Raw genomic sequence first — 115,343 nt, 5'->3', positions numbered from 1 at the left:
TTGGTAATCCATTGCACCGGGTCCTCCTTGACCCTATTTTCCATAAATTCGAGTCCTAAATGGGGTAATATGAAGGTGACTATAACTGCCAGACAGGCCGCAACCAAAACCCATATTGTCCGGTCCTTAACCTTAATATATGCCTTGGGTTTTTCGGGCCGGAAAGGCTTCCCTTTCTGATTTTGGTGATGGATAAGGATCCTGTCCAATAGGATTTCGGAAATGGTATTATCCATGCTGGTGTCCACTTTCAGTCTAAAAGATTTAAGGGTTTCCACCGCCCTGTCCATCAATGCCCGCTTCTCAGGGTGCATGCTTCGCCAATTTTTCCAATAGCGGGAAGATTCCTTATCAGGGAAAATTACCCAATGGATAAAATATTCGTTCTCGAAAAAATCCGCCTCGGATTTTGGATCAAATTTCATGTTTGCGGAATAAGGTCTATCGTCACTACAACTAAAGTGACTATCAAAAGGCAAACAACCACTAAAAAAATAATTTTTTTTCAAATTAATTATTGCTGCTCATCACTATAAGCCAAATTACCAAAAGGTAAATTGCTCGAGGGCAAACAATTTAAATTTGCCAAAAAACCCAAAAAATAAAGCCACTGCATAAAATTATGCGCGGCTTATTTAGGAATAGAACTTATGGAATCTTTTAACCAGACTACTAAAAAATAAGTGTGGGCAAAACCAATTGAAAAAAACTCACTGTTAGTATTGGAAGGTGTTAAAAACAGCTGCCAAAGCACTCAATTCATGCTTATGGGGAGCTAAAATCTCTGACAATTTATGATAAGAGCGGTATAACATGGTTCTTACCGTTTTTGAATTGGCAAGCCCCATGATATCCGCAATTTCCTCGTAACTCATCCCTTCAAAAAACCGCAATATCAACATCTCCCTCTGCCTTGCAGGTAATTGGTTACAGGCGACTTCAATCCTTTTTCTTTGCCTGTTGTCCAATTGCGCATGCACGGGGAAAAATGCCTCATCTACAATAATTTGAAATCCTTCTATTTCCGAGGCATTTCCCGAAACCAGCAGTCGTTCTTTTTCAATGGATTTTAATAACATCCTCCTAAAGACAGAGAACAAATAAAGTTTGACGGATCTTGCCATTGACAGCTTTTCACGGGATTCTGTCAGGTAAAAGAAAACGTCTTGAATCGTATCATAAATTTGTTCATTACAATGAGTAAACTGTCTGCCATAAACAAAAAGTTTATTGCTGTACAATTTATACAGATCAGCAAGGGCCTTATTGCTACCACTTAAAAAAGCCACCCAAATATTTTCATGGCTTAAATCAGGTTCCTGCTTATTAAAATCTACTTCCGATCTGGATTTTTGATGATACGAAAAATTATTCCCCATAAATCGATTTATCAATAATGATTAAACCCGCTCCAACTTCACCGGATAGGTTTTTTGAGAAGCCCACTGAGGCACGTAAATGTTTTCGTCACGGTCCACACAAACGTCATGTGGATGCATAAAGCCCTGGAAACTCAGATCTTTTCGCTGCTCCTGTAGTTTTCCGTTCACATATTCAGGAGCCGTTCCTCCGGGTGTCGACACTACCTGGTCATTGGTATCCAATACGGTGATGTAACCGGAGTTGGGGTAGGATTGGGATGTGCTGCGGTATACAGCGGCATAGACATTTTGCCCTCTCAAAACAGGCCTGCAGACAAATGAGCCTGGCATGGGTATGGTTTTGATGTATTTGCCGTCAAGGGTAAACCTTTTGTACTGCATATGACCCCGGTCTGTAATCAGCAAGGTGGGATTGGCTTTGTCTCGGGTATCCACCAGAATACCATGACAGCAGTTGAATGTTTCGTCTGTTTCCCCGGAACCACCAAATTGCCGGATCAGTTTCCCTTTGGCATCATACTGCGTGACGTAATTCCTTCCATAACCGTCGACGATGTAAATGTCTCCATTGGCCGGGTTGATGGCCGTTTCGGTAGGCACAAACTGCCGGGGATAGTCGTAATTCCCGGTTTCCTTGGGATAATCCAGCACCATGATTTCATTCCCTTTCAGATCGGTTTTGATAACCTGACTACGGGTATTGTCGGCAATGTACAAAAACTCCTCCCCTCCCTCATCACTGATGGTCAGGCCATGGGCACCGGGGTAACTGGTCCCCCAGGTTTCAAGTAATTTACCGGACTTGTCATAAATGATGACATTGTTTTTGGTTTCGTTGGTCAGCAAAATCAATCGGCCCTTTGCGTCTTCAACCATTTCGTGGCAATCATTAACGGGGTTTTTGGAAGGGTCCAGGTTTCCCCAACCTTCAATGACCCGGTACCGGTGAGATCCGTGTCCCAATATAGTTTCTTTCTTCATGGCGTAGGATTTGTTGATGATGATATTGGGAACCACCGCACCTGCCAATACAGTAAGTCCGGTTTTCCTGATAAATTCCCTTCTTGGGTTTAAGTTGTTTTTCATTTTTTTAAATTAAGCCAGTAAATCCATTTCTGCCTCTCCCTCTCCATCCGGAGTGGTATAGAAAGGTCTCTTTTCAATCTCGTAATTGGTTTCAGGGTCTATGCCCAGTGCATGATAAATGGTCTGGTGCAAAGCAGCAATTTTTATGGGTTTCTCAATGCTCTTACATGGCCGCTCATCTGCTGTCTTTCCATACACATGTCCCCTTTTGACGCCTCCACCAAACATCAATACAGAACAACCGTCCGTAAAATGCCTGTGCATGCCATAATTTTTCATGTCATCGATAATATCGGGTACCACCACCTGGTCCTTTACCTTTGCTCCGGGTCTGCCCTCTGTAAGCATGTCCCGGCTAAATTCACTGGCCACAATGACCATGGTACGGTCCAGACGGCCACTTTCATCCAGGTCCTTGATCAGCTGGGCTATGGGGGCATCAATCAATTTTTTCATGTCCACCAGGCGGGTATGTCCATTCTCATGGGTATCCCAGCCTACAAAGGGTTCATATTCTGAAGTTACACTAATAAAACGTGCTCCCTGATCCACCAGCCTTTTGGCCATCAGACAACCTAGTCCAAACTTACCTGTATTGTAGATATCGTATTTCTCTTTGGGCTCCTGGCTGAGGTCAAAGGCTTTTGCCTCAGGGGAGTTCAATAGTCTGTAGGCTTGCTCCATGGATCTCTTCAGCGATTCCTTTTGGTAATCAGAGCCAAACTCACCCATGGCACTTTCCTGAACCAGGCGCTCATACAATTGGTTTCTGGCTTCAAACCGTTTATTGGACATGCCCACAGGCGGCCTCACACTATCCAGCCCGGAAGTGGGGTCGGGTATCAGAAAAGGGCCATATTCACTGCCTAAAAATCCCGCACTGTGGAAAGCCTTTAACTCTTCTCCTTCACCCACAGTAAACCTTTGTCCGATATTGATAAAGGGGGGAATAACGGGATTAACAGGGCCAAGTTCCTTGGCCATCCAGGATCCCATATGCGGAACGGCCACTGATTGGGGCGGTTCATAACAAGTGTGCCAATGATATTGGTGACGGGTATGCAGGATATGCCCCAAATCTGCAGCCACATAGGATCGGATAAGTGTACCCCGATCCATTATCTGCCCGATATTTTCCAAACCTTCTGAAAATTCAATACCATCTAGGGCTGTAGGAAAGGATGGAAAGGTACTCAATACCTCCTTCGATTCCATTCCTTTACGGAATGGCGTATATTTCTTTGGGTCGAAAGTCTCTGTATGGGCCATGCCCCCCGCCATGTAAAGCAGGATTACCGTATCAGCGGAACTTTCTATTTTCTCCTTTGTGGAACATGAAGAAAGCAAGCCCGACATGGGCATGCCTGCCGCCATGGCTGCTATGCTCGCTGCACTTGTTTTTTTTAGAAAATCCCTTCTTTTCCAGTTATAATTCATCGCTAATTGCTTTTGATCAGTAAATTAATTGAAATTCAGGCAACAACAAAACTGCCCAAAATAAATCCTGAATGGCTGCGGGCTCGGGATCTTCTCCCAAAACCTCCATGGCCACATTGAATTCATTTTGATGGGGGTCTCTTCCCAGAAGTTGGCGATAGGTTTCATGCACAATAATGTCACCATCATTGTATTTCTCTTTCCACTTCATGGCACCATCTTTTAAGGCCTCATTCAGGGTTTCTCCGTTGGTAAGCTCCAGGGCTTGTAGCAAGCTGGCCTGGCTGTCCCTGCTGGTCGATACTACCTCACGGTTTGGTCGGCCCAGTGCTTTCAGGAAGTCATTATTGGCTACCAGTGATGCCCTGGCAAAAGGCATAGATGACTCTTCCGATACTGCCAACTCATTGGGATTGTATTTCAATGCCTCCATCTCAAAAAGCGGATGGATATTTTGACTCACACCATCGGCAAATTGCTCAGCCGTCAATCTCCTTCTCACCACTCCTTCGAATACAAAATCATCATCTGTCAGGTACTGTGGATCTTCCACACCTATCGAAGGTTGCTGGTAAGCCTTTGATATGGCAATTTTGTATATCAGGTTTTTCAAATCATAACCATTGTCTTCAAAATCAGTAGCCATCCAATCCAGTAAATCCTGGCTCCAGGGTAAATTGTCCATCTCATCAGCAGGTTCCACCAAACCTCTGCCCATCATTTGCTTCCATATCCGGTTTACAATAGTCCTGTACATCCTGCCATTGGCAGGTTGGACGAGGTATTCTGCCAGTTGCTCCAGTTTTTTGTCCCTGCTTGCTGTGCTGTCAATTTCTCCCAATTCTTCCCATAAAATCTTTGTGCTGGCCTTTTTTCCTATCGGGGTTTCGCAGCGGCTTACTTCAAGGGTGGTATCAGCAAATATATTGGCAAAGGCATAGGCCTCTTCCAATTTCCAATCACTGATAAAACTGTCATGGCAAGATGCACATTTTAGGTTCAGGCCAAGGATCACCTGCCCCACATTTTGCGCTGCCTGCATTTCCGTAACCTGGCTGGCATTCACATCTCCCCGCCAGCGAATACCTTCAATAAATCCTTTGGACTTTTCATCAGGATCAAGCAGTTGTTTGACAAACTGGTCATAAGGCTTGTTTTCTCTCAAAGAGGTATATAGCCAATCGGTAATAGCGTACCTGCCCTTGGTAATGTATCCCGTACCGGTTTAATCGTTTCTTAAAGCATCATTCCAGAAGGTCATCCAATGGGTGGCGTAATCGTCATTTCGGTTGAGCAATTCTTCTACCCAGGCAGCCCTTTTATTTGGTCGGGAATCTTCCAGAAAAGCCTTGTAGGTCTCCGGGTCTGGTAGCAACCCGATGATATCCAGATATATTCTTCTCAGATAAGTCTTATCATCTACCGGATCTTTCCATGTAATGTCCTGTTCCTGAAAATATTCATCCACCCAAATATCTATGGGCTGGTTCATACCTTTTCTTGGAGCGGGTACATTGGGTCTTCTTGGTTCCAGTGCTGCTACCCTGTATTCACTTACCTCACTGGCCGCATCTGGCCATGGTGCACCTCTTTCGACCCAAAAAGAAATCAAGGCAATTTCATCGGTTGAAAGCACCTTACCTTTGGAAGGCATGGCGTCTTCATGGTCCTTTGGCAGCTTGATCCTTCTTACCAGGTCGCTTTTAGCAGGATTTCCGGGAACGATCACAGGACCGGATTCCCCTCCTTCAAAAACATATTCCCGCTCATCCAGCCTTAATTCTCCCTTGATCTTGGCATCACTGTGGCATTTGTAACAATTATGGGCAAAAACAGCCCTTACTTTTCCCACCAGCTCCACCTGCTTCTGTTCACTGAGCTCACCTTCTTCTCCAAAAGCTACCAAATCAATATTAAGATCTTCGGGGGAATAGTCATCCTCATTCCAGGGAAATGTACTGGTAAGGTAGTCTTCCCCATGGGTAAGAGAAGCACCGAAGTGACCGGCCACGGATACCCCAATGGCTGAGATAAATAACAGAGAACGAAATGCCTTAACTGCCTGCAGATTATTCCCGTTTTCGGATTTTCTCAAAAAATAAATGAGCAACAAACCAAAGAATGCAGTTGTAATACCTGTCCACTGATGTACATCCAGGGTATTGCCCCCATAATCCTCCACTGTAGCCAGGACCCAGCCAAGTACAGCGGCAAGCACCGCTCCGGCTACCCCTGCCCATACCAGCAAATCAATACCCGGCCTCAGCTTGTGGTTGAAATCTTTCAGCGTAAATAGTTCCAGAACAGCCGCAAACAACAATAAACTCACCGGAAAGTGAACTGCCAGCGGATGCAATCGACCCAAAAATTTCCATAACCAGAAAGGTTCGCTTTCTGCAGCCTGTTCCTGAAGTGCTGCAGCCAGCAATCCATCTCCCGGAATTGTAATTAGCAAAACAGCTGCTATCAGCCATATAATGGCCATTATTCTATGTTTCATGTGTCAATAATTTGTTCTTTAATGGTCACATGGAATCTCGCATATTCGGTACTCAACCCTCTGTTTGTCGCCTCCATTGTGCTCGATTTCATGAAATTCATTTCTTTCTTACAAGACTTTTTATTTTCGCTTCAAATCAACTTTTCAGATCAGGATAAGCGTAAAATGATGTTCTGCCCTCACCGACTGGAAATAAAGCATTACAATTATAATTAAATTGGTGGACAATACTAGCCTGTACTATCCTGTCTATAACTCAAAATATAAATAAAACAACATTAAATAGCAAACTGTTTTATACCTGCTCTACAGCACAGTACAGGATTGGGTTTTGACAATGATGGCATAATTTGCTACTTTGTGAATCTAAGGAAAGCCCGATTAAATGAAGAACCGGAACCTGATATTTGTATTACCCCTTTTTGCCTTGGCCATTTATTGGGCATGGCCAAAGGACGACAAGATAAGTTACAACCGGGACATACGTCCTATTGTCAATAATAAGTGCATCTCCTGTCACGGTGGAGTCAAGCAATCCGGAGGGTTTTCATTGCTATTTGAATCTGAGGCAAAAATGCCCACAGAATCCGGTAAACCGGCCATTGTACCGGGAGACGCCTCCGCATCCGAGATGGTAAAACGCTTGAGTCATCATGATCCGGAAATGCGCATGCCACTGGGTAAAGCACCTTTGTCCGATCAGGAAATAGAGCTGATTAAAAAATGGATCAACCAGGGTGCGGTCTGGGAAAAACACTGGGCCTACATCCCTCCTGATGATGATATTACCCCTCCCTCCATTCCAAAGGGTATGGAAGCAAAGAATGGAATCGATCATTTTATATTCGGCAAGCTGGAAGAAATGGAACTTGCGCCCAATCCGGAAGCCTCCAAAGAAATCCTCCTGAGAAGACTCGCCCTGGATGTTACCGGCATTCCTCCCAGTCTAGAAGACTATGAGGCTTTTAAAAATGACAGCTCTCCCGAGGCCTATGAAACTGCGGTGGACCGTTTGCTCGATTCGCCCCACTTCGGTGAAAAATGGGCTTCCTTTTGGATGGACCTGGCCAGGTATGCGGACTCCAAAGGATATGAAAAAGACCTCCACAGGGAAATTTGGAAATACAGGGACTGGTTGATTGAGGCTTTTAACAAGGACATGCCCTACGATACTTTTACCATTGCTCAGATCGCCGGGGACCTATTGCCCCAAGCCAGGGAAAAGGACCTGCTTGCCACTGCTTTTCACAGAAATACCATGGCCAATGATGAAGGGGGCACCAATGATGAGGAATTCAGGGTTGCTGCCACTATGGAAAGAGTGGGCACTACTTTTGAAGTCTGGCAGGGCACCACCATGGCCTGTGTGCAATGCCACAGCCACCCTTATGATCCCATCCGGCATGAGGATTTTTATAAATCCATGGCCTTTTTTAATAATACGCAGGACAAGGACCTCTATAATGAACAACCCAAGGTTTTTACCTATGAACCTGCCGAAAAGGAAAAGGTCAAAAAGCTGCTTACCTGGGTAAATGAACAGCTGGAACCAGCAGATAAATTAGCCCAGGTCTCTGATGAATTCCTGCATCAGCAAAAGCAGGAATTGCTTTATACCCTGGGGCACCGCAGGGTGGAAGCAGAGGAGTTTCAGGACAAAAGCCGCTTCATCGAATTGGTTGCCCACGATCAGGCTTCGATATGGCAGGTACAGGACAGTTCCTGGATCAAGTTTGAGCAGGTAGACCTGACGGAGGTGGAAGCCATTTCCCTGGGCTATGCCTCTCTTACAGGTGCCAGGGTAGAAATAAGGCTGGATTCCATACTGGGCAGCAAAATTGGAGAAGGAACTTTTCAGGTAACTGGTCAGGGCTTCCCCGGTAACCGTCCCGCAAAATGGAATACGTTAAAAATACCCATTACCCCTGTAAAGGGTAAAAGAGATGTTTATTACTATTTTAAAAAAGACCGGATTTTTGCCCAGGATCTGGTAAGGGTGGATTGGCTGTATTACCATGAAAAGGCTCCCGCAAAAGACCAGTATCCTCAAGCCTTGCAACAAAAATTGGATGAGCTATTGGCTGTAAAAGCAGTTCAAACGCCAATCTTACGTGATTTGCCAGCAAATAAATCCAGGAAGACCCATGTCTTTGAGCGCGGAGATTGGAGGTCCGAAGGTAAGGAAGTTCGGGCTGGTATTCCCGAAATCATGGGCAGCATTAACGAGTCAAACCCGGACAGGATGGATTTTGCCGCCTGGCTGGTGAGTGAAGAAAACCCATTAACGGCAAGGGTAATGGTAAACCGCATCTGGGAACAGCTATTTGGATTCGGCATTGTGGAAAGTATGGAAGATTTTGGCAGCCAGGGCATAGCTCCTACCCATCCCGAGCTACTGGACTGGTTGGCGGTGACCTTCAGAGAGGACCACAACTGGTCCATGAAATCCCTTATCAAAATGATCGTGATGTCGGCAAGTTACCGTCAGAGTTCGGTCAGCAGCGATGAAAAATTAGCCAAGGACCCTTACAACAAATACCTTTCCAGGGGATCCCGGACCCGGCTCCCGGCGGAAACCATTCGGGATCAGGCACTGGCTATCAGCGGTTTGCTGAACAGGGAACTTTACGGCCCTAGCGTAATGCCTTACCAACCGGAAAATATCATCGGTTTCGGTGGAAGGTTCTGGTTTGAAAGCGAGGGCCAGGACAAATACCGGAGAGCAGTTTACACCTATTGGAAAAGAACACATCCCTACCCCTCCATGGTGACTTTCGACAGTCCATCCAGGGAAGTATGTACCTCCAGAAGAGTAAGGACAAACACGCCGCTGCAATCCCTCGTTTTATTGAATGACCCTGTATATGTAGAGGCTGCCAGTGCCTGGGCAAAGAGAATTTTGGAAGAAAGCGGGGAAGATATCAAAGCAGGTATTGAAAAAAACCTTCAGCTGGTTACAGCAAAACCTCCTGAGCAGGAAAAGGTGGAAGTCTTACACCAGCTTTATCAGGAGTCTTTGGCGTATTACGAGCAGGAAGGCAAAGACCTGGACGCAAACCCAAAATTGGCCGCCATGCGTTTGGTGAGCAATGCCATGCTGAATTTAGATGAATTTATAACCAGAAGATAACATGAACATTTGGGAAGAAGCTTTTATCCGCAAGGCACAATACAACAGCAGGAGACATTTCTTAAAAAAATGTACATCTGGACTGGGTGCATTGGCCCTCGGATCCATAATGGGATGCGGGGAACAGCATCCCGGAGCTAAATCCGGAGCAGGCCTGGCAGGAAAAGGCCCCCATTTTGCCCCAAAAGCAAAAAGTGTCATCTTCCTGCACATGGCGGGAGGGCCATCTCATCTGGAGCTTTTTGACTTTAAACCGACCCTTCAGCAGCTGAATGGCAAAGATACCCCCAAATCCCTCATGGAAGGGAAGGAATTTGCCTTCCTGAAAGGAACTCCTAAACTACTTGGCCCTCAGGCTAACTTTGACAGACACGGACAGTCTGGAACTTATGTATCAGATTACATGCCCGAATTTGCCCAAATGGTGGATGAGGTAAGTTTGCTGAAGGCCATGCATACCAATGAATTTAATCATGCCCCTGCACAGCTTTTCATGCATACCGGTAGCCCAAGACTTGGCAAACCAAGCATCGGCGCCTGGTCTGTTTATGGTTTGGGATCTGAAAATAAAGATTTGCCAGGCTATGTGGTATTGACTTCCGGTGGTGGTGCCATCAGTGCCGGAAAAAGTGCCTGGGGATCTGGCTTTTTACCTACCGTTTATCAGGGTGTACAGTGTCGCTCGGAGGGCGATCCGGTACTTTTTTTATCCAATCCAAACTCCATAGATGCCCCTTTGCGGAAAAAATCCATAGCGGCCATCAACAAGATCAATGAAATGGAGTATCAACAATCAGGGGATCCCGAAATACTCACCCGGATTTCCCAATATGAACTGGCATTCCGCATGCAGACTTCTGTACCGGAAACCATGAATATCAATGATGAGCCGGACTACATCCATCAGATGTATGGAACTTCTCCGGGAAAAGCCTCCTTTGCCAACAATTGCCTGCTGGCCAGAAGGTTGGTAGAAAAAGGCGTGCGGTTCATTCAATTGTTTGATAACCGTTGGGACACCCATGGCGTGGGTGCCGGAAATGGTGTAGGAGATGGGATGCGCCGGTCCTGCAAAGCCATTGATCAACCCATTGCAGCCCTACTAAAGGATCTGAAACAAAGAGGTCTTTTGGAAGAAACCCTGGTGGTCTGGGGAGGAGAGTTTGGGCGTACCCCTATGATGGAAGCGCGAACAGGAGTAGGTTTTGACGGTAGAGACCACCACCTGGAAGCCTTTACCATGTGGATGGCAGGAGCAGGTATCAAAAAGGGAAAAGTGCATGGAGAGACTGATGAAATAGGTTATTACGGTATTGAAGGGAGAACCCACGTGCATGACTTGCAAGCCACCATTCTGGAAAGGCTGGGATTCGACCATGAGCAATTGACCTATGAATTCCAGGGCAGGAACTTCAGGCTGACCGATGTGCACGGAAATGTGATCAAAGAAATCCTCTCCTGATAAGTCCTTTGGATTGAGGAAAAAGCCGGTTGAGCAAAATTAACCTAAAAGGCGAGAACAGGTTTGCTGCCCGCCTGAGCTTGTTCCTTCCCCTGCTTTGCAGGATTTGTTACCATCCGGAAAAGACCCTCCTCTTCTGCAACTGGAAGTGATTTGCCTGCCTCAGTCAATGCTTTTCCCTGACCGGAAATCAGCATGCCGTTGATCGCCATCAGCTCCCCTTCCTTGTCATCCATCAAAAAACTGAAATCGTTGCCCCCTACCCGTATGGAATAATTGACTTCGCGGGTAGCTGCAATCAGTTCAATAGCGGAATATTTTTGAACCGGCCGTTGGCGCTTCCTGAAATCAGTCTCCGAGAGGTGTTTTCCGTCTGCCACATGACCAGCTTCCCAGAGCAAGTCTCCGTTTGCATTGAATTTGCTCAGGTAAAACCCGTTGTAATTCTGAGCTTTAAAGTGAAATGGATTTTTTCCAAAAGATTCTTCCCCCGAAAGCCCGCTTATATAAAAAGCCCCTGTTTGTTCATCAAGTGTAAAGCCAAAAAATGCACCTATCCTGTATGCCTTTACGGAGGGAGCAGGACCGAAGGAAGCATAGCCCAGGTAATTGTAGTCCGTTGCCAGGACAAAATTGCGGTCATTGTCATCCACATGGAAAGAAGGGCGTATGGATTGTTTTTCCGGAGTATAATTCAACTCAAAATTCCTCATTAAATGCCCATCAGGGTCAAAACTGATTACCTCGCAATGGAGTGTATTTGAAGCCAAATCTGCATCTTTCAGAACCATGTACTTTTCCTGACCCAGCTGCCCGGCAAAAGTCCATTGCGGATTCCACCTGCTGTCCGGAATTTGGGGAAGTTCAACCCTGACCTGATCAAAGAAAAGATCCTTGGTACTGAAACGGTTGAGCAAAAAGCTCATTTTCGGGGCCTTACCCATCCTGAATTTGTCCGGATCCTGATCCGCGGTCAAAAAATACAGATACGCTTTATCCGCAAATACGGCATGCAGTGATTCGCCCATCAGTATTTGCTGGTCTTCAAAAGCCAGGGTCCGGATCAACTTACCTTTACGGATCTGGTGAATGAGCGCTGTTCCCGGTCCTTTTAAAGACGGGCTTATGGCAAGCACAAAAATCTCCCCGCCATCCGCGGAAGCAATCAGATCAAATTTGGAATTCGCCGATGTTTTAGGAAGTTGAAGCTCCCAAAGTTTTTGCCCATTGCTGTGGTATTGCATCAGGGTAAACTGTCCCCTATCACCCGCAAAACCTTCCAGGCTGCCATTTTGATCAAGGTCCACTATTTGCCGTTGCACAGCCATTTGGTTGACACTGCAAGCATTTTGTCTGGCATCCAACCAGGTACTGCTGATCAAAAGAAAAATCAAAGTAAAAATCACCACCGCCCTCATATGCTGTCTGTTGAAATAATAATATTTCAAATTACATAATAATTTATTTGAAATACAAATTTATAGACATAAAAATGAGTTACAAAATAAAGTGCTTTCTTCCTGCTTGGGTAGTAGACTTTGTATTTGATGGAGAAAATAAAAACCAATCAGGTCTTACCTTGGTTTTTATAGGAGAAGTAAATAAAAATATGAATTTTTTAATCAGTTTTAAGAAACATTCCGGCCAATATCTGAGAATGCTGGCCCATCTGGCAGAAATCCTGGACAATGAAAACTTTCCCAAAAGATGAATTGTCAATCATAGGAGAAAAGCAGGAAATTGTTGAAATTCGCAGCCAATACCAGGATGCTTCTTTTTTAACGGAAGAGAAAGCACCTGGATAAGCCTCTTTTTTCGACCTGCAGCTCAGCTTTAATGATTCATGTGAAAGACAAATCCAGCAATAACTGGCTGATTTTAGGCATTTTGTTGGTGTCTTTTAATCTCCGCCCCTCCATTACCGCCGTAGGTCCCCTGATACCATTTATCAGGGAGGACATGAATCTGTCCAACGGACTGGCCGGCTTCCTTACTACTTTGCCCCTATTGACTTTCGCCACTTTTTCTCTTTTTTCAGCGGCTATAGGCAATCGTTTGGGAAAGGCAAAAGCCATTTTTGTAGGTTTGCTGGTTTTAGGAGCGGGTTCGGTACTTCGTGTATCTGCCGGGCCGTTTGCACTTTACCTGGGCACTGCCCTTACCGGCATTGGAATTGTTATTTGCAATGTACTGCTGATTCCGTTGCTGAAATCCAGGATGCCGTCCAAAACCGGGAAAGTAATGGGCATGTTCAGTACAGGTATGTCTTTAATGGCAGCCATAGCTACGGCCCTCAGCGTGCCCCTTGCCGAAAATCTAGGTTGGAGAGGCTCCCTATTGTTTTGGACCGTTTTTCTTTTTTTGGCCCTGCTAGTCTGGTGGCCACAATTAAAATTAAGCCCCAAACCCTCAGGTCAAAAACAGGAATCAGGAACATCTGTATGGCGCTCCATTTTGGCCTGGCAGGTAAGTTTGTTCATGGGGGTGCAGTCGCTGCTTTTCTTTACCCTCATCACCTGGCTTCCCGACATGATGATCGATAGAGGGCTAAGTGCTGCACAGGCAGGCCTGATAGCTTCCATGATGCAGGTGGTTGGGCTGATAGGTACCTTCCTTTCTCCGGTCATTGCCATCAAGTTCAGCCAGCAATCCGGAATGGCAGTAGCGATTGGTGTCATTTATATTTTAGGTTTCAGCAGTCTCTTCTCTTATGAGATATGGTTGAATGTAATGGGAATAGGCCTGGTTGGATTGGGCATGGGAGCCAGCCTCAGCCTGGCCTATACCCTTATTGCCTTGCGGACCAGGAATGACCTTTACACTTCGGGTCTTTCAGGAATGGCACAATCTGCTGGATATTTTTTGGCAGCCTTTGGTCCCATGCTGTTTGGCATTGCCTTTGATCTATGGCAAGATTGGAACCTATTGATTTACCTGATGCTGGGTGCTTCTTTCTTTTTTATGTTCTTTGGGTACTTTGCGGGTAAAAACCGAACCATCTGATCTTCTTCAAGTATTTTCAGATTATGACCATAAATCTCAAGGATTAATTAATTTTGTGAAGTCTAACAGATCCTAAGATACATGCAGGAATTCTTTGCGTCCTTTGGCATTTCGCAGCCTATTTTCGATTATCTGCTCATGCCTTTATTTATATTTTTAGCCAGGGTAGTAGATGTGTCCATCAATACCCTGAGAATCATGTTCGTCCTGAACGGCAAAAAGACGGTGGCTCCCGTTCTGGGTTTCTTTGAAGCCCTTATCTGGCTGCTCGCCATTGGGCAGATTTTTCAAAACATCAACAACCCCATGTCTTATGTTGCCTATGCGGGAGGGTATGCCATGGGAACCTATGTGGGCATGGTGATAGAGGAGAGGCTCGCCTTAGGGAGGGTACTTGTCAGGATAATTACTCCCGAACCTTTGCCCGAGTTGGTAGAATACATGAAAGATAAAGAATACCGTTTTACCTCTGTCGGTGCTGAGGGCAGATATGGAAAGGTGATTTTGATGTTTACTGTTATTAAAAGAGAGTTTTTGCCTGGTTTCATTGGTAAACTAAAAGAGAGCAATGAAAAGGCCTTTTACACCATTGAGAGTGTGAAAAGAATTTCTGAAGATGATTTGAATGTCATGGAAGATCGTCCCAGATTCACCAGCCGGCTCCGTAATCTTATTAGAAAATAAGGCTTAATTTTTCTCGCTGATTTCCAATTCTCCCAGGTTATTCATGTTTCTGAGGATCCATTTCTGCCTTTCCCTGATATAGATGGTAGGTTGATCCGGGCGCCACCGCAGCGGATTGGGCAAAACGGCTGCTATCAAAGCTGCTTCCTGCCTGCTAAGATCGGCTGCTGCCTTACCAAAATAAAATTGAGCTGCTGCTTCAGCCCCATAAATGCCATCGCCCATTTCAATGACATTAAGGTAAACCTCCATAATCCTTTCCTTAGACCAGAAAAATTCTATCAGAAAAGTAAAATAGGCCTCCAGGCCTTTCCTTAGCCAATTCCGCTGAGGCCATAAAAAAACATTTTTTGCCGTTTGATTGCTAATGGTACTTCCCCCCTTAATCCTTTTACCAGCACGGTTTCCCTCAAAAGCCTTTTCTATGGCCTCCCAGTCAAATCCCTGATGTTCCAAAAATTTTTGGTCTTCGGCTGCAATTACCGCCCGATACAAATGAGGTGAGACCTCATCAAGGTTGACCCAGTCCTTTTTTAACCGGAAATCCCTATTTTCATCAAAACCCTGCTCTATTGCCCGCAAGCCCATTAAAGGGGTGAATAAAACAGGAATACTGGCATAGAAAATTACAGTAAGGATAGAGAAAAGACAAAGTCCAAACAGAAAATAAAAGACCCAATGAAATATTTTTTTTACCTGTTTTTTCACAAAGACGACAGAATTAGTTATTTTATTCTTCCATGTACTGTTTGCAAAGTTACGGATATGGCTGATCCAAAATTTCAATCCGCACCAATAAATTTCATCGAATAGGTATTGGAAAGTATATATAAAAGCTATATCCTGTAAAGCCCATGGCATGCAGATACCAAAGTGAATGCCAGAACTTTTTCACTTTAACCTTACCGAAATTGATCCTCAGGGACAATTCAAGCGGTTAGTGATTAATAGTAGCCAAAATCCGGTCCTATGGCAAGTTTCTGACTCATCTCAATCCTATTCTTCCCAGAACTATCCCGGAAGGTGATATTTTCATTCTTAAAAAAACCCATCACCCTGTCGGTAAAAGACAGGGGATGGGTGTTGGTCAAACATAGGGGTTTGAATACCATTTGGATCAAGCACCAGGTTCACCGATCAATCAATTATCAGAAAGATTGGCCAACCGGGGCAACTGATCATTCTTCCATCCCAAAACTGCTTAAATCAAAAACTTCGTCTTCCAGATAATGGGGATAGATCTTCTGATGAATTTTTTTCACCTCTGCCGTGATCACCTTCCTGAATTCGTCAATATTGGTACCATTGCCTGCAGACATAAAAACAGGTTTTATAGCAGATTTCCTGGTATAGCTTTCCTCAAGTTTTCCAAAATCAATAAAGTTTGCACTTTCTACTTCAAGTTCAGACATCAGCATCAATTCAGCCTCTGAAGGCATTTTAGGTGCGATATCTATTTTATTAAAGACCATAATCACAGGTTTATCTCCGGCTCCCATTTCATTCAAAGTCTGGTTTACTACCGAAATCTGATCCTGATACCCGGGATGGGATAGGTCTACTACATGAACCAAAAGATCTGCCTCCTTGATTTCTGCGAGGGTTGATTTAAAAGATTCAATGAGATGGGTAGGAAGTTTGCGAATAAATCCTACCGTATCGGAAATCAGAAAGGGGATATTTTCCAATACAACCTTCCTTACGGTAGCATCTACGGTGGCAAATAATTTATTTTCTGCCAGGATATCTGCTTTGGTCAACAGGTTCATGAGCGTACTTTTTCCGACATTGGTATATCCCACCAGTGCTACCCTAACGATACCTTTTCTACCTTTTCTTTGGGTATTTCCCTGTTTTTCAATTTTCTTGAGTTTCCCTTTGAGCAGGTCTATTTTTTGCCGTATATCCCTTTTATCGGTTTCGATCTCCTTTTCACCGGCTCCACCCCGGGTTGCCGTTCCACCTCTTTGCCTTTCCAGGTGCGTCCACATACGGGTCAGCCTTGGCAGCAGGTATTGGTACCGTGCCAGTTCTACCTGAGTCTTTGCCTGGGCGGTTTGAGCCCTGCTCAGAAAGATATCCAGGATAAGCATGGACCTGTCATATACTTTTATTTTGAGCTCATTTTCCAGAATTTTAACCTGAGACGGGCTTAAATCTTTATCAAAAATAGCCATGTCCACGGCAAAATATTCAATATAGGATTTGATCTCTTCCAGTTTTCCGGAACCAACAAAAGTCCTTGCATCCGGTTTTTCCATTTTCTGGGTAAAACGATGTATGGCTTTCGCCCCCAGGGTTTCTGTCAGGAAGGCCAGCTCATCCAGATGTTCCTGCACCAATACATCTGACTCATGCTGGTGAATCAGCGCTACCAAAACTGCCGTTTCCTGTTTGGGCGCCGTATCTGTTAATTTTGCAAGTTTTCTACTGTATTTACTCATTCAATGTGATTCATCTAACTTTTAATCCATTACCAGAAGGATAATAACGTAAAAGCCCAAAAATAGATTCAATTTCAAAATCATTGGTAAAGTCAATGATGCCATTTGTTTTCCTTCGCTAAGGGATCCATAACTTCAAGGCGATACATCTTGTTAAAATTCGTTTATAATTGATATATTTTCACTACTTATTTGCCAAATTGCAATGTTTTTAGACATAATAATCAGTAAACATGGAAATCAGGGAAACGCCAATCAGCGATGTATATGAAATCTATCCAAAAATTTTTAAAGATCCAAGGGGGTATTTTTTGGAAAGCTACAGGGAGGACCTGTTTGAAGCGCATGGCATGAACACCAAATGGGTTCAGGATAACCAATCTTATTCCACGGCAGGGATCGTCAGGGGATTGCACTTCCAAACCGGCCACCATGCCCAGGCCAAGTTGGTGCGTGTGATTTCCGGAAAAGTACTGGATGTGTGTGTAGATTTACGCAAAAATTCCCCTACTTTCGGCAAGGCCCATACCGTGATTTTGGATGAATCGTTACAAAACATGCTCTATGTGCCCACTGGTTTTGCCCATGGTTTTGCGGTTTGGGAAGATGCCGTCTTTACCTACAAATGCTCCAACCTCTACCATAAAGAGAGCGAAGGTGGAATCATTTGGAATGATAAACAGTTAAACATAGATTGGGGAGTGGATGATCCGCTCCTGTCAGAAAAGGATCAGAACTGGCCCGATCTGAAAAAATTTCATGAAATAAGCAGAGGAGGACTTTAATGTCTATATTCGATATATTCAACAAATTTCAAAAATCTGCCGATGGCCAAAAGCTGGATCTTGCCTGGATGCAGGCTGACATGCACAGCCACCTGATACCAGGAATTGATGACGGGGCTCAAACCATGGATGAATCGCTGGTTTTGATCGGGAGGCTGGCCTCTTTTGGATTAAAAAAGCTTATCATTACTCCTCATATCATGAGCGAGTTTTTCAGAAACACCCCTGAAATCATCACAGATGGGCTGAATGATCTAAAAAAAGCTACTGCGTCTGCCGGAATCAACATTGAACTGGAAGCAGCAGCAGAATATTACCTGGATGAAATTTTTTTTGAGAAGGTAGAAAAAAACGAGCAACTTCTTTTCTTCGGGGAAAATAAAATGTTGCTCCTCGAAACAGGATTTATGAGTAAGCCCCACATACTACTGGAGACATTTTTCCGGCTCGAAATGGCAGGGTACCAACCGGTATTTGCCCATCCCGAGAGGTATATCTATTTACATCAGGAAAGCGACACGCTAGAGGCTTTGGCAGATCGGAACATCCCTTTTCAATTAAATTTGCTTTCCCTGACCGGTTATTATTCCAAAGGTGTAAAGAAATTTGCTGAAAAGATCATCGATATGGGCCTGGTCAAATTGGTGGGCACAGATTGCCACAATGAAAAGTACCTGGATGCGTTGGAAAGATTACCCGGTGAAAAATATTTCGAAAAATTAAAGGACATGGACCTTTGGAACAAAAACCTGTAAACCCAAGCCCGGAACCTGATGAACCAGTGAAAAAAATATTAATCACCGGCATTACGGGGCTTTTGGGAAGTTATCTGGCCAAAAAATTAGCCGGAGAAGCACAGTTATCGGGGATAAAAAGACCTGGTAGCTCTACCCATTTATTGGGTGGGCTTGCGGAAAACATTAATTGGTACGAAGGTGAAATCACAGACGTGGAAATGCTGGCAGAGGCCTGTAGCGAACAGGATCTGGTAATCCATTCTGCCGGATTGGTATCCTTTGACGATTCAAAAAAAGAGGCTTTGCTCAAAACCAACACCTATGCTACGGCCTGTCTGGTGAATGCATTGTTAACGCTGAAAAAACCAAAATTGGTATTTATCAGTTCGGTCGCAGCATTGGGTAGGGAGGGTAATGACTCGCCTATAAACGAAGAAAAAAAATGGGTCAATTCTAAAATGAATACACCCTATGGCATATCCAAGCACCTTGCTGAGCTTGAGGTATGGAGAGGCGCTCAGGAAGGATTGCAGGTTATGGTGTTTAACCCATCAGTTTTGTTGGGGAAGGTTGAAGATGAAAGAAGTAGCAGTCAGATTTACCGTTATGTGTTGGATGAAAACAGGTATTTCCCCCTTGGAAATGTAAACTATATTGACATCAGAGACGCAGTAAATATCATGGTTCAGCTGATAGATAGGGGAGAATGGAATGAACGCTATATCATCAGCAAAGAGAGTCTTTCTTATGAGACCTTTTTCAGGGAGATGGCCGCTGTATTCGGAAAAAAAGCGCCCCAAAAGCCTCTCAGCAATTGGCTTTCCAGTTTGGTGGTCAGCTGGGCCAGCTTTCAGAACAGATTTAGCAATAACAAAATCCCCATCAGCCGTCAAACCATACGGGCAGCTCAATCCAGAATAGTCTATGACAATGGTAAAATAAAAAACATTACTGGTTTTTCCTTTACCCCGTTAAGGGACACCTTACAATGGGCAATGGATAAAACCTGAATTAAAATTTCTATTAATGGATAATAAATTAAAGCGGGGAATATTACCGGCATTGAAAATATTTGGTATCTTAAGCAATAAATTTATATCAAACCTATGACAGGAGATTTTGACAATCATTCGGATCAGGAAAAAGAATTGGTACAAAGGTTTGAAAATTCGCTTAAATCAAACCTGGAAATATTTTTTGGGGAGGAGGAATTGGAGGACATAGTCAGGTATTACCATGACCATTTACAGTACAAAAAGGCTTTCAAAACCTGTGAATTGGCACTCCAAAAATTTCCTTTTTCCATGGAAATCAAACTATTGATGGCCCAATCGCTTTTGTTCATGGATGAAGTGGAAGAAAGCCTGGACATGCTTGAAAACCTTAACAACCTCTCTCCAAACAATGAAGAGATCGTTTTGACCATGGCCAATGCGCTCTCACTTCTGGACCAAAGTGCAGAAGCAATTATATTGCTCAATGGTTTTTTACCCCTGGCAGAGGACAAGGCGGAGGTGTATTACTTATTGGGCAACTTTTATCGCATAGAGAAAAAAGACAGCGAGGCAATTTCCTGTTTTAAAGAAGCGGTTAAATTAAAAATCAATCATGAAGATGCCTTGTTTCAGCTGGCCATGATGACCGAGGAGGAAGGCTCTTTTGATGAAATTTTAAAATTTTACCAGGAGTTTATAGATCAGGATCCTTATAATGCCAATGCCTGGTATAATTTGGGAGTGGTATATAACAGACTGGGCAAATTCGAAGCAGCCATTGAAGCTTACGATTATGCCCTTTTGATAGATGATGCTTTTGCTTCGGCTTATTTCAATTTGGGAAATGCCCTGATGAATACCAACCAGTATGAAAAAGCATTGGAGGCCTATCAGAATACCATCAATTGTGAAGGGAGCAATGCAGAGAATTGCTGTTACCTGGCTGCATCCTATGAAAAACTTGACCAAATTGATATGGCTTTCAAGTATTTCAAAAAATCCGCCAAACTGGATCCCGAGTATGATGATGCCTGGTTTGGCCTGGGAATGTGCATGATCAAAAAGAAAAAGTATTTCGAAGCGATCCATTATTTTAAAAAAGCCCTGAAACTGACTTCCGAAAACGCCAACTATTGGGTCGGGCTTGCAGGCGCTGAGTACCAACTGGGCAATCTTCAGGCCAGTTCGGAAGCTTATGAAGAGGCCATCAACCTGGAACCAGGGATAATCGAAACCTATATCAATCTCTCCCTGATCTATTTTGACCAAAACCGGTTTGAAGAAGCGGAAGACGTGATAAAAGAAGGTATGGAGGAGTTACCAGAAGAAGCAGAACTGTATTACCGCCTGGTGGTTTACCTGATTAAGACCGGTAAATACAAAGAAGCCTTTTCAATTTTGGAAAATGCATTAACTTTGGACTTTGAAAAACACATTTTGCTTTTCGATCTGATGCCTGAACTGGAACAACAGAAAGCAATTTACAAAATTATCAATCAGTATAGAGAAGATTTTAAAGGATAAGATTCCTATTAATCTATTTTACCAAAATTTTATTGAATGAATTACATGCTTAATAGCATCCCTTCGAGGACAGCCAAGCCCAGAAATTCCGGATTTACAATGGCCATGGATAAAGGATTGAGTCTGCGGGAAGTGGAGGATTTTATTGAAACCAGCGGAGATTTTATAGATATTGTGAAATTAGGATGGGCAACCTCATTTGTCACCAAGAAACTCAAAGAAAAAATTGAAATCTACCGGGCAGCAGGTATTCCTGTTTATTTTGGGGGCACTCTTTTTGAAGCTTTTGTCATTCGCGATCAATTTGAAGATTATATTAACTTGCTGAACGAGTACCAACTTACTTTTGCAGAAGTATCCGATGGATCGATTACTTTGGATCACGATATTAAATGCAAATATATAGAGACTTTAGCCAAGGAGGTTACAGTCCTCTCCGAAGTAGGATCAAAAGATGCCGCTAAAATTATTCCTCCTTATAAATGGATCGATCAAATGCAAAAGGAACTTAATGCAGGTGCCTGGAAAGTGATCGGTGAGTCCAGGGAAGGGGGGACAGTAGGTCTATTCAGGGATTCCGGAGAAGTAAGGCAAGGTTTAGTAGAAGAAATTCTTACCCAGGTGCCAGAAGAAAAGATCATTTGGGAGGCCCCTCAAAAAGAACAGCAAGTTTGGTTTATCAAATTATTGGGCTCAAATGTCAATTTGGGAAACATTGCACCAAATGAAATCATACCCCTTGAAACCCTGAGACTGGGACTCCGGGGAGATACTTTTGATTTCTTCCTGAACAAATAAATTAAACTGATTTTATCCTGTAAATAATAGGCCAGGTAATGAATAGGATAGGTGAGAGGATTATTTTATTCCTTAAGGGAATGGGCATGGGAAGTGCGGATATCGTGCCGGGGGTTTCCGGTGGTTCTATTGCTTTGGTTACCAAAATTTATGAAGAGTTACTGGAAAGCATTAATTCTTTCGACCTGGCAGCACTAAAGTTGTTAATTCAGTTTAATATTCTAGGATTCTGGAAAAAAATCAACGGCAGCTTCTTATTTCCCCTGGTTCTGGGAATATTTACCAGCATTTTCGCTTTTTCAAAAGCCATAACTTTTCTAATAGAACATTTCCCTATTCCTCTTTGGTCCTTTTTCTGTGGACTGATTCTGATCAGTGCCATCATCATACTCAGAGATATCAAGCGCTGGAGCCTCATGGCGATATTCATGTTTCCTGTTGGGATAGTCCTTGCGTATTTCATTACAGAACTACCAATGATCTCTCTGCCTAATAATATTTGGCTGACATTCATATCGGGTGCCATTGCAATTTGCGCCATGATCTTGCCGGGTATTTCGGGAAGTTTTTTACTGTTAATTTTAGGCAAGTACGAATATATCCTAATGGCGGTCAATGACCGTAATTTTCTGGTTTTGGGCATCTTCGCCCTGGGATGTGTCACCGGCCTTTTGCTTTTCAGCAGGGTCATTTCCTGGTTTTTAAAAAACTTTCATGGGCTGACCCTTTCTTTTTTGTCCGGCTTTATGATTGGCTCCATCAATAAAATCTGGCCTTGGAAGAAAGTACTTACTTACCGAATTTCGAGTATGGGTATTCAAAAGCCGCTATTGACTGAAAACATTCTTCCCCATATTTACCTTGCTGAAACCGGGGAAGAACCAGCCTTTTTAGTTGCCATACTCGCTTTTCTGATCGGGGTCGTATTGGTAGTGGGAATAGAAAGACTGGCTCAAAGCATAAGTAAAGAATGAAAAAATTTGGTTTGATTGGATTTCCCCTGACACATTCGTTTTCCAAAAAATACTTTACAGATAAATTTGAACGGGAAGGCAAATCTGAATGTCAATATGAACTGTATGAAATCCCCAACATTCAGGCATTCCCTGCTGTATTGGTGAAGGAACCAACCCTCATTGGCCTGAATGTAACCATCCCATACAAGGAACAGGTGATTCCTTTCCTCGACAGATTGAGTCCCGCATGCAAAGCCATTGGGGCGGTTAATTGTATCAAAATTTCAGCTGAAGAGCTGGTAGGATTCAATACCGATTATTTTGGTTTTAAAACCTCACTGGTAAACTGGTTGGGACCTAATAGGCCTGCAGCCTTGATACTTGGGACGGGCGGTGCATCAAAAGCCGTAGCCCAGGCTTTAAAAGACCTGAACATCCCTTTCATGAAAGTATCCAGGGATACCCAACAGGGTTCAAATAATATGCTTTCCTATAAAAAGCTACGGGAAAGCCCAGAACTGATGAAAGAATTTCCTTTGCTTATCAATACTACGCCTCTGGGTACTTTTCCTAAAACAGAGGAAATGGCCGATATACCTCTTGCATCCATCAACCAGAACCATTGGGTATATGACCTGGTATATAACCCAACAACAACAGTCTTCATGCGGGAAGCTGAGAAGAGAGGGGCAAAAACCAAAAACGGATTAGAGATGCTTCACCTACAGGCTGAGGCTGCCTGGGAAATATGGAATGAATAGCATATCACCTTTTTTGAGATTTGGTTTCCTTCAAAAATATACCTGTTTGAGGCTAAAGGTAAAATACAGGGATTAAACAAGTTAGCTTTTAAAAAAAAAACTTCATTGTTCACCACTTTTATTTAGGGGATTTCATTAAGCAATATGGATTAAAATAATTATTATTAAGCCTCATTCAACTTCAATCAGATTTTATGGTGAAGAAAGCAGCTACTCCTTCCAGAAAAATTTTTGTTCTTGACACCTCTGTCATCCTGTACGATCACCAGTCCATCATGAACTTTGCAGAGCATGATGTGGTCATTCCAATTACCGTGCTTGAGGAATTGGATCAGTTTAAGAAAGGGAACGACACCAAAAATTTTGAAGCCAGGGGCTTTATCCGACTTTTGGACAAACTGTCAAAAGACCAAATGATCCAGCACTGGACAGCCCTCAACGGGAAAAACAAAGGGTCCTTTAAAGTGATGATGAACCCTGAGAATGCCTTGAATGCCAACGAGATTTTTGGAGAGGAAAAGAATGACCACAAAATATTGAATGCTGCTTTAAGCCTGAAACAAACAGAAATAAACAGAAAAGTGATTTTGGTCAGTAAGGATATCAATCTCAGGCTAAAAGCGAAATCACTTGACATTCTGGCGGAGGATTACGAAACCGGAAAAATCAAAAACATTTCAGAAATAGAAAACACAGGCAAGGAGACCTTGGAAAACATCAATCCGGAAACGATCAATGACCTGTACGAACACAGTACCCTGGAGGCAAAAGCTATCTTTGGACGAAGCAAAAAAAATATTCCCCAAAACAATACTTATTTCATTTTGAAAGGTGTTTCAAATAGTGCCTCCATTTTGGCTTTCTTCCAGGCATCAGACAACAGTTTCCACAAGATTTCCAAAACCAAAGCCTACAATATCAATCCAAAAAATGCCGAGCAGGCTTTTGCTCTGCATGCCATTTTGGATCCGAATATCAAGCTGGTAAGCATTCAGGGGGTAGCGGGAACAGGCAAAACGCTTTTGGCTCTGGCCGGTGCATTGGAGCAACGCAGTAATTTTAAACAAATATTTCTTGCCCGGCCCATTGTTCCGCTCAGCAACAAAGATATAGGGTATTTGCCAGGGGACATCAAGTCCAAGCTTAATCCTTATATGGAGCCACTATGGGATAACCTGAAGTTCATTCAAAATCAATATAAAGAAAGTGACAAGGAATATCAGCGAATAACGGAAATGGTCAACCAGGAAAAATTGGTCATACAACCCCTGGCCTATATTCGTGGCCGGTCGCTATCCAATATTTTCTTCATTGTAGACGAGGCCCAAAACCTTACCCCCCATGAGGTAAAAACCATCATCAGCCGGGCTGGTGAAAACACTAAAATTATTTTTACAGGAGATGTCTTTCAAATAGACACCCCTTATCTGGACAGCCAGAGCAACGGGCTTTCTTACCTCATTGACAGGGTCAGAAAGCATCCCCTTTATGCACATATCAAATTGGAAAAAGGGGAACGTTCCGAACTGGCAAATCTGGCAAACGACTTATTGTAAAACAGTGTGGTATTAACTCTCCGTAATGGTATTGAGTTTTGCCAAAAAGCTATTGTAGTATTGCCTTCCAACCTGCACCACATCACCTGTTTTGAGATTGATTTCTTTGGTATTGAAACTTTCTATCTGGCCCAGCTGCACAATATAGGATTTTTGTACCCTAAGGAACAGGTTAGCAGGTAATTTTTCTTCCATATCCTTCATGGATTTGCGGATGGTAAAATTCCTGTTTTTGGTAAATATGGTTACCATGTTGCCATTGGCCTCAACATAATAAATATCTCCGTAATCCACTCGCTCAAAGCTATTGTCCGCTTTGATATAAACCGCATCCACTACCAGGTAGGGGCTTTCTACAAGCTTGGTGCTCACCCCCTCCGACAAAGCCGGTCTGGTTCTTTGGTTGTAAAGTACGATCTCCACCATGGCATGGATATCGTTGCTGTTAAAGGGTTTTACAATAAAACCGGCCGGGTGGGTTCGTTTTGCCCTTTCTATAATGGCAGGGTCGCTGTAGGAAGTAACATAAACAATTGGCGCATCCACCATCTGTTGAATGATCTCCCCTAGTTCAATACCGTCTTTATCGCCTTTCAGTTTGATATCCATAAATACCATGTCTGGCCGGTATTTCTTGACCACTTTGATAGCCTGGTTAGCAGAATTGGCAATATCGATGTTTACATAACCTAAAAGTTGTAAAATTTCCTCAATGTTTTCGGAAATATTAATGTCATCTTCTACTATCAGTATCCTTTCTTCTTTCATGGTTTAATTATTTAAGGGAAAAATTTAAATAAAAGCTGTTTCGACTAATTTACAAATTAAAATACAAACTAAAGCAAAGAACTACCAGTAAACTGCATTAATATTGGTTGATTTCTAAAACTTTTGCTATAAACTCATCAAATCTTTAAACCGGGCTGCCTGTCTTCTGCTCACTTCAATTCGTTCACCACCTTTCAAAGTAACGACCAGGCCTCCATTAAACCAGGGTTCTATGGTCTCTACCCAACTCAGGTTGATGATGTGTTTCCTGCTGGCCCTGAAAAAAGATTTTTCATCCAATCGCTCATCCAGTGCATTAAGGGATTTATGAATCATCGGCTTGTTGTTTTCGAAGTATACTTTGATATAATTACCGTCTGATTCAAAAAGCCTCACATTGGAAAGCTTCACAAACCAACACTTGTCACCATCTTTGACAAACACCTGATCATTCAGTGAAAGTTTGGATTTGGGGGTATCTTCGGAAGTCTCTTCCTCCTTCTTGAGTTCTTCCAGCTTTTTTTCCAGCTTTTTAAGCGTCTCGGTTAATCTTTCAGGTTCAATGGGCTTCAGCAGGTAATCAAGCGCATTGACTTGAAAAGCCTGTAGTGCAAACTCGTCATAGGCAGTGATAAAAACGACAAGAGGCACATGATCCAACTCCTCAAGCAGGTCAAAACCTGTTTTTTCAGGCATTTGAATATCCAGAAAAAGTACATCCGGCTGCAATGACTCAATCTTTTCCTTTGCATCATCCACATTGGCAGCCTCTCCTAAAACCTCAATATTCTGATTTTGATTCAAGAGGTTAATGAGTTCCTTCCTGGCCAATCGTTCATCATCTACTACTAATACACGCATATTTCTTTTAATTTTAGTCTAAATTAAGGCTTTGTTTTGGAATTTTTAATTCTGTCACCACAAATTCGTCTCCATAGTTGAAAATTTTAAAGCTGGCCCGGTTTCCATATATCAATTTTAATCGCTGTATGGTGTTGGAAATCCCATGACCTTCTCCCTTTTTTTTTGTGTTGCCGTCCTGCTTGAGGTGCCCACTATTCCGAACCCAAATATACAAATCGTCCAGTAAGCCAATCGTACATTTGATTTCAATCAAGCCCCCCCTGATCAAATTAGAAATACCATGTTTGATTCCATTTTCTACAATTGTCTGCAACATCATGGGGGGTATCCTGTATTGCTGAGCTTCTTTCTCGATATCATAGATCACCTTCAGCCGCTCCTCAAACCTTATAGATTCCAAATTCAGGTAATCCTTAACGGTATTCATTTCCTCAGAAAGCGGAATGGTTTTGTGTTTATCCATGATAAGCGAATACCTAAGGATATTGGATAATTGGGTAATCGCAGATTTTGCCTTGGCGGGATTTTCATCCACCAGGGCCCTGACACTATTTAATGCATTAAATATAAAATGAGGATTCAGTTGATTTCTTAGATGAATCAATTTGATTTCATTGATTCTTGCCTGATATTTCAAGCTGGCGTTATAGTTATCCAAAAAATAAAACAAAAAATACATCAGGGACCAGAGCGAATAATAAAGAAAACTGGTAAACAGATTGGCAAGCAATACCAGAGGCCTGAAATCCTCCAACATGTGTAAGGTGCCAAATATCCAGTTAATAATGATCTGGGCAAATGTGTTTAATATGCTCAACACCAAAACCGCAATCAATACATGACTGATCAATTTGGTCAACGGGTATTCCAGCCAATTCTTGTTTTTGATCAAAAACCTGAAAAAATGGGTAGAAAGGAAATAGAATATGGCCAGCGAAAAATACGCACCAATTTGTATGGGAGTTATTCCCCTTGCCAGGGATACAAAGAACAGGTTGACCAAGGCAAAACTCAGCCAGCCGAAAATTTGTAACAACCAATATAGCTTATACTTTTCCATTCAAATCCCCACAGGTCCAGACCCTATCAGCTATCGGGCGCCAATGGTCTTATTCAAGGGTATTTTTTCGAGGATTTTGTGGATCAAATCCCTGGTACTTACATTATCTGCTTCTGCCTCATAGTTCAGGATAATCCGGTGATTCAGAACATCCTCCGCTATAGACTTGATATCTTCGGGGAGCACGTAATCCCTGCCATCCAGGAAAGCGATCGCCTTTGCTCCAAGATTCAGGTTGATTGAAGCCCTTGGCGAGGCTCCAAACTGAATGTATTTTGCCTCTTCCTGCATGCCATACTTTTCTGGAAATCTGGTCGAAAAAACCAACTCGATTATGTAGTTTTCCAAAGCTTCGGCAATCTGAACATCGTTGATGGCATTCCGAATAGAAAAAATATCCTCCTTATCCAGAATAGGATTAACTTCAGAGGCAAAATGAGCATTTGTCATTCGCCGCATAACCTCCAATTCATCTATTTTTGAGGGGTAATCGATATTCACCTTCATCATAAACCGGTCTACCTGGGCTTCAGGGAGTGGATAGGTTCCTTCCTGATCTACTGGGTTCTGAGTGGCAAGGACCAGAAATGGCTTGTCCAGGGTATAAGTGGTTTCGCCTATGGTAACCTGCTTTTCCTGCATGGCCTCCAGCAATGCAGACTGCACTTTGGCTGGTGATCGGTTTACCTCATCTGCAAGGATTATATTGGAAAAAATCGGCCCTTTCTTTACTTCAAAATTGGCATTTTGCTGGTTATAGATCATGGTGCCCACCAAATCGGAAGGCAATAAATCAGGAGTGAACTGTATCCTCTTGAAATCTAAATGAAGCACCTTTGATAAGGTATTAACAGTCAATGTCTTGGCAAGGCCCGGTACACCTTCCAATAAAATATGCCCATTGGTAAATAAGCCTATCAGTAACCTGTTCACCATCTTGTCCTGACCGACAACGACTTTTTTAACTTCATTGATAACTTCTTGTATCTTCTCCTGATGCATAGTGGAATCTAATTATTTCAATAGTGTTTTTTCTATCTAAAATTAAGAACTCTGTTCAAAATAGAAGCCTAAATTAGAATAATTCGCGGTCTATAACAATTCAGAACCTTTTCTTCTTTTTTGTTTTATGAAATTTGGGCCTGTGCCCGGTCAATATCCTGCCCTCCGGTACAGGAATGCCCAAAGATCCATATATAATCTCTTGCTCAACTTTCTGAACTTCCCCTACCTGAAAACCTTCCAGGGTCAATCCCTCAATCGCCCATCGCACAAGCCGGAGTGTCGGAAAGCCCACAGCTGCTGTCATCTTTCGGACTTGTCGGTTTTTCCCCTCATTTAAAGTCAGCGCAATCCACGTTTCAGGAATATTCTTTCTATACCGAATGGGAGGATCCCTATCCGGCAAAACCGATCCAGCCCTGTCCAAAACCCCAACTTTTGCTTTAGCCGTTTGATGGTCTTTTCCATTGATGTTAATCCTGAGCCCATCTTCCAGTTCCTTGACCGCCTCAGGCGTTATTTCACCTTCCACCTGAACCCAATAGGTTCGTTTATGGCCATAAATCGGATCCAGTAAACGGTGATTAAGGTATTTATCATTTGTAAGCAATAGCAGTCCCTCACTGTCCTTATCCAAACGCCCTACAGGATATACATCATCAGGAAAATCCGCAAGTTCACCCAATGTGTGGTCTTCTCCACTGAATTGGCTTAGCGTGCCGTATGGCTTGTATACCAAATAATACCTGTAATCCATCCGTTTCTATTATTGCAACAACTCAAACAATTCATTCAATCGTGGGGTAAGGATGATTTCTGTCCTCCTGTTCATGGACCTTCCCTCTTCCGTATCATTGGAAGCCTTGGGATAATAATAACTCCTGCCTGCAGCAATTACCCTCTCCGGGATTACATCATACGTATCTGTCAGAATCCGCACAATCGCTGATGCCCTTGCCGTACTCAGGGCCCAGTTATCTTCAAATCTCCCCTTTATCGGTACATTGTCTGTATGTCCTTCTACCATGACCTGAATATCAGGACTATTGTTCAACACTTCCGCCAATTTACCCAATGCCTCTCTTCCATCTTTGTTTACAGTGGCGCTTCCTGAAGGAAAGAGCAATTTGTCCTGCATGGAAACGTACAATTTACCATCTTGCTCGTAAACCTGTAGTTCATCAGATTGATATTGCACCAGGGCTTTGTCCATGGTTGTTTTTAAATTTTCCATTATGGCCCTTTGCTCATCCAATAGCTGTTGGAGCATATCCAGTCTCTCCTGCTGTTCCATCAGCCTTTGCTCTTTATCTGATAGTTCCTGGCGAACTGAAGAAGAGGCTGACATGGCCGATTCCAGCCTGGAGGCCAATTCTGCCTTTTCCTGCTGTTCCCTAGCCAGGGAATCTTTCAGGTTGGCAATGGATTTTTGAAGCATTTCTACGCTTTGTCGGGTGCTATCCAAATCGCTTTCCGTGTCTCTTAAAGAACGCATCATTTCCGCATTCCTTACATTCACTGCATGGTATTTCTTTTGGGGTACACAAGAACTGATCAGACATATCCCAAGAAAACAACCACCTATTATCAAACTTTTCTTCATCATCTATCCGTACTTTATCCATTTACCACTATAAACATACCAATTTAAATCCTTCCCCTAAAATTTTACTACTTTTGCAATAATAAGTTCAGGAAATCCTGCTCCAGTTGAGTTCATTTTTCCTGAGCCGGGATACCTGATCCGCTATTGGCCGGTTTTCAGGCTGGATAAGACCGGGATCCGCTTCCAATATTGCCTTGGCTGCTGCCCTAGCCTGAACCAATATTCCGCCATCCCTTCCCAAATCCGCCAATTTTAGATCCATTATTCCAGATTGCTGGGTTCCGGAAAGGTCTCCAGGCCCTCGTAAACGCAGATCAACATCGGCAATTTCGAAACCATTATTGGTTCTGACCATGGTCTCCAACCTGGTCCTGCTGTCCTTGCCCAACTCGTATTTGCTCATAAGGATACAATAGGATTGGTCAGATCCCCGACCTACTCTACCCCTCAACTGGTGCAACTGGGAAAGCCCGAAGCGTTCCGCATTTTCAATCACCATCACCGAGGCATTGGGTACATTTACACCTACCTCAATCACGGTGGTAGCAACCATAATTTTGGTCTCCCCCTTTACAAACCGCGCCATCTCAAAGTCCTTGTCGGCAGCTTTCATATTCCCATGCAATATGCCGATGGGAAGTCCATTGAAAGCCCTGCAAATGCTCTCATACCCATCCATCAGGCTTTTCAAATCGCTTTTCAGAGATTCCTCAATCAAAGGATAAACAATATACACCTGCCTGCCTTTGGCTATTTCCTTCTTAAGAAACCCAAAAACTTTTAGCCGGTCTTTGTCATACCGGTGCACGGTTTGAATGGCTTTCCTTCCTGCAGGCAATTCATCAATTACTGAAATATCCAGGTCTCCATACAAGGTCATGGCCAGCGTCCTGGGAATAGGTGTGGCTGTCATTACCAGTACATGGGGATAAAAATCCTTGTTTTTAGCCCATAATTTTGCCCGCTGGGCCACTCCAAAACGGTGTTGTTCATCTATTATGGCAAGGCCCAATTGTTGAAAAACCACCACATCTTCCAAGAGAGCATGTGTCCCGATCAATAAGTGAAGCGTTCCTGATGCCAGCTCCTTGTGAATGGCCTCTCGTTGCTTTTTGGTACTTGAGCCAGTCAGTAAGGCAATTTTAAGTCCCATCTGTTCGGTAAATGGCTTCAAACCTTCGTAATGCTGGTTGGCTAAAATCTCAGTAGGAGCCATAAGGCAGGTCTGGTAACCTGAGTCTACGGCAACCAACAGGCAAATAAAGGCTACGATGGTTTTACCGGAACCTACATCCCCCTGGATGAGGCGGTTCATCTGCAATCCGGACTTGAGGTCGGCGTAAATCTCTTTGATGACCCTTTTTTGTGCCCCTGTAAGCTCAAAAGGCAGGTGTTCTTTGTAAAATTGCGTTAATAATTGGGTCTGACCCAGAACCTTGCCCCTGAATTTCTCCGTCCTTGCCAACTTCAATTTCAATAAGCGTAGCTGCAAAAAGAAAAACTCTTCAAATTTCAACCGATAACTGGCCTTCCTGAGGTTCCCGGGGCTGGAAGGAAAGTGGATTTCCTGTATGGCTACTTGCTTTGAAACCAGTTGCATGGACTCACAAAGCCTTGAAGGTAGCGTTTCGGGTATCTTAGAAAAAGCCAGGGGCAACAAGCCGGCCAGAATCCGGGAAATTCCCCTACTGTCAAGAAATTTGGCTCTCAACTTTTCCGTTGTGTGATAAACGGGTTGAAAATATGGCCCTTTGTCCTGCTTTCCTGTCAGGGGTTCAAGCTCGGGATGTGCCATACTGAATCGACTGCCAAAAAGCTGGGGCTTGCCAAAAGCCACCAGGGCCACTCCTTTTACCAGCTTCTTATTCACCCACTGTATGCCCTTAAACCAGGTGAGCTCCATGATTCCTGTTTCATCGGCAAATTGCGCCACCAGTCTTTTCTTCCTGCCCTCACCTATAACCTGCACGGAGATTATCCTTCCGATAACCTGCACCTGCTGCAGTTCCGGTTTGATTTCCCTTATTTTATAAAACTTTGTCCTGTCCTCATACCTGAAAGGATAGTGCTGCAACATCTCACCAAAAGTGAAAATATCCAGCTCCTTATTCAGTAAGGCTCCCTTTTGGGGGCCCACTCCTTTCAGGTATTCGATTTTGGTTTCAAAAAATCCGGTCAAGATTTACAGCTTTTGTCCCATTTTTACAAAGATAATCTATGTTTTAGTTTACCCTCCAGAGCCTCAATCTCCCCCCTTTTACCTATCAATGCCCTGAGCAAGGCAGCCTGGTTTTGGGCCCGGTGAAGGTTTTGCTCCGGATAATCCACTTGATAATACACATTCCCATTGAGGTGGTCCGTTAAAAACCGAAGCCCCATGATCAATGTCATCATTTCTCCTCCATATGGCAGGGATTCCAATTCCTCTGGCAACAACTTTCCTCCCAATACTCCATAAAACCCCTTTAACAGCCCTTCATACTTATTCATATCCACCTGAATGCTATCCCATTCCAGAGAAGATTCATCCTGCGTACAAGCCACCGTCCGTACCAAATCCCCAAAGTCATAAAAAACGTAACCCGCCATGATGGTGTCCAGGTCAATCAATGCATTTACTTTTTGCATATCTTCACCAAAAATCAGGTTATTGATCTTCGTATCATTATGGGTCACCCTCAGGGGAAGCTCCCGGCGGTAAGCCTGGTATTTTTCCTGCAAGGCTCTCATTTCATCGTAAAAAGCAATCATTTTCAGGGTAATGCCATCGGGCTGAATCTTTGGAGACTTCAGCGCGGCATCAAACTGCTCAAAACGTTTATTCAAGTCATGAAAATGAACAATGGTGTCGGCTAATTTTTTCGCATCCGCCTGCAAAAACACCAGAATAAAATAAGCGAAAGCCTCTGCGGCTCTTTCTGCCTGATCGGCCTGCTCTATGGCATCTTTTGTAATACCATTGACAAAAGGAAATAGGCGGTATAATTCCCCTCCCAGATCGGTAAAAAAATGCCCTTTATCATTGACTATGGGCAAAGGAAGGGAAAAGGGCAAATCCTTTGGATCAAAGTAATCCATTAAATACTGCTGGTTACCGGAAATCCGCTCGGGATACTTAAATACCAGATCATTAAACGCCTGTAATATATAGGATTCCGAGCCCGCAAAAACACGGTAGGTCTTGTGGATATGCCCGGAACCAAACCTCTCTACGTTAATCGTTTGCGAGGCCAGACCATATGTCCCTTTCAATGCATTCAAAATACCTTCCTTCATATCATGTAAATGGTTGGTTAATCTTTATATTCAAATTTAATAAGGGATGAGAATGGTAAAATTACAATACTTTTAAATATATATAATTGAAAGGCTTTATATTTACCAACAGGGAACAAAAGCATCTCCGGAAATGGACCTGGAAATATTGCAGGTCAAATTTTATCTGAATTATTTAAAATAATTAAAAATGTTTTATTTATTTGGGAAAATTTTCCTAAAACTTAAAAGGAATATTTTCAAGAAAACACCCGGCAACATATAAATTACATATTAACCTAGTTTAACCATGCATATTTCGATTATCGATTGGGTCATCATCGTTCTATTTTTTGTCGTTTCCTTGTTGATTGGTGTCATTGCCTCCAGAACTGCGGGAAAAAACGCAAAAGAATTTTTCCTTTCGGGTAGAAACATGCCCTGGTGGCTTTTGGGTGTCAGCATGGTAGCGACCACATTTTCCGCAGATACGCCAAATTTAGTCACCGATATTGTCCGAAAGAACGGTGTTTCCGGAAACTGGGTATGGTGGGCCTTTTTGTTAACGGGAATGTTAACGGTGTTTGTTTATGCCAAATTATGGAGACGCTCCGAAGTTACCACCGATTTGGAATTTTATGAACTGAGGTATGGAGGAAAGGGAGCCGCCTTTCTCAGGGCATTCAGGGCAGTCTACCTGGGCGTATTTTTCAATGTAGTAATCATGGCTACTGTTTCACTTGCGGCCATAAAAATTTTCGGGGTGATGTTGGGATTAAGCTCCTGGGAAACCCTGCTGATCGTTTCGGTAGTTACGGTTTTTTACAGTTCTTTGGGAGGATTAAAAGGTGTACTATTAACTGATTTTTTTCAATTTTTCTTTGCCATGGCAGGTGCTTTTGGTGCCGCCATATATGTGGTAGGCCTACCTGAAATCGGTGGTCTGAACAATCTACTTACCCATCCCAATGTGGTTGGAAAATTAAATATTATTCCGGATTTCAGTGACTGGAATTTATTGATTCCCCTGTTTATCATGCCGCTGGCTGTACAGTGGTGGGCCACCTGGTACCCCGGCGCAGAGCCTGGGGGAGGGGGATACATTGCCCAAAGAATGTTATCTGCAAAAAATGAAAAGAATGCTATTGGTGCAACCCTTTTGTTTAACATCACCCATTATGCCATAAGACCCTGGCCCTGGATTATCATTGCCTTATCATCCCTGGTTTTATTCCCGCAGTTGAGTGACATGCAGGAAGCTTTTCCAAACATTGAAGAAGGAAAATTAGGAGATGACCTTGCCTATTCAGCCATGCTGACCTTTTTGCCTTCTGGCCTGGCAGGCGTTGTACTCGCTTCTTTGATTGCCGCAGTGATGTCTACCCTTTCTACTCACCTTAACTGGGGCTCTTCTTATGTTGTAAATGATTTTTACTCCCGATTTATCAAGCCTCAGGCTTCCGATAAAGAATTGGTAGCGGTAGGAAGGATCTCCACTGTTGGTTTAATGGTATTGGCCGCATTATTGGCTACTGTACTTTCCAATGCGTTGGAAGCATTTAATATATTACTACAGATCGGAGCAGGAACAGGACTTATATTTATTCTTCGGTGGTTTTGGTGGAGAATCAATGCTTACACGGAAATTTCGGCAATGATTGTTTCCTTTATTGTCGCCATTTATTTTGAATCCATTCACAATAAACTCGGCTTTTGGCCCATTCCTGATGAAATGGCTTACCTTAAACTGGTATTTGGGGTATCATTGACCACCCTTACCTGGGTAGCTGTCACCCTGTTGACAAAACCAGAAGACGATAAGGTCCTCCTCAGTTTCTACCGTAAAGTTAGACCTGCCTCCTGGGGTTGGAAAAAACTATTGGCCAAATACCCGGATGAGAAAGAAGAAGTAGGTCAGCTGCCTATGGAAATCGGACTTATGTTGATTGCTTCGATCATGGTATATGCTGCCCTATTTGCCGCAGGATTCTGGATTTATGGTCAGGTAATCGCAGCATCCACAGCCACGTTAATAGCCATTATTGGCGGTTTCCTTGTATTTAGAGGATGGAAAAAAATGAGATAAAGGTCCAAGCAGGGCTGTTGATCAAAAGAAACGGGAATTATTCTTTGAAAAAAAGAGTTAAACAAAGAAATTGGCCCGCAAATGGACCTGATTTAATCGCAATAAACCTGATGTGATGGCAGTTAATACAGCTGATATTTTAAAGGAAAGTAATTTAAGGGTTACCAGTTGTAGAAGAGACGTCTTAAAAACATTTTTGGGAAGACAGGTGGCCTTATCCCATTCCGATCTGGAAGATGCCCTGAAAGAAAACTTTGACAGGGTCACCATATACAGAACCTTGAAGACTTTTTTAGAGAACGACCTGATTCACAAAGTGCTCGATGACACTGGTGCTGCAAAATATGCCCTATGCCATCATAGTGCCGAAGAACCGCACCATGATCATGAGCATGTTCACTTTAAGTGTGAGATATGTGGAAACACCAATTGCCTGGAAGAAATATCCTTACCTAAAATTGAACTTCCAAAAGGGTATTTACCCAAGGAAATGAGCTTATTGATACAGGGGACGTGTAAAAATTGCAGTTAAAATATCAAAGGGTTACCGGTTTTTTAGATTTGTCCTGATCTTCCCCGGGCCAGACGATACCCGGTGGCAAATCTATTTTAGGAGGTGTGAGGTCTTCTACTCCTCCATCACCGTCATCATCGTTGTTGTTCCTATTTCTTTTAATTTTAGCTTTTGTCAGGGTAGCCACAAAGTAAATCAAGACCACGTAGGCTACTCCACACAATATTAAATCGATTACCAGGCTACTCATCATTCCGAAAGATTTGAATCAAATTACAATATAATTTTTAATAAATCAACAAGTTAACCTTAAGATTGGGAGCTTTGTTAGAAAAAAATAAAATTCCCAAGGGAAACAAAATAAACTTGCTATCTAAAGGATTAGATAAGATATTTGCCCATCAAAATGAAAACTGAATAATGATTGTCAAAACAAAAAAATATAAGCTCGAAACCGGAACCTATATCAAACAGGGATTAAAAAATATTTTAAAAGAACAATGGTGGGTAGCCCTTATTGCCGTTGCAATTGCGTGCGGTTATTTTTGGATTGCCTCCTGGTGGTGGATCAGCATGGCATTGCTGGCATATGCCCTTTATTGGCTTTTCTGGGTAATACAGTTTGCAGGAGTGACCCAGATGGAGCAAAATAAGGTCATGTTTGAAAAGCTTTCCTACGAAATTGACAGCCGGCAGGTAATGATGAAAATCAATTCAAAACAAGGAATGCCCATAAAATGGGAAATGGTCAAGGATGCTCAGGTAAAAAAAGATGCGTATATTCTAGTATTATCCAAGGCCCAGTTTATTCACTTGCCTTTTAAAATCTTCAACAGCCCGAACGAAATAAAATTTGTGGAAACCATCTTAAAAAGAAAAGGCTTTTTAGATTAAAGCTTCCCCTGCACTAATAATAAAAGAGGGAAAGGCTATCGGTGCCTTTCCCTTTTTGTATTTTAAAAATTGAACCTATCAAAGAAAACTATCTGCTTTTCTATAGGCTTCAATCACGGCCATTTCTCCTTCAATACCAGGGTTGGCATTTCCGTGCTCCATACCACAAACACCTTTGAACCCCTTCTCATAAATGTATTTGAATACATTCTGGTAATTGATTTCTCCAGTACCCGGCTCCTTTCTTCCCGGGTTATCGCCAATCTGTATGTAGGCGATTTCCTCCCAGCACATGTCCATTAAGGTAATCAAATGCCCTTCATTTTTTTGCTGGTGGTATATGTCATAAAGGATTTTGCAGCTCGGGCTATTGACCCCTTTACAGATCATGTAAGTTTGGGGAGAATACCTCAAAAACAGGTTTGGGGTATCACTCAGGGGCTCCAATACCATGGTCAGTCCATGTGGTTCAAGAATTTCAGCCCCTTTTCTCAGTGCCTCTATGACATTGGCAGTCTGTATGTCCAATGGTAAGTCTCTCTGGTAATCTCCCGGAACGACAGTGGTCCATTTGGCATTCACCCTTTTGGCTACCTCTACGGCCCTTCTGCAGCCATCCAGGAAAATGTCCACATGCTCTTGATTGCCGGCTGCCAGGGTGTTGGCCCCGTTTCCACCTTTGTCCAATACAAAAACACCCATGGTCATGCCCAGCCTGGACATGTGGTTGGCAATTTTTTCCTGCATTTCCGGCGTCCTTCTCATCATGCCATTGTCTTCCAGGCTACGGAAGCCCCTTTCATGCATGAAAGTAATCTGATCCAAAAGATCCTCACCAGCATGATGTTTGAACATCCCAAAGTGAGGGGCATAGTCGAGATTAAAGGTTTCATCTGCCTTTACCTGTAAAGGCTGTCCGGCCTGAATACCACTTACTCCTGCAAAACCAGCTGCTGCTGTACCCAGGGAAACATTCCTGATAAATTTTCTTCTTTCCATAAAACTTATACTACTTTGGTTTTTCCTGGTACGGCAAAAGCATAATATCCTTCTTCATTGGGCACCACCTTTGGCATGGCATCCCAGGCAAGGCGTTCCGGCATCAGGCTGATATCTGAATTGATGGCTTCATCCCAGGTGATCACCTTACCGGAGTAGGTCGCATTTCTACCCAGCAGGGAGGTCATGGTACTTTTAGCCGCATTTTCGGCATCTGCAAATTTGTATTCTCCTTTTACAATGGCCGCAAATAATTTATCATGCTCTACCTGATAGGGATTGGCGTTGTTTTCACCATCATGCTCGTACAAGCTATTTCCTTTGTAATCGCTCAATCTTCCGGTATGTCCGGCATTCATGTAAGCTCTTCCCTTTGTACCCTGGAACCCTTCGTCGACCCTGTTGGTGGCGCCGGGAAAATGACGGCATTCGCTATGGATGACGGTGCCGTCTTCGTAGGTAAATAGCACCACATGGTGGTCAAATATCTCTCCGTGGTCTTTGCCTCTGCGCACCGTTCTTCCGCCAGTTCCTTCCGCTTTGACAGGGTAACCATTCTTCACCCAGTTGGCCACATCAATGTTATGCACATGCTGTTCGGTAATGTGGTCACCACAAAGCCAGTTGAAATAATACCAGTTTCTCATCTGATACTCCATCTCGGTTTGTCCGGGTTGCCGCTCTCTTACCCAGACCCCGCCATCATTCCAGAAAACCTGGCCTCCAATGATATCGCCTATAGCCCCATCATGGATACGGTCAATGGTCTGTATGTAATTGTCCTGGTAATGCCTTTGCAAACCGACCACCACATTCAATTTCTTTTCCCTGGCTATTTCCGCAGCTGCCAATACCCTGCGTATGCCCACTGCATCTGTGGCAACCGGCTTTTCCATGAATATTTGCTTTTCCTGTCTTACCGCCTCTTCAAAATGATCCGGGCGGAATCCGGGAGGAGTGGCAATAAGGACCACATCTGCCGCCTCGATGGCTTTCTTGTATCCATCAAAACCAACCAGTTTCATCTCCTCGGGCACGACCACCTTGTCCTTGCCATACTTTTTAAAGATGCGCTCGTAACTTTGGTCCAGTCGGTCCTTAAAAGCATCTGCCATGGCCACCAGTTTGATATTGTGTCCCGTTTCAAAGGCTTGAAAAACAGCGCCTGTTCCTCTGCCGCCACATCCAATGACGGCAATTTTAATGGCATCCTCACCGGCAGCATAAGCTCCCGGAAGGGAAAAAGGACTAAGCATTGCTCCACCTGTAATGAGGGCAGAAGTTTTAAGGAAATCCCTTCTCTGGTTATTCTTGATAATTTTCATATTATTTTGAGTTAGGTAATTAATAATCTTCCATCGGCGTAGTGCCGTAATATTTTTCTATCTCTTCGGGGCTGGGAGGGTTGAGCGGCCGTACCACCCGCATTCCCAAAAACGGTGCTTCCGGAAACCACCACTGGCTTTTGGGGATTTGTGGATCAATCCGCTTCCATTCAGGCGTGCTGGCAAAACGCTTGCTGCTACGCAACATGTCCGCCTCACTTTTGTAACTGCCCCCACGTATAACTTTGGGGTATAGCTCCTCTGATTCAAAGGAGGGATTCACTGATTTGTTTCCCCTTTTTTGGTAAGCATCTGCATGATAATGATCCTGTGTCCACTCATTCACATTTCCCAGAATATCATACAAGCCCCAGGGGTTCGGTTCTTTCTGACCTACTTTATGCGTGGTGCCATCGCTATTGGCCGCATACCAGGCATACTTTTCAAGTTCTCCAGGATCATCTCCGAAAAAATACTTCGTTTCTGATCCCGCCTTTGCAGCATACTCCCATTCGGCCTCAGTTGGTAACCGGTAAAATTCACCCGTTTTGAGGTAAAGCCACCTGCAAAATTGAATTGCGCCATATTGGGTCATGGCTATGGCTGGTTTGTTCTCCTTACCCATCCCAAAAGTCATGTCCAGATAGGGTATGGAAGGTCTGCTCAACCCATCCACTTCCGGATTTAAGGGCCCTTCACTGATCGATGCTTCAAATCCCTTATCCAAAAACAATTCGAATAAATCCCAGGTAACTTCATGTGAAGCCATCCAAAAAGGGGCTATCTCAACTTCATATACAGGTTGCTCATCCGATTCTCCGCCATTACTCCCCATTTTAAAAGTACCCTCAGGTATTGGGACCATATCAAATGACAATCCAGTGCCAGGAATTTTTTGTTGATAAGGGTCAAAAGTTCGCTCTGACTGATAAGCACTGAATAATAGCAATGCCAAACATGATGCCCCTAAGACACCCGTTGCTTTTAAGGTTTTAAACATGAACTAAATTAAAGAATTGCTTGTATTGATTATTATAAACTTTTCCCTGACTTTACATCAGGTTGGGAATTTACTGTTAATTTTTAATAATTGAAAGCACAATCATAAAGATGGCGATAACCCAATATTTACGGTTCAGTTCCAGTAAGTGATTTTCTATCAGTTATATATTAATAAACGCAAAGCAATATCTTTATAAAGCACAGTTTTTTGGGGACCAGGACCTGATCCATTTGTGAGTTTTACCGGCAACCTTATGTGTAAAGTGCTCGGAATCTTTAAAATTATAGCTTATTCTTGAAGCCATTTCACCGATAAAAATCCAATAATAAGAAAAGAACTTTAGATCAGGTGCCCAGCCCTATTTCAGGGTCTATATAATCCCTAAGCAGAGCCGTTTTTCTTCAACTCCCTGAGGAATTCCCCTGTAAAATTTCCTTTTTGGTGAATTAATTCTTCAGGGATGCCCTCAAAGGTTACCTTTCCTCCTTTTTCTCCTCCTTCGGGTCCAAGATCAATGACCCAATCGGCTGCACTGATCACCTCCGTGTTGTGTTCGATTATAAGTACGGTATGCCCCTGATCGATCAAGGCATTGATGGAATGCAAAAGTTTTCTAATATCGTGAAAATGAAGTCCTGTAGTCGGCTCATCGAAAATAAACAAAATATTATCCTTCGCCCGGGTATCATTTTTACCTAAAAATGAGGCTAATTTTACACGTTGCGCTTCGCCTCCACTGAGGGTATTGGAGGATTGTCCAAGGCCTATATATCCAAGACCGACCTCCTGAAGGGGCTTGAGCTTTTGGATAACTCCATTGATGCCCACAAAAAACTCCATCGCTTCATCAATGGTCATGGCCAACACATCAGCAATATTTTTTTCATTGTACCTGACATCGAGGATTTCATTCTTAAATCTTTTCCCTTTACACGATTCACAGGTAAGGTAAATATCGGCCATAAATTGCATTTCAATTTTTTGGGTGCCTTCTCCCTGGCAGGCTTCACACCTGCCACCATCTACATTAAAGCTGAAAAAAGCTGGCTTATAAGCCCTTTGCCGCGAAAGGGGTAGGTCAGCAAATAAGGCCCGAATGCCATCATAGGCCTTTACATAGGTCACCGGATTGGATCGTGATGATTTGCCAATTGGGTTTTGATCCACAAACTCCACACGATTTATCAGCCGGTAATCTCCGTCCAGCTTTTCCAGTTTTCCTGACTCATCCGATACGCTCCCCAATATTTTACCTAAGGCCGGGTAGAGCACTTTCTTGACCAGGGTGGATTTTCCCGAGCCACTGACACCGGTGACAACTGTTAGCACACCGAGAGGAATTTTCACGGTAATGTTTTTCAGATTATTTTCTTTTGCCCCTTTGACCAAAATATATTTGTCCCATTTCCGGTTTTCCTTTTTCAGGCTTATAGACTCCTGACCATTAATATATTTGGCCGTATAGGTTTTGCCATCGCGTAACAATTCCTCAAGGCTACCCTGAAAAACAAGCTCCCCACCATGAATGCCTGCATCCGGACCTATATCAATCACCTGATCGGCCGATCTGATTATTTTTTCCTCATGTTCTACTACGATGACCGTATTTCCCAGATCCCGAAGGGTTTTCAGCACTTCTATCAGGCGCATGGTATCTCTGGGGTGGAGACCTATGCTTGGCTCATCCAAAATATACATGGAACCCACCAAAGCACTTCCCAATGAGGTGGCCAACTTGATCCGTTGAAACTCTCCCCCGGACAGGGAGGCTGTAAGTCTGTTTAAGGTAAGATATCCCAAACCTACCTGATCAAGGTATTCCAGCCTGTTAATGATTTCTTTTAATAACCTTTGTGCTACTTTCTCCTCAGCGGGAGTAAGGTTGATGTTTTGGAAAAAGGTTAAAGCTTTTTCCAAAGGAAGCAAGACCATGTCGGTAATGGACTTGCCATCAATCTTTACATAGGAAGCATCTCTCCTGATCCTAGTTCCCTTGCAATCCGGACAGGTAGTTCTGCCCCTGAACCTGGACAGCATTACCCGGTATTGAATTTTGTGAAGTTTGCTTTCTATAAAAGCAAAAAAGTCATCGATACCTTTAAAATAAGAATTACCCGTCCATAATACCTCTTTTTCCTCCTCATTCAAATCTTCAAATGGTCTGTGAATGGGAAAATCAAACCGAATGCCGTTCTTCAACAATGGTTCCAGCCACTTTTTGGTAGTTTCCCCTCTCCAGGGTGCAATGGCACCTTCAAAAACAGAAAGGGTTTTATCAGGAATTACCAGATCGGGATCAATGCCCAAAACAGAACCAAACCCTTCACATGTCCTGCAGGCACCATATGGATTATTAAAGCTAAAAAAATTAACAGACGGCAATTCAAACCTGATTCCATCCAATTCAAACTTATCACTAAAGGTTCTTTTTGCTTTTTCGGGAACCACGATGGTACAGGCCCCGTGTCCCTCAAAGAATGCGGTCTGAACACTATCTGCAATCCTGAATTGATTGTCTTCGTCTTCAATTATAACTGAAACCCTGTCTATCAGGATCTCATAACTTCCCTGGGGAAAATCCTTTCTTTCCAGAATATCTTCTACAAAATAAGCTTGTCCATCTATCAATATTCTGGTATAGCCCTTTTGAAGTAGTATTTCCAATTCCTTCTCCTTATCTCTTCCTTCATTAAAATGCAGGGGACAACTGATCATGACTTTTTCGCCCTCCCCAAAACTGTGGATAAAATCGACCACATCTGTAACAGTATGGTGTTTAACCTCCTCTCCGCTAACAGGCGAATAGGTTCTGCCAATCCTGCTGAACAGGAGTTTCAGGTAATCATACACTTCGGTAGTAGTGCCTACAGTGGATCTCGGATTTTTGGTGTTTACACTTTGTTGAATGGCTATGGCTGGGGAAACCCCTTTGATGTATTCCACCTCTGGCTTTTCCATGCGCCCTAAAAATTGTCTGGCGTAAGAACTCAGGCTTTCTACGTACATCCGCTGCCCTTCGGCAAATAAGGTATCAAAGGCCAGGGAAGATTTTCCCGATCCAGATAAACCGGTAACCACCACGAGCTTATTTCTGGGAATGGCAATGCTCAGGTTTTTAAGATTGTTTACCCGGGCATTCTTAATGATAATAAAGGATTTTGGATCCAGTTTTTCCAGTTCGGTTGTATTCTCGGTATGCTTTGTCCCCATAACTTGCAAAGATACCAACCCAACCCTAGAAATGATAAATTGTTATTGAAAAATAAGGCCCCGATTACGCCTCCATGATTCTGCCGGTCAGCGCTTCATTATTTTATGGGCTATTCTTTCTTTATCCGTTTCAAGAATTAGCAAATAGTGGGCACTTGGATAATCTCTCATATCAATCCGGTACCTGCCTTCGCCAATTTGCTCTATTTTTGCTATTGTATTGATCCGCTGATCCTGACTGCTGAGCCTCACTCTGAGAATTTTTGCCTCAGAATCAAAATGTATGAAATCCATGGTGGGATTTGGAAAAGGTAGCGGCTTCTTTTTCAGAAAATGATTTTCTATTCTGATCACATCAGAATAAACAAATGTTCCATCCAAATCCACCTGTCTGAGTCTGTAAAATACTTGTTTGTCTGCCACGGAACCGTCCTCGGCCTGATAGGCCAGTAATGAATTGCTTTGACCAGCAGCAGGAACGGTAGTTGGCAAGGCTTCCCATTCGTGCCCATTCAAGGATTTTTCTATCACAAAATGACTGGTGTTTTTCTCCTGAACCGTGGTCCAATTCAGGCAATTCCTTTCCCCACATGCTTGTCCTGAAAAATCTCCCCACTGTAATGGCAGGACCAAACTTTCCAGGTCATAATTAAAATTTATGGCATTACCGCCTGTCGCTTCATAATACTCCATTACTATATCCAAGGTCTCAACACCTGCCGGAACGTCGTACTGTGCTGTATAGGTTTTGGCAGTACTGCCACCTGATTCCCATTGTCCGGAAACCAGCCAGGTAACTCCCCCATCTACACTTAAGCGAAATCCATCATCGACTTTTACACTAAAACTCAATGTCCCTGGCTCCACGCCCAACCGCATTTTATACCTGATCGAAAACCTGTCTGAAAGAAAAGGACAACCGTAATCGGGACTAAAGGTTACCGGGGACAAACCATTGTAGTCAAAATTCTGATTGAAGATTTCCTCTTCAACCATTCTTCCTAGGTAATCCTGCGGATCGAAATTTTTCTTTCCGGAATAAATGTGGCCAATCCATTCGTCGATGCCATATTCATTTTGGTCCAAATCATCTATCACACTTATGTTAACTTCCAGAATATTTGAGGCAAAGGAATTGACCAGTGTATTTCCTTCTATGTCTACTGCGGTATTCTGCGCTTTTCTTCTATAGTACCGCGTTCCTGTCCAATTATTGTCCGGGTCATTTTCATCATACCGAGGTACGTCATAGGTCAGGCCGGTAGCACCTGAAATATCGTTCCAATCTCCTTCATCAGGATTGGGAAGTGAGGTAAACTGCCATTGGTATTCTGGATCTGTGCCTTCAGCAAAAACCGCGGGTCCCAGTGATTCGAATGGTTCCGGATCGGGAGCAATGCCACAATAAGAGCGTATACCTTCGGAATTTCCAGGATTGGCAACCTCACCCGGACCAAAATACAATTCAAAACTAAAACTCAACCGGTTATTTCCTGCCTTCTCATAATAGTGTAAATCCATCCAAATTGATTCTCCACCTTCAAAGGGAACGTAATAATTTCTGATATTTTGGTTGTATACGTAGTTATAAAGGCCATCACTTCCATTTTTGAACCAATTGTTATGCTCGACAGGGTCTCCGTTAACGTCCTCAGTTAAATCAGAAGCTTTTCCATTTTCAAACATTCTGAAAAAAGATCCGTCATCACTTCCTATCTGTACCTTATATATACCAGGCTCATCAATCGTCTTTTTACTCCTTAAAATCACTCCAAAATTGGATAGTTGGGTATCGCAGCCTCCGGCCACTGTCTGACTAGTTCCCGTAGGAAAAAAATCGCTATCCCTGCTGAACCCGTCTACACTATAATCCGAAAACCTGGTATCAAAATTAAGCCCGGAAGTGGAAAGAAAATGATTATTATCTCTGAGTAAATATCCTTTGAAAGTAGGATCAGCACCAGAATTACCCGTAAAATTCTTATTCCAATCCCAATTTTCATGAGGATTGAAATCCGGAGATATTTGAAAAACATAGCCATCCCAGTTATCTGCAGGCCTAACCCAGTATTTCATGAAATTATCAGGTACAGAATCCTCACAGGCCAATTGGGCAAAACCCGTTCCTATGGCACTAAACCAAATGCCCAAAGTGATAAGAATCCCGCATATTGGAAATTCCTTTTGCTGTTTAATTACTCTCAAAGCCCCTCCTGTTTTAAAAATAAAAATAATTGAAAAGCGTTTTTGATGCTGTTAAATACAAATTTATATATTTAAAAATTGTATTCCAAATAGAAATGAAAAAAATTATAAGCCAATCAACTGAAAATCAATGTGCATTCACCTACAATCATGCCAGGGCTTGAACAGGGAGTACCGGATTTTGAGCCAGGTATTGAGGTAGCTTAGTTAAGGCAAGCTTGATCGATAAAGACAGTAAAAAATCGCTCGGGATTGGCCGTTGGTTCAGGCTTGAATGGATACTAGCGTCTTTTCTGTCTTTCCTCCAGCCAGGGCTTTACCACTAGAAACTGTTTCCATTTGGCATAAGCGGTGATGTCATGAATTTTTTGTACGGCTTCAAAAATGGCTTTTGCCTTTTCAAAATCTCCCTTAATATACGCATCCATGGCATAAGGAAGGGATGCCAAAGCCCTTTGCAATTTTAACTCCTCCTCAATCTCTGCTTCTTCATGCCGCTGCAGGCTGAAATTCACACTATCCTGGCTCACCTTTACACTTTGCATCCCTATTGGAGATTTCAAAACCAAGCCCTCCAAATCGGTACAACGGCTGAGTGCGACATATACCTGCCCTGCTTCAAAAGACCTTCCTATGTCTACAATACATTTGTCAAATGTCAGGCCCTGGCTCTTGTGTACCGTAATGGCCCAGGCTAGTTTTAAGGGAAATTGAGTGAACTTTCCGATTACCTCGGAGTCCACTTTCTCTTCCTTTTCATTATAGCGGAAATCAACATTCTCCCAAACCTCTCTCTCTACCTCATAAAAAGCGCCATTGTTTGCTTCAACCGTGATTTTGTTGGTTTCCAACTCCACTACTTTTCCTATCATGCCATTGTAATAATTCTTTTCGGTATTGTTGCGCATAAAAATCACCTGAGCACCCACCTTCAAGGTAAGGTCAATGGGATCAAAAGGGGCCATAGCGGGAGGGAAATCATCTTCAATGCTGGCCTTATAATCTTTGGAAGGAGTCTGTAATAATTGCAGTTTCTGTTGGTTGATTTGTAATATGGAATTATTGTGGGTTCCCAACAAAATATAACCGCGGTCTAAAAGGTCAAAATGATAGTCTTTTGCCCTATCATTTAGAAAACGAATGTCCTCATAGGTATGGCGACTTTCCCTGATCCTGTTCAAAAGATCTTTGAAGGTTCCATCTTTTTGCCTGTAAATTTTTTGGAGGGCAATATGGTAAGGACTGAGTTGTCTGAAAGCATAAGAACTAAAGAAAAACCGGGTTTCATAGTGATTGGAAAGGATGGACCAGTCCCCATCCCGCACCACCGGTGGTAACTGAAAAGGGTCACCAATCAATATTAGCTGAACCCCTCCAAAAGGCAGGTGCATTTTTTTACGAAATACCCGAAGAATCTGATCAAGGATATCCAATATTTCTACCCTAACCATGGAAATTTCATCAATCACCAAAATATCCAGGCTTCTGATCACTCTCCTTCTGCTGGCAGAATACTTGAAGGTATCAAAAATAGATTCCCTGGTTCCTTTAGCTTTGGGTTGCAACCTTGGATCACCTGGCAAAAATAACTGTCGGGGATTAATTTGGAAAAAACTATGGATGGTCTTCCCCCTCGCATTTATCGCCGCCACTCCTGTTGGAGCGACAACGGCCATATTTTTTGTGGCATTTAATTTCCTTAAAGTATGCAAAAAGGTGGTTTTCCCTGTTCCTGCCCTGCCGGTAAGAAATAGCGATTTTTGGGTGTACAAGGCAATTTCCAAAGCCTGAATGAATGGCTCATTGGCCATGTCCAAACCTTTGGATTCAAACTCTTGCCTGAAAAATGACTTTAAAAAATTCATGATTACCTTAATTTTATTGATTTCCCGGATAAAATTATAAATTAATCTGCTGCTTTCGCATATATTGTAGATTATTACAAAATTAAGTGCCTTCACAACCGATTAAATCATTTATCTCAATGGAAACGGCCCTTAACATTGCCCGAATTACCCTAAGCATTATTTGTATTTTGGCTGTAATCGCCTCCAAAATTAAATTGGGAAACTGGTGGATAAGGGTATTTGATTTTCCCAGAATTCAACTTTTAAGTTTGGCTTTTATCGCCATGGTCCTGTTTTTTATTCCTCCATTAAAATTTCATGCCTGGAATCTGGCACTTTTAGCCTTGGTCATTATTAGCTTTATTTTCCAGGCAAAAAAAATATATCCCTATACCATTCTTGCCAAAAAAGAAGTCAAACGCTTTCGGGGAACTGACAGGGAAAATGGTATTTCAATGCTGGTAAGCAATGTTTTGACACCTAACCGACAGGCAAATAAGTTAATCGATTTGGTAAAGTCTTACCAGCCAAATCTTGTTTTGACCCTTGAATCCGACAAATGGTGGGAAAAACAATTGGAAACCCTTGAAAAAGACTTTCCTCATCAGGTGAAAATTCCTCTGGACAACCTTTACGGCATGCACCTGTATTCCAACCTGCCCCTGGAAAACACCAAAGTCCATTATTTGGTAAAAGATGATATCCCTTCCATTCATTCAGAAGTGGTCCTGCCTTCCGGAAAAAAAGTCCAGATACATTGTGTACATCCGGAGCCTCCCAGTCCAACAGAAAGCGATACTTCTGTGCCCAGAGACGCGGAACTACTCATCGTGGGGAAAAATGTAAAAGAGGCGGACTTGCCGGTATTGGTTTTCGGAGACCTGAATGATGTGGCCTGGTCCAGGACCACGCGTTTGTTTCAAAAAATCAGCGGTCTGCTCGACCCCAGGAAAGGCAGAGGCTTTTACAATACCTTTCATGCCGACCACAACCTGCTTCGCTGGCCGCTGGACCATATATTCCACTCCAAACACTTTCAGCTTAAGAAAATCAAACGTCTCCCATCCATATCCTCCGATCATTTTCCCATTTTTATCCACCTGATCCTTAATCCCGGTAATGGTCAGGAAGACCAAAAGGAGAAATTGGAAAAAGACGAAAAAAACTGGACCAAAGAAACCATTGCAGATGCCAATCCCAATATGCTCACCATCTGATCAATCAAAGGGAATAAATTGTCTCAGGTAGTTTCTTGAAGTCAGTATGGCAATCCGTACATCCTCTTCGGATTTTTCAAATGCCTTATCCTCCACCTCTATGCAACAAGGGCCCCTATAGCCTACGTCGGTAAGTGCCGCAAAAAACCTGCCCCAGGGCACATCTCCCAGTCCGGGGATTTTGGGGGAATGATACTCCAAAGGATTCGCAAGAATACCTACTCTATTGAGTTTCTCCTGGTATACTTTGACGTCCTTCAGGTGTATGTGGTGTAAGCGATCTTTGAATTCATAAAGGGGCAGGACAGGATCCATCTGCATCCAGACCAAATGCGAAGGATCATAGTTTAATCCAAAATTAGGGTCCGGAATAAGGTCGAACATTTTTTCCCAAACCGCAGGAGAGATGGCCAGGTTTTTTCCTCCAGGCCACTCATCATTGGTAAAAAACATAGGACAATTTTCAATGCCTATTTTTACCCCTCTTTTGGATGCGTAGGCCACTATTTCCGGAAATCTTTCCGCAAATATTTTTAAATTATCATCGATATTCAAAGAAGGGTTCCTCCCTATGAACGTGTTTACAACAGGAATAGCCAATTTTTCAGCAGCATCAATCACTGCCTTGATATGGGTAATCGCAGCCTGGGCTTTTTTATCATCTGGCTCCATAGGATTGGGGTAATAGCCCAATCCTGACACAAAAACTCCCTTTTCTCTTTGGTAATTCCTGATATGCCGGACCGCGTCATCGTCCAGAGATCCCACATCGATATGGCTCACTCCGGCATAGCGTCTTTCGGCTTTTCCTTTGGGCCAACACATGATCTCCACACAGGAAAACTGCTCTTTTGAGGCAAAATCAATGACTTCTTCGAAACTATTTTCTGGTAAAATGGCACTTACAAAACCTAATTTTAGCATAATTATAATCTTTTAAAGTTTAGAAAGGATCTCCCCTGCTTTATCCAGAATGTCATCATCTTTCGCAAAACAAAACCTTAATAATTTATCATCTTTCTTGTCCTTATAAAATACGGATACGGGTACCGAAGCAACTTTAGATTCCCTTGTAAGCCTGATAGCCAGGTCATAATCGTACTCCTCTGTGATGTTGCGGTAGGAAACGACCTGGAAAAAACTTCCTTTGGAGGGGCTAAAGGTAAAACGTGAGGATTTCAATGCCTCATTGAAACGATCTCTCTTTTTTTGATAAAACTCACCCAAATGCAGGTAATGCTCCGGTAATTTCAAAAAATCAGCCAGGGCATACTGCATGGGTGTTACTGTGCTGAAGGTAATGTATTGATGAATTCTTCTGAACTCCCTGGAAAGTGCCTTTGGTGCCAGGCAATAACCAATCTTCCATCCCGTGGTATGGTACGTTTTGCCTACTGATCCACAAACAAAGGTCCTCTCCTGCAAAACCGGATGAGTCATCATGGAATGGTGTATTTCCCCGTCAAAAACAATATGTTCATACACCTCATCGCTGATGATATATATATCCGTATTTTCTACCAGATTGGCCAGGGAATCAAGATCTGCCTTGCTGAAAACAGTGCCCACCGGATTATGAGGCGTATTGATCATAATCGCTTTGGTTTTATCCGTTATTTTGGCTTTCACTGCATCCCAGTCTATCTTAAAATCAGGCGCTTCAAGGGCAACATATATGGGAATTCCCCCATTCAGGTCTATGGCTGGCACATAACTGTCATAGGCAGGTTCTAAAACGATTACTTCATCGCCCGGATAGACCACTGCCGTTACGGCACAAAAAATCGCTTCGGTAGCCCCCGAAGTAATGGTCACCTCAGCCTCGGGGTCATAATCGATTCCATAAACCTGACTGGTTTTTTCGGCAAGGCTTTCTCTGAAAGCAGGAACCCCGCTCATTGGGGCATATTGGTTATATCCGTTTTTTACATAATGATTTACCAGCTCGGTCAATTTTGGTGAACAATCAAAGCTGGGAAATCCCTGGGATAAATTGTAAGCCCCTTCATCACTAGCCAGTTTGGACATCACGGTGAAAATGGTGGTTCCAACGTAAGGGAGTTTAGAAGGTAATTTTTTTTCTTTTTGCATAAACAAAAAACAGCCTGTACGGGCTATTTTATCCTTTCTTTCAATGAAATTTATTCAAATGCGGCCAATCCTGCTGCAGCGATGATGCCATCCTGGGCGGAGGTTACACCACTGACTCCTATGGATCCAATCACATGATCGCCGGATTTGATGGGAAGCCCTCCTTCCACTGCTGCCACACCCTCCAGGCTCATGATGTGCACATTCCCCGCCTGTACGCCATCCTGAAAGACCTTTGTGGAGCGTTTGAATTTCAATGCCGTTGATGCTTTCTGTATGCCCACATCTACGCTTCCAATCTGGGTTCCGTCCATCCGGCGAAGAGCAATCAGGTGGCCTCCGGCATCGAGTACGGCTATGACCACATTCCAATTGTCCTGTTTGGCTCTGGCTTCTGCAGCATCAGAAATTCTTTGGGCATCCTCCAGCGTCAACAACCGGGTCATCTCCTGACCCATAAGAGGAAATTGCATGGCTCCTATCAGGGCAAATATAAAGGTGGATAATATAAATTTTTTCATTTTTCAGTGGTTTTAATGGTTTAGCCTTAAATATAAAGAAATAATAGGTATTCTTAAATTTTTTATCTTTGAGAAACCATCAAAAGCAGCTATTAACAATGAAAATATTTCAAAAAGAAATGGTTTTGCCCCCCTTCGAAAGAGGTTTTCACCTGATCACAGAACAAATTGTGGATAACTTCCCCAAATTACGAAATATAGAGTCAGGAATGCTACAAGTCTGGATCAAACATACTTCTGCAGGGTTGACCATCAATGAGAATGCCGACCCTACTGTCAGGAAGGATTTTGATACCTTTGTAGATGACCTTGTTCCGGAAGATTATTCACATTTTATCCACACCTATGAAGGCCCTGATGACATGCCTGCACACCTAAAATCAAGTATTTTCGGTTCATCGGTTCAAATCCCTGTAACCGGTGGAAAACTTAATTTGGGCACCTGGCAGGGAATTTATCTGGGCGAATTCCGAAATCATGGCGGTCGCAGAAAACTGGTGCTAACCACCTGGGGAGAATAGAGCACATTGACATATAAAAATAGCGGGTTTAAACAGCTTTAGATGGAGTTATCCACAGGTTTTTCCACAGAGAATTTTATCCGGGGTTTTCTAATGACCTGGTAGGGCAATCCCTTTGACCCTACGGTATAGTGAAAGGGCATACTTGTCTGTCATTCCGGAAATAAAATCCAAAAGCTCCCTTACTATGACGTTGGCCGCATGCTTTTCTCTCAGCCTTGAGGAGGAAGGCAATAGTCTGAGGATGCTTCTGTGGTGACCCGAAAATTTATCCTTCTGGAAATGATGGGCATGGAGTGCTCCGGCGAATGTTTCCAAAAGTCCCTCCAATACCTGATAACCTGCGGCTTCTTTTTCCAGTACCGGTTGGGAGCGGTAAATTTGCTTTACAGAAAGGCTGGTAATAGCTGTAAGGGCCTTCGCAGAGGGAATAATATCGGTGAGGGCCTGGTCAAAATCTCCGGTCAATAATTGGGGCTCCAGGTCCTCAAAAACCAATGTTGTCTCCTGAATCAGTTGGTTGATGGCCATGGCCCGCATAATGGCCAGTTTCTGCCTGTTGCTGCCGTACTTTTCCAGTTTTTCAGGGTCAAATTTATCACCGATAATGCTGGCCAAAAGGGAAATGGTTTCCTCCTGAGAAACCAATCCCAGGGTGCAACCATCTTCCAGATCTATGATACTGTAACAAATATCGTCTGCAGCTTCCACCAGAAAAGCAAGTGGGTGTCTAAGCCAGCAGTCTTCGGAAAGTTGGGAAATACCCATCTTTTCTGCCAATTGTGCATAATTCTCCAAATTGCTGGTAAAGAAACCAAATTTCTTTTGGCTACGCCGATTTTGGCCGCCGGCTTTTGCCCAGGATGGTCTGGGGTATTTGGTAAAAGCAGCCAGTGTTGGGGCGGAGATAAAAATGCCGTTTTTTTTGTCGACCAACATGCGAAAACCCTGCGCATTTCCTTCGAAATGGGTGAGGTCTTCCCATTCCTTCTCATCGCACTGGTCCCTCCACAACTGCCCCTGTGCGTGAAACCTGAAAAAATCTGAAATGGCTTCCTCTCCGGCATGCCCAAAAGGGGGATTGCCGATATCATGGGCCAAAGCTGCCGCTGCCACTATCCCCCCAATATCAAATGGTTGCAATTCTTTGGCTGCCAACTCAGGGTATTTTTCCAGCAGGAACTTCCCGGCCGATTTTCCCAATGAACGGCCTACACTGGAAACTTCCAGGCTATGCGTCAGCCGCGTATGGACAAAATCATCTTCGGGCAAAGGGAAAACCTGTGTTTTGTCTTGCAGGTTTCGAAAGGGTGCCGAAAAAATAATGCGGTCATAATCCTTTTCAAATTGGCTCCGCTGTTTGTCAGCATCAGCCGATTGTAAGCCTTCGGGCAATAGTAATTTTTCCCAGTTCATCATTTGGTGTCAAAAGTACAAAGTGAAGGGCTGGGGAAAAAGATTTTCCAGCCTAATTCCAACCTCCTCCCAAAGCCCGGTACAGGTCCACTACCGTCAGGAACATCTGGATTCTCGTATTGGTTTTGCTCAATTCGGCTTCCAGAACCCTGGACTGGGCCGTAATAACCTCCAGGTAGGTGGCATATCCTCCCCTAAACAACTCATTGGATGTCGAAACGGCATTCAGCAGCACAGCCGTCTCCTCATCACGAAGGCTATACACGTTTCTCAGATTATCAATCCGCTGCAATTTGTTCATCACTTCCCGGTAACCATCCAAAATCCGTTGCTGGTAATTGTAGAGGGCCATGTTATTTGAAGCTATGGCCTTGTCAAACCCTGCCTGAATCCTGTTTTGAGCAAATATGGGTGCGGTTAATCCTCCCAGCAAGCCAATGGTAAGGCCTCCTGGCATTTTCAAGGCAGCGGGTAGACTCCGGTCGTTCAATCCCACATAAGGCGTAAAGCTAAAAGAAGGGAAAAATTCCTTTCTTGCAGCCTCTACATTGTAGTTGGCCGCCCGGAGTTCATGTTCGGCTTGTTGTATATCCGGTCTGCGGAGCAGCATGTCGGAAGGAATACCCACCTCCATGCCGTAGGGCAGTTTGATTTCCAAAAGGGAAGAGGCCCTGCTAATGGGCTGCGGAAATCTGCCCAACATGAAATTAAGGTAATTTTCCGTTTCAATGATTTCCTGCCGTTTCTCAAAAGCCAGACTTTTGGTAGAAAGTAGCTGGGCTGAAAACTGTTGAACAGCCAACTCTGTGGCCCTGCCTGCCATTTTTTGGATCTTTATCAGCTCTAAGGCCATTTCCTGAAATTCTATGTTCCGCTCTATGGTCTCCAGCTCAATATCCATTCCCAAAAGTTCATAATACAACTTGGCAATTTCGGCGACAATATTGGTAACCAGGAGATGCCTTCCTTTTTCTGTCGCCAGAAACGCTTCAAAATCGGCTTCCTTTCTGTCCCTTAGCTTGCCCCAAACGTCAATTTCCCAGGTACTTTGAAATCCAATAAAATTGTTTTCGAGCCGATTGACCACATTCCTGTCTCCATTTATGGTTCCTCCCAGCAAATTGGGCCGGATATCACCCGATCTGTACCGCACGATGCCATCCATGGTAGGATATATGGCGCCTTTGCTAATCCGAAATTGGGTACGGGCTATTTCAATCCGTTCCAGGGCAGTTAGCAGGTCCAGGTTGTTTTCCAAACCTTCTTCAATGAGATAAACCAAATGGGGATCATTGAAAAATTCCTCCCAGGAGATATCACCTATGCTGGACGAATCTGTTATGTCCAGAAAAGTTTCCGGCAACGGTTCCATTTCGGGTAATTGTGGTACCTCTATGCTTTTGCAGGCATATACCAGAGAAAGGGCGCAGGTTGCTGCAATAAGACGCAAATAATACTGGTTACGTAAAAACATGAATTTTTTCGTTCAATTATTCGAAAAAGATACTGGAGCCTCCTTTTCCTTAAAGACAGGTTCCGGCTCGGAACTAATTTTTTTAAAGGTAAAATGGGCAAAGATCACGTAAAGCCCGGGGATGACGATCAATCCAAAAATGGTACCTATCAACATCCCTCCTGCAGCGGCAGTACCAATGGACCTGTTGCCCAGAGCACCTGCCCCGGTGGCCATGGCGAGCGGAAGCAAGCCCGCAATAAAAGCAAAGGATGTCATCAAAATGGGCCGGAGCCTTGTCACGGCACCTTCTACTGCTGCCTGTATTACGCCATGTCCGGCATCCCTTTTCTGAATGGCAAATTCCACAATCAAAATGGCGTTCTTTCCCAGGAGTCCGATCAACATGATCAGTGCCACCTGTGCGTAGATATTGTTTTGCAAGCCCAGAACGTATAATGCGAAGAATGCACCAAAAACCCCAATCGGGAGGGATAAAATCACGGGTAAAGGCAATAGAAAGCTTTCGTACTGGGCAGACAAAATAAGGTAAACAAACAGCAAGCAAATCAGGAAAATAACGATGGCCTGATTACCGGATCCCACTTCTTCCCTGGACATGCCATACCAGTCGTGGCCATATCCCTGGGGTAATTTTTCTGAGGCAATCCTTTCAATGGCAGCGATTACATCTCCACTACTATAACCCGGAGCTGCAGCTCCTTTAACAGTAGAGGAATTGTACATGTTGAAACGGGTCAACTGTTCCGGACCGTAAGCTTTCTCCATGGTAAGAAAAGAAGAAATCGGAACCATTTCTCCCACATTGTTCTTGACATGCAAATTCATCACGTCTTCCGGCCGAGCCCTGTATTGAGGCCCTGCCTGCAGCATTACATCGTACATCTGCTCAAAACGCACAAAGTCAGATACATACATACCCCCCAGTAAAACCTGCATGGTACTCATGGCTTTGGCTATGGTTACCCCATTCTTGGCAGCCATATCCTGGTCAATTTTCACCAGAAACTGAGGGAAAGTAGGATCAAAATCCGTAAAGGCATTGTTTATCTCCGGTGCCGCTTCCAGTTCTTCAATCAATTCGTTGGTGATGGTAGCCAAACGGTCGAGGTTTCCAGTACCTGTCTGGTCCAAAACCTTCATTTGAAACCCACTGGAATTTCCAAACCCAGAAACGGTAGGAGGCAAAAAGAAGTCAATTTTGGCATCTGATATGCCTTCAGTCAAAGCCCTGAATTCATCCAGTGATTGTTGGATGGGAAGATTTTTCCTTTCATCCCAGGACTTCAGGTTAACCATGGCCATCCCGTAAGATGCACCTGAAAGCCCGTTCCCTAGGGAATAACCCGCCAGGCTGGAAACAGATTCAACAGCCTCATTGCCTTCCAGGTTTTGAATCAATTCGTCCAACACCTTTTCTGTTCTTTCCACGGTAGCACCTGCCGGAGTGGTCACGTTGACATACACCATGCTTTGATCCTCCGTGGGAATAAATCCGGTAGGAAGTATTTTACTGATCCCCCAGGTAGCCACGAAAAAACCCACCAAAATAAAAGTTGTAATGCCTCGCCTGGGGACTATATAGGTAATGTATTGGTAGTATTTGCCCTCGAAGAAATGGTAGGTACGGTTAAACCAATCGAAGAAACGCTGCAAAACGGTCCGTTTTTTCTCCTGACCATAATGGTTTTGAAGAAGGATGGCACATAAGGCCGGGGTGAGGGTAAGTGCATTGATACCTGAAATAAATATGGCAAAAGCCAGGGTCAGAGAAAACTGCCGGTAGAAAATTCCAACCGGTCCAGACATAAAAGCTACCGGAATAAATACGGCAGACATTACCATGGTAATGGCAATTATGGCACCACTGATTTCTTTCATAGCGGCAAAGGTGGCCGCCCTGGGCGCCAGACCTTCCTTTTCCATCTTGGCGTGGACGGCTTCCACCACTACAATGGCATTATCCACCACGATACCGATCGCAAGCACAAGAGCGAACAAGGTCAGCAGGTTTATAGAAAATCCCAACCATTGCATAAAAAACAAGGAACCAATGAGGGCTACGGGTACAGCCAATGTTGGGATCAGGGTAGATCTAAAATCCTGCAGGAAAATAAAGACGACTATAAAAACCAGAATAAATGCTTCCACCAGGGTGACCAAAACCTCCTGAATAGAGGCATCCAGAAAACGGGACACATCATAAGAAATCTTATAATCCATTCCAGCCGGAAAAGTATTGTTTTTTATTTGCTCTACTTTCTTTTTGACATTGGCGATGACTTCACTTGCATTGGAACCCGGCCTTTGTATTACCATTACCGAGGCTGCAGGACGACCATCCATTTTAGCTATCCTCCCGTAATTCAGATTACCAAATTCAACCTCTGCAATGTCCTTGAGCCGTAATACCGAACCATCCGTATTTGCCCTGATAACCAGATTTTCGTATTGCTTGGGTTCGAAAAATTTTCCGCTGTATTTCAACACATACTGCAGCATCTGCATGTCCTTGCCAGAACTGATACCCAATTGTCCTGGAGCGGCTTCCACATTTTGATTTCTAATGGCCTCCACGACATCATCCGTAGAAACTTTGTAGGCCGTCATCCGGTCCGGTTTGAGCCAGATCCTCATGGAGTAATCCTTTGTGCTCATGATTTCAGCCAAACCTACTCCATCCACCCGCCTGAGTTCCTGCAAAACATTAAGATCCGTGAAATTATAAATAAATGCTTCATCCAGGGAAGGGTCTTCACTGGCTACATTGATATACATGAGCAAACCCTCCACCTGTTTTTCGACCGTCACGCCAGCTTTAATAGCCTCCTCAGGCAACTCGTTAACTACTGTTGAGATTCGGTTTTGAATTTCTACAGCAGCCAGGTCAGGATCGGTACCGGCTTCAAAATATACTTTAATGATTACCGTACCGCGATTACTGCTTACGGAGGTCATGTATGTCATTCCCGGCACCCCATTGATTACTTTCTCCAAGGGGGTTGCCACCGTTCTTGCTGCGACTTCGGCATTGGCTCCTCGGTATTTCGTCCTTACAGCCACTGAGGGCGGAGCAATATCCGGAAACAATTCTATAGGAAGCGTGAAAAAGGACAACAAGCCCAATAGCACAAAAAATAGGGAAATGACCAGAGATAAAACCGGCCGCTTTATAAATAATTTAAACATGATGGATTTTTCTTATGGGGTCTGTACTACTTCGGCCACTGCATTGTCCTCCGGAATAGATTGATCTGCCTCTTCCTCAGAAGCAACAATTTTCGGCTGAATGGTCATACCATTCTTGATGTTTTGTATGCCTTCAAAAACAAGGCTTTCCCCTGCTTCCAGACCGGATTCCACAATGTAATAGTGAGAAAACCTCGCCCTGGGAATAAAACTTCTCATCTCCACCTGATTGTCATCACCCACCACATAAACAAAACTTCTGTCCTGTATTTCGAATACGGCCTTTTGGGGTATGATGATGGCGTTTCGAACACGGTTGGTCAGGATGATTTTACCTGTAGATCCATGCTTCAATATTTTGTTGGGATTAGGAAACCGTGCCCTGAAAGCAATAGAACCTGTGTTGGCATTAAACTCACCCTCCATGGTTTCGATCAATCCTTTATATGGATAAGGCGATCCGTCTGCTAAAACCAACTCTACCACATTGTTTTCAGCCGTTTCGTCCTTGGCCTTGATGTATTCCAGGTATTCACGCTCTGAAACATTGAAATAAACATGTACCGAACTTACATCGGATACCGTAGTCAGTAGACTGCCTTCATCAATCAGGCTTCCTGTTCTAAGGGGTATCCTGTCTGTAATGCCATCAAATGGGGCTCTGATTTCTGTGTAAGAAAGTTGTACCTCTGCATTGGCTTCTGCGGATTTCGCTTCTTCAATTTTGGCCATCACAGCATCATATTTGGCACGGGTAAGGTTCAATTCGGATTCCGAAATCACATTGTTATCCACCATGATCTTAAGCCGCTCCACCTCAAACTCCATTACTTTGGCCTCGGCTTTGGCACTTTCCAGGTTTGCCCTTGCCTTGGCCAGATCGGCCTTGTACTCCTGATCGTTGGTTTTGAAAAGGATTTGTCCCTTTTTAACCTGCTTTCCTTCATCCACAAACACCGTTTCGAGAAAACCTTTAACACGTGCCCTCAATTCCACATTCTGGATGGCTTTGATATCTGCCACATAATCCCTGTGCAAAATGGTATCTTTGGCCACCACCTTTATTACCGGGAATTCTTTGATTTTGGCTGTATTACCAGCCGTTTTATTTTCCTGACTACATGAAAAAAATGCGCTGCCAAAAAAAAGAAAAATCATTATCCAATTTTTACTCAATTTACCTCTGTTCATTACCAATTCTCCTACTTAATATACCTACATTAAAGCATCTATTCACCTATTTAAAATACTTTAAAACCAGACATATTTACTATTTTTTATTTGGGAAAGCAAGCGTAAAATTACGCATACCTGTCTTTGGTAAGATCAACGGGGAAAATCTGGTATGAACATTCCTCCTGCTTTTGTATTTCAAAGATGTTAATACAAGAGCATTCCTGAATATTTGCTTATAAAGTCAAATGGACGAAATGATATTATTTGGAAACGCATTGTCTTAAAATGAAAATATCATTTCCCATCTTGTTGTATATTTGTTTTCCCTTTATGTAGAGTAGCGTTATATGATTAGAATATTTACGGCTTATTTGTTTTCCACTTTAACCTGTCTGTCGGCAGGGGCACAGGAAATCCCCCAACCCAGAAATTACCTGGCCTACCAGGTTCAGGAAAATTTAACCATGGATGGCCTGCTTGATGAATCGGCCTGGCAAAAAGCTCCCTGGTCGGATCCATTTCTGGATATTCGGGGAAAGGAATTTCCAGAACCAGTACAGCGTACCCGAATGAAAATGTTGTGGGACAAAGAAAACCTTTATATAGCCTTCCATTTGGAAGAGTCCGATCTCTGGGCCACCTACACTGAAAGGGAATCCGTTATTTTCCAGGAAAATGACATTGAAATTTTTATCGACCCGGATGGGGACACTCACCATTATTACGAAATTGAAATCAACGCATTGGGAACCCTCTGGGACCTTCTGATGACGCGTCCCTACAAAAATGGCGGCAAACCCATCAACGGCTGGAACATCAACGATTTTCAATATGCCGTGCATCTGGAAGGTACTTTAAATGATCCTTCAGATACCGATCAATTTTGGGCCCTGGAAATGGCCATTCCCTGGAAAAGCCTTTCTCAGTCAGGACCCCGGTACAGAGCCCCTGAGCCGGGTGAACACTGGAAAATAAATTTTTCCAGGGTGCAATGGCAAATCGAAGCAGAAGGAAATGGCTATAAAAAGAAACTAAATCCTGAAACCGGCAAAACCTATCCTGAAGACAACTGGGTTTGGTCTGCCATGGGCCCGATCAACATGCATATTCCCGAACGCTGGGGATATGTGCAATTCTCAGAAATCACAGTTGGGGAAGGTACAGCTTCATTTCAGATACATCCCGACGAAAAAGTAAAGGCCGAATTGAGAAAATTTTATGAGGCACAGCGGAAACTTTTTGCCAGCACAGGGCATTACAGTAAGCATCGCAGCGAACTGGGTGTCGAAAGTGACTTAAAAGATGTTTCCTTTGAAGTCAGTGAAAGCAGGTTTAAAATTTCTGCTCCCTCCACCATAGCGGGAAAAGGGCGGTGGTATATCACCGAGGATAGCAGGATATGGCAGGAATAAAGGGGAATGCAATGCGTGCTTTTTGAAAAATTCAGGATTACTGCATGGGAAGACAATCGTAATGGAGATGAGGAAAATAACACATTTGATTTTAGGAGTAACAATACTTTCCGGACTATTGATGGCTTGTGATAATGCTGCTTCAGAAAACCGTTCCCTGGTCAATATACTTTTGGTGGATGCCCCCGGAGATTTCGAACAGGTCTGGATAGAAGTTCTGGGCGTAGAAATATTGCCTGCTGGTAGCAGGGGCAGTGCTGAAAATGCCAGTTGGATCCACTTACCCTACCAGGCTGCAAGCAATATGGTGCGGATAAGTGATCTGGTCAATGAGGAAAGGTTATTGATAGGAAGAACTGAAATACAGTCAGGCATGGTTTCAAAAATCAGACTTCTGCTGGGGAATGAATTGTACCTGATCCAGGATGAAATACGAATTGACCTGGACAAGGATTCGGATTTTGAAAATAAATTAGAAATAGACATCAATGTAAACGCCTTGCCCGGCAATTCATACGATATTTACCTTGATTTTGACCTGGCACGCTCGGTGGTCCGCAGCAGCGGGGGCAATTACCAGCTGGACCCCAGGATCCGGGCATTTGAGTCCGGAGTAACTGCGGTAATCCGCGGCAGCATATTACCAAGAAATGTCAATTCGCATGTTTATGTCCGCAGTGATACCGATACCCTGACAACCCTTACCGGATCCAATGGGGGATTTTATTTACAGGGAATTCCTCCCAATGACTATCAGATCACTATTTATGCTCCTGAAATTTACAAGGATACCGCATTTAACGTTTCGGTACAAGCAGATACCCTACTGACTGTTCCAACCATTACACTCAGACCCCAATTACCCTGATGGATTCCCGGAACCAATTCTTTTCGCAGGCTATTCCAGATGATGCCGCCTACATGCAAAGGGCAATCGACCTTGCTTCTCTTGGTGAAGGACAGGTCAGCCCCAATCCAATGGTGGGTTGCGTGATTGTTTACCAGGATAAAATCATTGGGGAAGGCTACCACGAGCGGTATGGAGAGGCCCATGCGGAACCAAATGCCATCAAAGCTGTAAAAGATCAAAATCTGCTACAGGAATCAACGCTCTATGTTACTTTAGAACCCTGTGCACACCATGGAAAAACACCCCCTTGTGCCGAATTGATTGCCAGGCATCAGTTAAAAAAAGTGGTCATCGGCGCATTGGATTCCAACCCTTTGGTAGCCGGAAAAGGAATTTCCTTGCTGCAGGATGCCGGAATTGAAGTCGTCACAGGTGTTTTGGAAAAAAAAGTAAGGCATCAAAACCGCAGGTTTTTTACCAGGATGGAAAAAAAACGACCCTACATCTTGTTAAAATGGGCACAAACACTGGACAGGTTTATTGCGAGGACGAATTACGACAGCAAATGGATCAGTTCGGTCCTGAGCCGGCAGCTGGTCCACCGCTGGCGGGCAGAGGAGGATGCCATTATGGTGGGCACGCATACCGCCCATTATGATAATCCCCGCCTGAATGTCCGGGATTGGACAGGTAAAGATCCAATCCGAGTGGTGATCGACAGAAATCTCAGACTGTCACAGGCACTAAACCTCTTTGATGGTACCCAAAGGACGCTTGTATACAACCAAAGACAAGATAAAACCACCGGGCTAACTCAATGGATACAGGTGGATGCGCATTTTGACCTCAAGGCTCTTTTGGAAGACCTGCATCAGAAGAGGGTGCAAAGTCTGCTGGTGGAAGGAGGTGCTGCCTTGTTGCAGGACTTTATCCGGCAGGGACTGTGGGATGAAGCCAGGATTTTTACCGGAAACCTTCGATTTGGCCTGGGTATTCCGGCTCCTGTTATCCCGGGCTATCCCGAAATACGCCAATCTTTAGAAACTGACACTTTAGAAGTTTACATGAATCATGAGTGAAAATATTGTAGTTCCATCCGATTCCGGCAAGACCGAAAAATACGAAGCTTTGGCCCCCCAGTTAGAAGCCCTGTTTTCAGGAGAGACAGATCTGATTGCCAATCTGGCCAACATGGCAGCTATTTTAAAGGAGGTTTTTGGTTTTTTTTGGGTAGGATTTTACCTGGTAAAAAATGAGCAGTTGGTCCTGGGGCCTTTTCAGGGCCCGCTGGCCTGTACCCGGATAGGTTATGGTAAGGGCGTCTGCGGCAAGGCATGGGAAACGAAGCAAACCCAGCTAATCCCTGATGTGGAAGCTTTTCCAGGGCACATTGCCTGTAGTGCTGCCAGCCGCTCAGAAATTGTAGTGCCCCTTCTGAAATCCGGAAAGGTCATGGGGGTATTGGACATAGATTCCGATAAACTGGCAGATTTTGACCAGATTGACCAAACACAACTGGAGAAGCTGGTCTCCCTGATCCCTGTTGAGGATTAATTTTTGCTTTTCAATCCAGGAAAACTTACGTAAGAAGGCAAAGTTCCCTGCTTACTTTTCCCTACCAATCCATGCCAGGTATTTTGCCCGGACAAAAAAAACCAAACAATGGAGGGATTTTCAAAAAGCTCCTTTAATTTCACCCTATGAAAATTTGCTTTGCCTCCAATAATCCCAAAAAGCTGGAAGAAATCAGGGCTGCTTTGGGTGATCAATTCGAAATTGTTTCATTGGCCGATATCGGGTGCTTAGAAGAATTGCCTGAAACTGGTAATACGCTTGAGGCCAATGCCTTTCAGAAAGCCCGGTATGTGAAAGACCATTTTGGGGTAGACTGTTTTGCAGATGATACCGGCCTGGAAGTGGAAGCCCTGGATGGGGCACCGGGTGTTTATTCGGGAAGATTTGCAGGTGAGCCCAGGAGCGATGAAAGAAATGTTACCCTGCTGCTGGAAAAAATGGAGCAAAAAGAAAACCGAAAAGCGGCTTTTCGAACGGTCATTGCCCTGATTATTCAGGGAAAATCCTATTCCTTTGAGGGAAAAGCAACAGGAAAAATCATCCGGCATCGATCCGGCAGTAAGGGTTTCGGTTATGATCCGGTATTTCAGCCTGATGGTTATGAAAAAACTTTTGCGGAATTGAGCATGCCCGAAAAAAATGCCATCAGCCACAGGGGAAAAGCGGTGAGGCAACTGGCGGCCTTTTTAGCAAAAAATTATGCTTAACCATAGCTGGAATTGGAATCCAAATTACCGGTTGATACAGATTAAACCGGGCCCCGGAAAAGCGAAAATGTTTGCCAACAGAAGAGCAAGTGCGCATTATGAAATATTTATAAGCAGATGAATAAACCTTATATCATAGGCATTACCGGCGGAAGCGCCTCGGGTAAAACCCACTTTCTGGATAAATTGCTCCATGCCTTTGAGCCTGAACAGGTCTGTTTGATTTCCCAGGACAACTATTACAAGCCAAGAAACCTGCAGCCCCTGGATGAAAGGGGCATCCATAATTTTGACACCCCCCATTCCATTGATTTCGAACAGTATGCTTCAGATATCCGGGATATTCAGGGCGGAAAAAGTATTACCCGGCAGGAATATACCTTTAATAACCCCAATAAGAAACCGAGAATACTGAACTTTAACCCGGCACCTGTGGTGGTGGTGGAGGGCATTTTTGTACTGTACTATCCGGAACTTGCCAACCTCCTGGATCTCAAGGTTTATATTGATGCCAAAGACCATATCAAACTGAAGAGAAGGATCGTCCGGGATAAAGTGGAGCGGGGATATGACCTGGATGATGTTTTGTACCGGTATGAGCGGCATGTAATGCCTACCTACGAAAAGTACATTGCTCCCTTTAAACATGACGCTGACCTGATCGTCCCCAATAACCATGGTTTTGAAAGGGCACTGGAGGTAATTAAAATATTTTTAAGGGAAAAAATAAAGTAGGCAGGTTAAGAAGACAGGAACTTTTTCTGGTAAAACAGGTTATTTGTGGTTTTACTCAGGTCCATTCTCTGCTAAAATACTGATTAGCAATAGTTTTGTTCATTTAATTTATTTACTATAACACCACTTTTTTGAAAATTCTTTTTTATATTTGCGGCCCATGGTAAATGACTGGAAACATAATAAGTTGATACGTGAAAGGCTGACACTGCTAGTGGTCATGCTCTTTTGTGTCTTTGTTTCTTCCTCTCAATTTGCGGTAGATATTGATGTAAATTCCTCCGGTGTTGACATACAACTAGATCTGAATGGGGCTCAGGAAGAGGAGCCTTCTCAGAGTGGGGACCAAACTTTCATCCATACGGCCATTGATGCAGTGGTACCCTTTGTTTTGGTTGTTTTTGACCATGCCTACCACTTTATTTATGAGATTGCCGGAGCTGAAAGCCCCAAAGTAAATTTTTACCTGGACGTAGAACCATCTTACAATCATTTATTTGAAATACTTTTTGAGCAGATCATTTCGGTTAATGCTCCCTAAGCAAATCTTTTTCTTTCCATTATTTCTACATCCTGCGGATTAGCCAAGGGTACGTAGATCTTTCCTTAGTTAACAAATAATTAATCAATAACCATGAAAAACAAAGGTATTATCGTTTTTTTAACGGTGGTCATTACGGGATTATGCCTGTACTATCTATCCTTTACCCTGGTATCCAACAGTGTTCAGGAAAAAGCCACTACTTATGCAACCGACGAATCGGGCAATATAGACTTTGACAAAAGGCAAACATATCTGGACTCTGTATGGAGAGAGCCCGTGTATAATTTTCTGGGCATTCCATTTACCTATCAGGAAGTAAAAAACACAGAGCTGGGGCTGGGCTTGGATTTACAGGGAGGCATGCATGTGACCCTGGAGGTGTCTCCTGTAGAGATTGTAAAAGGCCTTGCCGGAGGAAGTAAGGACCCGGAGTTTAACCAGGCAGTAGAAATGGCAAGAGAGCGGGCAAAAACCGAAAATGACCTGTTTGTCAATCTCTTTTATCAAGCATGGCAAGAACTGGCCGGTGACCGGCAGCTGAACACCATTTTTGCCACTGCGGCAAACAGGGGCCGAATCTCATTGGAATCTTCTGATACGGATATCCTCAATATCATCGATGATGAAGTGGAAAATGCCATTGACCGCTCTTTCAATATTCTAAGAACGCGGATTGACCGCTTTGGTACCTCGCAACCCAATATTCAGCGGATCCAAAATACCGGAAGGATTCAAATCGAACTTCCTGGTGTAGACAATGCAGAGCGGGTAAGAAGTCTGTTACAGGGAGTGGCAAAACTTCAATTTTGGGAAGTAGCTGAAATAGACCAATATGGCGATGCCTTACAGCAAGTCAATACATTTTTGGTGGAAGAGGCGGCGAGCCAAAAGACAAATACAACCGATGCAGATACTGATGCCCTGGCAGATACCACCGATTTGGAAAGTGATCTGGCCAGGCAACTGGCTGAAGGCGGCTCCGAAACTGACTCTTTGGGAACCAATGTTTCTCCTCTCTTTTCTCTATTGAAAGCCAATTATGGCCTTGTTTACGAAGTGAGGGACACCATGACTATCAATCGTGTTTTCAATAGGGAGGATGTGCAGGCCTTGTTGCCTAGAGACATTCGCTTCATGTGGTCGGTTAAACCTCAGGTCCAGGATGAAATGGAGTTATTGGAATTGCATGCCATCAAAGCACCGAGAGGAACAGATCAGGCACCTTTGGAAGGCGATGTGATTACAGATGCAAGGCAATCCCTGGATCAAACTTCCAGGCCTGCCGTTAGCATGCAAATGAATGCTGAAGGAGCCAGAAACTGGCGACGACTGACTGCAGAAAACATAGGCAACAGAATCGCGGTGGTCCTGGACAATTACGTGTATACTGCTCCTACGGTACAGGGTGAAATTCCTTCAGGCCAATCGGAAATCACGGGTAATTTTACCATGGAAGAAGCCAAGGATCTGGCAAATATTCTTAAATCCGGTACACTACCAGCGCCTACCAACATAGTTGAAGAAGCGATAGTCGGGCCCACGCTGGGCGTGGAGGCAAGAAATCAAGGTATCAATTCCATGATTGCGGGTTTGGTCCTGGTAGTGTTGTTTATGGTAGCCTACTATTCCAAGGGCGGTTTGGTGGCCATTGCTGCCTTGCTCTTCAACATCTTCTTTATACTGGGTATTCTGGCTCAATTGGGTGCCGCACTTACGCTTCCAGGCATAGCAGGTATTGTACTGACCATCGGTATGTCCATTGATGCCAATGTACTGATTTTTGAAAGAATCAAGGAGGAATTGAGAAACGGGGCAGGCATATTGCAGGCGATTAGCAGTGGTTATGATAAGGCATTTAGTGCCATTCTTGACTCCAATGTCACTACTTTTCTTACCGGTGCTATATTGTACTCTCTAGGTCAGGGACCTGTCAAAGGTTTTGCGATTGTGTTAATGATCGGTATTGCATCTTCCTTTTTCTCCGCTGTATTTATTACCCGGGTAATTGTGTACTGGATGAGCAAAAAAGGAGAAAAGAGTACCATCGCTTTTGCCACCCCCTTCACCAGGAACTTATTGTCCAACCTCAATATAGATTTCCTGGGCAAAAGAAAAATAGCTTACCTGATTTCAACTTCCATAATTATCATAGGTATGATACTGGCGCTCACTTCCGGTTTAAAATTTGGAGTGGACTTTACGGGTGGAAGATACTACATCGTGGAATTTAATGAACCTGTGCCTGCTTCTGAACTAAAAGTGGGTCTGGACAATGAATTTGCCGGATCTGTGGAAGTGAAAACCTATGGGGCAAACAATATTCTAAAGGTAACCACCTCTTATCTTGTCAATGAAGACAACGAGGAAGCCAACAGGGAGGTGGAAAACAAAATTAAAGAGGGTATTGCCAGTGTGACCGGTTTCAACTTTATTGAGGATGCCACGCAAATGTCTGATGGGGCTTTTGCCATCACCGGTTCCAATAAAGTGGGTGCCACGGTTGCTGATGATATCAAAAACTCTTCCCTGGAGGCCATGTTTTTTTCATTGGTAGCCATATTCCTCTACATACTGCTGAGGTTTAGAAAATGGCAATTTTCTTTGGCGTCCATCGTGGCTTTGATACACGATTCCTTGTTTGTGGTGGCAGCTTTTGCCATTGCAAGTGCCTTTGGAGCCACATTTGAAATCGACCAGGTATTTATAGCTGCCATGCTGACGGTAATCGGTTATTCCATCAACGATACGGTGATTGTATTTGACCGGATCAGGGAAAACATTGAAAACCGGGGTACCGGCAAGCTGGTAAAAATGTTCAATGATGCCATTAACCAAACCATGGGCAGGACCTTGATTACTTCTGCCACCACCCTTATAGTGGTATTGGTCTTGTTAATTTTTGGCGGTGAGGTGTTGAGAGGATTTTCCTTCGCCTTATTGATCGGAGTTTTGGTTGGTACTTATTCTTCCATTTACATCGCTACTCCGGTAGTAGTCGATCTGATGAAGCGGGAATTGACCAAAGACCCGGATACCCCGACACCGGCACCAAAGAAAAAAGTAGCCTGATCCATCACAATTTATCTGAAAATAAAAGTCAGTTCCCTGGGGACTGGCTTTTATTTTGTTTTAAATGCAAAATAAATACCCTGAACGGGGTATTGCCTGACTTAGCTCTCTGATTTAACTTGCATCAAATTTAAAATCTATCGATGCAATTGTCTTTTTATTTCATAGCCTTACTTTTGGGGATTCTGTTTTCTGGAATTTACCTCATCATAGGATCTGGTCAAAAAGAATATAAAAGAATCAATCCCCTTGTATTGTTAATATTAATAACCGGATTGCTCTCTGAAGCCATCTGGAACTATACATTGGCTTCAGGAAAGGAAAACTGCCTGCTTTACAATATTTTATATGTTTATCTCAGGCCTGCAGTAATGCTCCTTCTTTACAGCCAATTGCCATACAGTTGTCACCTGCAAAAAAAAGTACTGCCCACCATTGCGGTATTTTTACTGCTTGGGCTGGTTATCAGCCTTTATTTTCAATCCATTTTCACCAATATCCAGTCCTACACTTACCTGATTGGGCATGGTTTGGTACTGTTCTATAGCCTTATTTTTTTCAAGGATATTTTGGTTCAAAGTAAATTCAAAGACACCAATTTGCTTTCCCTTCCTTATTTTTGGATGGCTACTTTGGTATTGTTTTCATTTGGGGAAAGTTATATATTTTTCATTCTCACCTATTATTTCCCCAATCTGGGCACCTATGGCATGGGCCATGTATTTCAGTGGGTACAGTTTTTCGGAGGAATGATGTACCTGTCTTTTGGGCTTTCCTTTTACGCTCCCCTGATTTTTAATCGACGATATAGCTACTAAGTCAGCGGTAAGTAAAAAAATAATTTTTAATTTTAGCCATTAGATGTAGCTTTACGGCTTAATTTTAAAAACGCTTTGTATGTCTTATTTATTTACTTCGGAATCGGTTTCCGAAGGGCACCCCGATAAAATTTCAGATCAGATATCAGATGCTATCATAGACCATTTTTTGGCTTTTGACCCCAATTCCAAAGTGGCATGCGAAACTTTGGTTACCACAGGTCAGGTAATACTGGCCGGTGAGGTCAAGTCTAATACCTATCTGGATGTACAAAAAATTGCAAGGGATGTTATCAACAGGATTGGCTATACCAAAAGTGAATACATGTTTGATGGCAGTTCCTGTGGAGTTTTGTCTGCCATTCACGAACAGTCGCCAGACATCAATCAGGGGGTGGATCGAAGTGATCCTGAAGAGCAGGGAGCCGGGGATCAGGGCATGATGTTTGGCTATGCCATTAATGAGACGGAGAGTTTTATTCCACTCGGATTGGACCTGTCACACAAGCTTTTAAAAGAATTGGCTGTCCTGCGCAGGGAAAATGACCAAATCAAATACCTCAGACCGGACTCCAAGGCACAGGTGACGATTCAGTACAGCGATACCAATGTTCCAGAAAAAATCAATACCATCGTGGTTTCCACCCAGCACGATGATTTCGCAGCCGAAAGTCAGATGCTGGAAAAGATTAAAAAAGATATCATTGAGATCCTTATTCCCAGGGTTAAGGCCCAATTGCCCCCTTCCATTCAAAAGCTGTTCACCGAGGAAATCACCTACCATATCAACCCAACAGGTAAATTTGTCATTGGTGGGCCTCATGGTGATACCGGTCTTACGGGAAGAAAAATTATAGTAGACACCTATGGTGGCAAAGGAGCGCATGGTGGAGGAGCCTTTTCAGGTAAAGATCCTTCCAAAGTGGATCGCTCAGCAGCCTATGCTACCCGGCATATTGCCAAAAACATGGTGGCTGCAGGAATAGCAGATGAAGTTTTGGTCCAGGTGTCTTATGCCATTGGTGTGGCCAAACCCATGGGACTTTACGTGCATACCTATGGCACCTCCAAGGTGAATTTATCCGATGGAGAAATTGCCGGAAAAATAGAAAAATTGTTTGATATGCGCCCTTTTGCCATTGAAAACCGCCTGAGGCTCAGGAATCCTATTTATGAGGAAACAGCTGCTTATGGGCACATGGGCCGGGAGAGCGAAGTGGTTTCCAAAACATTTTTCTCACCCGACAAGGCCTCCATTACATTGGATGTGGAACTCTTTACATGGGAAAAACTAGACCATGTAGACATCATTAAAAAGGAATTTGGCCTTTAAACAAAAGATTAACCAATAATAAAAAGGCAGCCGTTCAGGTTGCTTTTTTTTTTTTCAATTATAAAGGTAAATTGAAGTGTTGTTAAAATTTTCCCTACCTGATTTACCCTAATCAATCATGAACCACACTTCCAACTATTTGAAAAGTAGCCTCGACCTTTTGCATTCGTATAAAAACCTGGGTGAAAAGGCCATGGAACAAGTCTCCGAAGAAAAGCTTTTTTGGCAATATAACGAAGACAGTAACAGCATGGCAACCATCGTCAAGCACCTTTCGGGAAACATGCATTCTCGCTGGACTGATTTTTTGACAACAGATGGAGAAAAACCCTGGCGGGAACGCGATGGTGAGTTCGAAAATGACATCAAAAACAAGGAAGAGATGATGCAGGTATGGGAAAAGGGATGGAAGGTGCTTTTTGATGCGCTGGAATCCCTTACCGAATCCGATTTTGAAAAAAAGGTTTTTATAAGAAATGAGGCCCATACCGTTGTTGATGCCATCAACAGGCAACTTGCCCATTATGCCTCCCATATAGGACAATTGATCTATTTGGGGAAAATGCTGGCCACAGGCCCCTGGAAAAGCCTGAGCATCCCAAAGGGACAATCAAAAACATTCAAAAAGCCCTAATGAATGTATAGAATTGCGGTACTTTATGAAACAATAAAACCAAACTACCACGGCGATCCATGTCAACAACCGAATCCAATCCCGAAAAACTATATGAAAACCTGGCCTACCGGGACCTGATGACCTGGTTACAAAAGACCAAAAAAAAACCCTCCTTACTAAACCGGATGACCAAAGGAACACAAAGGTCTATCAATAACCTGATACCTGAAAAAATCCATAAAGCCATCACCTACGCCATAGAGAAAATGGTCAAAGGGGTCTTGAGCGGAAATGAATACATAGGCCCCAAGGCCTATCCCATCGATCGATTAAGCCTTAGGGAATACAAAGCCCGGAAAAGTATAAAGCTATATACCAAAACAGCTTCTGTAGAAGGAGCCTTAACCGGTGCCGGAGGTATATTGCTGGGTTTTGTGGATTTACCCGCTTTTCTGGCCATCAAAATGAAAATGCTCTTTGAAATTGCAGCCGCTTATGGTCACAATGTACGAGATTACAAGGAGCGGGTGTTTATCCTGTATATTTTCAAATTAACCTTTTCCAGCCAGAAAACCAGGAATGAAACCATTGCAGATCTGGAAAACTGGACAGACCATGCCCAAGCTCTGCCGGATAACCTGAATGATTTTGATTGGAGAAATTTCCAACTGGAATACAGGGACTACATGGACCTGGCCAAACTCGCCCAGCTGATTCCGATCATTGGAGCAGGGGTAGGTGCCATTGCCAACTATAAATTGAGTCAACAGCTGGGGCAAATGGCGATAAATGCTTACCGACTGAGGTATTTTTTAGATAAAATAACTGGTAAACCCTAAGTTTATTTCAAATATACCCGCTCCCCTTTTTTCGCACTTTCCTTTGCCGCATCCAGGATTTCCACTACTATCATGTTGTTTTCCAGGGAGGAAAGGTCTCTGGCACCGACTTTTACTTTGCCTCTGACCACTGCCGCCAAATAAGAAAACGGATCATCATAAGGATAAGGCCTTTGGGATAACATTTCTGTTTTCTCCTGATTTTCACCTGTTCCCCTGCTGATCAATCGGGTATTGTTTTTGGCAATTAAATAGCCAGTGCTACCATATACTTCCATGTCCTTCCTGCTAAAAGGCCAATTCCAGGAAGCCTGAATGACCCCCTGGGTTGTAGGGTAGTCCAATAAAATGGTGGCTTCATCATCCACTTTAGGATAAATATGGGGCTTGATTTGCTTGAGTTCAGCAGTTACCGCAACCGGTTTTTGCCCGTCCATCAGCCAGGTCATCAGGTTGGCACCATAGCAGCCAAAGTCTATCACCGCGCCTCCGCCATTTAAAACAGGATCTGTGAGCCAATCCAAAAACTCCTGATTCACACCAATTTCCTTCGGCCCTTCATGGCCATCATTGATCACTACTCTTCGCAATGGTCCGATGGCTGAATTATCCTTCACCCGCTCTTTAACTTCATGGTTGCTGGCATACCAGGTGGTTTCATAATTGGTAAGCAAATGAATATTGTGCTCTCTGGCCAGGGCTTCCATTTTCTTTGCATGCTCCATACTTACCGCCAAAGGCTTCTCTACCATCACATGTATCCCGAGCGGAGCACAGGCCTGAACGACTTCCAAATGTTCATAAATGGAACCAAATGCAGTTACCGCTTCCGGCCTTACCTTTTCAAAAAGGCTTTCCATATCCTTGTAAACCAAATCCATGCTTATGTCATGGCGGGACAAATACCTCTCGGCCAGATCAGTATTGGGCTCCACGATTCCGACAATTTCAATATCTCCTTTATCCTCCCTGCCCAGGATCCAATTAACATGGGAGTGGGTAAGACCGACAACTGCAATCTTTACAGGGTCCTGTCCCATTGAATGATGCAGGCTTAACAGGCTGGCCATCAGCACAAATATCCATTTTTTCATATTCAGTTATTTTTAAAGGGTTGAATGATTCTTTGAAAGAATCCGGTTCCATTCTTTTTTCTTTTCTCTCTTGCTTTGATCCGGCGATTTTTCTTCTGCTGTTTCCCTTTGACCAATACGGACCTGGCAGAAATACCCACCTGACCACTATACCAGGGTTGTCTGCCGGCAATATTGACGTTGGGCTTGTAATCTACGGAAAAATTTACACCCAAAGCAGTAAACTCCAATCCTGCCACCAGGTCAAGTCCCAACATTGGATTGCCATAAGTTTGAATAATCTGCATGGATTCCGGTATTTTTTCCTGGCTTTCTCCTATACCCAATGAGATTCCTGCCCCGTAATAGTAGTTCAGCCTTTTGCTCAATATCGGGCGGTGTTTTTGAAGCAAGGCATGAAATGAGCTGTTGACATTAAAATCAGATTGCAATATGCCTTCTACTGTAAGTCCTTTCTGAATGCGCTGCTGCACAGAAAGCCCGATGGTCCGGTATTGATTGTTATTGCCGAAACGCAATCCTAAAGAACTTCCATAGCTTTGTCCAAAAGATTCACCCCAAGAAAATAATAGTAATAAAAATAAAACCAGATTAAATTTTTGCATGTGTTGCCAGTAATTTTGACACTTCTCCAACAAAAAACCAGCCAAATCATGGCATTGGGCGCAATAGGTTCAAACAGCCAACTGAATGTATTCCATAGAACATATTTCCTTTAACAGAATATTGCCTGAATAGATCTATTGCGAAAAGCAATTAAATAATTAAATTGAAAGTAAATCCAATGGAATCGACACGATTAAAATCATCATTAAACTCACCGGGCAATGATTATTATAATCGTCAAAGATTCCCCGTCCTACTGGCGTCTGCCGGGCGGTCATGTGGCTTATTAAAAACAAATTATAAACAGATGAAACCCTTCTTATGAAAACTTTACTTATTCTATTTCTTGTTGCGTTGGGTACTTTTGCAAATGCCCAGGACCTGGAAGGTGCCTGGAAACTTACCCATCAAAATGGTGACCCTGTAAATGACCGGGAATTTATTAAAATATATCAAGACGGCTATTTTGCCGTTGGCGCAAAAGAAATAGCAGGTAATAAATTTCTTATGGCAGGGGGTGGAAACTACAAATTGGATGGAAATTCTTATGATGAAAAGTTGGATTTTTTGACGCTGGATCCCGAGCAAGTAGGCACCACCAATACCTACACCCTGGATTTTGCCAATGAACGAATGGTCATTTCCGGAAAAATAAAAGGTGAGGACTTGATTGAAATATGGGAAAAAATATCTTCCAAAGAAGATGAGCTTACCAGAAACTGGGTGATTACCGGAAGAAAAAGAGATGGAGAAATATCAAAAATGACTCCGGGAGCAAGGAGAACAGTAAAAATATTGAGTGGGGGCAGGTTCCAGTGGATCGCTTTCAATTCTGAAACCAAAGAATTTAGTGGTACCGGAGGGGGAACTTATGAAGCCGTTGATGGAAAATACACAGAGCATATCACCTTCTTTTCGAGGGACGACAGCAGAGTAGGAGCCTCCCTGAATTTTGATTATGAAGTGATTGATGGAGAATGGCACCACAGTGGCTTAAGCTCTACGGGCAACCCCATTTATGAAATATGGTCACCCTACGAAGAGGCCTATCAGCCCAACAAATAATAGTTGACCATTTTCCCCAAAAGTAATAATCCTGATGGGTGAATTTACCAATGACGATAAGAGAAAATTTCTCGTCTCCAATGTCTTGAAAGGATTCTTCTATCTGGGCATTTTGCTGTTACTTTTTCTCCTATTGAGGCAATTTAGCAGTGAGGAGGAAAGATACTCCTGGTTTGGTGGCATTTATGATGATGCAGCTCTGGTCATGGGTATATTTGTTTTGTCAGAAATACTTTTTGGTATTATTCCCCCGGAAGTTTTTATGTTATGGTCTCTGGAAACCTCCCTAATAGGCCCCTATCTGATCAGTATTGGAATCCTATCCGTCATTTCTTATGCTGCTGGGTTTGTAAATTTCAATCTGGGCAAGTGGGTGAAAAATAAAAAGTGGATCAGCGGGCTCCGGTTTCCCCGAATACAAAAATATTTAGGTCTTTTTGAAAAATATGGGGGCTACCTGGTCGTGGTTGCCTCCATTAGTCCTTTACCTTTTTCTGCCATATCCTTATTGAGTGGCATGGGTGGGCTGGAAACAAAGAAATACCTGTTTTTAAGCTTATTTAGAATATTAAGGTATTTTGTTTATGGCATCGTATTGGCCGGATTGGGCAATCTTTGATTACCTCGTTTTACCTCAGAATCACCCGGAAAGGTGTTGATATCGGCTTTACCATACCAGGGGAGTCTACAGACAGCCTGATTGTTTTGTACTTCCTGTCATTTCTGACACAGGCCAGGCTATATTGAATCCGAAGTTATAATCTGCTTTAGAGCGGGGTTAATATTCAACCCTTTTTTAGAATTTTTATGGTCTTTGGACAAATTCTTTCCTATTTTCGAAGCAGATTTCAATCATGAAGAAAAAACGAATAGCGGTTAATGGCTGTGGAAGAATCGGCCGTTTGACCATCAAGTTGATATTGGACAGCCCCGACCTGGAATTGGTAGCTGTAAACGACCTTACCGACCCCAAAACGCTTGCTCATTTGCTACAATATGACTCCATACACGGCAAATACGGCCAACGGATCGTTGAAAAAGGGGGCAATATTCATATAGGAGACAAGGTGATTCGGATTTTTGCTGAAAAAAACCCTCTTTTAATCCCCTGGAAAGACCTGAATATAGATGTAGTTTTTGAATCTACCGGAAAATTTACCGATCGGTCTGGTGCCGAAATGCATCTTAGGGCAGGTGCCAAAAAAGTAATCATTACCGCCCCACCAAAATCCCCGGATGTACCCATGGTGGTGCTTGGGGTAAATGAAGCCATTTTGAAAGGTGATGAAGACATAGTATCCAATGCTTCCTGTACCACCAATTGTCTGGCACCCATGGTTAAAGTGCTGGATGATGCCTTTGGGATAGTCAAAGGCTTTGTATCCACTGTTCACTCCTATACCAATGACCAAAACCTGCATGATGCTCCCCATAGGGATCTTCGCAGGGCCAGGGCAGCTGCTTATTCCATTATTCCGACCAGCACCCATGCTGCAGAAGCCATGGAGATCGTACTGCCAGAACTTAAGGGAAAAATTGAAGCATCGGCCATGAGGGTACCGGTCCCGGATGGTTCACTGACCGACTTGATAGTATTGTTAAAACAGGAAACCAGTGCCGCATCCATTAACCAGGCCTTTCTGGAAGCCTCCCAAAACAGGTTTAGAGGAATCATTGAATATGCAGAAGACCCCCTTGTTTCAATAGATATTGTGGGCAATCCCCATTCTTGCATCCTGGATTCCGGATTAACTTCTTCCATGGGAAACCTGGTCAAGGTGGTGGGCTGGTATGACAATGAATCGGGATACTCTAACCGGCTGGTGGAGTTGGTAAGCAAACTATAGTAGTTATCTGAGTCCGTTTTCCAACCAGAGAAAGGGTAAAGAACCCTCCACCCATTTATCAAAGTAATCGGAATAATCTGTTCCAAAAACCATGGACCCCAGCAGGATATCCAGATCACCATCGCCATCCATATCTCCCACGTCCATGGCCATCCAGCGCCCTTCTGCCGCAGCCGGAAAAGTACCGGCCTCAAAATCCATGGAACCCTGGTTTTCCAGATAAACAAAACTTTTTTCAGGTGCATTTTCGTAATCGGGGAAAAAGGAAATAGCGGCAATATCCACATCCCCATCCTGGTCAAAATCGGCTGGAACAGCCTTATAGGCGCCATTCAATGGATAGAAAAACTCCTCCTTGAACCGGTTGTTTCCGTCATTGATAAATATCCTGATTCCGTGATAGGGTTTTGCGATAGGGTCATAATCCGCATTGTCACCATTGGTATAAATGATGTCCATATGCCCGTCCTCATTGAAATCAAAAAGTTCGAAATAACTGGATCCGTAACTGGCTGGAAACCTCAGCACGCTTTCTTCTACAAAATTTCCATTTCCCTGATTATAATAGATGAAAATTCCTTCATCACCCTGCCCAAACAAGGCGATTATATCCTCCTTGCCATTGTTGTTCAGGTCCCTGATATAGGCTTTCGTGGCACCTGGTTTTTGGCGCAAAATCCGTTTGAGGTAATTCCCGTTTTGATCTTGCTTCCACCAGGCCAGGCTGCCTGTTTGTTTGCCGTATTCACAAATAACCATGTCTTCCAGTCCATCCCCATCCAGATCCCCTCTATCCATGTGCACCGGGCGTTGCAGGTTTCGTGCAATAATGGGAGTGGGCTGACCCGGACCATCTGGTAAGCGCATCACAAAACCCAAATCCATATCTGTGGGATTAAAGGTCCCGATTACCAAGGCATAATCATACCGCTCACCTTCATGGATCCAGACCGTTCCCTCCGGACTGGGAGCCGTTTTTTGCACCTGAAAGGCATTGTTCATGATGGCAAGGGAAGACCTCCCCACATCACTGATGTAAAACCGGTTCGGACCGCTGATATGTACCATCAATGTCATGGGATTTCTGGTCTGGCTATCCGGCCTCCTCAATGAAAATCCTTCCAATCCTATCCGGATATCATTTTCCACGGGCCCATCCAGTTTATCAGGAGCCTGTTCCAAAAAGTAGGCACTTATTTTATTGAAAACCAAAGTGTCTATGGTAGGAGACTCCGGAAAAACATTGTTTCTGGCTACAATCTGTCCAGCCCTGCCTCCTTCCATTAACCAATCTCTGGTGGTATCATCAGCGTATATTCCATAATAATGGCCCATTCTAGGTAATATGGTCTTCCAGGTTTCCTTGTCCAGAAGTGCCGGATCAGGATACTGGTGGCAGCCTGTGCAATAACTTTTAGCCAGGGAAACAGCCGGCTGGTCGATAGGATCTGGCTTTTTTTGAAAATGGCTCTTTTTTGGTTGTTTTTCCTGATTTTCCCTTGTCTTTTCATTGGAACTACTGGTACAACCACTTCCTATCAGGAAGAAAAGACAAACCTGGATTAGTAATGGGAAGATATTGACATGAAATCGCAAGGATTGGTAGCTAATTGACATGTTTGCAAGCACTGCTAATGCAGCTTTTTTTTTCATGGTTTCCGTAACTTATATACGCCTCCGGAACTGGGTTTTTCACCTTACGAAGATAAGGCATAGCATGCAAAGAAATTGGGTTTTACTTTTTTTTGATAGGTTTCCATTTCAAAACCAGTGTATCGTCAATCTCCCTGCCCTTGGTGTCAGATCCTTCTCCCCACATACCTCCCGTACCCGCCCGAAAAAAATCGAGACAGGCTCGGTTTTTTGTCGGACCAGCGCTTTTTGCGTACCTAAATGTAGCTCTTCGATTTGTTTTATTTTTTTCGGTGGGTTTCTTCTTTAAAAATTGGAATGAATACGTCATCTGTAAACTGTTGCCGGGGCGTTTTCTACAATTTGATGTTCTATAGTAGCAAAAAGTCTTGCACTGTCCATGGGCTTCACCAGAAAATCATTAAAGCCAGCTGAAAGGCCTTTTTGCCGGGCTTCTTCGGAAATATCAGCCGTGAGGGCAATGGCAGGAATATTACTGTACGCCATACCGCAATGTCCCTGCCGAATGGTTAGTATGGTTTGGAACCCATCCATGACTGGCATTTGCAAGTCCATCAAAATCAAATCAAATCCAGGGAGCAGCAATTTTTCCAAAGCTTCTTTACCATTAACAGCAAAATCTGTAATGGTGTTTTTCCAGGTTTTAAAAATTGATTTCATGATCAATCCAAATATGGGATCATCTTCTACCACCAAAAGCTTCTTTCCTCCCAGATCAAAATGAGTATTCACCAGTTCTTTCATTTTATGGCTAATAAAAAAGTGTAAAAAACATCTATTAAGTTTATTGATACATTAAAAATAAATGATTCAAAATTATATTCCAAATCATTGGGATAAACACCAATTTTATAGCGATTTGTTCCGCTTTTTAGCCCTCCATTTTTTCTGCTTAATTCATAGTATGGCTTTAGAATCAATCCTGGCTATTTTCCAAATCGAACTCAACCAAAACGTACCTATGGATATGCAACTTATTTGGTATATTGATTCTTCCCATGATCAGGAATAGGTGCTATATTTAACCCATGTTTCAGGTCAATATTTTTTGCGATGAACCAGGAGCCCCAGAATGGAATGAACATACTGCTGCGCTTCCTGCAAATTTTCTGCACGTCTGGCGGGCACCGGTCCACATGCCCCGGCAAGACCTGGATTCCATCATGGCATTGATGAATGAGGAAGAGGTTGAAAAGGCAGAAAAGTTTTACCTCCGGGAAGACAAAATCCGATATGCCATCGGGAGAGGATTTCTACGGAGGCTGATAGGCCATTACTTGAACATAGATCCCAAAATCGTATTGTTTCGCCGCAACAAGCACAATAAACCAATATTGGAGGCCTACAATAACTTCCATTTCAACATCAGCCATGCTGGTGATTGGGTGGTTTTTGCCCTGAGCAAAGCAACCATAGGAATTGATATTGAGCCCATAAATGCAACCTTTGATTACCAGGAAGTAGTAACGCAGTTTTTTGACCCTTCTGAAATTGACTTTATTACTAAATCAGCCTACCCTTACCCATCATTTTTTAAAATTTGGACCCGGAAAGAAGCTTTTCTGAAGGCTTTGGGATGGGGTTTGACTGATCATCTCCATCAATACTGCTTTCTGGATAGAAGCCGGTCTATTTCTTTACCAGAGCCCATTGAACATAGGGGTTGGCAGATAAAAAGCTTTTTAATGGAAGAAAAATATTATCTGAGCCTGGCTTATCCCAAAACAGAAATGCTACCGCGTTTTTTTGATTGGAATGCCCTTGGTAGTTCATAGGTTTTTTTGGAAAATACCTCCATATAACTGAAAATCAAGTTTAATCAAACAAGGATAACATGCCTTCTCCATCCAGAGTACCCAAAAAACTGTCTCCTTCCACAATGACTTCTTTTGCCATTTTACTTTTGGCCGCCTGCAATTTCATGATTTTCTCCTCAACGGTATCCTTGCAAATCATCCGGTATGCGATGACATGCTTTTCCTGCCCCATCCGGTAGCATCGGTCTATGGCCTGATTTTCTACTGCCGGATTCCACCAGGGGTCCAGAATATAGACATAATCGGCTGCAGTTAGATTGAGGCCGGTGCCTCCCGCTTTCAAACTGATTAAAAACACCCTTTTTGAGGGGTCTTGTTGAAATTGGTTCACCCTTGATTCCCTTTCCTTTAGGCTGGTTTTTCCATCTAGATAGGTATAGGATACATGGTTTTCCTGAAGTCTTTCCTGAACAATATCAAGCATTTTAACAAACTGGCTAAAAACCAGCAATTTATGATTGCCCGTTTTCTCCAGTATGTGTTCCAACAGCAGGTCAATCTTTGCCGAGGCATCTTTTCCCACGGCATGGTTTACCAGGCGGGTGGCATCACAAATCTGCCTCAACCTCGTCAATCCTTCCAAAACATACATTTTGGACTGTCCGGCACCTTCTTCTTCAAATTTCTTCATCAGATAATCCCGGAATTCATTTCTGTAGGCATCATACACCTTGCGTTGTACGGGATCCATCTCGCAATAAAGGTACTCTTCCGTCTTATCTGGAAGTTCTGTTAGCACCTCCTTCTTGGTTCTTCTCAGGACAAAGGGCTTGATTTTTTTCTGCAACTCATCCAAAATACCTGTATTCCCCTTTTTCAGTGGATCCAGGTAATGGTCTTTAAAGCCTTTAAAGGATTGGAAAAAGCCAGGATTTACAAAATTCATTTGTGCATACAGCTCTGCCAATCCGTTTTCTATGGGCGTCCCTGTCAGGGCTATTTTTAATTTACCGTTGAGTTTGGTGATGGCTTTATATCGAAGGGACTGCGTATTTTTGATGGCTTGAGACTCGTCGGCAATGATGATATCAAAAGTAATTTGTTTCAGAAGCTCCAGGTCATTGATTACCAGTCCATAACTGGTGAGTAAAACCTCATGCCCCTGTAGGGCTTCCACGCTATCGTATCGGGAACCATGGTGGATAAAATAATCCAGATGTGGCGCAAATTTTTCCAACTCGTCCTTCCAATTGAATAACAGGGTAGTAGGAGCCACTACCAGCACTTTTGTTCCTTGCTTCTCCCTCATTTTGCAAATCAGGCTGATGAGTTGGAGTGTCTTGCCCAGGCCCATATCATCTGCCAGGATGCCGCCCCAGCCGTATTCCTGAAGAAAATTCAGCCAATTCAATCCCACCTGTTGGTAGGGTCTTAAGTCGGCCTTTAATTTTTGGGGTATTTTGGTATTCCTGATACTGGAAAATTGCTTTAACCTTTCCTTTTTCTCTTCAATCTCTTTAAGTATTTCCGGAAAATCATGAATTTCCTCTACCTCATCCAGCAGGTTGAATTGGGTTTTGGAGATTTTGATTTGCTCCTTTTCGGTTTCTCCGGACCGAAACAGCCTGCTGAATTTACGCACCCACTCTTCCGGTAATATTCCTATGGTGCCATCCGACAATTCCACATAGTTCCGGTTTTTGTCCAGGGCACTTTTGATGTCTTTTAATTTCACCTTGTTATTGCCAAAAGCTACCTGTGCGTTGAGTTCAAACCAGTCCTGGGTGGAGCCAAATTCCATGGTAACTTTCGGTGGAAAAGGAGAATATTTTTTGATCTTGATGTTTTCCAGGCCAAATACGGTAACTTTATTGGCTTTTAAGGTTTCAAATGCTTTCATAAACCACAGGTTTTCCATAAACGCATCGTGGTTCAAATGAAAGAAACCCTGATTTCCGCCCCGCTCAAAATTAGGATGCAGGGCTTTCAAAAAAGCCAGGAATTCATCTTCGGCATCCTCATCCCTTAAATACAGTGTTTTCGTTTCGGGGTCCATGATACTGTTCCCCTCTAGTGGGTTGGAAAAAGCCCTGGGTCCATATTTCAGGGCGGGTCGGAAAATCACCAAGCCGGTTAATTCAGAAATATAGAGTTGTTTCTGTAGTAATGGGCTATGATCGGCTTCCTTGAAAAGACCGGATTCGTCCATGATTTCAATATTTTTAGACAGGGGTAGTATTATTTTCTGAACATATTCATCCACATCTTTTTCTAAAAATTGCAATACCGTATAATTGAGCAGCACCTTTAAAGTCAGCAACGCTTCTTTTGTCTGAAATGTCAGCAACCAGCGGTGCTTGTACAGGGCAAAGGCAGCGAAAAGGCTCAATTCATTTTTTTCATTTTCCATCTCCAGTTTGCCCTCATCAGTGCTGATAAGCGGATGCAGTTCATATATCAGCCCCTTTTTGCTGATCTTCAGTCCAAGCCTGGCTGGAAGAATTCTCAGTGCTGCTCCAAAGTTCTTTTTTTGAATTTTACCCTTTTGGTACTCATAGGCAGGAGCCTGATAAGTCGAAAGGTGATAGCCATCCATTGAAGTTAGAAAATCTTCAAAAAGTGAAAATATTTGATCCGTTTTCTTTTTTATTATGGCCTGGTTAAGTTTTTCTGCGGCCAATAGTGCTTCATCCATTCCTGAATTCTTGGCCAATCTTGGATCATAGGAATCGGCTATTGCTGTAAATCTGACGGAAAAATCCGAGGGCTTGTTTTTACTTCCCTTGGCCATGAAGGAAAGGATCCCCTGAAAATTATCATAATGGTCTATGACAAGTGCAAAACCGGGATTATACTTGCCCAATTCATCGGTTTTAACATTGGGAATCAGTTGGTTCGATGCCGCAAGATCGGCCATCCGTATTCCCTCTTCAATGAATTTCTTCGAAAGGCGATCAATGTGGTAAAGCCCGCGGAGGGGTCCTGCAGGAAACATGACAACCTGACCTTCGTAAAACTCAAATCCAAAGGCTTTAATAGGATCTTCCAACTGATCCAGAAGGCCCCACTTCCTCAATTGGTCTGCCGCAGCTGTCTTCCTTTGCCCGGAAGTTAGGTAATACAGGTCTCCCAGCCCCGACTGGCTGAACCTTTTTTTCAGCCATTCCAGTCCTGTCCGAACCAGGTATTTTCTTTGGAAATCCCCGTTGATGATGATTTGTTTTCCGTCATAATGAATTTTCAAAAAATGGAATTGCCCATTGATATCCACTGAATAAGTGATCCCGTTCTCTAACAATTCGGTATTGTATAATCTTTCATTAATGAATTTGCCAGGAGTTATATCCATTTTTCCCCCCAATTGAGGAATCTCCTTTTCTGAACAGGGGATGGTAATGGGAAAAGATAATTCTTCTTCTTCAGGTTCCTTCTTTTCTACTTTCAGCGTTTTCTGGTTTTCCATCCAGGGTGGTGGGAATTTTTGATAATCCACACCAGTGGTCAACGCCAGATAATAGATTGCTGCAGCCACATGTTTGCATTGATGATTTTCTATAAAATAAACACACTCGCAGGTTATGGGACTTTCTTCCGGTTTATCAGGTAATTTTTCAAAGCCTTTTTCATCCCTTAGTACATTCCGGTTAAGCTGTTCCAAACTTATACTCACTGAATAAAAAGGCTCCATATTGCCCGCTACATCAAAAAAATAAATTTCCTTGGCTGGGTCAAAGTAGATAAAATCCACTTTTCCCTCACGGAAAAGCGTAAAACCCCTGTTTAGCAAATTTGGCTCCAATAAAGATTTGATTTTGGACAGCTGACTTTTATGGAAAAAGGGAAGACTCATATTCATCCAAAATTAGTTTACTTTTTTATGGTAAAAAATTTTTTCGATAATTAGCTGCTCTTGGAAATCTGGTTTTAATTTACTAGTTTGAAGAAAATATAAACACATGGAAGCTAGATTTCTACTACAATGTATCCTTTGGATTTCTTTATTGGTTGCTTGCAATAAGACAATCGAACAAAAAGACGGATTACCACAGATTGAATTAGAAAAAATAAAGGAAATCAGTACACCTTACTCGATCGAAACCATAACTCCTTTGGAAACCGATACCGCAAATCTAATCGGAGACCACCTAACGGTAAAATTTTCAGAAAACTCCTTTTTTATTTATGATGAAAGTGCCAGAGATGCCGTCCACCAATTTGATCTTGATGGAAAATACCTGGGCAAATTCGTAGAAATCGGTGAAGGACCCGGTATGCTAAGGGGCATCAATGATTTTATCCCGACTCCCGAGGGGATGGACATCCTTAGTGTAAAAGGTGATCAGGCTGAAATTATCCGCCTGGATAAAGAAGGTCAACAGCTTGAAACCATCAGTATTGATTATATGGGAACCTCTTTTGCTCCCTTGCCCGGAGATCAATATGTGGCTTCCGGGAGTTACAATCTTCCCTTTGTAAAAAACAGGCTGGCGGTAATCAATGAAAAGGGAGAAACCATCAATGAATGGTTACCCAATACCCATGAAATTTTACCCTTTGGGGAGAAGAATTTTTATACCCTTGGTGAGCATGTTTTCTTCCATGAAATTTACAATCCCAACACCTACATGGTACAGGCAGACAGTCTCCTGCCTCGATATCAATTTGATTTTGGAAAATACAGCATTCCCGAAAGATTTTTTGAGATGGACTGGATGGCGGGTTTCGAAATGCTCAACCAACAGGGATTTGCCACCATTTCGCAGTACTGGGAGAATGAAGACAAAGCTTTTTTTGAAGTGGCTGTTCAGGTAAATGGCGAGTTGAATAAACACCAGGTCATTTTAGAAAAAGCGAGCGGGGAAGTAAGCAAAAGGATTATCTCGGCTACAGAACTAACCGCTTTTTATAGTCCTGTAGGCTTAATGGACGATCTTCTGGTATTCATCGCGCAAACGCCGGATTACCTAATACTTGAGACAGATCAATTGCCGGAGAATAGCCCTAAAATTCAAGAAGGGGATAACCCGGTTTTGTTATTCGTAGAATTTTGAGATTCCCGGACTAGTTGTTTACAACACCTTGCTGTTTTCACTTACGAACCTATATAAACTTATGCATACCTATACCCTACTTTTGCTACTTTGTATCTTATTTGTTTTCGCTGGTTGCGGCCCTTCTGAAGATAAAATTATTTTTCCCGAGAATTTAAAGACTTATCAGGTTTCAGACAGCCTTACCTTTAATCCAGACTGGTTCTCAGCTGAAAAAAAATTGGTGGTGGTTTCCAAACAACTTTATGTATTTTCCATGCCCTTTATGGACATCATAGAGGAATATGATAAGGAAATGCCAGTGATTATTGTAATTACCAGAGAAGATAAGGGTGAAATTATTCAGAGACTGACCGAATATGAGTTTCCCTATCCCTTTATACATGATCCGGATGGCTTGTTTATTGAAGAAAACCAATTATGGAAGCGTTTTGGTTATCAAGAGAAAAATACAATCGCTACATTTTTTATGGAAGGGGGTTTCATTTCCGAATTGGGTAGTGCCGAAATTGGTATGAGGCAGCTATTCAGAAAGAAATTGGATGAGTTTTTGAAATAATTGGGTACAAAATTAGTTTCGAATTGGTTCTTCCTGGTGTTTTTATTCCACTTCTAAAATCTGCAATACCTGTTCTACTGCTGCCATTTGCCGGGAAGGTGCCGCCTCTATTTTGGAGATGACCTGAACCCCGTTATACAGTGTATAAAGCAGATTAGCCATCGCCATCAGGTCTTTTCCTTTTGGAAACTCCCCCATTACCTCACCGGATTTCAGGTAGTCGAAAATAATTTTCTCGAAAACTTTTTGGCTATCTCTGAGGATTTCCTGCAGATGCTTGTCTTCCGGCATTAGGGCAGCTGTTAAATTGACGGTGAAACAGCCTTTGCGGTCCTTCCTTTCTTTGAGGGCACATTCAAATAAATTTCGGATTCCGTCCCGGGCATTGGGTTGGGAATACAATGCTTCAAGTATGGCTGCTTTGTTACTCTCCCGGTAATTTTCAAAGGCATTTAAAAACAAATCCTCCTTACCTTTAAAAGTATCATACAAACTTGCCCTGTTAATTCCCAGGTGACTGACCAAATCCTGAACAGAAGTGGCATGATAGCCTTTCTTCCAAAACAATTCCATGGCCCTGTCTAAGACTTCAGATGTATCAAAAGATTTTGCCCTTGCCATGCTTGAGTGATTGGTGGATTTCACCAAATATATATTATTGGAATAATCATTCCAAAAAATAAATAAGGAATTTTGATGCTGAAATAGACAAAAAAGTATTTCTTCCCTGATTTAATTAAGGAATCTTTGCAATAATTCCTATCATCTGAAGATACTTCATCCTTTTAAAAACGTTTTGAACCGATTGTTCTTAATCCTTCATGCTACTGTTTCCTATTTTTATTCGGAAACAAAAGCCCAATTCAAACCGTTTTGGAGGCATGAAACTGTTTGACAATAATGCCACTCCATCTAAAAATTTATTGCCAACGGACGGAACCGTGCATTACTGGGGAAAAATCATGGCTGAAAAAATGGCGGATCACTATTTTAAGGCATTGTGGGAAACCATCGCCTGGAAAAATGATGAAGCGGTGATTTTTGGAAAAAAAATGATCACCAAAAGGAAAGTGGCCTGGTATGGTGACAGGGAGTTTGAATATACCTACTCCAATATTACCAAAAGGGCCCTTCCCTGGACCCGGGAACTTATGGAATTGAAGGCCATTACTGAGAAACGAACGGGTGAGGTCTTTAATTCCTGTTTGCTTAACCTGTATCATTCAGGTGAGGAGGGGATGGCCTGGCACAGTGATGGGGAAAAAGACTTGAAAAAGCATGGTGCCATTGCTTCGCTGAGTTTTGGTGCGGAGCGAAAATTTGCCTTTAAACACAAACAAAGCAAGGAAACCGTCTCTTTATATCTGGAAAATGGCAGTTTGCTGCTCATGAAGGGCAGTACCCAAGACCACTGGCTGCATCGGCTACCCCCTACCAAAAAGGTCCTGGCCCCAAGGATCAACCTGACTTTCAGGTACATTATAATTAAATGAACAATGAGTATTGATAAACAGGGTTTAATGGTAAATTATTACGAGTTGGATGTGTGAACCCCTTCCAAACAAAATGAGCAATTCCCTGATTTTCCTTTTCCGTATCTATTTTTTGGGGGAACTGTTTGAACAAATAAACTTCATCCATAACCCACCGCCGCTGACAGGACTTCGCAGCAATCGGTTATCAAACAAAAGCTTCCTTCACCGGCAATTCATAAATCCTTTTTCCATTTAGTTTGTACAATGCATTGCACAAAGCTGGAATGTAGGGAGGCACCGGTGGTTCTCCCACTCCGGTAGGTTTCTCCTGACTTTCTATGATATGGGTATAAATCTGTTTGGGTGCCTGAGGCATGCGAATGATTTGGTAGCTGTCAAAATTATTTTGTTTGACCTGCCCATTCTCAAAATTGATGGCCGACGACATCGCAAGGCTGCTGGCAAATTGCGCCCCTCCTTCGAATTGGGATCGAATGCGATCGGTATTTACCGCTATGCCACAATCCACTGCATAATGCACCTCCGGAATGGTGATTTTACCATTTTCATCCCTGGATACTTCTACAATACAAGCCACATAAGTCAAAAAACTTTTATGTGCCGCAAAGCCCATTGCTTTCCCATCCTGAATGGATTTTGACCAATTGGCTTCTGCAGAGACCCTTTCGATTACCCTCTTCATCCTTGCGGTATCCCAGGGATAGGCCGTGATGTCCTCTCCATAATTCGGATATTCACCCTCCATTTCTTCATTGAAGCTAAGCTGCCGGTCCTCTCCCAAAAGAGACAGGATATGTTCCACTGGATCCATTCCCCGGACCTCGGCTATTTCATCCAGCATGCTGCTGATGGCAAAAGCATGGTGTATATTGCTCACTGAGCGAAGCCATCCAATACGGGTATGTGCTTTGGCCTCATGAGATTCAATCCGGATATTCGCCACATCGTAGGGGAAATCCGTACAGCCCAAACCCATTTCTCCATCGGAGGGGTGCAATTCATCGGCACTTGAGGTACCTCCGATAGCAGGAAAAACTGTGTGGTGATTCCAGGCTATCAAGTTGCCCTGTGCATCTAATCCTGCCTTTATTCGCTGGGCACTATGGGAATGGTAAAAATCATGGTGGATATCATCTTCCCGGGTCCACTGCACACGTACGGGTTTTTTGATGGCCCTGGATAGCAATGCCGCCTCCACCACATAATCCGGCTTTGATTTTCTGCCAAAACCTCCGCCCAATAAGGTCACATTCACCCTGACATTGGCCGCATCCAGCTCCAATGCCTCTGCCACTGAATCCCTGGCCCATTGTGGGTGCTGGGTCGGGGCCCAGATTTCAACGGTGCCATCCTCCTTGTAATGGGCCAGTGCAGCGGGTGGTTCGATGGTAGCATGGGCATAATAGGGTGCCTGGTAGGTTTTTTCCAAGACCTTTCCAGCGCTTCCTAAAGCTGTTTTTACATCACCTTTCTCCCTTCTCAGTTTTCCATCCCCCAGTGTTTCCCGGATCATGTCTTCCATTTGGGCGGCGCATTGGTAATCCTTGTTCTCCCCAAGGTCCCATTCTACCTGCAGGGCGGCTCTTCCCTTTATGGCTGCCCAGGTATTATCCGCTATCACCGCAATGCCTTCCAGAGGCTTATTTAATCCCGGATGGGCACCATTTCCCGAAATTTTTATCACCTGCTTGACTCCGGGTACTTCGAGTGCTTTATCTTCAGCATAATTTATCACTTTTGCTCCAACTACTGGACTCCGTTGAATCACCGCTATTTGCTGGCCGGGCAGGTCCATGTCCGCACCGAAGAGGGCCTTGCCATGGACAATGTCTTTTACATCATATATGGGAACATCCTTCCCAATTAGTTTGTAATCGCTGAGTTTACGAAGCTTCAAAGTTTCCTGATCGGGAATTTCCATGTCCTGCAGCAGGTCAAGCAGGTCTGAAAAATCAACTTGCTGACCACTTGCTGCATGGATCACTTGCCCATTCCGGGTATCACAGCCTGAGGGATCTACATCCCACTTTTTGCCCGCTGCTTCCATCAGCATGTGCCTGGCCGTTGCTCCCGCTCTTCTCATGGGTTCGAAAAACATGCGTATAGAATAGGATCCATCGGTGTTTTGGTCTCCGTAGGTCGCTTCATCACCAACGGCTTGCTCAATTTTAACCGATTTCCAATCAGCTCCGAGCTCATCGGCAACAATCATTGGTAGCGAAGTCCGTATACCGGTACCCATCTCGGAGCGATGGGCAATGATGGTCACCAGGTTATCCCCATTGATGCTCAGGTAAGCATTGGGAGCAAAAGTCAGGGTTTCACCCTTGGGACCTGAGCACTGAAAGTTGACTCCCAACATAAATCCGCCAGTGGCCAGTGAGCCTATCTTCAGGAATTCCCTCCTGGAAGGACGGAAAACTTCACTCTTATTGGTAAATTTTTTGAAAGGCAGGAAGGATAGTTTTGGTATCATGAGCATGTTGGAAAAGCGTGAAATCAGGATTTGGATGCGGTCTGTATGGCGGTTTTAATGCGGTTATAGGTCCCACACCGACAAAGGTTGCCAGCCATTGCGGTTTCTATTTCGGCTTCAGAAGGACTGGGGTTATTCTGAAGCAATGCAGCGGCATTCATGATTTGCCCCGTCTGACAATAGCCACATTGAGGAACGACATGTTCCTGCCAGGCTTTTTGAAGGGGATGCTCCCCATTGGCAGATAAGCCCTCTATGGTGGTAAGCTTTTGTTCTCCCACTTCGGAAATGGGCAAACTACAGGATCGGATGGCTACCCCGTCCAAATGTACGGTGCAGGCACCACAGAGGGCCTGTCCGCAACCGAATTTGGTCCCTTTAAGAGAGAGCAGGTCCCTGATCACCCACAACAGGGGCATGTCTCCGGGAGCTGTTACTTCATGGGTTTCTCCATTGACGGCAAGTGTAAACTTTTCCATAGTATTTAGTTTTTCAAATGACAATTTCAATATAATAAAATATTGTAAAATCATTGGCAATAGGGTGCTGATTTTTTAAGCATGTACTAAAGGAGAATGTAGAACAAATCAGAATCTACGTACTTTTCGTATATATACGATATTTTCGTAGGAAAACTAATAATCTTTTCTTACCTTGCTTGTATGGAACAATTAACCAACAACGAAGAGCAGGTCATGGCCATTATCTGGGAAATGGAAAAGGCCCTCATCAGGGAAGTCCTTAAGCGTTTTCCTGAACCCAAACCTCCTTACACAACCCTGGCATCCGTCATCAAACAACTTGAAAAAAAGGGTTTTCTGGATCACATCACTTATGGAAATACCCATCAGTACTTTCCTCTGATCAGCAAAAAGGCGTACCGAAACAAAAGTTTTAACCAAATGGTAAAAAACTATTTTGATGGTTCAGCACAAAATGTTTTGTCCTTTATGGTAAAGGAGAAGAAGCTTTCCGATCAGGAATTAAAAGAATTGGAGAAGATGGTTGAAAATTTTAAAAATGAGAAAAAATCATGAATCAGGTTTTAAACTATTTGTGGGAAGCCAGCCTTAGCCTTGGTGCCTTATGGTTTTTTTATTGGCTGCTTCTGGATGGAAATACATTTTTCGACTGGAACCGGGCATTTTTGCTGCTGGCAATTATCGCCTCCCTGGCTTTTCCAGCCATTGAATTTCCGGCTAATGTGGCCGGTAGCCAGCTGGCAGCAAGTTACGGTTTTCAGTTTCCCATTTTGGAATTTACTGATCAGAAAACTCTATCAACAGAACAGGAATGGATTTCACTTCCCCAATTTCTTTTTGGGGTTTACCTTATAGGGCTTATCTTTTTTCTCTGTCGGTTGATTTGGGGAATGGTTGTTTTGTACAGGCAGATCAGCAAGGCCAGGCAGGCTTTCTGGGGGCCTTTCATCCTGCTGGAACATCCGGATTTCCAACCGGCTTCTTTTTTCCGGTATATCTTCTTACCGGCCAAAGGGGGTAATGAAGTAGACCGGGAGTGGATAATTGCCCATGAGGCTGCGCATGGCAACCAGCTCCACAGTTGGGATATCCTACTTGTCCAACTGTTAAAAATCGTACTCTGGTTCAATCCTTTTGTAAGGCTGTTTGAAAAAGCTTTGCGGGAGGTACATGAATACCAGGTAGACGAGAAAATCATAGCCCATCATTCAAAAAAAACTTATGCCCAATTGCTATTAAAATTACTCAGGCCTACACAGACCTGTGCGCTTATCCATAATTTCAATCAATTTCAAATCAAAAAAAGAATTAAAATGATGAATCAACCAAAAACCAGATCGCTTGCCAGGAGCAAGTATGCTTTGTCCATCCCGCTATTTGGGGTATTATTTGTCCTTTTTGCCTGCGAATACCAGGAAGAGATGATGGAGCAAAACGACAAAGACGACAACAAAATCACCGAAAGACTGATGCAGGGAGATGTTTTCGATGTAGTAGAGGATATGCCTGTACCAAATGGGGGTATGGAAGGATGGAACCAGTACCTGATGGAAAACCTGACCTATCCCGAATCCGCCAAAAAAGAGGGCGTAGAAGGAACCGTTTATGCCAGTTTTGTGGTCAATCAGGAAGGAGTCGTCAGGGATGTAGAACTTTTGAGAGGCGTAGATGACCGGCTGAACCAGGCTGCTCTTGAAGTGATCCGCAATTCACCTGACTGGGAACCCGGCAAACAGAAAGGGAAAGAAGTAACCGTCAAGATGCGCGTTCCAATTAAGTTTAAAATTAATTAGAATAATTCAGGATTGTTTGTTGTTAATCGCTCCCTGACCGGCAAGGAAATTGGAACCTACTGGTCAGGGATTTTTTCTATTTTCCCCTGTAACGGCGTAATTTCAGGAAAAATCCCTCATCCAGATGCCTGGAAAAGGGCGCTTGATAGGGGGAAAGCCGAGGGAATGCCTGACTAGACGGGATTTCCATGGCCTTTCCTTCAACCTAAAACTATCAAAAAGGGCTCTCAATAACGGTTTAATCCCTATTTTAGAAGCACATCAACCCTACTCAGGTTTTTATCTACAGCCTTAAGGTTTCATCATTTTCTTTGGTCTTCCCGCAGCATTTATATACCAAACCTGAAAATTTAATTTTGTCTTGATCATTCGGTTTTCAAAAATTTTATCCTAAATTGAATGATTATGGTTTGGTTTTTGGTCCTTATTTAATTTAATAATAATTATTGAATTTTCACTGTATTTTTTGGCATGAAAAAAGTGGCTTTTGATAAGCTCAAAGAGGAAAAGCGGTTTGCGGTATTGCAATCCTACGACATTCTTGATACCTCACCAGAACCCGAGTTTGATACCATTACGGAATTGGCATCACAGGTAAGCGGAGCAGCTGTTTCCTCTCTCTCTTTTTTGGGAAGTAATGGGCTGTTTTATAAATCAGTTTTCGGGTTCGGTATAAAAGATTTTGAAGAGACCAGGCCACCTTGTCTACATGCAGGAAACAAGGCGGGCAAACCCATAGTAATATCAGATATTCAAGTCCGGCAGGAAGCCTCCCGGCAGCTGGGGGTACCGGAAAAAACCCGGTACCGGTTTTTTGCTGGTTTTCCATTGATTTCTCCCAACGGATTCCAGTTGGGAGCGCTATGCGTGCTGGATCAAAGTCCATCCCAGCTTTCTCAGGGGCAAGTACGGTCCCTAAAGCTATTGGCAACACAGGTCATTTCTCTGCTGGAGAGTAGAAAAAAGCAAAAGGTCATTCAGCAAAGTTACCGGCTCCAAAAGGAAATGGAACAACAACGAGCTCAGGAACGGCTGAACAATGAAGCCTTGATCAACACCACTTCTGATGATATCTGGAGTATTGACACCAATTACCAGTTTATAACCTTTAATGATGCATTTTCAAGAAAAATAGAAGCCATAATAGGAGAGAAACTTCGCCCTGGCATCTCTGCCCTTTTTCCTGGAAAAATTCCGGAAGACATGCACCAGAAATTCAAGGGCTTTTTTGAGCGGGCCCTTTCCGGGGAATCCTTCACTGAGGAATATTGCAGGCCGGAAAAAATGGAAACCGGTTTACTGGTGTGGATAGAATTGAGTGGCCATCCCATCTTTCGGGATGGAATAATCACAGGAGCAGCCTTTTTTGCCAAAACCATTACGGATAGAAAAAAGGCGGAGATCAAATTGAAGGAGTCGGAGGCCAACTACCGGATGCTTTTCGACCATAGTCCACTGCCCAAGATTTTGTTGGACATGGACACCATGGAAATTATGGAGGTCAACCGCTCCACATTGGACAAATTTGGCTACCGAAAAAAAGAAATGCTGGGAAGCAAAATGGGCCTCCTGATGCAGGAAGAAGAAATAGGTTTCTTTTTTGATTCCATTCAACAACTCAAAGGGACAAGAAAGGAGGTCAAACTGGAAAATATCGTCCAGAAAAAGAAGAATGGTGAACTGATACAGGGCGAACTCATGGTTCATGAATTGGTATTTGAGGGAAGAAACTGCCTGTTGGCCATCTTAAATGACCGTACAGAGGAGTTGCAATCCATATCGGTCAAATCGCAGATGGCCAATATCATGGAGAACAGCCTGAATGAAATATATATTTTTGACACCAAAAGCCTGAGTTTTTGTTATGCGAACAGGGGGGCCTTGCTCAATATGGGCTATAGCCTGCAGGAATTAAAAGGCCTGACTCCCTATCAAATCAAACCTGAATTTGATGAACCACAGTTTAGGTCCTTCGTTGCGCCATTACTGAATGATGAAAGAGAAAAGTTGGTATTCGTGACTGTCCATGAACGAAAAAACGGAACCCGTTACCCTGTCGAAGTCCATTTGCAGAAAATGCGCTATGAAGGACAACCTGCATTTGTGGCCATCATCATAGACATTACCGCAGCAAAAAAGGCAGAACAGGATCTTAAAGCGCTGAATCAGCTGTTAGAAAATAGCAACCAGGAACTGGAACAGTTTGCCTCCATCACTGCACATGACCTGCAGGAGCCGCTTCGCATGGTCTCCGCATTTACTTCATTGCTAAAACGGAAATATGCCCATCAGCTGGATGAAAAAGCACAACAATACATTCATTTTGCCATGGATGGTTCAATCCGTATGCAGCGCATGATTGAAGATATCCTGAACTACTCCAGGGCGGGGATGGAGAAGAAAAAAGTGGAAACTTTCCACGCTGCTGAGATCTTGAAAAATGTGGTCAATGACTTGCAAAAGCGGATAGAAAAGACGAACGCCACGGTGCTGCTTCCTGATCAGGATGTGTTGATTCATGCCAATCCAAATGATATTTACCGCTTGTTTTTAAATTTAATAAACAATGGGCTCAAATTTATTCCGGAAAATAAGGCTCCCCGAATACAAATTAAATTCCGGCAGGATGCCAGACTGTATCATTTTACGGTAGAAGACAATGGTATCGGTATTGCAGCGGAACACCTTAAATTATTGTTCAATCCCTTTAAAAGATTACACAGCAAAAAGTCCTTTGAGGGAACAGGTTTGGGATTGGCTACCTGCAAGAAAATAGTAAATCAATATGGTGGGTCAATTTGGGCAACCTCACAACCCGGAGAAGGAAGTCAGTTTCATTTTACCCTGCCCAAAAAACCTATTGACTAAGATTTTACCTTTTGATGGTTGGGTTAAAAACAATTTCCTGAAACAAAGAATAGTAGTTTCCCAAAGAAATTGGGCAAAAAAAACCCTACTTCTTTCCGGAAGCAAGGCTTGTGGTGATCATTAATATACCTTTAAAAGCCAAAGCCCAGATAAACCTGAACAACAGCATTTTTAGAATTATCCGTCAGGTTTCCGGCGAGGCCTTCCTTACCCACATTCCTCAGGCCATAATTGTACCTGGCGCCTACATTTACTGCCTTGATATCAAACCCGGCTCCAATTACTAAACCATAGTCTATTTTGTTAAAGTCTTTTGTATCCAATTCCCTAACCTGGGTTGGGCTTGTTTCTGAAGATTTCCAATCTTTTACATTGGCAGAAAGTAAATAAGCCAAATAAGGGCCGGCATGAACATTTAAAGGGCCCAGATTCACCGCCAAAGCAACGGGAACCTGTACATAATTCAGGTTAAACCTGATTTCTCCCGTTTCAATTCCAAATACATTTTCAAAATCCGATCCGCCATAGGATACTTTTGAACCCGTATTGGTGTATAAGACCTCTGGTTGTAAAGCTACATAGTTGTTGATGGGAATTTTACTGAATAAACCAAAATGAATCCCCATTTTCATACTTTCATTTTCTACATTAGGTTGATCGACGTAAAGCTGTGACAGATTAAGGCCACCTTTTATGCCGATTTTTGGCCCTGGGTTATTGGATTGTGCAAAGGCAAAGTTAATTCCGGAAAATAGGCCAAGCATGACCATTATCGTTACAGTAAATATTTGCGCACTAAAGGGCTTTTTCATAGTAGTTTTAAATTATGATAGTTATATATTTTATATACATATCAAATTTAATGCTAAATAAATTAAATATATTATAAAAAATTATATTTTTATTATATATTTTACTTATAAAATATTAGCCCTACCCCAAAGGGTATTTCCCCGCAAAAATCAGGTATTTATTTGAGACTAGCGGAAGAAATATATTGATGAAAATAAAAAATTTCACCAGCCACTGTTATTGTAGCCATTCCTAATCCATCCAAACTAAAAAGTCCTACTTTGAGAGCACATCCCTGATTTCCGGGTTCTTTTCAAAAACCGATTTTGCAAAAGGGCAAAGAGGCAATATTTTTAATTGATTGGCCCTGGCAAATTCCACTGCCCTAAAAACCAAAGCCTCACCAACTCCCTTACCTCTGAGTGATGCCGAGATTTCGGTATGGTCAATAATGAGCAATTTGTCCCCTGCTCTGGAATAGGTCATTTCGGCACTTATCTGACCTTCACTTTCGATAAAGAAGGAACCTTTTGTTGATTTTGTCTGATGTTGGATATCCATACTATACTTTCATTTAACAAATTAACAGCCCCCAATGTCAATTCAAGTTTTTTAATTTTATATCCCTTAGGAGAACAATTCAGGTAAATGGACGGCATTGCCAATAACACATTTCAAATTGAAATATAAATAAAAATGAGGCTTTGTTGCCAGATGGTATCCAGGTAAATCCTACGGCTGTAAGCAAAGAAAAGCTGGCTGAAATAGCCTGGTCCATAATGGAGTCTTCTTATTTTCATAATCTAGAACGCATGGCCGGAAAATTTTGCCAAGCCAGGGCTTCATGAAAAGGAACGGATGATTATAAGGAATTGGCAGTTGCCGCCGTAGAAGGAAGGATTGGAACTTTACTCCTAGAAGCAGATCGCATCATTGCCGCGCGTATCACCAACTTAGTTACGGGTAATACCCAGAAAAAGGACATGGACAACCCCAAAGTCGATGACCTCCTGGATGATATGGGTGAGCTGGTAATGCAAATGGGCGGCAAGGTTGTGGTCATGCCCCCTGAATATATGCCGACGGACACGGGTCTGGCCGGGATTTACAGGTATTAAAGGTTGCATTACTAGCTTTCAAATTAGCCAGATAGATTAACTACCTACAGCGTTTCGTTGATATCATTCCTGGCGTAAACAAAAGGAATTACTAAAATTAAAACATGTTTAGCCGGATCTTACAGGAAATGATTCGGCTTTTTTTGTCAAATTATTTGCTGATAATCAAGCGATAGGCTTGAGTAAAAGTTCCTGCCTGCATCTGTATGACATACATACCAGATGCTTCCATCCGAAGATCTGATCTCAACTGGTAGCTACCCGCACCCAGTTCTCGGTCAATCAATACCCGTTCGGACCTTCCAGAGACGCCAAAAAGTTCGATTCGAACCTTTATCCTTTCAGGAATGGCAAACTTAAAGAAAATAACTCCCTCTGATGGGTTAGGATACAGGTTGCCGAAGGAATAATTTTCCGGATTGCGGCTATCAGTCGATTCCAGGCTGGTAACCATATCTACTTCGAAAATACCCGTTTCAGTCCAATCCCCATCCCCGGAAACATTCGACGCCATCACCCTCCAGTAATAGGGTTTCTTCGCTTCTACTTGTCCGGTTGTCATGGTGGTATCGCTAAGGGTTTCTTCGATCAATATATCCTCAAATAAGGAATCAGCAGCGATTTGCAACGTATAGGAGTCTGCTTCATCAGCGGTCATCCAGATAAATTTATCTGCAGATACCACATATTCCAATGGTGAAACCAGGCGGGTCATTCCAGGCAATTCCGGAACGTAAGTAACTGCTTCAGTCGTATCGGTTTTTATTTCATGATTGCCGGTGTGATCGGTAGCGACACTATAGAAGGCGTAGGTATGACCCATGTCTCCGGTGAAGGCGGCCTCTTGCAGCGAGGTAGCTATCAACCAGGGCTCGAAATCACCTGCGTCTTCCCGTACAAAGATATCATAGGTACCGATTCCGCCTCCCTCATCAGAACCGATCCACTGAACGGTAAATTCCGGACCCGACCGTACCGGCAAGGCCATTACATTACTTTCCGGAGCTACCTGATCGATGGTATTGGTGTAAGGACCATACGGAGGTGCCGGTCCCCAGGGACCTACTCCATCAAAATTCACATGCGCCTGATTTTGGAAGGTACTGTTGTGGCCCAGGCTATCCAACCCTTCCACGGTAAACATCACCCAGCCGATATTGTATCCGGTCGAGTCTATAGGTGGGAGGTAGCCCGCTGTGGGATCCTCGGGTAGCTCCATGGTTTCCGGATCCAGAGAGCGGTGCACCCAATAAATTTCCCGAGTTTCCGGATTTACCGTTCCTTCTACATTCACCAGCAATTCCTTTTCCGGCCGCATATCCACAGTGACATTAAAATACTGTCCACCTTCGATCGGCACTTTCCAGCCCAGAAAACCAATCTCGGTAAAGTTCACTGTGCCGATATCAAAATTGGTTTCCAGGGTATCGCGGATAAATACTTCCGCCGCCGGTGCAGTCGCATCCTCTTTGTTCCAGTAATCGATCTTGTATTCAAAAAGCTGTCCTTGCGGAATAAAACGTTTTCTATTGGCCAGGTCACCATCGGTCTCCTGGTCAAAACCGGTAGGCCCGTATTTGTCTTCGGGGGTGACGGAAGAGATCCCTTGAATAAATTTTAACGCGTTACTTAGCTCTTGCTGGCAACCATATCCAATGCCAATTCCTGATTCGAACCCTGATCCAATTGAATTGAATACGTTATTTTGAAATTTTTCACCGGCATCCATTAAATCTTTAGCTATGGAAATCTCAAATAAACGTCCTTTTATCCTGTCATCTAATTGTTTCCTCCGTACCGTCATCCTGTACAAAGCATTGGTACTGACTTTTCCAATGGCTTTACCTGTTAATTTTAATGCCAACCCAGAAGGGGTGATGGGAGTGGTTAATACCGCATTGGCACAATTAAGACCCGAATGGAAGATGTTGGAATACAGATCATGTTGAAAAAACACCTTCTTTGTGGTATTCCAAATTCCAGTTCCTCTGTTTCTGGAAATCGGATCCCAAATATTGTTTTTTAGGGTACTTGTAGATTTGGAAATACAATCCCCCCATCCACCAAAAAAGAAATCCATTACCCCGTCTTTGACCTGGTTTATAATTTTATCCCGATTTTCTTTGGTATACATCGCCAGTAAGGTGCCAAAAGACTTACCAAGTTCCTGTGAACATTCTTTTGAAATTGGAGAATTGGCCAATTCATTAATTTTTTCGAATATTAATCCATAACTTGATTTGATGGCATCAGCGATAAGGTCATTTCTCCGGGTATTGGGGCTTTGAGATTCCAATTCGTTTACCACTTCAAATAACGAGTCCAGTTCATAAACCATTTGGATGTATTCTCCCAACCCCTCGTTTGACAATGCATCCAGCTTTTCTTCAAATAGCTCATCCACGGCTACCTGCAATTCGAAATCCTGCATTTTTGAAAGATAAATACTCATTTCTATATCTATTGATTCCCCAGCAGGTAAATTATTTACAAACAGGGGAACGACCATTTCCTCTTCAATAATTTCGAATTGAGATAAAGAGTCCCGTGGATAGATGCTCTCGTCAATGGTGCTGATTTCGGAATCAAAACGGATTTTAGCTGCTGCCGGAATACCTGAAACAAACAGGGAAAGAAAGTTTTTATCCACATTTCCGAGATTGGTGAGTCGTACTACAAATTTTTGGTAGCGTCCGATTCTAAACTGATCCCTGGCAATCAATTCCACTTTAACTTCCTGCTTTACCTCCTGCTTTATTATTAGGGGTTGCTCATGAAATTGGATAGGTGCTCCGTAAATGCCCAGCAAATATTCCCCAGCTGGCAATTGGCCAAAATCCTGATGGGCTACCAGTCGGTTACCTGATTGGAAGACCGTATGCATGCCATAGTAGGTTGAATCCACCATGTTCATCAAAACAATTGAATCCTGTTCGCTGAAACCACGGCCTGACAGTTCAATAGTGTTCTTTCCCCTGCCCATTTCGTATTGAGATAAGGCTTCAATAGAACGATTTTCCACATCAATTCCTTTGGCACTACTTACTCCCGCATAAATCAGGTAATCCCTTACCTGGTTTCCATTTTCGGTTTTTTGCAACACTGCCGAATCCTTGTACCGTATATAATATCTACCGGCATCCGGGGATAAAATATGCCCCTTGATGGCATAGCCGGCTCCCATATTGCTGAATGACCAGGATTCAATGGGTTCGGATAGACTTTCCTGAAACACCTCGATGGTGCTCCATAATCCGTAGCCCTCCGTCTCAAAAAACAAGGTATCCACATTAGCATCAATATCCACATATTTCCAGTCATACCCGTAGGGCCTTAGAATTTCTCCTGTGGCCCATTCGTTTAGAGGAAGCCAGTCTGGTGCAAAAGATACCTTTACCTTGCCGGTAATTGGCCTGGAGGTGATATTGGGAACCTCTATTGAATAGAGTGTTGATAAGGGCTTTTTTAATTCAAGGTCAAAATCCGGACTGCCCTGGGCTTTTCCGACCAGCTCCTCGCCCAAATAAAGCGACAATTCTCCCCGCCAGGTACCTGAGTATCCAATACGATCGGCTTTTTTCATAGTGACCAGCAACTTTTCAGATTCAGGAATCAGGACGGATTCCCGAAAAGTGCTGTCAGGAGCCAGTTCAAACTCCACCCATTGGTCGTAGGGAATGGTCCCGCCTTCAAGCAAAGTAAAAGATGTGCCCAAACTGAGGGTGTCCCCGGAGGATTCGTTGGCGACCTGCACGGTGTAGGCGCCCAACGGCATCTGTGAAAAATCAAATACAGCCCGCAGCCGCATCGTATCTGCCCTGACCATTGAGACCGGAAAATAAGTGTTTCCTCCTTCGTCTTCCAGCATTACCTGCGGCAGGGAATCCAATCCAAAGCCTGTGATGGTCAGGTTGGCTTCTTTTTGTTGGATGCTACCGGTATTGGGAAAAACATCCAGCAAGCCCGGTACCTCAATCACCTGGCTAAGTGTGTCCTGATTGCAAATATTGGCTGCCACCAGAGAGACGGGGTACCTTCCGGGCCCCTCAAATTCAAAAAAGTGGTCTTTTTCCTCAACAATTTCCTCTCCGATGATCCACTGAAAGGTGTCTGCTGAAGTTGAGGTATTGCTGAGGTCTATCCGTCCTTCACCGATGGCAAATTCAAATCCGGCTTTCGCCGGCTCTCCGTCGCAAATATTCACAGGCCTTGTTTCCACCAGACTACGTGCACCGCTTTCATTTACAGCGTAAATGGACATCTGGTACTGGTTGTTTTCAGACGGAAGGAATGAAAGGTCGGCCTGAAAATCCAAATCCACCGTGGTGGCAGGTTCAGGGATCAAATATTGCCGGAGCCCGGAAACGTATTCCCCGGAAGTCAAATAATATTCCAATCGGGTAATCCTGGCCAGGCCTGGTGTACCCGGCTGAAGATAAAAAATACGTTTGGTGGTATGCGACCACCTTCCCTGATTGTCCAGGGCTCTGATGTAAAGCTGATGAAAACCAAAATCCAAATTCCTATCCGATAAGTCTCCGGTAAGATCAAGCGCTATAGTGGATTGGTTTTCTACATTTATGGGGGTCCCATTCCCAAAACCGGGGTCGGCATCTATAAAATATTCCAGACTTTGCAGATGTAGGTTTGCCGCGGGGATGGGATCGATAAAAAAAATCCGGGAGCTGGTCATCGACCAGTTACCTTGTTCGTCCCTCACCCGGATAAACAGTTGATGCATACCGGATTCCAATTCATTGGTTGACAAGGTAAATGCGGTCGAAATCCGGTCGGCCTGTGTAATATCAAGTGGAATGGCAGCTCCAAATCCAGGGTCGGCATTGAAAAAATATTCCATCCGCTGTATTTCTTGCGCATCAGCGAGCAAGGCATACAAAAAGCTAAAAAATAAAGCCAAATAGCGTTTTGACATGCCCTTAGGGGTTGGATTTTACCTTGATCTGAATACCCACACCGGTCTCCAGATTACCACTGTCATCCACCCGTAGATCATATACCAGAGGAATCGGCGGTAATCCGGACAAGCGATAGCCGGAACCGCCACCAAATGCACCGGCATCCACACCATCAAATCCGGCTGCTCTGGCCGGTGAATTTTGTGCCAATTGATATTGCCCGTCCGTACTGCCAGCCTCCACAAAAACGCTGTTGGCATCTATCGCCATATTTCCATTCTCATTTCCTAGCTGACCGCCTGCTGCCAGGTTATTTTGCAAACTACCCGAGGTAATCGTGACAGTGGCGTTTGCATTTGTAATAATATTGTTACGGAAGGAGGCAGCACTAATCGTGATATTATTTCCGGTAAAGATATTGTTTTCACAAATCGAGAAGCTACCGCTTCGCGTATTAAACGTTCCTCCAATAAAGAGATTGTTGCGGACCACTACATCACTGAAAACGGTACTTGAAGTATAGCCACCAACGTCACCAAGCATATAATTCTGAAACACGCGGATACCGGTCTGATCAGTGATGGTCACCCCACCCCTCATGTAACAACGCTGAATGGTGATATTGTTGGTAGCAACAAAAATCCCGCTGCTGCTGGTATAATCAAACACCACTCCCATTACCAGAGAACCCTCGGAACCGGGATTAAATCTAATGCTGGGAATAGTCGCTTCTTCTGCCCGGGCCTGGGTTTCCGGATTTTCGGTTAGAAAATATCCGGGACCTATGATGATTAACCTTTTGGTGCAGGTGAAATTATTATACCTAACGGGCGATCCCTCCAGGTGGATGGTATCTCCCGGCAAAACGTCGGCATCATCGTTTAGCGGTGCCAGCTGGGAAAAAATGCGTTGGGTTTTGTCTGTCTCAAATTGGTTGTTTACCCTCCAAATACCTGCCTTCACATAACTGCCACTAACTATTAAAAACAAAGGAACTAAAAACCAGTATTTATTCATATTAAAATAATTTAATTGTCTTTCAATTATAGAAATGAAACTCAAAATGCCATAATGGCAATATGGATTTTAAACCGGAAATACTCCAATACACCAAACTAAAAGAAGGATAATTATTCCTACGCTGTAATCAACGTGCTTGATAAATGCTGTATAAAAATATTATTATAATATTTGAATTACAAATTTTTTTATGCAAAATTCATTTTAGGACACAGATTTATTGATCCAGCAACAAAATGAAAAAAGACACTATTGCGAATCCGCCTTTTGAAAAAATTAAACTCTTTTTACCCCGAAAATTTCACCTTGTAATCCAAAGGAGACATATCGGTGTATTTTTTGAAGACTTCCCGGAAAGCTTTGGGGTCATTGTATCCAACATCATACATGATCTCACTCACCGTCTTTCTGCCTGATTCCAGTTGTTTTTTGGCTGCTTCAATTTTGATGCGCTGCATGTATTCCAGGATCGTATTGCTGGTGGCCTGTTTGAATCGCCGCTCCAGGGTCCTCCGGCCCAGTCCAAACCTTTCTGCCACAGCTTCTACCGTGATTTTCTGATCATAATATTTCTCCAGGTATTCCTGAGCAGCCAGAATCACCTCATCCTCGTGCGTTTTTTGCCCCTTGAAAATACTAAAAGGCAGTTGGCTGCTTTTCTCTATGTCCAGCAAAAAATATTTGGAGGCCAAAACTGCCATCTCCCGGCTGGTGTATTTTTCCACCAAATAGAGCAAGAGACTCCAGTATGCATTGGCCCCTCCACTGGAGTACAGGCCGTTTTGCTCGCTGATGACCCGGTCATCTACCAAATTCACATCCGGAAACATCGACCGAAACGTTGGCGCATGCATCCAGTGTGTGGAGCAGGTTTTGCCTTTAAGAAGTCCGGTAGCGGCCAGAATAAAAGCTCCTATGCACAAGCTGGCCACTTCTGCTCCGCGTTGGTATTGCCCGGTGATCCATTGAATCATGTCCTTGTTTTTTTCTATGGCCTGGTTGATATCTCCGCTGATGGCCGGAATAATGATCAGATCTGATTTTTCTATTTCCCGCATCAACCGATCAGGCCTGATAAGCAATAAGCCATTACTGAGATTTATCTCGGGTTTGGCCCCCACCAAGTGCACTCTGAAACAGGGAGCCTGGCCCGCTCCTGTCAAAAAACCATTGATGGCTGTAAACATGTACTGGGGATCAACGATCGCAGCAGGCACTGCCGTTTCCGGGACAAGAATATGCACATTTTTCATATGATTTCAATTGTTTTAAGCGGCCATATGGAATCCCTGCCTAACGGCAGGCGGGTCGCATGGTTTCCCCAATAGCTATCGGGGCATCCCAGTGTGTTGCGTTCTCATCATGCGCTATTTCATGCCCTAAAGATACGGTATAATCCTGTCGCATTCAACCCGTTACTTTGTCGGATTAACACAGTTGATCATTCTTTTAATTGTATTAAGTTTGTAGTAATCAATTCGAAAATAACAGGAACTCTCGAAAACCCAAAATAATGAAAACGATAAACCCTTACCTTGGATTCAATGGAAATTGCCGGGAGGCCATGACCTTTTACAAAGCCTGTTTTGGGGGAGATCTTCAATTCCAGACCTTCGGGGAATCTCCCATGGCTTCACAATGCCCCAAAGGGAAAGAAGGGCACATTGTTCACGCCAGCTTAACCGGAGACAATTTCCTCTTTATGGCAACCGACATGACTCCCCCTGATGGTTTCAAATCAGGAAGTGAAGTTTCTCTCGCTATCAGTTTTGATACAGAGGATGATATCCGGAAAGTTTATGAAAGGCTCAGTGAAAATGGAACAATTATCGATGATTTAAAGGAATCTTTTTGGGGTTCCCTTTTTGCTGTGGTGCGGGATAGCTTTGGAAAAGTCTGGATGCTGGATTTTGAAAAGAAACCAGAAAATGAAAACCCATCAACCTAAATATTCTTAACATGCACCAACTAAAAAGCCCTATTGTTCCTTGCTTATGGTTTGAGCAGGAAGCTGAATCAGCTGTAAATTTCTACGCGGCAGTTTTTGGTGAGGCAACCATAACCTCGATCTCCAGATATGGAAAGGAGGCTGCTGAATACCACAAAAAACCTGAAGGCACTGCCTTGTCGGTCAATTTTACCCTTCACGGACAGGAATTTCTGGCCCTGAACGGGGGACCCATGTATCATCACAGTCCGGGAATTTCCTTTTTCGTCACTTGCGAAACGCCGGAAGAAGCGGATAAGGTATGGAAAGCTTTGGCCGAAGGGGGCAGTGTTCTGATGCCCTATGACCAATACCCCTGGAGCGAAAAATATGGCTGGCTGAATGATCGGTATGGGCTTTCCTGGCAGATCTCTCTGGGAAAACTTTCAGATGTAAAACAAAAATTTGTCCCCTCACTGATGTTTGTCGGGCAAAAATTCGGAAAGGTAGAGACTGCTATAAATTTTTATTTGGAAATATTCCAACCTGCTTCCCTGGAAGGAATAGCCAGGTACGAGGAGCTGGATCCGGATGAAACCGGAAAGGTCAAGCATGCGCAATTTTACCTGGGCACCAATACCTTCATGATGATGGAGAGTTCACTGGCACACCAATTTGACATTACACCTGCTGTCTCCTTTATCATTACCTGCGATACACAGGAGGAAATTGATTATTACTGGGATAAACTGACCCAAGGGGAAGGTGATGAGGTGCAGTGTGGATGGCTCTACGACCAATATGGCGTATCCTGGCAGGTTGTACCCAGCATGTTGTCAGCAGGCATGAGAGATCCCGAAAAGGCGGGTAAATTGATGGCTGCCTTTATGCCCATGAAGAAACTTGATATCAGGTTACTGGAAAAAGCCATAGCACAATGACCCGTGCCGAAAACTTACAGACAATGATCCATCATAGAAAAAAGAACATAGCCTATGGAAACGAAACAAAAAGAATTTCTGAGAAAATTAAACCTGGCTTTTGCCAACAGTGAGGTGGCATTCATACTGGATGCTGTCTCAGAAGATATCGAATGGACCATTGTGGGGGACAAAATCATCAAAGGTAAGGGTCAGTTTGCTAAAAGCCTTCAGGAAATGGCCTCTCCTCAGCCCATGAAACTGGAAATCCGCCACCTGATTACACATGGGAAAGAAGCTGTAGTGGAGGGCAGCATGATCACGCCGGATGGGAAAAATTACTCCTTTTGCGATATCTATACCTTTAACGGATTTAAAGATCCCAAAATCAAAACCATGAAAAGTTATGTTTTTGACATCGACTAAGAGTTAAATTTAAACGCAACTTTTCAGTCCCTTTTCCAAATCCGTGGCCTTTAATCCGTAAGCCTTTTCAATTTTGCCGGAATCAAAACAATAGTCCTGATCCAATTGGTACCTGAGCTCTTTGATCTCTTTGAGCAATGGAATAAATACCGCCAAAATACTTACCATAAAACCCGGCAATACCTGTAATTTCGGAGGGACGCCCAGTTCTTTGGCCAGTATATCCACACATTCCTGTGCAGTGGGGTAGCGGTCTGAAGTAGGCAGGTGCCATACCTGGTTCCAGGCTTCCTCTTGTTGGGCCAAAAAGGCAGTGGCAAAAGCAGCATCAGGAATATAGGTGAACGAATGTTTTCGCTCTTTGCTATACAACCACTGGGCTGTTTTACCGGCCTTCATCCGGTTGATTACAGACTCATTCAGCATACTGAGTTTAGCATCGGGACCATAAAAATCAGCGGCTCGCACAATCATGGCTTTTAGTGTACCTGATTCCACCTCATCCATAATCATCTGCGCAATTTCTGCCCGGACTTTGCCCTTATTACTTTGGGGGTTGACCGGAGTTTCTTCCGTAAGGTGCCCTACATGGCCTGGATCATAACAATACATATTATCGAAAAAGACCAATTTAGCCCCATACCTCTGGCAGGCTTGGATCGTGTTTTCCATGATAAGCGGCCATTGCTCCTGCCACAACCGGGTTTTGTAAGTAATTCCGGCAACCAGGTAGACCGTATCCGATCCTTCCACAGCCGCATCTACCTGGCTCCCCACTAACAAATCAGCCTTTAACAAGGATTCCTCCCCATGAATGGGCTTGGGGTTTCTGCTGACCAGCCGGATATTATCGGTATACTTACTCAGGTCTTTTGCCAATTGCATTCCGATATTGCCTGAGGATCCAAGAATGGTGTGTAACATTGCTTTAAAGTTAAATTTCTTCAATTTAATACAATTGATCCTAATGTACTGCCAGGTCCAGAGAATTTTATTTCTCCAAAACAAACTTCAAGGTCAATGAATACCTATCGATTAGAAATTTTTACCTATCGGGTAGGAGCTAAACCTCTTCAAGCATTGATGTCCCCCGACTGTGGTCACCGGATGTCCACTGCCATTCTTCGTGCAACCTGATTTTCCCGTTTTCCATAATTTCCGGTCGGGAACGGCAGACACCCGTCATCAGTTCTCCCTTCACATTGACCTGATGGTACCGCATGTCAATGTGACCATTTTCGTCCACCAGACCAATAAGATGGCCCTTTTTGATTTTTCCTCCCTGATAAAGGGATGTCAGTATATTCCCTTCCTGTTGATAATGAAACAGGGTCTCTTGGGAAGTTTCGCCGTTTTCGCTGTTGGATACCGGCTTGAATTTTTTGTCATGGTAATTCATCTCTTTGTCGCTATGATTATTCCTGAAGACCAATGCAGTTTACTCAGCCATAGGTCGGTTCGATTCTCCAGGTATTTTACCAGCTCTTCCGCCTTTTTGGCATGTCCTTCAGGCCAGTTAGGTTGAGGCAACATATCATCAATGATGTAAATTCCTCCCTTTTGAAGCATGGACAGGGTTTCTTCTAATAATAAATATTTCCCATGCCAGGTGTCCGCAAAAATGAAATCAAACTTTTGGCCTTTATTGGAATTCACCCATTTTCCCCCGTCCATCTGTACAATTTTCAGGCGCCGGTCTTTTCCCAGATATTCCCGGGCAATGTCCAATAAGGTTTCATCATGGTCAAAGGTGGTAAGAGTGGCTTTTCCATCCATTCCTTCCAGTATCCAGGAGGAGGCCAAACCGGAACCGGTTCCCATTTCCAAAAATGTTCCACCGGGTTTTGAGGCGGCAAGGGTCCTGAGAAGGCTTCCGGTCAACTTATCTGAAGGCATTTTAAAACCTTTATCTTTGGTCGCCTCAAGAATAGCCTGGTAGGTATCGGGGGCTTTGGGGATCAATTCATTCCTCATATTTCCAAATTGATTTTGTTTGTAAACCGGTAAAAATACGGTTTTAAAATGACCATATCCCAAAGTGACCCAGCCTTATTCAGCAGGCACAGCTTCTTCCAGGTCCTCCACGATGGTCCCGGTATCCACAACTTTGATTCCCCGTATCAAGGGAATACACAATAAGCTAATGATTATGGCGGCATAGCCGATCATTTCAAAGTTATACAATTTCCCATCTCCACCTTCCACCAATACCATTCCTCCAACAAAGGAGGCCAGACCTGCACTCAATTGCTGTACTGCCGAATTGAAACTGAGAAAGCTTCCCCTGTTTTCAGGTTTTGCCGTACCCGTTATCAAAGCAGCAGCGGGCACCATGCGTCCATTGGAGGTTACAAAAAAGATGGTAGAGACGATCAAGGCATAATAAATTGGTGTTTCTCCCAGGTGGGTGATAATGGCTATGGGCAATACATTAAGGCTCATAAAGATGGTAAATACCCTGATCTTGCCATGTTTATCTGTCATCCTTCCCACCCATGGCGAGGTAAAGACGGTAAAAAATCCGCCTGCCATATAAATAAAGGTGAGCTGAAGCTCCGTAAAGCCAACATTGGACACCATAAATGGGCTTAAAAAAGGAATGATCATAAATTGACCCAGCATCATCATCACTGTCAAGGATATCGCCCTCATTTGATTGGCATTGCCTGTAACCCTTCGGATCACCTGAAGCGGACTAGGCCTCAAATTCCCCGTAACGAGGTGGCTGGTAATGGAGGGCACAAATTTATAAATCAATACCAGAATGATCACCGCCAAAATTGACAGAAAAACAAAGGGGGCATGCCAGTTGGAGATACTGGCGATATAAAGCCCAAACGGTACTCCAACTACCGAGGCTACCGAAAAAGCAGCCATCACCATTCCCATGGCCCGGCCCCTTCTTTTATCCGGAATGGCATCTCCCACAATGGCAAAAATCAAGGCTGAGGTCAACCCGCCAAATAAGCCTGACAGGATGCGGGCGGTTAATAGAAACGGGTAATTTGGTGAAAGGGCACAAGCAATGGTGCCCAGCAAGAACCCAAGGAATACCCACATCAGTATGGTCCGGCGATCATACTTATCCAAAATAAAAGCTCCGAGAAAACTACTTACCCCGGCACTAAAGGTATATGAGGACACCAACAGGCCAAACTCCTTCGGAGAAATTTCAAATATCCGCATCAGTTGTGGACCCAATGGCATTAATATCATGAAATCCACAATATGGGTAAAATTGACCGCAGCCAGTGTCCAGAGTAAAAGTTTTTCTTTATTCATACCGCCAAAACGTGTCCAGTAAAAACCTTCATACTATACTGAAAGTTCTAAAAAATGAAGATTATTCTGAATCTTAATGTTTTTATAATACCTGGAGATATTTTATTTGGAAGTGAGGTCATGCCATTTGAAAATGAGTTATCAAAAAGGTTGGCAGAAATCACCCCATCTGAAATAGGCATAAACTTGATTTAATCTTCAAAAAGTATCCTTGTATAGGATTTCATCTTTATTTAGTTAATTTGATGAAAAGACAAAGCCCCTTATTTCTCCACCACCCTCACATTCATTCGTTGAATAAAGGCTTCCTTCTGAGGATTCAGGGTAAAGAATATACGAATGTCTTTATGCGTTCCCTCGAGCAAAAAGCTTCCCCTTAATTGGTTCAAGGGATCCAGTTCCCCAACAGAAAGAATCGAACCAACTTCATCAAAAGCCTGATTTACAGCCATTTTTCTTCTCTCATATGGAATATCCTGAAAGAAATTATCGGCAAAAATTAATAGGGCTGCCAATAAGGACAAATTTTTCATGGTGGGTATGTTAGGGTATGGTAAGATACTTCAATTCTCATTTTTCTCCAATAAGCTTTTCACATGAAAGTCTAATAATGCTCCTGTTAATCTTATTTTACTTACCTTTGCATCTTTTAAGGATATCGGTAACAGAGCAATATTCTTAACACAATAAAACTAAGAATATAATGACATTCGAAGATCTTAAAATAATTCCCCCTTTATTAAAAGCACTGGAAGAGAAAAACTACAAAGAGCCTACAGCTATTCAGCAAAAGGCCATTCCGGTAGTTTTGAACCAAAGGGATATACTCGGAAGTGCGCAGACTGGAACAGGAAAAACAGCTGCTTTTGCCTTACCCATCATTCAACTGCTGCACAACTCCGGCTCAAAGGAAAAAGGCAGGGTAAGCATCAAGTCCCTTATCGTAACCCCTACCCGTGAGCTGGCCATCCAAATTGATGAAAACATCGCTTTTTATGCCAAACATACCAAGTTGAAACATGCCGTTATCTTTGGTGGGGTAAAACAGGGCTCACAGGTCAATGAACTGAACAGAGGGGTAGATATTTTGGTAGCCACTCCGGGAAGACTACTGGACCTGATCTATCAGGGATATATCAAACTCGACCAGATCAAAATATTTGTACTGGATGAGGCTGACCGGATGTTGGATATGGGATTTATCAATGACATCAAAAAGCTGCTGAAACTGCTTCCGACCAGAAGGCAGTCTTTGTTCTTTTCTGCCACCATGCCTGACAGCATCGTAGAATTATCTTCCAAAATTCTTACAGATCCAGTTAAAATCGAGGTCAGCCCGGTTTCTTCAGCGGCAGAGACATTGCAACAAAACGTCTATTATACCAACAAATCCACCAAGAAGGACTTGTTGCTGCATATATTGAAGGACAGGAAAATGGATCAGGTACTGCTTTTTTCCAGGACAAAGCATGGTGCTGATAAAATCACCAAAAACCTGAAAGCCGAAAACATCAGTGCTGCTGCCATTCACGGCAACAAGGCCCAAAACCACAGACAAAAAGTGCTCGGACAATTTAAGGATGGAACCATCCGTGTCCTGGTGGCTACAGACATTGCTGCCAGAGGCATTGACATTGACAAGCTACAATACGTGATCAACTATGATATCCCGGAGGATCCTGAGACCTATGTGCACCGGATCGGCAGATCAGGCAGGGCAGGAGAGTCTGGAACAGCCATTTCACTATGTGAGCCGGAAGAAAATGGGTATGTCAGGGATATTGAGAAATTGATCCGCCAAAAGATCGATGAGGTAAGAGACAATCCCTATCCACAAACTGATTCGCCCATGACAGCGCAGGAAAAGAAGGAATTCAACAAAGAAAAGCAGAGAAAAAAGCAGGCTTTCTTCGCCAACCGCAAGAAATCAAGGTAAGACGGGAAAACATCCATCTTACAAAAAGGTAATAAACTGATTGCCTCTTCTAAGGACCAGGGTTTCCTGTGCCTTACGAATGCTTTCCCTTTGCTTCTCTGATGGAGAGGAAAGCAGCTCCAGGTTTACCTCCCAAACCTCATTTCGCCATGAACTGATCAGTTTGGACAAAAGCCATTCGTCCAGCCTGCCCATCAATACATCAATGGCCGCCATGCTCCAAGACGAGGGATTGATGATGCTGTCTTGTACGGCATCAATGGTATTGGCAATAATTTCATTCACCAATTCGTGGTCTTTTTTCAGGGAATCCTTGTCTGTTTCGGGCAACTTTTGCCAGGTTTCTACCAGGCAGTCATATAAAGCCAGGGGCAAATCATAATTGATGTGGGCATTAACCCCCAATAACAAGTTTTGGGTGGTGTTGATTTCCGGATTCAAACTGGCATCGTGAACCTGTCTCCAGACTGCCGGAGAAATGTCAGGATTGTTATCATAGTGCCCCAATGCTTCAAAATAATATTCGGAAAACCGAAGCAACAAACGAGAAACCCAATCGGCATTGATGAATTGCTCACCGGTAATTGCTGCATACATGTTGCTGCTCATCATGCTGTAACAACCTAAAAAGACATGTCTCCGATCGCCGGTATTTTTCCAGCCATCTGCCCTTTCTTTCATGATTTCCAATAGAGATTGTACTTCTTGCATAGTATTAACCCTGATATTTGGACTGAACTTCTTAAAATTCATCTGCAGGCGCCATTAGGTAACATTCCTTGTCGCAGAACATTATTATATACCGCTTCACGGGAAAAGCGGCTACTGTTGAATTTAATATTGAAAATACAAAAAGCATTTCATTGGATCAATGAAAAGATGGTGTCACCTGATTATTCAGAAGTGTTTCGGAATCCTTTTTCTACAAAAATAACCAGAATAATCATCCGGTTTAATTCCCGAAGAAAATCCCGGGCTCCCCATCAAAGCTGAATTTCCCGTTCTCCAATACCAAAACTCTTTGCGCCATTCGCCTGATTTCTGAGGCATCATGACTGACAAGAAGGGTAGTAAGTGCAAAATCCTTGTGAAATTGAACAATGTATTGCTGCAGATTGGCCCGCATATCCATATCTAAAGCAGAAAGCGGTTCATCCAATAAAAGGATATTTGGCCTCCTGACCATTGCCCTGGCCAGAGCAACCCGCTGTTTTTGACCACCTGATAAAACCATGGGCCTTTTTTGGGCCAGCTTTTCCAGGCCCACTCTTTCCAACATTTCCGAAACAATGGCCGGGGCCTGTCCTTTATCCAGGGCAAATAGCAGGTTTTCCTCAACCGACATATTGGGAAAAAGAGCGTATTCCTGGAATACCATCCCAATATTTCTCCTTTGAGGCTTGAGGTTTATCTTTTGACTCTGATCAAACCAGGCCCTACCAAAAACCTGCAGCTTCCCTGCATCAGGCCTCATCAAACCGGAAATCATCCGCAAGATACTTGATTTCCCTGCGCCGGAGGGACCATAAAGTCCTACCAGTTCCCCCTGCTTGATTTGACAGGACACCTTTAAGCCCATTTTTCCATCCGGACCAAACAGCGATTTTTCCAGATCCAACTCAATCATAGCCCAAAACCCTGTTTTTATCGTGATTGACCCAGTAAGTGATCAGTAATACCAAAAAAGAAAATCCAATCAGCAGAAGACTGTACCTATTGGCCTGGCCATAATTCATGGCTTCTACCTCATTGTATATGGCAACAGAAATTACCCTTGTTTCCTCAGGAATATTGCCTCCCACCATCAAAACCACACCAAACTCTCCTACTGTATGCGCAAAGGACAAGACGGCTGCTGTCAATAGGGCACTCCTCATATTCGGTAGCAAAACCCGGGTAAGCGTGACCCACCTGCCTTTACCCAGGGTCTGGGCCGTATCCAGCCAGGCTTTTGGAATAGAAGCAAAACCAGATCGCAAAGGCTGAACCATAAAAGGCAAACTGTAGATAACAGATGCCAACACCAAGCCAGGAAAAGTAAATACCAGGCGAAGGTCCACATATTCATCCAAAAAAGCTCCCAGCGCATTCTCCGGACTAAAAGCCAGCAGCAGGTAAAAACCCAAAACAGTGGGTGGCAATACCAAAGGCAAACTCACAATGGCTTCTACTGCGTATTTTATCCGGTATTTGCTATAGGCCAGCCAATAGGCTAGTGGAATACCCAAAAAAAACAAAATTAAGGTAGTGAACAAAGCCAGCCGCAAAGTCAATATAAAGGGGCTAAAATCCATTAACCTTCAGGTTGGTTAAATCCAAAATAGTTAAGAATATTTTTGGCCGTTTGGGTTTTCAAAAAGGCCATAAAAGAGGCCGCTCCCTTACTATTGGCCCCATGCCTGGTCATCACGGCACCTTGCAGCAGTGGCTGATGGCTTTCTTCAGGAATTAGAAAATAAGAGGTTTGGTAGCGTTTCATAGTAGGTGAAAGTGCCAAAGATAGGGCAATAATGCCTGCATCTGCTGCTCCGGTGGAAACAAATTGTGCCGCCTGGGAAATATTTTCTCCCAGTACCAACCGGCTGGAAAGGGAATCATACATTTTGTAGTAAGTCAATGCTTCTACTGCACGCTGCCCATATGGGGCATGGTCGGGATTGGCTATGGCTATTTTTTTTACCCCGGCTTGCTGAAAAGCAGTTATGCCCAAGGGGGCCGTATCCATTTTTCTGCTCCAGACTACCAGCCTGCCCAGGCCATAAAGGTAAATTGCTGAGGATGTTAAAGCTTTTTCTTCCAGCAATTTGGGGTACGTCACATCTGCAGACATGAAAATATGGAAGGGTGCCTGGTTGGATATTTGTTCGTACAATTTACCCGAAGATCCGTAAATCGGACGGACCATCACCTGGTTTGTTTCAGAGAAAACGGTAATGATGGAATCCAGCGCAAATTTAAGGTCCGAGGCAGCCGCTACCAAAACCGGCTTTTCTGTTTGCGCCATAGCACACTGAAAAACCATCAGGGCTCCAACAAAAAATACCAACAATTTTTTACAAGAATGCATGTTCCTGTTTTTGGTTAAAGTTATTCATGCGCCATTTTTATTTCAATTTCCATTACCTCCCTTACCCATCTCGCCTGTTTTTTCTCATGGAGAACCACCAGGCGAAATGGGCCGATTCCCGGTGGAAGCGGATTCCCATCCTGTTGAAATGCCAAAAGGACCATTTTGTCCGAAAAAGAAGAATCCACTTCAGTAATAGAAAACACTGCCTGATATCCATCCTTGGCATGGATTAAAATATATTTGGCCAGATTTTCCCCTCTTATTCTGTCACCGGTCGGTGCGCCTGCCTTTTCAAGTACTTTGGATAAATTTACACCCTTGTAAGTTACCGTATTTCCATTTTTGTCTTTTACCATTAGCTCTTCCGGACCCATTTGGATTAAATCTTCCAACATTAGTTCACCTGGATTTGAAAGCTGCCCACTCAATCGAATTTTTGCAATACCTTGGTTTTGGGCAAACAATGTAGTTGCTGGAATTAAATAATAAATTAAGGTAACCAATGCAAGAGCAAATTGAGGTTTGTTCATTTTAACATGAAATAAAGCCGAAATTCGTTATATATCTAAATATATATCGGATTTCTGTAATTGCAAAAAGGTTGGGATTAAATAATGCTGCTTCCCATGATTGAAAAATAATCAAACTTATTGGAATGGATTATAACATATCCATGATGGCTGCTTCATCATCGGCTATTTTTTCCAGCTTTTTCTCCACTGCCGCAAACCTGTATATAAGGTTTTTTGCATGGTCGGTAATTTCTGCGCCCCCGCCTTTTTCACCCCCTTTTTTCAGGATCACATAGGGCTGGCTTCCCCGGCTGTTGAGGTCATTGACCATGTCCCAGGCTTTTTTGTAGGACATGCCCATTTGCTGGGCGGCTTTGGAAAGAGACCCTTCGGACTGGATCAGGGTAAGGAGTTGCAGTCTACCCGGACCGAAAAATTTCTCCCCATCCAGGGTAATCCAACACCTGATGCGTAATTTCTTTTCCATAAATTAAATTTTGAAGCAGGATTTTATAATGAAAGAAAACATAAACCGGACCATAATAAACCGACAGCAATCCGGAACGCATACAATTTCCGGAAATAAAAGTACGATCCTTTTTAACCTGAGTTCGATTAATAAATTCTACGAAATCCGACGATTTAGGGATGCCCATGTATAAATCTGATTAATTATGAAAGGGATTTGAATAATTA

General features: G+C 43.3%; 99 protein-coding genes and 1 pseudogene (1 of these 100 running past the window's edge). 45 read left to right on the top strand and 55 right to left on the bottom strand.

Annotated elements, in window-relative coordinates:
* From G9Q97_RS08495 to G9Q97_RS08475, 5 genes and pseudogenes are all read right to left on the bottom strand, one after another.
* Positions 1–425 carry the beginning of a FecR family protein gene (locus G9Q97_RS08495; RefSeq protein ID WP_166145602.1) on the bottom strand. The gene continues 631 nt to the left of window position 1, outside the view, so only the first 425 of its 1,056 coding nucleotides appear in the window; it begins with the start codon at positions 423–425; the stop codon falls past the left edge of the window.
* A 291-nt stretch (positions 426–716) separates the two neighbouring features.
* Positions 717–1,379 (bottom strand): RNA polymerase sigma factor, encoded by a 663-nt coding sequence (locus G9Q97_RS08490; protein ID WP_166145599.1) that lies wholly within the window; start codon positions 1,377–1,379, stop codon positions 717–719.
* Between the two features lie 21 nt (positions 1,380–1,400).
* On the bottom strand, positions 1,401–2,468 hold the full coding sequence (locus tag G9Q97_RS08485; RefSeq protein ID WP_166145596.1) for an NHL repeat-containing protein: 1,068 nt from the start codon (positions 2,466–2,468) through the stop codon (positions 1,401–1,403).
* A gap of 9 nt (positions 2,469–2,477) precedes the next feature.
* Complete coding sequence (locus G9Q97_RS08480; protein WP_166145593.1) at positions 2,478–3,905, bottom strand: DUF1501 domain-containing protein; 1,428 nt, start codon at positions 3,903–3,905, stop codon at positions 2,478–2,480.
* Positions 3,906–3,921: 16 nt separating this feature from the next.
* Positions 3,922–6,390: pseudogene (locus G9Q97_RS08475) on the bottom strand (DUF1549 domain-containing protein).
* Between the two features lie 400 nt (positions 6,391–6,790).
* On the opposite strand from G9Q97_RS08475, the gene G9Q97_RS08470 reads away from it, so the two are divergent.
* Complete coding sequence (locus tag G9Q97_RS08470; RefSeq protein ID WP_166145590.1) at positions 6,791–9,535, top strand: DUF1553 domain-containing protein; 2,745 nt, start codon at positions 6,791–6,793, stop codon at positions 9,533–9,535.
* A 1-nt stretch (position 9,536) separates the two neighbouring features.
* On the top strand, positions 9,537–10,997 hold the full coding sequence (locus G9Q97_RS08465; protein ID WP_166145587.1) for a DUF1501 domain-containing protein: 1,461 nt from the start codon (positions 9,537–9,539) through the stop codon (positions 10,995–10,997).
* Positions 10,998–11,041: 44 nt separating this feature from the next.
* Here the strand turns inward: G9Q97_RS08465 and G9Q97_RS08460 are convergent, their stop codons facing one another.
* Complete coding sequence (locus tag G9Q97_RS08460) at positions 11,042–12,445, bottom strand: hypothetical protein (RefSeq protein ID WP_166145584.1); 1,404 nt, start codon at positions 12,443–12,445, stop codon at positions 11,042–11,044.
* Between the two features lie 44 nt (positions 12,446–12,489).
* On the opposite strand from G9Q97_RS08460, the gene G9Q97_RS08455 reads away from it, so the two are divergent.
* From G9Q97_RS08455 to G9Q97_RS08445, 3 genes are all read left to right on the top strand, one after another.
* Positions 12,490–12,708: a PTS sugar transporter subunit IIA gene (locus tag G9Q97_RS08455; protein ID WP_166145581.1), complete on the top strand. Its 219-nt coding sequence runs from the start codon at positions 12,490–12,492 to the stop codon at positions 12,706–12,708.
* Between the two features lie 125 nt (positions 12,709–12,833).
* Positions 12,834–14,000, top strand: coding sequence for a CynX/NimT family MFS transporter (locus tag G9Q97_RS08450; RefSeq protein WP_166145578.1), 1,167 nt, complete (start codon positions 12,834–12,836; stop codon positions 13,998–14,000).
* Positions 14,001–14,081: 81 nt separating this feature from the next.
* The gene (locus G9Q97_RS08445) at positions 14,082–14,684 is read left to right on the top strand and encodes a DUF2179 domain-containing protein (protein WP_166145575.1); all 603 of its coding nucleotides are present in this window, start codon (positions 14,082–14,084) and stop codon (positions 14,682–14,684) included.
* Positions 14,685–14,687: 3 nt separating this feature from the next.
* Here the strand turns inward: G9Q97_RS08445 and mtgA are convergent, their stop codons facing one another.
* From mtgA to hflX, 3 genes are all read right to left on the bottom strand, one after another.
* A complete protein-coding gene (gene mtgA, locus G9Q97_RS08440) occupies positions 14,688–15,392 on the bottom strand; it encodes a monofunctional biosynthetic peptidoglycan transglycosylase (RefSeq protein WP_317168738.1) in 705 nt (234 codons plus the stop codon).
* A gap of 236 nt (positions 15,393–15,628) precedes the next feature.
* A complete protein-coding gene (locus tag G9Q97_RS08435) occupies positions 15,629–15,775 on the bottom strand; it encodes a hypothetical protein (protein ID WP_166145569.1) in 147 nt (48 codons plus the stop codon).
* Between the two features lie 87 nt (positions 15,776–15,862).
* On the bottom strand, positions 15,863–17,128 hold the full coding sequence (gene hflX, locus G9Q97_RS08430; RefSeq protein WP_166145566.1) for a GTPase HflX: 1,266 nt from the start codon (positions 17,126–17,128) through the stop codon (positions 15,863–15,865).
* Positions 17,129–17,361: 233 nt separating this feature from the next.
* On the opposite strand from hflX, the gene rfbC reads away from it, so the two are divergent.
* The 8 genes from rfbC (at position 17,362) to G9Q97_RS08390 (ending at position 25,240) form a co-directional block, all read left to right on the top strand.
* Positions 17,362–17,913: a dTDP-4-dehydrorhamnose 3,5-epimerase gene (gene rfbC, locus G9Q97_RS08425; protein ID WP_166145563.1), complete on the top strand. Its 552-nt coding sequence runs from the start codon at positions 17,362–17,364 to the stop codon at positions 17,911–17,913.
* Positions 17,913–18,668, top strand: a complete 756-nt coding sequence (locus tag G9Q97_RS08420; protein WP_166145560.1) for a tyrosine-protein phosphatase — start codon at positions 17,913–17,915, stop codon at positions 18,666–18,668. Before rfbC ends, G9Q97_RS08420 begins: the two co-directional genes overlap by 1 nt.
* A 26-nt stretch (positions 18,669–18,694) precedes the next feature.
* Positions 18,695–19,660, top strand: coding sequence for an NAD-dependent epimerase/dehydratase family protein (locus tag G9Q97_RS08415; RefSeq protein WP_166145557.1), 966 nt, complete (start codon positions 18,695–18,697; stop codon positions 19,658–19,660).
* A 96-nt stretch (positions 19,661–19,756) separates the two neighbouring features.
* Positions 19,757–21,169 (top strand): tetratricopeptide repeat protein, encoded by a 1,413-nt coding sequence (locus G9Q97_RS08410; RefSeq protein WP_166145554.1) that lies wholly within the window; start codon positions 19,757–19,759, stop codon positions 21,167–21,169.
* Positions 21,170–21,205: 36 nt separating this feature from the next.
* Positions 21,206–21,967 (top strand): phosphosulfolactate synthase, encoded by a 762-nt coding sequence (locus tag G9Q97_RS08405; RefSeq protein WP_166145551.1) that lies wholly within the window; start codon positions 21,206–21,208, stop codon positions 21,965–21,967.
* 38 nt (positions 21,968–22,005) lie between these two features.
* A complete protein-coding gene (locus G9Q97_RS08400; RefSeq protein ID WP_166145548.1) occupies positions 22,006–22,941 on the top strand; it encodes a DUF368 domain-containing protein in 936 nt (311 codons plus the stop codon).
* Positions 22,938–23,684 carry a shikimate dehydrogenase family protein gene (locus tag G9Q97_RS08395; RefSeq protein WP_166145545.1) on the top strand — a complete coding sequence of 249 codons (747 nt, stop codon included), beginning with the start codon at positions 22,938–22,940 and terminating at the stop codon, positions 23,682–23,684. Before G9Q97_RS08400 ends, G9Q97_RS08395 begins: the two co-directional genes overlap by 4 nt.
* Before the next feature lie 194 nt (positions 23,685–23,878).
* Positions 23,879–25,240, top strand: a complete 1,362-nt coding sequence (locus tag G9Q97_RS08390) for a PhoH family protein (RefSeq protein ID WP_166145542.1) — start codon at positions 23,879–23,881, stop codon at positions 25,238–25,240.
* 12 nt (positions 25,241–25,252) lie between these two features.
* Here G9Q97_RS08390 and G9Q97_RS08385 read toward each other — a convergent pair whose 3' ends face one another.
* The 8 genes from G9Q97_RS08385 to G9Q97_RS08350 form a co-directional block, all read right to left on the bottom strand.
* Positions 25,253–26,008: a LytR/AlgR family response regulator transcription factor gene (locus G9Q97_RS08385; protein WP_073090069.1), complete on the bottom strand. Its 756-nt coding sequence runs from the start codon at positions 26,006–26,008 to the stop codon at positions 25,253–25,255.
* A gap of 126 nt (positions 26,009–26,134) precedes the next feature.
* Positions 26,135–26,869, bottom strand: coding sequence for a LytR/AlgR family response regulator transcription factor (locus tag G9Q97_RS08380; RefSeq protein ID WP_166145539.1), 735 nt, complete (start codon positions 26,867–26,869; stop codon positions 26,135–26,137).
* Between the two features lie 13 nt (positions 26,870–26,882).
* Entirely contained in the window at positions 26,883–27,932 is a 1,050-nt protein-coding gene (locus G9Q97_RS08375) for a sensor histidine kinase (RefSeq protein WP_166145536.1), read from the bottom strand.
* Positions 27,933–27,962: 30 nt separating this feature from the next.
* Positions 27,963–28,934 (bottom strand): AAA family ATPase, encoded by a 972-nt coding sequence (locus G9Q97_RS08370; RefSeq protein ID WP_166145533.1) that lies wholly within the window; start codon positions 28,932–28,934, stop codon positions 27,963–27,965.
* Positions 28,935–29,034: 100 nt separating this feature from the next.
* Positions 29,035–29,691, bottom strand: a complete 657-nt coding sequence (locus G9Q97_RS08365; protein ID WP_166145530.1) for a pseudouridine synthase — start codon at positions 29,689–29,691, stop codon at positions 29,035–29,037.
* A 9-nt stretch (positions 29,692–29,700) separates the two neighbouring features.
* Positions 29,701–30,540 carry an OmpA/MotB family protein gene (locus tag G9Q97_RS08360; protein ID WP_246255527.1) on the bottom strand — a complete coding sequence of 280 codons (840 nt, stop codon included), beginning with the start codon at positions 30,538–30,540 and terminating at the stop codon, positions 29,701–29,703.
* A gap of 85 nt (positions 30,541–30,625) precedes the next feature.
* On the bottom strand, positions 30,626–32,719 hold the full coding sequence (gene recG / locus G9Q97_RS08355) for an ATP-dependent DNA helicase RecG (protein ID WP_166145527.1): 2,094 nt from the start codon (positions 32,717–32,719) through the stop codon (positions 30,626–30,628).
* A gap of 23 nt (positions 32,720–32,742) precedes the next feature.
* Entirely contained in the window at positions 32,743–33,816 is a 1,074-nt protein-coding gene (locus tag G9Q97_RS08350; RefSeq protein ID WP_166145524.1) for a phosphotransferase enzyme family protein, read from the bottom strand.
* A gap of 289 nt (positions 33,817–34,105) precedes the next feature.
* Between G9Q97_RS08350 and G9Q97_RS08345 the strand changes: the two genes are divergently transcribed.
* Positions 34,106–35,881: a sodium:solute symporter family protein gene (locus G9Q97_RS08345; protein ID WP_166145521.1), complete on the top strand. Its 1,776-nt coding sequence runs from the start codon at positions 34,106–34,108 to the stop codon at positions 35,879–35,881.
* A 115-nt stretch (positions 35,882–35,996) separates the two neighbouring features.
* Positions 35,997–36,413: a Fur family transcriptional regulator gene (locus G9Q97_RS08340; protein ID WP_166145518.1), complete on the top strand. Its 417-nt coding sequence runs from the start codon at positions 35,997–35,999 to the stop codon at positions 36,411–36,413.
* A gap of 4 nt (positions 36,414–36,417) precedes the next feature.
* On the opposite strand, the gene G9Q97_RS08335 is transcribed toward G9Q97_RS08340, so the two are convergent.
* Positions 36,418–36,645 carry a hypothetical protein gene (locus tag G9Q97_RS08335; RefSeq protein ID WP_166146469.1) on the bottom strand — a complete coding sequence of 76 codons (228 nt, stop codon included), beginning with the start codon at positions 36,643–36,645 and terminating at the stop codon, positions 36,418–36,420.
* Between the two features lie 170 nt (positions 36,646–36,815).
* Between G9Q97_RS08335 and G9Q97_RS08330 the strand changes: the two genes are divergently transcribed.
* Positions 36,816–37,289 (top strand): YcxB family protein, encoded by a 474-nt coding sequence (locus G9Q97_RS08330; protein WP_166145515.1) that lies wholly within the window; start codon positions 36,816–36,818, stop codon positions 37,287–37,289.
* A 78-nt stretch (positions 37,290–37,367) separates the two neighbouring features.
* Here G9Q97_RS08330 and G9Q97_RS08325 read toward each other — a convergent pair whose 3' ends face one another.
* The 6 genes from G9Q97_RS08325 to G9Q97_RS08300 all read right to left on the bottom strand — a co-directional run bounded on the left by G9Q97_RS08325 (position 37,368) and on the right by G9Q97_RS08300 (position 47,896).
* The gene (locus G9Q97_RS08325; protein ID WP_166145512.1) at positions 37,368–38,288 is read right to left on the bottom strand and encodes a hydroxypyruvate isomerase family protein; all 921 of its coding nucleotides are present in this window, start codon (positions 38,286–38,288) and stop codon (positions 37,368–37,370) included.
* A 5-nt stretch (positions 38,289–38,293) separates the two neighbouring features.
* Positions 38,294–39,613 (bottom strand): Gfo/Idh/MocA family protein, encoded by a 1,320-nt coding sequence (locus tag G9Q97_RS08320; RefSeq protein ID WP_166145509.1) that lies wholly within the window; start codon positions 39,611–39,613, stop codon positions 38,294–38,296.
* A 19-nt stretch (positions 39,614–39,632) separates the two neighbouring features.
* Positions 39,633–40,613 carry a formylglycine-generating enzyme family protein gene (locus tag G9Q97_RS08315; RefSeq protein WP_166145506.1) on the bottom strand — a complete coding sequence of 327 codons (981 nt, stop codon included), beginning with the start codon at positions 40,611–40,613 and terminating at the stop codon, positions 39,633–39,635.
* Positions 40,614–40,997: 384 nt separating this feature from the next.
* A complete protein-coding gene (gene uvrA, locus G9Q97_RS08310; protein WP_166145503.1) occupies positions 40,998–43,826 on the bottom strand; it encodes an excinuclease ABC subunit UvrA in 2,829 nt (942 codons plus the stop codon).
* A gap of 87 nt (positions 43,827–43,913) precedes the next feature.
* Positions 43,914–46,031, bottom strand: a complete 2,118-nt coding sequence (locus G9Q97_RS08305) for a PA14 domain-containing protein (protein ID WP_166145500.1) — start codon at positions 46,029–46,031, stop codon at positions 43,914–43,916.
* Positions 46,032–46,312: 281 nt separating this feature from the next.
* On the bottom strand, positions 46,313–47,896 hold the full coding sequence (locus tag G9Q97_RS08300; protein WP_166145497.1) for an ATP-dependent DNA helicase: 1,584 nt from the start codon (positions 47,894–47,896) through the stop codon (positions 46,313–46,315).
* 119 nt (positions 47,897–48,015) lie between these two features.
* Between G9Q97_RS08300 and G9Q97_RS08295 the strand changes: the two genes are divergently transcribed.
* Entirely contained in the window at positions 48,016–49,095 is a 1,080-nt protein-coding gene (locus G9Q97_RS08295) for an endonuclease/exonuclease/phosphatase family protein (RefSeq protein ID WP_166145494.1), read from the top strand.
* Here G9Q97_RS08295 and G9Q97_RS08290 read toward each other — a convergent pair whose 3' ends face one another.
* Genes G9Q97_RS08290 through G9Q97_RS08280 form a run of 3 tightly spaced genes read right to left on the bottom strand, consistent with a single transcriptional unit; the run spans position 49,096 to position 51,707 of the window.
* Positions 49,096–50,019, bottom strand: coding sequence for a sugar phosphate isomerase/epimerase family protein (locus G9Q97_RS08290; RefSeq protein WP_166145491.1), 924 nt, complete (start codon positions 50,017–50,019; stop codon positions 49,096–49,098).
* 12 nt (positions 50,020–50,031) lie between these two features.
* Positions 50,032–51,186 carry a methionine aminotransferase gene (locus G9Q97_RS08285; RefSeq protein WP_166145488.1) on the bottom strand — a complete coding sequence of 385 codons (1,155 nt, stop codon included), beginning with the start codon at positions 51,184–51,186 and terminating at the stop codon, positions 50,032–50,034.
* 50 nt (positions 51,187–51,236) lie between these two features.
* On the bottom strand, positions 51,237–51,707 hold the full coding sequence (locus G9Q97_RS08280; RefSeq protein ID WP_166145485.1) for a GlcG/HbpS family heme-binding protein: 471 nt from the start codon (positions 51,705–51,707) through the stop codon (positions 51,237–51,239).
* A 98-nt stretch (positions 51,708–51,805) separates the two neighbouring features.
* Between G9Q97_RS08280 and G9Q97_RS08275 the strand changes: the two genes are divergently transcribed.
* A complete protein-coding gene (locus G9Q97_RS08275) occupies positions 51,806–52,228 on the top strand; it encodes a secondary thiamine-phosphate synthase enzyme YjbQ (RefSeq protein ID WP_166145482.1) in 423 nt (140 codons plus the stop codon).
* A gap of 90 nt (positions 52,229–52,318) precedes the next feature.
* Here G9Q97_RS08275 and dgt read toward each other — a convergent pair whose 3' ends face one another.
* Genes dgt through G9Q97_RS08255 form a run of 4 tightly spaced genes read right to left on the bottom strand, consistent with a single transcriptional unit; the run spans position 52,319 to position 59,465 of the window.
* Complete coding sequence (dgt, locus tag G9Q97_RS08270; RefSeq protein WP_166145480.1) at positions 52,319–53,647, bottom strand: dGTP triphosphohydrolase; 1,329 nt, start codon at positions 53,645–53,647, stop codon at positions 52,319–52,321.
* 49 nt (positions 53,648–53,696) lie between these two features.
* Positions 53,697–55,118 carry a TolC family protein gene (locus G9Q97_RS08265; RefSeq protein WP_166145477.1) on the bottom strand — a complete coding sequence of 474 codons (1,422 nt, stop codon included), beginning with the start codon at positions 55,116–55,118 and terminating at the stop codon, positions 53,697–53,699.
* A gap of 12 nt (positions 55,119–55,130) precedes the next feature.
* On the bottom strand, positions 55,131–58,307 hold the full coding sequence (locus tag G9Q97_RS08260) for an efflux RND transporter permease subunit (RefSeq protein WP_166145474.1): 3,177 nt from the start codon (positions 58,305–58,307) through the stop codon (positions 55,131–55,133).
* A gap of 12 nt (positions 58,308–58,319) precedes the next feature.
* Positions 58,320–59,465 (bottom strand): efflux RND transporter periplasmic adaptor subunit, encoded by a 1,146-nt coding sequence (locus G9Q97_RS08255; RefSeq protein WP_246255525.1) that lies wholly within the window; start codon positions 59,463–59,465, stop codon positions 58,320–58,322.
* A 365-nt stretch (positions 59,466–59,830) separates the two neighbouring features.
* Between G9Q97_RS08255 and G9Q97_RS08250 the strand changes: the two genes are divergently transcribed.
* The 12 genes from G9Q97_RS08250 (at position 59,831) to G9Q97_RS08195 (ending at position 71,981) form a co-directional block, all read left to right on the top strand.
* Entirely contained in the window at positions 59,831–60,895 is a 1,065-nt protein-coding gene (locus G9Q97_RS08250) for a carbohydrate-binding family 9-like protein (RefSeq protein WP_166145468.1), read from the top strand.
* Positions 60,896–60,962: 67 nt separating this feature from the next.
* Positions 60,963–61,763, top strand: a complete 801-nt coding sequence (locus G9Q97_RS08245; RefSeq protein WP_166145465.1) for a DUF4382 domain-containing protein — start codon at positions 60,963–60,965, stop codon at positions 61,761–61,763.
* Positions 61,763–62,824 carry a bifunctional diaminohydroxyphosphoribosylaminopyrimidine deaminase/5-amino-6-(5-phosphoribosylamino)uracil reductase RibD gene (gene ribD / locus G9Q97_RS08240; protein ID WP_246255524.1) on the top strand — a complete coding sequence of 354 codons (1,062 nt, stop codon included), beginning with the start codon at positions 61,763–61,765 and terminating at the stop codon, positions 62,822–62,824. The genes G9Q97_RS08245 and ribD overlap by 1 nt, the downstream gene beginning before the upstream one ends.
* On the top strand, positions 62,817–63,299 hold the full coding sequence (locus G9Q97_RS08235) for a GAF domain-containing protein (RefSeq protein ID WP_166145462.1): 483 nt from the start codon (positions 62,817–62,819) through the stop codon (positions 63,297–63,299). Before ribD ends, G9Q97_RS08235 begins: the two co-directional genes overlap by 8 nt.
* 146 nt (positions 63,300–63,445) lie before the next feature.
* Positions 63,446–64,027, top strand: coding sequence for a non-canonical purine NTP diphosphatase (locus tag G9Q97_RS08230; RefSeq protein WP_166145459.1), 582 nt, complete (start codon positions 63,446–63,448; stop codon positions 64,025–64,027).
* 117 nt (positions 64,028–64,144) lie between these two features.
* Positions 64,145–64,762, top strand: a complete 618-nt coding sequence (gene udk / locus G9Q97_RS08225) for a uridine kinase (protein ID WP_166145456.1) — start codon at positions 64,145–64,147, stop codon at positions 64,760–64,762.
* Positions 64,763–64,922: 160 nt separating this feature from the next.
* On the top strand, positions 64,923–65,303 hold the full coding sequence (locus tag G9Q97_RS08220; RefSeq protein ID WP_166145453.1) for a hypothetical protein: 381 nt from the start codon (positions 64,923–64,925) through the stop codon (positions 65,301–65,303).
* A 93-nt stretch (positions 65,304–65,396) separates the two neighbouring features.
* Positions 65,397–68,375: a protein translocase subunit SecDF gene (gene secDF, locus G9Q97_RS08215; protein ID WP_166145450.1), complete on the top strand. Its 2,979-nt coding sequence runs from the start codon at positions 65,397–65,399 to the stop codon at positions 68,373–68,375.
* 254 nt (positions 68,376–68,629) lie between these two features.
* A complete protein-coding gene (locus tag G9Q97_RS08210) occupies positions 68,630–69,193 on the top strand; it encodes a hypothetical protein (RefSeq protein WP_166145447.1) in 564 nt (187 codons plus the stop codon).
* A gap of 79 nt (positions 69,194–69,272) precedes the next feature.
* Positions 69,273–70,526 carry a methionine adenosyltransferase gene (gene metK / locus G9Q97_RS08205; RefSeq protein WP_166145444.1) on the top strand — a complete coding sequence of 418 codons (1,254 nt, stop codon included), beginning with the start codon at positions 69,273–69,275 and terminating at the stop codon, positions 70,524–70,526.
* A 118-nt stretch (positions 70,527–70,644) separates the two neighbouring features.
* A complete protein-coding gene (locus tag G9Q97_RS08200) occupies positions 70,645–71,160 on the top strand; it encodes a DUF1572 family protein (RefSeq protein ID WP_166145441.1) in 516 nt (171 codons plus the stop codon).
* A 59-nt stretch (positions 71,161–71,219) separates the two neighbouring features.
* Entirely contained in the window at positions 71,220–71,981 is a 762-nt protein-coding gene (locus tag G9Q97_RS08195) for an EcsC family protein (protein ID WP_166145438.1), read from the top strand.
* 2 nt (positions 71,982–71,983) lie between these two features.
* Here G9Q97_RS08195 and G9Q97_RS08190 read toward each other — a convergent pair whose 3' ends face one another.
* Both G9Q97_RS08190 and G9Q97_RS08185 read right to left on the bottom strand, forming a co-directional pair.
* Positions 71,984–73,075, bottom strand: a complete 1,092-nt coding sequence (locus G9Q97_RS08190) for a Gfo/Idh/MocA family protein (RefSeq protein ID WP_166145435.1) — start codon at positions 73,073–73,075, stop codon at positions 71,984–71,986.
* Between the two features lie 2 nt (positions 73,076–73,077).
* On the bottom strand, positions 73,078–73,680 hold the full coding sequence (locus G9Q97_RS08185) for a hypothetical protein (RefSeq protein ID WP_166145432.1): 603 nt from the start codon (positions 73,678–73,680) through the stop codon (positions 73,078–73,080).
* A 322-nt stretch (positions 73,681–74,002) separates the two neighbouring features.
* Between G9Q97_RS08185 and G9Q97_RS08180 the strand changes: the two genes are divergently transcribed.
* The 3 genes from G9Q97_RS08180 (at position 74,003) to gap (ending at position 76,593) form a co-directional block, all read left to right on the top strand.
* Positions 74,003–74,746, top strand: coding sequence for a hypothetical protein (locus G9Q97_RS08180; protein ID WP_166145429.1), 744 nt, complete (start codon positions 74,003–74,005; stop codon positions 74,744–74,746).
* A gap of 34 nt (positions 74,747–74,780) precedes the next feature.
* Positions 74,781–75,365 carry a YqaA family protein gene (locus tag G9Q97_RS08175; RefSeq protein WP_166145425.1) on the top strand — a complete coding sequence of 195 codons (585 nt, stop codon included), beginning with the start codon at positions 74,781–74,783 and terminating at the stop codon, positions 75,363–75,365.
* A 235-nt stretch (positions 75,366–75,600) separates the two neighbouring features.
* The gene (gap, locus tag G9Q97_RS08170; protein ID WP_166145421.1) at positions 75,601–76,593 is read left to right on the top strand and encodes a type I glyceraldehyde-3-phosphate dehydrogenase; all 993 of its coding nucleotides are present in this window, start codon (positions 75,601–75,603) and stop codon (positions 76,591–76,593) included.
* Between the two features lie 3 nt (positions 76,594–76,596).
* Here the strand turns inward: gap and G9Q97_RS08165 are convergent, their stop codons facing one another.
* Both G9Q97_RS08165 and G9Q97_RS08160 read right to left on the bottom strand, forming a co-directional pair.
* Positions 76,597–78,246: an FG-GAP repeat domain-containing protein gene (locus G9Q97_RS08165; RefSeq protein ID WP_246255523.1), complete on the bottom strand. Its 1,650-nt coding sequence runs from the start codon at positions 78,244–78,246 to the stop codon at positions 76,597–76,599.
* A 306-nt stretch (positions 78,247–78,552) separates the two neighbouring features.
* On the bottom strand, positions 78,553–78,990 hold the full coding sequence (locus G9Q97_RS08160; RefSeq protein ID WP_166145418.1) for a response regulator: 438 nt from the start codon (positions 78,988–78,990) through the stop codon (positions 78,553–78,555).
* A gap of 284 nt (positions 78,991–79,274) precedes the next feature.
* Here G9Q97_RS08160 and G9Q97_RS08155 point away from each other — a divergent pair, with 284 nt between their 5' ends.
* Entirely contained in the window at positions 79,275–80,021 is a 747-nt protein-coding gene (locus tag G9Q97_RS08155; protein ID WP_166145415.1) for a 4'-phosphopantetheinyl transferase family protein, read from the top strand.
* A gap of 40 nt (positions 80,022–80,061) precedes the next feature.
* Here the strand turns inward: G9Q97_RS08155 and G9Q97_RS08150 are convergent, their stop codons facing one another.
* Positions 80,062–83,859, bottom strand: a complete 3,798-nt coding sequence (locus G9Q97_RS08150) for a DEAD/DEAH box helicase (RefSeq protein WP_166145412.1) — start codon at positions 83,857–83,859, stop codon at positions 80,062–80,064.
* Between the two features lie 100 nt (positions 83,860–83,959).
* Here G9Q97_RS08150 and G9Q97_RS08145 point away from each other — a divergent pair, with 100 nt between their 5' ends.
* Both G9Q97_RS08145 and G9Q97_RS08140 read left to right on the top strand, forming a co-directional pair.
* Positions 83,960–85,054 (top strand): 6-bladed beta-propeller, encoded by a 1,095-nt coding sequence (locus G9Q97_RS08145; protein WP_166145409.1) that lies wholly within the window; start codon positions 83,960–83,962, stop codon positions 85,052–85,054.
* Between the two features lie 61 nt (positions 85,055–85,115).
* Positions 85,116–85,613, top strand: a complete 498-nt coding sequence (locus G9Q97_RS08140; protein WP_166145406.1) for a hypothetical protein — start codon at positions 85,116–85,118, stop codon at positions 85,611–85,613.
* A 42-nt stretch (positions 85,614–85,655) separates the two neighbouring features.
* On the opposite strand, the gene G9Q97_RS08135 is transcribed toward G9Q97_RS08140, so the two are convergent.
* Positions 85,656–86,234 (bottom strand): TetR/AcrR family transcriptional regulator, encoded by a 579-nt coding sequence (locus tag G9Q97_RS08135; protein ID WP_166145403.1) that lies wholly within the window; start codon positions 86,232–86,234, stop codon positions 85,656–85,658.
* A gap of 260 nt (positions 86,235–86,494) precedes the next feature.
* Here G9Q97_RS08135 and G9Q97_RS08130 point away from each other — a divergent pair, with 260 nt between their 5' ends.
* Positions 86,495–87,106, top strand: coding sequence for an alpha-ketoglutarate-dependent dioxygenase AlkB family protein (locus G9Q97_RS08130; RefSeq protein ID WP_166145400.1), 612 nt, complete (start codon positions 86,495–86,497; stop codon positions 87,104–87,106).
* Positions 87,107–87,293: 187 nt separating this feature from the next.
* On the opposite strand, the gene G9Q97_RS08125 is transcribed toward G9Q97_RS08130, so the two are convergent.
* Positions 87,294–89,585 carry a xanthine dehydrogenase family protein molybdopterin-binding subunit gene (locus G9Q97_RS08125; RefSeq protein ID WP_166145397.1) on the bottom strand — a complete coding sequence of 764 codons (2,292 nt, stop codon included), beginning with the start codon at positions 89,583–89,585 and terminating at the stop codon, positions 87,294–87,296.
* 23 nt (positions 89,586–89,608) lie between these two features.
* A complete protein-coding gene (locus tag G9Q97_RS08120) occupies positions 89,609–90,064 on the bottom strand; it encodes a (2Fe-2S)-binding protein (protein ID WP_166145394.1) in 456 nt (151 codons plus the stop codon).
* A gap of 183 nt (positions 90,065–90,247) precedes the next feature.
* Here G9Q97_RS08120 and G9Q97_RS08115 point away from each other — a divergent pair, with 183 nt between their 5' ends.
* The 3 genes from G9Q97_RS08115 (at position 90,248) to G9Q97_RS08105 (ending at position 94,728) form a co-directional block, all read left to right on the top strand.
* Positions 90,248–90,622, top strand: a complete 375-nt coding sequence (locus G9Q97_RS08115) for a BlaI/MecI/CopY family transcriptional regulator (protein WP_166145391.1) — start codon at positions 90,248–90,250, stop codon at positions 90,620–90,622.
* The gene (locus G9Q97_RS08110) at positions 90,619–91,860 is read left to right on the top strand and encodes a M56 family metallopeptidase (protein WP_166145388.1); all 1,242 of its coding nucleotides are present in this window, start codon (positions 90,619–90,621) and stop codon (positions 91,858–91,860) included. Before G9Q97_RS08115 ends, G9Q97_RS08110 begins: the two co-directional genes overlap by 4 nt.
* 471 nt (positions 91,861–92,331) lie before the next feature.
* Entirely contained in the window at positions 92,332–94,728 is a 2,397-nt protein-coding gene (locus G9Q97_RS08105) for a PAS domain S-box protein (RefSeq protein ID WP_166145385.1), read from the top strand.
* A 131-nt stretch (positions 94,729–94,859) separates the two neighbouring features.
* Here G9Q97_RS08105 and G9Q97_RS08100 read toward each other — a convergent pair whose 3' ends face one another.
* Positions 94,860–95,540 (bottom strand): porin family protein, encoded by a 681-nt coding sequence (locus tag G9Q97_RS08100; RefSeq protein ID WP_166145382.1) that lies wholly within the window; start codon positions 95,538–95,540, stop codon positions 94,860–94,862.
* Positions 95,541–95,796: 256 nt separating this feature from the next.
* Positions 95,797–96,081, bottom strand: a complete 285-nt coding sequence (locus tag G9Q97_RS08095; protein WP_166145379.1) for a GNAT family N-acetyltransferase — start codon at positions 96,079–96,081, stop codon at positions 95,797–95,799.
* Positions 96,082–96,503: 422 nt separating this feature from the next.
* Here G9Q97_RS08095 and G9Q97_RS25205 point away from each other — a divergent pair, with 422 nt between their 5' ends.
* Positions 96,504–96,638, top strand: a complete 135-nt coding sequence (locus G9Q97_RS25205) for a hypothetical protein (RefSeq protein ID WP_262889469.1) — start codon at positions 96,504–96,506, stop codon at positions 96,636–96,638.
* A 151-nt stretch (positions 96,639–96,789) separates the two neighbouring features.
* Here G9Q97_RS25205 and G9Q97_RS08090 read toward each other — a convergent pair whose 3' ends face one another.
* The 3 genes from G9Q97_RS08090 to G9Q97_RS08080 form a co-directional block, all read right to left on the bottom strand.
* Positions 96,790–101,571, bottom strand: a complete 4,782-nt coding sequence (locus G9Q97_RS08090) for a T9SS type A sorting domain-containing protein (RefSeq protein ID WP_166145376.1) — start codon at positions 101,569–101,571, stop codon at positions 96,790–96,792.
* 4 nt (positions 101,572–101,575) lie between these two features.
* A complete protein-coding gene (locus G9Q97_RS08085) occupies positions 101,576–102,571 on the bottom strand; it encodes a hypothetical protein (protein WP_166145373.1) in 996 nt (331 codons plus the stop codon).
* Positions 102,572–102,861: 290 nt separating this feature from the next.
* Positions 102,862–103,827: a GlxA family transcriptional regulator gene (locus tag G9Q97_RS08080; RefSeq protein ID WP_166145370.1), complete on the bottom strand. Its 966-nt coding sequence runs from the start codon at positions 103,825–103,827 to the stop codon at positions 102,862–102,864.
* Positions 103,828–104,087: 260 nt separating this feature from the next.
* On the opposite strand from G9Q97_RS08080, the gene G9Q97_RS08075 reads away from it, so the two are divergent.
* Genes G9Q97_RS08075 through G9Q97_RS08065 form a run of 3 tightly spaced genes read left to right on the top strand, consistent with a single transcriptional unit; the run spans position 104,088 to position 105,847 of the window.
* Positions 104,088–104,522 carry a VOC family protein gene (locus G9Q97_RS08075; RefSeq protein ID WP_166145367.1) on the top strand — a complete coding sequence of 145 codons (435 nt, stop codon included), beginning with the start codon at positions 104,088–104,090 and terminating at the stop codon, positions 104,520–104,522.
* Positions 104,523–104,533: 11 nt separating this feature from the next.
* Positions 104,534–105,442, top strand: a complete 909-nt coding sequence (locus G9Q97_RS08070; protein WP_166145364.1) for a VOC family protein — start codon at positions 104,534–104,536, stop codon at positions 105,440–105,442.
* Between the two features lie 54 nt (positions 105,443–105,496).
* Complete coding sequence (locus G9Q97_RS08065) at positions 105,497–105,847, top strand: nuclear transport factor 2 family protein (protein WP_166145361.1); 351 nt, start codon at positions 105,497–105,499, stop codon at positions 105,845–105,847.
* 9 nt (positions 105,848–105,856) lie between these two features.
* On the opposite strand, the gene G9Q97_RS08060 is transcribed toward G9Q97_RS08065, so the two are convergent.
* From G9Q97_RS08060 to G9Q97_RS08040, 5 genes are all read right to left on the bottom strand, one after another.
* The gene (locus G9Q97_RS08060; RefSeq protein ID WP_166145358.1) at positions 105,857–106,771 is read right to left on the bottom strand and encodes an NAD-dependent epimerase/dehydratase family protein; all 915 of its coding nucleotides are present in this window, start codon (positions 106,769–106,771) and stop codon (positions 105,857–105,859) included.
* Positions 106,772–106,910: 139 nt separating this feature from the next.
* Positions 106,911–107,246: a n-acetylglutamate synthase gene (locus G9Q97_RS08055; protein ID WP_166145355.1), complete on the bottom strand. Its 336-nt coding sequence runs from the start codon at positions 107,244–107,246 to the stop codon at positions 106,911–106,913.
* Positions 107,243–107,821 carry an O-methyltransferase gene (locus G9Q97_RS08050; RefSeq protein WP_166145352.1) on the bottom strand — a complete coding sequence of 193 codons (579 nt, stop codon included), beginning with the start codon at positions 107,819–107,821 and terminating at the stop codon, positions 107,243–107,245. The genes G9Q97_RS08055 and G9Q97_RS08050 overlap by 4 nt, the downstream gene beginning before the upstream one ends.
* Positions 107,822–107,896: 75 nt before the next feature.
* Positions 107,897–109,129, bottom strand: a complete 1,233-nt coding sequence (locus G9Q97_RS08045; RefSeq protein ID WP_166145349.1) for an MFS transporter — start codon at positions 109,127–109,129, stop codon at positions 107,897–107,899.
* Positions 109,130–109,392: 263 nt separating this feature from the next.
* The gene (locus G9Q97_RS08040) at positions 109,393–109,662 is read right to left on the bottom strand and encodes a hypothetical protein (RefSeq protein ID WP_166145346.1); all 270 of its coding nucleotides are present in this window, start codon (positions 109,660–109,662) and stop codon (positions 109,393–109,395) included.
* A 170-nt stretch (positions 109,663–109,832) separates the two neighbouring features.
* On the opposite strand from G9Q97_RS08040, the gene G9Q97_RS08035 reads away from it, so the two are divergent.
* Complete coding sequence (locus tag G9Q97_RS08035) at positions 109,833–111,065, top strand: DEAD/DEAH box helicase (RefSeq protein WP_166145343.1); 1,233 nt, start codon at positions 109,833–109,835, stop codon at positions 111,063–111,065.
* An 18-nt stretch (positions 111,066–111,083) separates the two neighbouring features.
* Here the strand turns inward: G9Q97_RS08035 and G9Q97_RS08030 are convergent, their stop codons facing one another.
* The 6 genes from G9Q97_RS08030 to G9Q97_RS08005 form a co-directional block, all read right to left on the bottom strand.
* Positions 111,084–111,776, bottom strand: a complete 693-nt coding sequence (locus tag G9Q97_RS08030) for a DUF5995 family protein (RefSeq protein ID WP_166145340.1) — start codon at positions 111,774–111,776, stop codon at positions 111,084–111,086.
* Between the two features lie 241 nt (positions 111,777–112,017).
* Positions 112,018–112,692, bottom strand: coding sequence for an ABC transporter ATP-binding protein (locus tag G9Q97_RS08025; RefSeq protein ID WP_166145337.1), 675 nt, complete (start codon positions 112,690–112,692; stop codon positions 112,018–112,020).
* Positions 112,685–113,359: a molybdate ABC transporter permease subunit gene (modB, locus tag G9Q97_RS08020; protein ID WP_166145334.1), complete on the bottom strand. Its 675-nt coding sequence runs from the start codon at positions 113,357–113,359 to the stop codon at positions 112,685–112,687. Before modB ends, G9Q97_RS08025 begins: the two co-directional genes overlap by 8 nt.
* Positions 113,359–114,132 (bottom strand): molybdate ABC transporter substrate-binding protein, encoded by a 774-nt coding sequence (gene modA, locus G9Q97_RS08015; RefSeq protein WP_166145331.1) that lies wholly within the window; start codon positions 114,130–114,132, stop codon positions 113,359–113,361. Before modA ends, modB begins: the two co-directional genes overlap by 1 nt.
* Positions 114,133–114,152: 20 nt before the next feature.
* Positions 114,153–114,530 carry a molybdopterin-dependent oxidoreductase gene (locus G9Q97_RS08010; protein WP_166145328.1) on the bottom strand — a complete coding sequence of 126 codons (378 nt, stop codon included), beginning with the start codon at positions 114,528–114,530 and terminating at the stop codon, positions 114,153–114,155.
* Positions 114,531–114,795: 265 nt separating this feature from the next.
* Positions 114,796–115,134 (bottom strand): winged helix-turn-helix domain-containing protein, encoded by a 339-nt coding sequence (locus tag G9Q97_RS08005; RefSeq protein WP_166145325.1) that lies wholly within the window; start codon positions 115,132–115,134, stop codon positions 114,796–114,798.
* Between the last annotated feature and the right edge of the window lie 209 nt (positions 115,135–115,343).

Source organism: Cyclobacterium plantarum (assembly GCF_011290685.1).
Taxonomy (GTDB): domain Bacteria; phylum Bacteroidota; class Bacteroidia; order Cytophagales; family Cyclobacteriaceae; genus Cyclobacterium; species Cyclobacterium plantarum.
Note: the sequence above shows the minus strand (reverse complement) of the source record. Positions and strands in the feature narration are given on the sequence as shown.

What these genes read in the sequence shown, in the direction of transcription:
- G9Q97_RS08465 (WP_166145587.1), top strand. Translation starts at nt 9,537, where the DNA reads ATGAACATTTGGGAAGAAGCTTTTATCCGCAAGGCACAATACAACAGC.
- G9Q97_RS08295 (WP_166145494.1), top strand. Translation starts at nt 48,016, where the DNA reads ATGGAAACGGCCCTTAACATTGCCCGAATTACCCTAAGCATTATTTGT.
- G9Q97_RS08335 (WP_166146469.1), bottom strand. Translation starts at nt 36,645, where the DNA reads ATGAGTAGCCTGGTAATCGATTTAATATTGTGTGGAGTAGCCTACGTG.
- G9Q97_RS08285 (WP_166145488.1), bottom strand. Translation starts at nt 51,186, where the DNA reads ATGCAAAAAGAAAAAAAATTACCTTCTAAACTCCCTTACGTTGGAACC.
- gap (WP_166145421.1), top strand. Translation starts at nt 75,601, where the DNA reads ATGAAGAAAAAACGAATAGCGGTTAATGGCTGTGGAAGAATCGGCCGT.
- G9Q97_RS08155 (WP_166145415.1), top strand. Translation starts at nt 79,275, where the DNA reads ATGTTTCAGGTCAATATTTTTTGCGATGAACCAGGAGCCCCAGAATGG.
- G9Q97_RS08075 (WP_166145367.1), top strand. Translation starts at nt 104,088, where the DNA reads ATGAAAACGATAAACCCTTACCTTGGATTCAATGGAAATTGCCGGGAG.
- rfbC (WP_166145563.1), top strand. Translation starts at nt 17,362, where the DNA reads ATGGAAATCAGGGAAACGCCAATCAGCGATGTATATGAAATCTATCCA.
- G9Q97_RS08165 (WP_246255523.1), bottom strand. Translation starts at nt 78,246, where the DNA reads ATGAAAAAAAAAGCTGCATTAGCAGTGCTTGCAAACATGTCAATTAGC.
- G9Q97_RS08115 (WP_166145391.1), top strand. Translation starts at nt 90,248, where the DNA reads ATGGAACAATTAACCAACAACGAAGAGCAGGTCATGGCCATTATCTGG.
- G9Q97_RS08280 (WP_166145485.1), bottom strand. Translation starts at nt 51,707, where the DNA reads ATGAAAAAATTTATATTATCCACCTTTATATTTGCCCTGATAGGAGCC.
- G9Q97_RS08035 (WP_166145343.1), top strand. Translation starts at nt 109,833, where the DNA reads ATGACATTCGAAGATCTTAAAATAATTCCCCCTTTATTAAAAGCACTG.
- G9Q97_RS08350 (WP_166145524.1), bottom strand. Translation starts at nt 33,816, where the DNA reads ATGAAGGAAGGTATTTTGAATGCATTGAAAGGGACATATGGTCTGGCC.
- G9Q97_RS08175 (WP_166145425.1), top strand. Translation starts at nt 74,781, where the DNA reads ATGGGTGAATTTACCAATGACGATAAGAGAAAATTTCTCGTCTCCAAT.
- G9Q97_RS08010 (WP_166145328.1), bottom strand. Translation starts at nt 114,530, where the DNA reads ATGTTGGAAGATTTAATCCAAATGGGTCCGGAAGAGCTAATGGTAAAA.
- G9Q97_RS08365 (WP_166145530.1), bottom strand. Translation starts at nt 29,691, where the DNA reads ATGGATTACAGGTATTATTTGGTATACAAGCCATACGGCACGCTAAGC.
- G9Q97_RS08055 (WP_166145355.1), bottom strand. Translation starts at nt 107,246, where the DNA reads ATGAATTACCATGACAAAAAATTCAAGCCGGTATCCAACAGCGAAAAC.
- G9Q97_RS08105 (WP_166145385.1), top strand. Translation starts at nt 92,332, where the DNA reads ATGAAAAAAGTGGCTTTTGATAAGCTCAAAGAGGAAAAGCGGTTTGCG.
- G9Q97_RS08290 (WP_166145491.1), bottom strand. Translation starts at nt 50,019, where the DNA reads ATGCTAAAATTAGGTTTTGTAAGTGCCATTTTACCAGAAAATAGTTTC.
- G9Q97_RS08275 (WP_166145482.1), top strand. Translation starts at nt 51,806, where the DNA reads ATGAAAATATTTCAAAAAGAAATGGTTTTGCCCCCCTTCGAAAGAGGT.
- G9Q97_RS08065 (WP_166145361.1), top strand. Translation starts at nt 105,497, where the DNA reads ATGGAAACGAAACAAAAAGAATTTCTGAGAAAATTAAACCTGGCTTTT.
- G9Q97_RS08085 (WP_166145373.1), bottom strand. Translation starts at nt 102,571, where the DNA reads ATGAATAAATACTGGTTTTTAGTTCCTTTGTTTTTAATAGTTAGTGGC.
- G9Q97_RS08040 (WP_166145346.1), bottom strand. Translation starts at nt 109,662, where the DNA reads ATGAAAAATTTGTCCTTATTGGCAGCCCTATTAATTTTTGCCGATAAT.
- G9Q97_RS08245 (WP_166145465.1), top strand. Translation starts at nt 60,963, where the DNA reads ATGAGGAAAATAACACATTTGATTTTAGGAGTAACAATACTTTCCGGA.
- G9Q97_RS08030 (WP_166145340.1), bottom strand. Translation starts at nt 111,776, where the DNA reads ATGCAAGAAGTACAATCTCTATTGGAAATCATGAAAGAAAGGGCAGAT.
- G9Q97_RS08185 (WP_166145432.1), bottom strand. Translation starts at nt 73,680, where the DNA reads ATGCAAAAATTTAATCTGGTTTTATTTTTATTACTATTATTTTCTTGG.
- G9Q97_RS08450 (WP_166145578.1), top strand. Translation starts at nt 12,834, where the DNA reads ATGATTCATGTGAAAGACAAATCCAGCAATAACTGGCTGATTTTAGGC.
- hflX (WP_166145566.1), bottom strand. Translation starts at nt 17,128, where the DNA reads ATGAGTAAATACAGTAGAAAACTTGCAAAATTAACAGATACGGCGCCC.
- metK (WP_166145444.1), top strand. Translation starts at nt 69,273, where the DNA reads ATGTCTTATTTATTTACTTCGGAATCGGTTTCCGAAGGGCACCCCGAT.
- G9Q97_RS08345 (WP_166145521.1), top strand. Translation starts at nt 34,106, where the DNA reads ATGCATATTTCGATTATCGATTGGGTCATCATCGTTCTATTTTTTGTC.
- G9Q97_RS08470 (WP_166145590.1), top strand. Translation starts at nt 6,791, where the DNA reads ATGAAGAACCGGAACCTGATATTTGTATTACCCCTTTTTGCCTTGGCC.
- G9Q97_RS08260 (WP_166145474.1), bottom strand. Translation starts at nt 58,307, where the DNA reads ATGTTTAAATTATTTATAAAGCGGCCGGTTTTATCTCTGGTCATTTCC.
- G9Q97_RS08380 (WP_166145539.1), bottom strand. Translation starts at nt 26,869, where the DNA reads ATGCGTGTATTAGTAGTAGATGATGAACGATTGGCCAGGAAGGAACTC.
- G9Q97_RS08095 (WP_166145379.1), bottom strand. Translation starts at nt 96,081, where the DNA reads ATGGATATCCAACATCAGACAAAATCAACAAAAGGTTCCTTCTTTATC.
- dgt (WP_166145480.1), bottom strand. Translation starts at nt 53,647, where the DNA reads ATGATGAACTGGGAAAAATTACTATTGCCCGAAGGCTTACAATCGGCT.
- G9Q97_RS08330 (WP_166145515.1), top strand. Translation starts at nt 36,816, where the DNA reads ATGATTGTCAAAACAAAAAAATATAAGCTCGAAACCGGAACCTATATC.
- G9Q97_RS08180 (WP_166145429.1), top strand. Translation starts at nt 74,003, where the DNA reads ATGAAAACTTTACTTATTCTATTTCTTGTTGCGTTGGGTACTTTTGCA.
- G9Q97_RS08070 (WP_166145364.1), top strand. Translation starts at nt 104,534, where the DNA reads ATGCACCAACTAAAAAGCCCTATTGTTCCTTGCTTATGGTTTGAGCAG.
- G9Q97_RS08250 (WP_166145468.1), top strand. Translation starts at nt 59,831, where the DNA reads ATGATTAGAATATTTACGGCTTATTTGTTTTCCACTTTAACCTGTCTG.
- secDF (WP_166145450.1), top strand. Translation starts at nt 65,397, where the DNA reads ATGAAAAACAAAGGTATTATCGTTTTTTTAACGGTGGTCATTACGGGA.
- G9Q97_RS08120 (WP_166145394.1), bottom strand. Translation starts at nt 90,064, where the DNA reads ATGGAAAAGTTTACACTTGCCGTCAATGGAGAAACCCATGAAGTAACA.
- G9Q97_RS08130 (WP_166145400.1), top strand. Translation starts at nt 86,495, where the DNA reads ATGAAACTGTTTGACAATAATGCCACTCCATCTAAAAATTTATTGCCA.
- G9Q97_RS08360 (WP_246255527.1), bottom strand. Translation starts at nt 30,540, where the DNA reads ATGATGAAGAAAAGTTTGATAATAGGTGGTTGTTTTCTTGGGATATGT.
- G9Q97_RS08370 (WP_166145533.1), bottom strand. Translation starts at nt 28,934, where the DNA reads ATGCATCAGGAGAAGATACAAGAAGTTATCAATGAAGTTAAAAAAGTC.
- G9Q97_RS08300 (WP_166145497.1), bottom strand. Translation starts at nt 47,896, where the DNA reads ATGAATTTTTTAAAGTCATTTTTCAGGCAAGAGTTTGAATCCAAAGGT.
- G9Q97_RS08485 (WP_166145596.1), bottom strand. Translation starts at nt 2,468, where the DNA reads ATGAAAAACAACTTAAACCCAAGAAGGGAATTTATCAGGAAAACCGGA.
- G9Q97_RS08315 (WP_166145506.1), bottom strand. Translation starts at nt 40,613, where the DNA reads ATGTTTAAAACCTTAAAAGCAACGGGTGTCTTAGGGGCATCATGTTTG.
- G9Q97_RS25205 (WP_262889469.1), top strand. Translation starts at nt 96,504, where the DNA reads ATGGACAACCCCAAAGTCGATGACCTCCTGGATGATATGGGTGAGCTG.
- G9Q97_RS08145 (WP_166145409.1), top strand. Translation starts at nt 83,960, where the DNA reads ATGGAAGCTAGATTTCTACTACAATGTATCCTTTGGATTTCTTTATTG.
- uvrA (WP_166145503.1), bottom strand. Translation starts at nt 43,826, where the DNA reads ATGGGGACAAAGCATACCGAGAATACAACCGAACTGGAAAAACTGGAT.
- G9Q97_RS08255 (WP_246255525.1), bottom strand. Translation starts at nt 59,465, where the DNA reads ATGATTTTTCTTTTTTTTGGCAGCGCATTTTTTTCATGTAGTCAGGAA.
- G9Q97_RS08400 (WP_166145548.1), top strand. Translation starts at nt 22,006, where the DNA reads ATGAATAGGATAGGTGAGAGGATTATTTTATTCCTTAAGGGAATGGGC.
- G9Q97_RS08455 (WP_166145581.1), top strand. Translation starts at nt 12,490, where the DNA reads ATGAGTTACAAAATAAAGTGCTTTCTTCCTGCTTGGGTAGTAGACTTT.
- G9Q97_RS08200 (WP_166145441.1), top strand. Translation starts at nt 70,645, where the DNA reads ATGAACCACACTTCCAACTATTTGAAAAGTAGCCTCGACCTTTTGCAT.
- ribD (WP_246255524.1), top strand. Translation starts at nt 61,763, where the DNA reads ATGGATTCCCGGAACCAATTCTTTTCGCAGGCTATTCCAGATGATGCC.
- G9Q97_RS08195 (WP_166145438.1), top strand. Translation starts at nt 71,220, where the DNA reads ATGTCAACAACCGAATCCAATCCCGAAAAACTATATGAAAACCTGGCC.
- G9Q97_RS08135 (WP_166145403.1), bottom strand. Translation starts at nt 86,234, where the DNA reads ATGGCAAGGGCAAAATCTTTTGATACATCTGAAGTCTTAGACAGGGCC.
- G9Q97_RS08405 (WP_166145551.1), top strand. Translation starts at nt 21,206, where the DNA reads ATGAATTACATGCTTAATAGCATCCCTTCGAGGACAGCCAAGCCCAGA.
- G9Q97_RS08325 (WP_166145512.1), bottom strand. Translation starts at nt 38,288, where the DNA reads ATGGAAAGAAGAAAATTTATCAGGAATGTTTCCCTGGGTACAGCAGCA.
- G9Q97_RS08490 (WP_166145599.1), bottom strand. Translation starts at nt 1,379, where the DNA reads ATGGGGAATAATTTTTCGTATCATCAAAAATCCAGATCGGAAGTAGAT.
- G9Q97_RS08005 (WP_166145325.1), bottom strand. Translation starts at nt 115,134, where the DNA reads ATGGAAAAGAAATTACGCATCAGGTGTTGGATTACCCTGGATGGGGAG.
- G9Q97_RS08080 (WP_166145370.1), bottom strand. Translation starts at nt 103,827, where the DNA reads ATGAAAAATGTGCATATTCTTGTCCCGGAAACGGCAGTGCCTGCTGCG.
- G9Q97_RS08125 (WP_166145397.1), bottom strand. Translation starts at nt 89,585, where the DNA reads ATGATACCAAAACTATCCTTCCTGCCTTTCAAAAAATTTACCAATAAG.
- G9Q97_RS08045 (WP_166145349.1), bottom strand. Translation starts at nt 109,129, where the DNA reads ATGAATAAAGAAAAACTTTTACTCTGGACACTGGCTGCGGTCAATTTT.
- G9Q97_RS08410 (WP_166145554.1), top strand. Translation starts at nt 19,757, where the DNA reads ATGACAGGAGATTTTGACAATCATTCGGATCAGGAAAAAGAATTGGTA.
- G9Q97_RS08480 (WP_166145593.1), bottom strand. Translation starts at nt 3,905, where the DNA reads ATGAATTATAACTGGAAAAGAAGGGATTTTCTAAAAAAAACAAGTGCA.
- G9Q97_RS08340 (WP_166145518.1), top strand. Translation starts at nt 35,997, where the DNA reads ATGGCAGTTAATACAGCTGATATTTTAAAGGAAAGTAATTTAAGGGTT.
- G9Q97_RS08050 (WP_166145352.1), bottom strand. Translation starts at nt 107,821, where the DNA reads ATGAGGAATGAATTGATCCCCAAAGCCCCCGATACCTACCAGGCTATT.
- G9Q97_RS08375 (WP_166145536.1), bottom strand. Translation starts at nt 27,932, where the DNA reads ATGGAAAAGTATAAGCTATATTGGTTGTTACAAATTTTCGGCTGGCTG.
- modB (WP_166145334.1), bottom strand. Translation starts at nt 113,359, where the DNA reads ATGGATTTTAGCCCCTTTATATTGACTTTGCGGCTGGCTTTGTTCACT.
- G9Q97_RS08220 (WP_166145453.1), top strand. Translation starts at nt 64,923, where the DNA reads ATGGTAAATGACTGGAAACATAATAAGTTGATACGTGAAAGGCTGACA.
- G9Q97_RS08230 (WP_166145459.1), top strand. Translation starts at nt 63,446, where the DNA reads ATGAAAATTTGCTTTGCCTCCAATAATCCCAAAAAGCTGGAAGAAATC.
- G9Q97_RS08060 (WP_166145358.1), bottom strand. Translation starts at nt 106,771, where the DNA reads ATGTTACACACCATTCTTGGATCCTCAGGCAATATCGGAATGCAATTG.
- G9Q97_RS08190 (WP_166145435.1), bottom strand. Translation starts at nt 73,075, where the DNA reads ATGAAAAAATGGATATTTGTGCTGATGGCCAGCCTGTTAAGCCTGCAT.
- G9Q97_RS08385 (WP_073090069.1), bottom strand. Translation starts at nt 26,008, where the DNA reads ATGAAAGAAGAAAGGATACTGATAGTAGAAGATGACATTAATATTTCC.
- G9Q97_RS08110 (WP_166145388.1), top strand. Translation starts at nt 90,619, where the DNA reads ATGAATCAGGTTTTAAACTATTTGTGGGAAGCCAGCCTTAGCCTTGGT.
- G9Q97_RS08150 (WP_166145412.1), bottom strand. Translation starts at nt 83,859, where the DNA reads ATGAATATGAGTCTTCCCTTTTTCCATAAAAGTCAGCTGTCCAAAATC.
- G9Q97_RS08140 (WP_166145406.1), top strand. Translation starts at nt 85,116, where the DNA reads ATGCATACCTATACCCTACTTTTGCTACTTTGTATCTTATTTGTTTTC.
- G9Q97_RS08160 (WP_166145418.1), bottom strand. Translation starts at nt 78,990, where the DNA reads ATGAAAGAACTGGTGAATACTCATTTTGATCTGGGAGGAAAGAAGCTT.
- G9Q97_RS08390 (WP_166145542.1), top strand. Translation starts at nt 23,879, where the DNA reads ATGGTGAAGAAAGCAGCTACTCCTTCCAGAAAAATTTTTGTTCTTGAC.
- G9Q97_RS08445 (WP_166145575.1), top strand. Translation starts at nt 14,082, where the DNA reads ATGCAGGAATTCTTTGCGTCCTTTGGCATTTCGCAGCCTATTTTCGAT.
- G9Q97_RS08320 (WP_166145509.1), bottom strand. Translation starts at nt 39,613, where the DNA reads ATGAAAATTATCAAGAATAACCAGAGAAGGGATTTCCTTAAAACTTCT.
- G9Q97_RS08235 (WP_166145462.1), top strand. Translation starts at nt 62,817, where the DNA reads ATGAGTGAAAATATTGTAGTTCCATCCGATTCCGGCAAGACCGAAAAA.
- G9Q97_RS08100 (WP_166145382.1), bottom strand. Translation starts at nt 95,540, where the DNA reads ATGAAAAAGCCCTTTAGTGCGCAAATATTTACTGTAACGATAATGGTC.
- G9Q97_RS08420 (WP_166145560.1), top strand. Translation starts at nt 17,913, where the DNA reads ATGTCTATATTCGATATATTCAACAAATTTCAAAAATCTGCCGATGGC.
- modA (WP_166145331.1), bottom strand. Translation starts at nt 114,132, where the DNA reads ATGCATTCTTGTAAAAAATTGTTGGTATTTTTTGTTGGAGCCCTGATG.
- udk (WP_166145456.1), top strand. Translation starts at nt 64,145, where the DNA reads ATGAATAAACCTTATATCATAGGCATTACCGGCGGAAGCGCCTCGGGT.
- G9Q97_RS08265 (WP_166145477.1), bottom strand. Translation starts at nt 55,118, where the DNA reads ATGTTTTTACGTAACCAGTATTATTTGCGTCTTATTGCAGCAACCTGC.
- G9Q97_RS08090 (WP_166145376.1), bottom strand. Translation starts at nt 101,571, where the DNA reads ATGTCAAAACGCTATTTGGCTTTATTTTTTAGCTTTTTGTATGCCTTG.
- G9Q97_RS08025 (WP_166145337.1), bottom strand. Translation starts at nt 112,692, where the DNA reads ATGATTGAGTTGGATCTGGAAAAATCGCTGTTTGGTCCGGATGGAAAA.
- G9Q97_RS08395 (WP_166145545.1), top strand. Translation starts at nt 22,938, where the DNA reads ATGAAAAAATTTGGTTTGATTGGATTTCCCCTGACACATTCGTTTTCC.